This window comes from Pseudomonas sp. P1_C12 (assembly GCF_056406435.1).
The window spans coordinates 57,672-171,721 of record NZ_JBFUAE010000001.1; the positions used below are offsets into that span (position 1 = coordinate 57,672).

Below are 114,050 nucleotides of genomic sequence, written 5' to 3' on the forward strand. Positions count from 1 at the left end.
TTTGCCGGCGGTGTAATCGTTGATCACGTCGCACGGGGTGTAGTTGCGTTCCAACTCATGCAGTTCTTCGGCGTCGAGCCTGGTTTCCAAGGCTGCCAAGGCACTGTCGAACTGCGCGGTGGTGTCGGCGCCGACCAGCATGCAATCGACGCCCGGATGATTGGCGACCCAGGCTTGAGCGATCTGCGCATTCGACACGCCACGGGCGCGGGCCACGCGTTGCACCGAATGAGCGATCTCGAATGAGGCTTCATCGCTGTACATCTGCTGGGTGAAAAAGTCGGTCTGGTTGCGGGTCGATTGCACGTCGCCGGTCAGCAAGCCGCGAGCCAGCGGGCTGAACACCGAGACGCCGAGGCCTTGGTCGCGGCAGAACGGAATCATCTCGCGCTCTTCTTCGCGGTAGGCGCAGTTCAGTTGCAGCTGCATGTTGATCGGCTTGACCCAACCATTGCGCTCGCAGGCCATGAGGATCTTCGCCAGTTGCCCGGTGAGCATGGTCGACACGCCGATGTAACGGGCCTTGCCGGAACGCACGATGTCATTCATGGCGCTCATGGTTTCTTCGACCGGGGTATTCACGTCGAAGTAATGCAGCATGAACACATCGACGTAATCCATGTTTAGACGTTTCAGCGAAGCGTCGATGCTGTCCATGATGTGCTTGCGCGAATGACCGCTGGCGTTGATGCCGTTGCGGGTGCCGTAGCCGACCTTGGTGGTGATCACCAGGTCTTCGCGACGAGCCAGGCGCTTGACAATGCGCCCCACTACTTCCTCGCCGGCGCCGGCGGAATAGAAGTCCGCCAGGTCGATGAAATTCACCCCCTTATCGAGGGCGTGAGCGACGATTGGCTCGCTTTGTTTTTCATCGAAAATCCACGGTTTCCAGTCCGGGGTGCCCATGTTCATGGTACCCAGGCACAGGCGGGAGACTTGCAGGCCGGAGTTGCCCAAACGAATGTATTGCATGGCGCGGACCTCAGGCTTTTGGCGTGTAGAAAGGGTTGCTGATGTGATTGACCACATCCGCCAGTTGCGCGGTTTCCGGCTTGCCGGTCAGGGCGGCGCGGATCGCAGTTCGGCAGGCGTTGTAGTTATTCAGGTACACCGAATCCAGGTCATCACAGGCCGGGTTGACCCAGTTGGCGGTGACGATGGCCCACTCGTCTTCTGCTTCCGGCGGCAAGGTGCCGTCCAGCAGGGCCTCCAACACAGCCTTGGCAATCCCGGCCTGGGACGCGCCCCAGGTGGCGTTGCCGTGCAGGTCGCTGCTGATCGCGGCCTTGTTGACGTAGAGCGTCATCGGCTTGACCGGAATGTTCGGTTGGGCGATCACCATAAACGGGCAATGCCCCTGGCTCGGCGACGCCAGGCTGTTGGCAAACGCCTGTCCCGCCGGACCTTTACGCGGACCTATCAGGATGTTGATGTGCGCGGCGTTCACGCCTGGTCCTTCGAAACCTTCACCGATGTACAGGTCGAGTTCTTTCATGAGTCATTACTCTTTTTGGATTTGTTTTGGGTGATCAGGAGCGCACGCGGATCTTGAAGATCGCGTGGCAAACATCAGGGTATGAAGAGCGCAACACGAGGCTGGCGAGGACGCGGCAGTGGGGCTTAGTCATGATTGCAAACGCTCTTTTTGTTATTGATGAGCTGTGTTTGCGATTTTTTAACATCGGGAGCCGGAGGGGCTGTAACCATTAAAAGTAATGGGGATATGAGTTCTCCTCATACCCAATAAAATCCCGCGCGGTACTGTAAGACAAATTGTTCGCCGACCAGTCCTGCTTGGTAGAACGCGTCCCCGCCTTGGAATGGATTGTTCATGATGGCTACGACCTGCGCAGTCTGATTCCCGGCAGCTAAGCGATCCCGATGCAACCCAAGCCTGACCACTCAGGCACGCCAGAAGACTTAAGCGACCTGAGGTTAAGCTGCCAGCAGTTTTTTATACGCAAAAGATTGGTCTCAGACTCCTCAGTAGCGTCAGGAGAGGACGAAAAGGAGCGTGGGCTGCAGAAAAGGCTAAGCAGGCTAGTAAGAAATCCCGGATCACGATTTCGCATTTATCGTGTGCGCCTGGGGGCAAAATTGGGGGCATATTTCAATTCAGTCGGCCTTCAATCGCTTCGCTAGAGCCTAGTCAAAATGTTCTTTGGCGACCCTGAAAGTCTTTGAAAGGGTTGCCAACGGCCAATTTCTGAATGACCGCTGTATGTCGCTACCCTGCCCCTCGCAACACCGCAATATCTCGTTTGGGCGGTATTCCAAACAGACGACTGTATTCACGGCTGAACTGCGACGGACTTTCGTAGCCGACCCTGAAAGCCGCGCTGGATACATCCTGATGCTCGTTGAGCATTAAACGCCTCGCCTCGTTTAGCCGTAGCCATTTCTGGTACTGCAACGGGCTCATCGCGGTGAGCTGGCGGAGATGGTGGTGGAAGGTCGGCGTGCTCATCTGCACCCGGGCGGCAAGGTCGTCAACGCGAAGGGCCGAGGTGTAATTCAACTCCAGCCAATCGATGGCTTTGACCCGCGTCGGCGCACCGGCATCGCGTTTGACTCGAGCGGCTATCGAGCGACCTTCGAGTTGAGCGCCGCGTTGCTGGGAGTGGCGGCTGTTCTTGCCTTCCTGGCTGCACGCGCAATCTCGCGGGAGCCTGTTACATCGGTAGACATCGCTTGAAAAAAACCACAAGACACGCCAAGGCGTTTCTTGTGGTTCCGGTGGGGCATTCGTTCGCAGGCTGGCGACTTTGACTTCCAATTAGCATCTGCGTAGCCAGAAGAACGATCATGCCTTCTCGATTTCTTTCAGGTGCGCATAGCTATCAACAAATCGCTTAAATTTGTGTTTGCCACACGTGTACGCTTCATACTTCGCAGGCAAAGTCTCACTCACGCAGGTTGACACAGGCTCAACAACCGCATCGAAATCCAAATCAATAAAGAACGGTATGGAATAACGTTCCAGGCCGCTAGTATTTATGACGCGATGCATTGTCGATGTGTAGCGATCATTGGTTAGGGTTTGAACTAAATCACCAATATTGACGATAAACGTGCCTTCAACCGGTGGCGCAGTAACCCACTCCCCTGCACGATTCCTGACTTGCAACCCGCCAACTGCATCTTGGGACAGGACGGTCAAGAAACCGTAGTCCGTGTGAGCCCCAATACCAATCTCCTCTTGGGAAACCCTACCAATCTGGGGCGGGTAACGTAAAATTCGCTGAATAGTGATGGGCTTACGCTGAAGATTTTCAAAGTAATCTTGCGGCAAACCTAAACTCAGCGCGATCCCGCCGATGAGCGTTCTCGCGAGCGCCAATACAGCGCAATGATAAGCGTCGGCAACCGTCTCGAATTGTGGCAGTGCGGAAGGCATTTGATTAGGGCCAAAAAATGGAGAAACCTCATCGTAATGAGCTCCGTAATCAAAGCACTCTTTAAAGTCGCGGGTGTTAGCAGGGTCTACGTTTTCCGCATACATCGGTATATAGCCGCGTAGCGTCAGCCCGGAGTTTACGACATTAAGTTCGTTTTTCTCCTCATATGGAAGTTTAAAAAACTCCTTGGAAAGCGCGTACATATCATCTATCAACTGCTGCTCAACGCCATGATTTTTAATATAGAAAAAACCAACTTTTTCGCAGGCATCACCTATTTTGCTTGCCACCTGCAGTAGATTATTACCGTTGACAAGTGGCGACACATCTATGATTGGAATTTCAGTAAAAGCTGTTTGCTTGCTAGCTAAACGAATATCAGATAACGCTGTCACGTAGGCTCTCCTTTTAAAAATTACATTAAGGCAGCGGATTCAGAAAGACGGCGAAGCCCTCTTCAACCTCACTGCGCAACACTATTCAGATTCAAAAGACAACAGGGCACGCGTTTCCCCATCCAGTTTTATACCTAGCGTTGTCACCGACATATTTCACCCATTCGATGCAACCGGCCCCCTTCACTCACCGTCAAGGACACCAAACTGCAAAATAGTTACAGGAAAGCGCAGTCGTTACTGGCCCGCCGTAGTTGCAGCGGTTGTGCCGTAAAACATGGCTGCAAAGCGGGGCTTGTTGGCTTCGTAGTATTCTGCAACTACCTGGTCTGCCGAGCTATCACGCGCAGTAGCCATCAATTTTTCAAGGTCAGCTTTAGGAATTTTGAAGTTGGCGAAGAATCGAGCAACATCGGGGTGCTCCGCGCTAAAGCCTTTGCGTGCAACCGCGTGGATTTGCTCAGCGCCACCGAAAATTTGCTTCGGATCATCCAGATAACGCAGTGACCACTTGGAGAACATCCAATGCGGGCTCCATGCGTTGATCAAAGACCACTTGTCACGCTTCAGATTACGGTCCAACTCGCTCAACATTCCGGATTCTGAAGAAGCGACCATCTTATAGCCATCGAGACGATATTCTTTGATGGCCTTTTCCGTAAGTTTGTACTGACCATTACCCACTTCGGAAGTCAGGATCTTGCCGCCGAGCTTTTCCCTTACCTCTGGTTTGTTAAGGTCTTCGACACTGGCGACTTCACTGGCAGGAATGGAAGTAGGCACCGCCATGCCAATCCGACCTTCATACAGCACACCCAAGTCTTCGAGATTGTCGCGGTATTTGTCATAAAAGGACTTGTGAGTGCTCGGCAGCCAAACCATCGGAATCAGGTCGATATTACCGTTAGCCAGCGCCTGGAACTGAATACCGATATCGGCCAACACCAATTTAACCGGTTGCTTCAGATGGTCTCGCAGTGCCGTGTCTGCCAGCTTTACAGCGATTTCCGTATCCGACCAATTCACCCAGCCGATACGGATAGGCGCGGGCTCCTCGGCTTGGGCAATCAGGCTGCCGGATGCCATAACCAAGCCTGCAAGCCAGCCGATACAAGTTTTACTGGATAACGTAATCATGTGCATCTCCGCGTCCTGTATTTCTCACATCGTTATGTAATGGAATGATCAGCTCACTCTCAATGCTTTTTCGAGACCGCAACGAGCACTTTCATAGTCCCCTCGCATTCATGGATCGGTGCCTGGGATGACCGGCCCGATCACCCCTGTTTCGAATGGATGTTAATCCTGGTTTTTCCACCGCGCAAGAAAAATGTACACCTGTGTCTCAATCATTGACACACATGAACATTCGACATACCGTTATGTCAAACCAAGCCCGATGTTCTATTCCCGGAGCGCAACACCATGTCCAGCGATCCCCTGCTGCAGCCCTATAAGATCAAGCACCTGACTCTCAAAAACCGGATCATGACCACCTCCCATGAGCCCGCGTATCCTGTCGACGGCATGCCGAAGGATCTGTACCGCGCTTATCACGTTGAACGCGCGAAGGCCGGCGTGGCGCTGACCATGACCGCAGGCTCCGCCGCTGTTTCCCGCGACAGCCCGCCGGTGTTCAACAACGTGCTGGCGTATAAGGATGAGGTGGTCAAATGGATGAAGGATCTGACCGACGAATGCCACGAACACGGCGCGGCGGTGATGATTCAGTTGACCCACCTGGGAAGGCGCACGCGCTGGGACAAGGCTGACTGGCTGCCGGTCGTATCGCCTTCTCATCGCCGTGAAGCGTCCCACCGGGCCTTTCCGAAAAAGATGGAAGACTGGGACATCGATCGAATCATCAAGGACTACGTGGATGCCGCCGAACGCATGAAGGCGGCGGGCCTCGATGGTCTGGAGTTGCAGGCTTACGGTCACCTCATGGATCAGTTCTGGTCGCCATTGACCAACGACCTCGACGGCCCGTACGGCGGCTCGCTGGAAAACCGACTGCGCTTCACCTTTGACGTCCTGCGCGGTATCCGCCAACGCTGCGGCGAAGACTTCCTGCTCGGGGTCCGCTACACCGGCGATGAAGACCTGCCCGGTGGCTTCGGTGCGAAGGACGGCATGCAGATTTCTCACATGCTCAAGGACAGCGGCCTGGTCGACTTCCTCAACGTCGTTCGCGGGCACATTGATACCGATGCCGGCCTGACCGATGTGATTCCGATCCAGGGCATGCGCAACTCTCCGCACCTGGATTTCGCCGGCGAGATCCGTGCGGCGACGGGTTTCCCGACGTTCCACGCAGCCAAGATTCCCGACGTCGCAACCGCCCGACACGCCATTGCCTCCGGCAAGGTAGACATGATCGGCATGACCCGCGCGCACATGACCGATCCGCACATCGTGCGCAAGATCATCGAAAAGCGCGAAGAAGAAATTCGCCCCTGCGTAGGGGCCAACTATTGCCTGGACCGTATTTATCAGGGCGGTGCCGCGTATTGCATCCACAACGCCGCCACCGGGCGTGAAACCACCATGCCCCACGAAATTCCCAAGGCGCCGACCAAGCGCAACGTGGTGGTGATCGGGACCGGCCCCGCGGGTCTGGAGGCAGCGCGGGTCGCCGGTGAACGTGGCCACGACGTCACGGTGTTCGAAGTCGCCGACCAGCCCGGCGGGCAGATTCGATTGACTGCTCTGAGCGAGCGTCGCCGCGAGATGATCGGCATCATCGACTGGCGCATGGTGCAATGCGAACGCCTCGGTGTGAAGTTCCACTTCAACACCTGGGCCGAGGCCGAGACGGTGCTGGCTGAAGAGCCGGATGTGGTGATCGTTGCCACGGGTGGCTTGCCCCATACCGAGGTGCTCAAACAGGGCAACGATTTGGTGGTGTCGACCTGGGACATCATTTCCGGCGACGTCAAGCCCGGCCAGAACGTGCTGATCTTTGACGACGCGGGCGACCATGCGGCGCTACAAGCAGCGGAGGTCATCGCCAACAGCGGTGCAAAACTGGAGATCGTCACGCCTGACCGGTCGTTTTCGCCGGAGGTGATGGCGATGAACCTGGTGCCTTACATGCGCAGCCTGCAGGACCTGAACGTCACCTTTACCGTCACGTATCGGGTCGATTCCGTAGAGAAGCGCGACGGCCAACTGGTTGCCCATTTCGGCAGCGATTACGGTCAGGTGCACAAACAGCGCGTAGTCGATCAGGTGGTGATCAACCACGGCACCCTGCCCCTGGACGATCTGTACTTCGAGCTGCGCCCGCATTCGAGCAACAACGGCGCGGTCGAACAGCACAACCTGATCGCCGGGAAAACCCAGAACATCGTGACCAACCCTGACGGCCGTTTCCAGCTATTCCGGATCGGCGACGCGGTGTCGGCGCGCAATACCCACGCGGCCATCTACGATGCGCTGCGGCTGGTCAAGGACATCTGAAGTCATGCCCCTGATCCTGGATCAGGGGCAATTTTTCATATTCGACACGAGGCTCTTCCATGTCAGCACAGACCTTGAAATCAAGGGCTGCGGTCGCGTTCGCTCCCAATGAACCTCTGCAGTTGGTCACCATTGACGTTGCGCCTCCCAAGGCTGGCGAAGTACGGGTTCGCATCGTCGCCACTGGCGTCTGCCACACCGACGCCTTCACCCTTTCGGGCAGCGATCCCGAAGGTATTTTCCCTACCGTGCTGGGGCACGAAGGCGGTGGTGTGGTCGAAGCCATCGGCGAAGGCGTGACTTCGCTGCACGTCGGCGACCATGTGATTCCGCTCTATACCGCGGAATGTCGGCAGTGCAAATTCTGCCTCTCTGGGAAGACCAACCTCTGCCAGGCCGTCAGGGCGACCCAGGGCAAAGGCCTGATGCCCGACGGCACCTCTCGTTTTTCCTACGAAGGCAAGCCACTGTTCCACTACATGGGTTGCTCGACTTTTTCCGAATACACCGTGCTGCCTGAAATTTCCCTGGCGAAGATTCCAAAGGAGGCTCCGCTGGATCAGGTTTGCCTGCTCGGCTGCGGGGTGACTACGGGCATTGGCGCCGTACTCAACACCGCCAAGGTGGAGGCTGGCGCTAGCGTCGCGATTTTTGGGCTGGGCGGTATCGGTCTCGCCGCGATCATCGGCGCAAAAATGGCCAACGCCGGTCGCATCATCGCCATCGACATCAATCCAGCCAAGCGCGATGTTGCCTTGTCATTGGGCGCGACGGACTTCATCAACCCCAAGGACTATGGCAAGCCTATCCAGGACGTCATCGTCGAACTCACCGACGGCGGCGTCGATTACTCGTTCGAGTGCGTCGGCAATGTGCAGTTGATGCGAGCGGCACTGGAGTGCTGTCACAAGGGTTGGGGCGAGTCGATCATCATCGGTGTTGCCGGCGCAGGCCAGGAAATCAGCACGCGCCCCCTCCAGCTCGTCACTGGTCGCGTATGGCGTGGCAGCGCTTTCGGCGGCGTAAAAGGCCGCACGGAGCTTCCCAGTTATGTGGAGAAGGCCGGCCGCGGGGAAATCCCACTGGAAACCTTCATCACCCACAACATGCCCCTGGAAGCGATCAACGAGGCATTTGAGTTGATGCACACCGGGCAAAGCGTTCGCACCGTCATTCATTTCTGATATCCGACGGGCCTCCGATTCGTCGACAGTCCAATCACCACCAACAGAAAGGAAACAAAGATGTCTGTTTTTACTCATGTAACCGTCGGCACCAAAGATCTGCAAAAAGCACGCGCATTCTATGATGTTGTTTTGAAGGAGATTGGCCTGAACCGCGTTGCCGATCTCGACGAGACCGGGTCTATCTGGGGCATCGATAAGCCTTCGTTCTTCGTACTCAAACCGGCTAACGGAAATCCGGCCACCGTCGGCAACGGTGTCACCGTCAGTTTCGAAGCACCGAACCGCGCTGCAATCCATGCCTTCCATACAGCTGCATTGGCAAACGGTGGCGTTTGCGAAGGCCTGCCAGGCTCACGCGGCTGGGCTGAAAATGCCTACGCTGCCTACGCCCGGGATCTGGACGGCAACAAGCTGGCCGTTTACTGCTTCAAGGCAGAGTAAACGACACTTACCGGAGCCCCTGTGAAGGGGCTTCGGTTTATCAGGCTTCAAGCCCTCTGCGGGCAACGGCAGCACCGGCTTGCAACGCCCTGCCAATTTGCTCTTCGAAATGACCCAGCGTCATCGTTTGCAAAGCCGCAGCCGTCACTCCGCGGTAGGCAACCAAGGCATCGATCATCTGTTGAGCATCGTGGCTGGCCAACAGCTGGCTGCTGTTTACAACGACATTTTTAGCGGCGAGCTGCGCAATATCAGTGGGTATGCCGGCAACCATCGCCTGATTGGCCAGCGCCGTCATCAATAACGCAGGAAAGGCCGGGCCGGTACCCGAGAGTGCCGAGAGGTAATCGATGAAATCCTCTTGCTGAACCTCAGCAGCGGTGCCCACACATTCGAAAAGATGCTGCACGAGATCCTTCGTCGCGGCCTCTACCTCTGCGAAGCAATACCAAGGTGTAAAAGACTGCCCGATCTCTACCGCCGCGTTGGGCATCGCCCGCACGACCGCCGAAGCCGAGGTCTGCGCAGCAATCGCCTGCGCTGTAATCCCGGCCATCAGAGAAATGACTGTTTTGCCCGTCGCGTTGATGTTCAGGCTGGCGAAATGCTCGGGGCGAACCGCGATGATGACTACGTCGCAGCGATCCACCAGGTCCTGGTTATCAGTGACCAGACAAGCGCCTTGTTGCGCCAACGGATGGCTACCCGAACGGTTCGAGATGACCAGATTGCCCGTCGGCACCAATGCCTTTGCCAGCACTGCCTTGGCGATCGCTGCGCCCAACCACCCCGTTCCTCCAATAATGCCCAGCGTCTCATTGAGCATCTGCAGACGTCTCCTCGAAGGTATCGGTCAAGGGCACGAAAACCCCGGGCTCTTTTTCGGCGTAGCCGAATTTCCCGTAAAAACGATCCAGCTCGCGCTGTTTGGGTACTTTCCCGGTGAAGATGCTCACGTAATGAGGAATGCGTTGGAAACGTACAGTGATCAACTCAGTCGTGTTCATGGTGATGTAGCCGATCTGGGTCAAATAAATCGTTCTGGCTCGCGCATCAGCACCCTGGTTGTCATAGCCGAAGCGCTTGAACATGCTCGCCAGGGCATTCATGCGCTGCTCGTCTACGGTAGCGACCTCTTGAGCAACTTCAGCTGACTGAAGCGCCCAGCTGCGCACTGCGAACTCGAATTGCGAGTCGAACAGTTGCAGGTTGAGCCAGCACTCGAACACATTCAGGATCGCTTCGGAGATGCTTTCCGCATAGCTTTCGCTTTGGCGGATCAAGCCCCCCGTATTGGTCTCCCGCCAGCGTGAAAGCAAGGCGGCGAGCAACTGTTCACGATCCTCAAAAAACCAGTAGAAGCTGGTTCGCGACAAGCCCAGGCGCTTGGCCAGCGGCATGACCCGAACGGCATCGATGCCCGACTCCTTCAGGGCTTCGTAGGCAGCTTCAAGCCAACCCTCCGGGGAGCCGCGCCAACCTGCATCCTGGGCCTTACCACGTGCCTTCCCTAACTGGGACATCGCGCTTACCTTCTTCAAAAAATGCGTAACGCGAATGTACCCCGATGCCTCCCTGAATGTACACCTGAGTACATTTTATTGACTTCGCAGTCTGAGGCATGCCTGTTTTTCCACACGTTTCACAGGAATGCGCGCTAGCCACATTGGGATCATTGGAGATTCCCATCCAGAGACATGAAGCACGGTGCACAAAGAAAACAAACTTCTGTTGGGCTGTCTTGGGCGCGATTCTATTCTCGAGTCGGTAATTTCTGATAACGCCTGGTTATCTTTGGCCCAGTAAAAAAGTTGCTGGACGCTGCGATCCATTGAAATTAAATAATGGCTGCGCCAAAAACTTACCAGGTAGGTTGCCCGATGAAATTCAATAATAAAGTGGTGGTCATTACCGGCGCTGCCGGCGGTGTCGGACAGGCGTTAGCGTTATTGTTCGCCCGAGAAGGTGCAAAGCTTGTTTTGTCTGATCTTGACGAAACCGGTTGCAAATCAATTTCCGCCAAAGTCCGTGACTTAGGCGCCGAAGTGCACTACGTGGCTGGCGACCTGCGCCGAAAAGAATATTGCGAAGCGATTGTCCAATCTGCCATCGACACTTTTTCGGGGATCGATATCGTACTGAACAATGCGGGCATCATTCCCCGCGGCACGATTGAGGAAACCACTGACGACATGTGGTTCGACGCCATGGGCGTAAACCTGAATGCGGTGTTCTTCATCTGCCGTGCCGCGATACCGCACATGAAAAATCGCCCCGGCGCCGCGATCGTCAATACATCATCTGTCTGGGGCATTTATCCCGGCCCCGCCCACGTGGCGTATTGCACAAGCAAAGGGGCCGTCGCGGCTTTAACCAAGAATCTGGGCCGCGATTGCGCCCCTTTGGGCATTCGTGTCAACGCCGTGTGCCCGCACGAAATCAATACCCCGATGATACGCAGCGGCTTTGAGCGTCGCGGCCTGGATCCGGACAAGGCCGTGCAAGAGTGAACAAGAGCGTGCCATTAGGCCGTATCGCCGAGCCTGAAGACATTGCGGATGTCATCGCATTTCTGGCGTCCGACGAGGCCAGGTACATCGCCGGTGAAACGGTCGAAGTCACAGGCGCCAAGCCGGTATCCGGCTAAGGAGAGGTAGCGATGCTTAAAGGTAAAAATGTAGTGGTGACCGGGGGCGGCAGAGGGATTGGCCGAGGCATCACCGAACAATTGCTTGAGGCGGGAGCTTCTGTGTTGATCGCTCAGCGCCAGGCACTGGATGCCGACTTGCAAAATCACCCTCAAGTCTATTTCGTCGAGGCTGATCTCGCTTCGATGGAGTCCCCCGGTTTGATCGCGCAAATAGCCCGGGAGCAGCTCGGCGGAGTCGATGTCCTGGTGAATAATGCGGGGTTCATGTTCGAGAAATCCATTGAGGATATGACCGAACAGGACTGGGATCGCATGATGGCTGTCAATCTGCGGGCGCCAGCGTTCTTGTGCAAGGCGTTGGTGCCCCAGATGCGTCAGCGAGGCGGTGGCAGCATCATCAACATCGGGTCGATCGAAGGGATAGGCTCCAACCCTGAACATGCCGCGTACTGTGCCTCCAAGGCCGGTATCCATGGGCTGACCCGAGCCTTGGCAGTCGATCTCGGCCGGGACGGCATCCGCTGCAATGCCATTGCGCCAGGGTGGATCAATTCCGAGTTGAGTGATGCGTACCTCGCCGCTCAAGCTGATCCGCGTGCGGCGGGCCAGGCACTCCTGCGCCTTCACCCGGTCGGACGTACCGGGTTGCCGGCGGATGTAGGCGGGACGGTCGTTTTCCTCGCCTCGGAGTCATCGGCCTTCATTACCGGGCAGGTGCTGGTGGTAGATGGGGGGCGCACAGCGAAACTGCCACTGCCGTTTTGATTGAATCAGCCTGACTTGCGACGGAGGGAGTCACTTACTCTCCTCCGCTGCAAAATTTCGCGGCGGGCACGCATTGATTACTTGGGCGCTTTGTTCTCTATCAAGCAGTTGCCACCGTCGATCACCAGCAACTCGCCGGTAATGTAACTGGACTCAGGTGACGCCAGGAACGTAACGGCAGCAGCCACTTCCTCCGGGCGACCTGCCCTGCCAACCGGGACATACTTCGCTGCATTCTCTTCCTCTGGAGTGCTTGACCCTGTGGCGATCCAGCCCGGCGCGACCGAGTTCACAGTGATTCCATAGCGCGCGACCTCAAGGGCCAGGCTCATGTTCATACCTACCATCCCAGCTTTGGCCGCAGCATAAGCCGCCTCTCCTGGATGACCTGCCCGAGTGCCAGTCGTGGAGCTGACATTGACGATTCGGCCGTAGTGTCTGTTGCGCATCCCCGGCAAAATTCCACGGGTCAACAGAAAGGCGGTTGTCAGATTTCGAGCAATCGAAAGATTCCAGCTATCGACACTCATCTCCGCCAGATCGGCAAAAGGCTCCGGATGACCCTGGGCGGCCATGCCGGCATTGTTCACAAGAATATCGATTCGTCCCCATACCGATTCTGCCCAAGTGGTAAGTTCAAGGACTTGATTCTCTTCACTCAAGTCCGCCGCACGCCCTTGCGCTTCAAATCCTGCGGCACGTAACTCCTCAACCCGATCATGAATGCGAGCGCTGCTGCCTGTGATTATCAACTTAACGCCCAGGCTGCCCAGTCGCTTCGCAATCGCAATGCCAATGCCTCGCTCACTACCGGCTCCGCTGACAAGCGCTACCTGACCAGTCCAGTCCGCAATCATCGCGCTTGCTCCTATCGTCCGGGGTTAGCCCCTGAATCCATGGAAACTGAGGGGAAAGAGATACTCAACATACAACTCACACCTGGCGCTGCAGGTGGATATCCGGGGATACGGGCGCTGATCCTGTTGGTAAGTACTGCATCCTCATAGAAGATCCAGGCTGAATCATAGACGCATTAGGCACGGAGGGATGCACACCTCCAGCAAGCATCGGAACCGACGATAGGCGATTGTTCGGAGCATGGCTGGAAACAGGCGGTGATTGGGTGCTGAATGCCCTCGCAGAGTGCTGATACCAGGCGTAGGATCGATACGATGACTGCTAATCACGCGTGGTTGGAAGGTAACTTCCAACCGATCTGCATTCACGCGCAAACGCAAGACATTTACCGCCGCACTGTAAGGCCGCGCGCCCCTTCGCAGTACAAGGGCCGTGTTCTCACAACAACAAAAGCGAGGTGAAAGCATGTCTGGTAATCGTGGTGTCGTGTATCTCGGCGCAGGCAAGGTCGAGGTGCAGACCATCCCCTATCCGAAAATGGAAGACCCGCGCGGCAAGCGCATCGACCACGGCGTAATCCTGCGCGTGGTTTCGACCAATATCTGCGGCTCCGACCAGCATATGGTGCGTGGCCGGACCACGGCCCAGGTCGGGCTGGTGCTTGGCCATGAGATCACCGGCGAGGTGATCGAGAGGGGCCGTGACGTGGAAAACGTGCAGATCGGTGACCTGGTCTCGGTGCCGTTCAACGTTGCCTGCGGCCGTTGTCGCAGTTGCAAGGAACAGCACACCGGCGTCTGCCTGACGGTCAACCCGGCGCGCCCCGGCGGTGCCTATGGCTATGTGGATATGGGCGACTGGGTTGGTGGCCAGGCCGAATACGTGCTGGTGCCGTATGCCGACTTCAACTTGCTGAAGCTGCCCGACCGCGACAAGGCCATGGAGAAAATCCGCGACCTGACCTGCCTCTCCGATATCCTGCCGACCGGCTACCACGGCGCGGTCACCGCCGGTGTCGGCCCTGGCAGCACGGTGTATATCGCCGGTGCCGGTCCGGTCGGACTGGCTGCCGCCGCCTCTGCCCGTCTGCTTGGTGCGGCGGTGGTGATCGTCGGCGACGTCAATCCGCTGCGTCTGGCGCATGCCAAGGCCCAAGGCTTCGAGATCGCCGACCTGACCCAGGACACTCCGCTGTACGAGCAAATCGCTAACCTGCTCGGTGAGCCGGAAGTCGATTGTGCGGTCGATGCGGTCGGCTTCGAAGCCCGTGGCCACGGCCATGACGGCGCGCAGCACGAGGCCCCGGCCGATGTGCTCAACGCGCTGATGGGCGTGGTGCGGGTCGCCGGCAATATCGGTATCCCCGGTCTGTATGTCACCGAAGACCCGGGCGCGGTCAACAAAGCCGCCAAGCATGGCAGCCTGAACATCCGTTTCGGCCTCGGCTGGGCCAAGTCCCACAGCTTCCACACCGGCCAGACCCCGACGATGAAGTACAACCGTCAGCTGATGCAGGCGATCATGTGGGACCGGATCAACATTGCCGAGGTCGTCGGCGTGCAGGTAATCAGCCTGGACGACGCGCCGCGCGGTTACCACGAGTTCGATGCCGGGGTGCCGAAAAAATTCGTCATGGATCCGCACAAGCTGTTTAGCGCCGCCTAAGGAGCAGGTTGGGAAAAGGGCAGCTTTGAGCTGCCCTTTTTTATGGCCTTGCTCATCCAGGAAACCAACCAGACATTGATTACTTCATACATTCAGGTACGTTCACACCTTTGCTTTAATCGCATACAGCCCCCCGATAATCACCAACGCTGCGCCGACAACCACCCAGGTATCAGGGCGCTCGGCAAAAACGATTACACCAACCAAAGTGGCGAACACCAGAAGCGCATAGTTGAAAGGCTGCAGGGTAGAAGCGGTCGCGTACTTCAGTGCTTGAATGAGGAGAATCTGAGCGACTACTCCCGTCAATGACAGGATCCCCATCAAGAAGCCCTGGACCGGAGTCGGAGAAACCCAGGCGGGCAGCCCCACAAATGTGATCGTCAGGGCACCCACACTTGCCATAAAAAGCATGTTCGTCGCAAAGGAATCGTGCTGGCTAATCCGGCGCGTCAGCACATTGAAGAATGCGAACCCTAAAGCAGACAGCAAGGGAATCACGGCCGCGAGTTCAAAGACGCCCGCGCCTGGTCGCAGGATGATCAGTGTGCCGGTGAACCCTATGGCAGCAGCGATCCAACGTCGTAGCCCGACAAACTCTCCTAGCAGGCCCCCCGCCAATGCCAAAGTCATCAGAGGGAATACCGCATAGAGAGCGTGCATTTCAGCCAAACCTAAATATCGTAACCCGACTGCAAACAGTACTATTTCACCAACGGCTAACAGGGCTCGAATGATTTGGAGCCAAGGGTGTTTACTGCATAAAGACTCCTTGACCCTACCTTGGTAGGCGGCATATCCGAAGGCAAAAACGACAAACACCCAGTAACGCACCATGACCAGTTGGGCAACCGGGAAGTCTTTGACAAGCACCTTGGTTATTCCGTCCTGGCTCGCAAAGATAAGCATTGAAAGCAGGCATAGGAAAATCCCGAGTTGAGGCCTTGCGACCCCAGGACTAGCGGCAACGGTGGGCGTCGTTAAGTACGCCGTGTTTTTTGTTTGATCGCTCTTCAATCGCACCTCGGTCATGCCCCTCCTCCTTAAAATTTCAGCAACTCCGGTTTGGAGCGTTACAGCAGCCCGCAGTCGCGGTTAAAGACCACCAGTCACTGAGGATTGATCACGCGTTCTTTACTTCACCAACCGCGTTTCTCTCGAAGGCCGGTAACCAAAATACGAGCTGTAGCATTTGCTGAAATGGCTCGGTGAAACAAAGCCGCATGCGACCAGCACATCAACCTGAGACAGCTCTGTGTGCTGAAGCAAGCGCCGTGCTTCGGTAATGCGCAATTCCAGGTAATACCGTTGCGGCGTGGTACCCAGTTGCTCTTTGAACAAGCGCTCTATTTGTCGACGGGAACGTCCGGCATATACCGCCAGTTGGTCCATTTGCAACGGTTCTTCCAGGTTGGCGTCCATCAGTTTGACCACCTCTTTGAGGGGGGCGCTCAACGAGATGTTCTGTGTCGGTTTGATACGCCGATACCGCGACTCTTCGAAAGACAGAATGTCTTCGATGCCCTCGACAAGCGCCTTGCCATGCAGCCCTTTGATCCATTCGAGAGCCATATGATAAGCACCCGCCGGACTCGAAGCCGTGAGCCGGTCTCGATCCATGACAAATGCTTCACTGGTGACATGCGTGACTTTGGAAATTTCTGCGAGCGCAGGTCGGTGCTCGGGATGAATCGCACAACGATACCCTTCAAGCAAACCTGACACGCCCAAAAACCACGCCCCATTCCACAGCCCGGCCAGGGTGATACCCAGTTCCGATGCCGTTTTGAGAATGCTGATCAGCTCGTGATTGACTTTGAGTTCGGTGCGATAGCCGCCGCAGATGACCAGCAAATTAAGGTCTTTGAGTGCTGCGACGTCCAAACGCGCATCAGGTCGAATGACCAGGCCAAGGTCGCTGGTGACCTCTCCATCCTGCACCCCGAAGGTTCGTGAAGAGAACAACGTAGGCCGCAAAAGGTTGGCAGTGACAATCGTATCGAGCGCTTGCGTAAATGCAGGCAACGAGAAGTGTTCGAGCAGTAAAAATCCTGCCCGGGCATGAACCGTCGGCTCGCTCCGAGTCTCTTCCAGATAGCGCAGGTTTTTACCTTTCATACACCCGCTGAAATCTCGTCGTTCGATCACTTTACGCCTCGCTTTTTTTACACTAGCAAATGCAGTCTTTGTGCAAACCAAGGTTGAATCTGCGTCTGCGAAGAATCAACCGCTGACGCCGTGACCAAACTGTTTTATGCGAGCTGGAACCCGTGAGCCAGAGGGTCTTTATCATCGACGAAAATGGTGTTGTGACCTATCACCTCAGCCCAGCCGCTGACACTTGGCTTCATTGCGTCGAAGGTTCCGACTTTTACCGACGCCTCAACCTTTCCTTCGTAGATCGTACCAATCAGACTTTCAAGTCGGTAAATGTCGCCGACATTCAGCCGCCCCTTTGCGAAGAGCTGAGCCATCCGGGCCGAGGTACCGGTACCTCCGGGAGAACGATCAATAGCTTTATCACCGTAGAATACTGCACAGCGGCCATGCACGGTTCTACTGTGTGGTTTGTCACACCAGATAATGTGGTGAACACCACTGATTCTGCTGTTCTCAGGATGCACAGGGTCACAAATGACCGAGAGCGCTGCACGCAGCTTCTGGCTCAACCCCACGATGTCAGCCGTCGTCTGCCCTTCGAATCCAGTCCAGCACTCCTGTGGTTCGACCACCGCATAGAAATTCCCGCCGTAGGCGATGTCCACCGTAAACGTACCAATACCCGGTACTTCCACCACCACATCGGCGCTGTGCAGGTAGCTGGCTACGTTGAACAAGCGAATCGACTCAACAAATTCGCCGCCCATGGTGTATTCGACATCGACCCGTCCCGCCGGTGTTTCAATCGCCAGTTTTCCCGGCTCACGAGGTGTCACCAAGCCCTCTTCAATGACCACGGTCGATAATCCGATGGTGCCCGCTCCACACATCGGCAGGCAGCCGCTGACTTCGATAAACAACGCACCGAAGTCGCAGTCGTCACGTACCGATGGATAGATGATGACGCCGGACATGATGTCGTGCCCCCGGGGCTCGAACATCAACGCGGTGCGCACCCAGTCATGATCACGCACAAAAATATCGCGCCGCTGCGCCATTGAAACCGACGGCATCAGCGGCGCTCCGCCCGCTACGACCCGAACCGGATTTCCGCAGGCATGTGAGTCAATGCAAAAAAAACTACGTCTCATGCTGAAGCCCTTTCAAAGAAATTTGTTGGGGGAATGACGCTGCAACGCACCGCGTGACAGTCGATCCAACAGCAGAGCAATAGCGACAATGGCCAGTCCCGCTCGAAGGCCCAAGCCCATCTCCATTCTGGAGAGGCCTCGGGTTACTTCAGCCCCCAGACCGCCCGCCCCCACCAGACCAGCCAGCACCACCATCGCCAAGGACATGAGGATGCATTGGTTCAGGCCTACCAACAGCGTGGGTGCGGCTGTCGGCAGTTCAATTTTGAACAGAATGTCTTTAGGTGAAGCACCGGACGCCTGGCCCAACTCAAGGAGATCCTTGGGCAGCTGCTTGAAGGCCAGGGTTGTCAATCTGAGCATCGGCGGGATGCCATAAACAATCGTTGCGATGATCGCGGGCACGCGCCCCAAGCTGAACAGCATCACGGCGGGGATCAGGTAAACCCAAGGCGGCACCGTCTGCATGATGTTCAGAATCGGCAGCATTGCTTCATCGACACGCTTCACCCGGGCCGCCAGAACACCTAGCGGAAAAGCGATGGCAACGGAGATCAGGACCGACACGCTAACGAGCGCGATCGTCTGGATGGACGCGACCCAAAGGCCAGCGAACAAACAGAAAGCCAACATCACCGCAGCGAAAACAGCGACTCGCTTATTGGCAAAAAAGAAGGCCGCGACAACGACAATTCCGATGAATAAATACGGATGGGGAGCAAGCAGCGTTCCCTCCACTGCGCCGAGTACCCCCTCAACGACCTGACTGATCCCTTTGAACAAGCCATGTAAATTCGTGTTCAGCCAATCAACGGCAGGAGCCAGGTAATCGCCTGGAGAAAATTGAATGTGCGTTGTCATTGGGAAGCCCTCACCCGCGCCTGTGCAGCACTCTGCGCCAGACGATCCAGGATCATGGTCAGGATAACGATAGCGATGGCCGCATTGATCGACTTGGCGATATCCAACGTACGGATGGAACCGTAAATCGCCTCGCCCAAACCGCCCGAACCCACAATACCGGCGATGACGACCATACCGAACGCCATCATCAGGCTTTGGTTGACACCGGCCATGATGCTGGGCATGGCGAATGGTAAGCGGATCTTGAAAAACATCTGCATTCCAGTCACGCCGCTGGCATCTCCCAACTCGATGAACTCCTTGGGTGTCATGCGAATACCCAGGGAGGTCAGTCGTAGCGCAGGGGGAAGCGCGACGATAAAAGTCGCCAACAGCGCCGTGGCGGGGCCGTAGCCGAGCAGTGCAATGGCCGGTAGCAGGTAGATGTAGGGCGGCATCGTTTGGATCAAATCCAGACAAGGATCAACCACACGATCAAAGGCCGGCGCCAGACCGGCAATGACCCCCAGCGGAATGGCGACAACCAGTGCCAGGACAGTCGCTGTGAGCACCAGGGCAAGCGTGCTGACTGTCTCTGGCCACAAGCCGATGACGTCGCAAAACAACAAGGCCAAACCTGCGAGAGTCGCAAAGCGAACGCCAGCCACACGCCAGCCAATCAACGCCATGACAATCGCTACGGCGTAGTGCGGTGGATAGGCGATACACCACAGCACGCCTTCGTAAATGCCCTTCAGCACCGCATTGACGGCATCGAACACGAACTCGCCATTATCCGAAAGCCATTCCAGTCCTGCATCAATGGAGGTATCAAACTGACTGGAAAAATCCGGCGTGCTCATGCGGACGCCTCCATCGCATTGGCAGTTGCTACGGACGCAGACTCGTTGGGAATACCTTGAACGCCACGCAGCAGATCACGGGGCGTAATGATCCCCACCACTGTTCCGTTATCGACGACGGCAAGCGCGTCGCGCACGGACTTCATCGTCAAACCGATGAGTTCGTCGATATCGGCGTCAAGCGAGGTTTTGGTGAGCCTGGAAATGTCGCAAGTCGGATGTGCTGCCTTGTAGGCCTGGAAAGACGTCATGACCGAGTGAGCCTTGACCAGATGCAATCGGGAAATGCCGGCGACGAATTCCGCCACGTAGTCGTCAGCCGGGTTGAGCACGATTTCCTCGGCGGTGCCAACCTGAATGATGGCGCCATCTTTCATGATCGCAATGCGGTCACCGATGCGGATGGCCTCGTCCAGGTCGTGTGTAATAAACACCGCGGACTTGCCCAACTCCTTGGTCAGCTGGCGGAACTCATCCTGCAACTGTCGGCGAATCAGCGGATCAAGCGCGCTGAACGGCTCATCCATCAAAATCACTTCTGGGTCAGCTGTGAGTGCACGCGCCAGTCCGACCCGTTGCTGCATGCCCCCGGACAGCTCGCTTGGATAGCGTGAAGTCCACTCGCTCAATCCAACCTTCGCCAGCGCCAGCTCGGCCACTTTGTAACGCTCGGCCTTGCCAACACCCTGCACTTCCAGGCCAAACGCGGTGTTCTCAAGAACCGTACGGTTAGGCAGCAAGGCAACGCTTTGAAAGACCATACCGATATGCCGCGCCCTCACCTCTCGCAACTGTGCGGGTGACAAGGATGAAACGTCCTTGCCTTTGACCAGCACCTTCCCCGAGCTCGGGGTGATCAGCTTGTTCAGCAACCTTATAAGGGTGGATTTGCCACTGCCGGACAAACCCATGATGCAAAAGATTTCCCCCCGGCGAACCTGGAGACTGACATCGGAAACCCCGACCACACAGCCATGGTTTTGCAGGATCTGGGTCTTTGAAAGACCCTGCTGGACAACAGCATCCATGGCTGCCGGTGCATTTTTACCGAAGATTTTCCAAACCGACTGGCAATCTACCAGCACTTCGTCAGTATTAATTGTGGCCATCGTCATTTCGCAATCCATCGAACCAGTTGTTTGCTGGCTTCTCTAATTAATCAAAGGGCGGCAGTGGCAAACAAACAAAACTCAATAGTTCTTGATATTTCCCCAACGATTTACAAGATCTGTATGGCTATCTATCCAGCCCTTGATAGCCTCGTCCATGGTCTTGCCATCCTTGACTTCAGCATTCATTGCGGTGATGTCCGTGATGGGCACATAAACACTGGCCATCAGTTCGCGCGCACGCGGATTGGCTTCAGCGAAGCCTTTGTGCCCGATCCAGTAATAACCCTGCAATGGCGGGAAGACCCCTTTTGGATCTTTCAAGAATTTGAGATCAAATTTCTTGGTCATCCAGGAAGGATCCCAGACGGTTACCGCCACCCATTCTTTTCGATCGACTGCCGACTTTAAAGCCGCGGTCATTGCCGAAGTACTGCCTTCGACCAGCTTGAGCTTGATGTCGTACGCTTTGACCACGTTGTTCGCGTCACTCATCAAACCCGAACCAGGCTCGATGCCAATGATTCTGTTCCCCAGTTTGTCCGCGTTTGCGTTCAGCTGTTCAATGGAGTCGATGTCTACGTAACTGGGTACTGCCATGCCCTGATAAAGACCAAAGGAGACCGGTGACAGCTTCTCGATTTTGTTCTTGTTCTTTTTCCAATAATCGGCGGCGGCGTAATCAATCTGGGATGCCAACACCTGAATATCCCCTTTGCTGAGTGCAGCGTAGGCGATACCCCACTCGGAAAACTCCACGACTTTTACGGTATACCCAGCGTTCTCAAGTACCTTCTTGGTAATACCGGTAATGGGCACCAAATCCTCCCAGGACATGGTCCCCATTACTATGTTTTTTTCTTCAGCGTGTGCCTGCAAACTCATCATGCCCACCAACGCGAGCGCGCAGAATGCCTTCCAGATATTTCTCATGGATTATTCCGTTCTTATTAGTGACTTGTTAAACGGCCTTTATAGGAAAAGCCGACAACTTAACTTATTAACCTTCTCGCCCGGCCCAAAACTCATGCCAACGAATAACCGAACTGACGCCCAGCTTCGTTATTATCTTGGGGGGTAACCTGCTGGGTCCTGGTGCGTGACTGAAACTGTCCAGAAAATCAGAACGTGTACCCGAAGCCAACTCCGCCGCCATTACACCTGCCAGGGTGCTCTTGACCGTTCCCAACCCATTTTCGCAGCAAGCCGAATACAGGTTTTCTTCGATCTCGCCAAATGCAGCGGCGCTATTACGACTCAAACACAGACGACCGGCCCAACTGAACTCCAACGCAGTGGATTTCAATTCGGGAAAGCGTGCATCCAGGGAATGTCGCTGTTCTTTGGCAACCGCAGCTACACGCTCTGGGGTGACCTGGATACTCGGGTCATAGGTGAATTTTGTCCGGATGACGATACGTGAGAGACCGTCTGTAGAGATTTTACGAACAGTCGCTCCCATTGGATCAGCCGGCAATAAGGCCCACCTGGCTTTTCCTGGTACATCTTTCCTGAATTCATCATCACTGTACGCTGCCGTCATGGAGGCGTAAGTGAAGACGTGCAGCAGGCGTCCTTGAAAATGGCCAAAGTCTTCAATGTGGCCGTTGACCGCCAGAATAACCTTGGGTGCGCGCACCACCCCGTTATGAGACCGAGCAGTCCAGCTGGTACCTTGCCTGGACAACTCAATGATTGGAGAGCGCTCATAAAGAGTGATTTCCCCTTCGAGCCCCGCTGCCAGGTCTCTGATGTATTGCGCAGGCTGAATCAACACTGCGCCGGGGGTATAGATCCCACCTTGGTAATAGGTTGACCCAGTGATTTCACGCATCTGCGCTGCATCAAACATCTCGAACTTTTCGCCAATGCGCTCAAGTGATTTGGCGTAATTGACGTTCAGCTTCAAGCCCCGCTCAGTGGCGGCCGCGTTGATCTTCCCTGAAGGATCGAAGGTGTCTGCAGACATGCCGTACTCGCGTGCGGCTTGCGCAGCAAAATCAATCGCGAAACGATTTTGCGTGATTTCCAGAGCCGTTGCAGACTCACTGGCAACGGAGTACTCCCCGGACGACAGACTGTGCGGCACATCGATCATGAAGCCAGAGTTTCTGCCTGCTGGCCCCTTGGCGACTTCATGAGCATCGACCACAACAATGCTGTCACCCGGGTGTAACTGTGAAAGTCTGCGAGCAGCGGACAGGCCGGCAAAACCGGCGCCGATAATCAGCCAATCCGCCGTCACGTTTCCATCAAGCATGCGGACAGGCGCAGTGCGTGCGGAAATCGCCTCCCAACCTGAAACCCCGGTGTCTACCGGCAGGCGCTTGATGGTATGGGTGCTCATTTTTCGGTCTCTTCATCCGACCGATCAGACACATCGATCCAGATGGTTTTGATTTCGGTGTACTGGTCGTGGGCAAAAATGGATTTGTCCCGGCCACCGAACCCTGATTCCTTGTAGCCGCCGAAAGGCGTCGACGCATCGCCCTCACCAAAGCAGTTCACAGTGACAATGCCGGCGCGGATTTCTCGCGACAACTTGATCGCCCGACGCAGACTGCCGGTATAAACCGAGGCCGCCAGGCCGTATACCGTGTCATTGGCCAGGGCAATGGCTTCAGAGATCGTATTGAAGGTGGTCACCGAAAGAATCGGGCCGAAGATCTCTTCCTGGAACAGCCGGTTGTCTCGACCGACACCGTCAATCACGGTTGGCTCTACGAAGGCACCGTCTTTGGTCGCACCACCGTAAACAACTTCAAGCTTTGCGGCGGTGGCGTGCTCAAGGTACGACTTCACTTTTGCGAAATGCTCTGGGCTGACCAGCGACCCTACGCGGTTTTGCGGATCAAGTGGGTCACCCATCTTCCATTCGCGGATGTAGGCGCCCATGCGCTCCAGCAGCTCGTCTTTAACAGACGCGTGGACGATCAGGCGCGAGGTCGCGGAGCAGTTTTCGCCCATGTTCCAGAACGCGCCGTTGACGACATGCTCGGCCACACGATCCAAGTCTTCGGCATCATCCATCACTACCGCCGGATTTTTCCCGCCGCATTCGAGCACAATGCGTTTCAGGTTCGAATCGGCTGCGTAATGCAGGAAACGGCGGCCGGTCGCAGTGGAGCCGGTGAAGCTCACCATGTCGACGTCGTTATGCAAGCCAATCGGCTCGCCGACCTCTTTGCCCGTGCCGGTGACAATGTTGAGGACACCGGCGGGTAAACCGGCTTCAAACGCCAGCTGAGCGACACGTAACGTGGTCAGCGACGTTTGTTCGGCAGGTTTGACGATGACCGAGCATCCTGCGGCGAGCGCCGGGCCGATTTTCCAGGCCAGCATCAGCAGCGGGAAGTTCCAGGGCAACACGCAGCCCACCACGCCGATCGGCTCCCGAACGACCATGGTCAGCGCGTCGCTGCCCACCGGGGCGGTGTTGTCATAAATCTTGTCGATCAGTTCCGCGTGCCAACGCAGGGTGTGGATGGTGTCCGGCACATCGACCAGCTGACACTCACTAACAGGCTTGCCGCTATCGAGGCTTTCGAGGACGGCCAGTTCGTGTTGATGGCTTTCAAGCAGGCTCGCAAACTTCAACAGAACAGCTTTACGCTCCCTGGGGGGAATCGATCTCCAGCGTCCATCCTCGAAGGCCTCTTTGGCGTTACTCACCGCAAAGTCGACATCCTCGGACGAACAGGCAGCGACGTCTGTCAAAAACTCACCCGTTGCCGGGTTGTTCGTGGCGAAGGTTTTGCCAGAGATCGCGGGCTTGAACGCGCCATTGATGAACGCGTTGGATGGCAGCGAAATGTCTTTAGCCAGAGCGGCATATTCGGCCTTGCTCAGAAGATCACCCATGGCAGGCTCCCGAAGTAATGTTGGCTACGTTGCGTTTAAGTTCGGTAATGACCGACGCGAAACTCTGCTTTTCGTCCGCTTCAAGTGGCTGCAATGGCAGGCGCACGTTACCGACTTTCAATCCGGCAACTTCGCAGCCGTACTTGATCGACTGCACGAACTTGCCACCGTCCAGGGCATTCATCAGCGGCATCATTGCCGACATGATTTGACGGCCTTTGTCGAAGTTCTTTTCGATCACGCAGGCTTCATAAAGCGCAACGTGTTCCTTGGGCAGGAAGTTGGAACCTGCGCACACCCAACTGCGGGCGCCCCAGGCAAAAAACTCGAGGGCCTGGTCGTCCCATCCACAGGACAAGGCAATGTTGGGAAACTGCCGGGCCAGCATATGCACCTGGCCCATGTCGCCGGAACTTTCCTTGATGGCGACGACGTTTTTCGATTGACTGACACGCGTGAAATATTCTTCATCCATCGAAACGCACATGCGCCCCGGATAGTTGTAAAGCATGATCGGCAAGTCCGCTGCGCGATCGATCGTGAGCGCGTGAATCGCGTTTTCCTGTGAGGTTGGCAGCGCGTAAGGCGGGGACGTAACGAGAATGGCGTCCGCTTTGATCGATTTGGCATCCTTGGCGTACTGAACCGCATCTTCGGTACGAATCGCCCCGGTACTGACGATCAGTTGCACCCGAGTGCCGATCACATCTTTGGCGTAGGCCGCCAACTCGGTGCGTTCTTCCGAAGTCTGCGCATAATACTCGCCGGTCGACCCGCCGATAATAATGCCGTGCACCTTCGCCTCAATCAGCGATTCCAAAACTTCCGAGTACACATTCCAGTCAATCTCCCCATCAGAGTTATAAGGAGTTACTGCTGGCGTATAAATACCTTCAAATTTCAAGATAAATTCTCCGAATGCGAGTTACGTGGAAGGTCAACGAGCGCGTCAGCCTTGATGCCTTGAGGCGCGATAAACATCTCCATGTTTTCACGGGACAGTTCCCAGTGTTCAAACACGAGATAAACGACGGCGCTTTGGTTAACTGTTGAATCCAGACTGGCATGGGCCAAGAAGGCGGTCAATAGAGTGTATTTCCGGCGTATACATTTCTAGAGGGATGCTTCACTCGTCATTAAAAATACTTTTTTCTTTGTTTTCAATGACTTGAAATTCCCCCATCAGAGCCGCGACGTCAATCGATAACATTTGTTTATGCATTGATAAGAGTAAATGTTTCTTGTTGATGCATCATTGCCGTCGTAGTCTTACAACAGCGATATTCTACCGACGAATTGGCGGCGAAGCTCACTTGTACACTCGTCCCATTAGTTAGGATCCGTTCGCCCGGGCTCGACTAAGGTACTGTAGAAATATTGCTATCGATGCAAACATCGGCATTTAAGAATTGTCTGCATTAGTAAGGACTCAGAAACGAAATGAGTGCACGGATGGCACCACCATCCAAGAAGGCACATTTTTCGTAAGACGCTTCCTGGACGTGGCAAACCGTTCCGGTTCGCGGATAGAAGCAGCACGGTTTGATGGTCTTGCATCCACAGACGGTACTGCGAACTCAAGACCGTTTAGCCTCATCTCGCTGAGCTGGCTGAATGTGTCGCCCCTTTGGTATTTTGGAGTGTGTTGACCGTGAGCACTAAATCGGCAGTTTCAAATCTTGTTGCGCAGCGCAAGCCTGACCATGCGCTGCCAGGTGCCCTCTATAGCGACCCAGATGTTTACAGGCAGGATCTGGAACAGATCTGGCACAAAAGCTGGATCTTCGCAGGGCACACATTTGAGCTGGAGAAGTCGGGTCAGTACCTGTCGCTGCAAATCGGCGATTACCCTGTCGCTATCGTGCGCGGCGCAGACACGCAGATTCGTGCATTCCACAACGCCTGCCGCCATCGCGGCTCCAAGGTGTGCCCGGAAGCAAGCGGCAAGGTCGCCAAGCTGGTGTGCCCTTACCACAAATGGACATTCGAGCTGGATGGCAGACTGCTTTTCGCCGGGAACATGGGGGACGATTTCGACAAGTCTCAGCATGGTTTGAAACCCGTGCATTGTGAGGTCGTCGAAACCTACATCTATGTGTGCGTCGCTGACGTCGCCCCTGACTTTTCTTCATTCAGAAAGTCCGTCACCCCTTTCGTTGCGCCTCATAACCTGGACGACTGCAAAGTCGCGTTTGAGTCGAACATCATCGAGAAAGGCAACTGGAAACTGGTTTTCGAGAACAACCGCGAGTGTTACCACTGCGATTTTACTCACCCGGAATTGATGCACTCATTCGTCGACAACCCATCAGTGGGCGGCGCTGGCGGTGATGAGGATCTCGAACTCAAAGAGCATTGGGACCGCTGCGAAGCGGCAGGCCTGCCAAGCCGATTGGTCATGGACGAAGACGGTCGCTTCCGCATGACGCGCATCCCCCTGTTTTCCGGGGCCGTCAGCTACACAATGGATGGCAAGCCTGCGGTTGGCGGTCGCTTGGACACAACCGGTGAAGCCAACATCGGTGCGCTGCTTTATTTCAACTACCCATCGACCTGGAACCACTTTCTGGGCGATCACGCGCTGAGCTTCCGCGTTCTGCCCATCGGTCCGGGCGAGACGTTGGTCACTACAAAATGGATCGTCAAGAAGGACGCGCAGGAAGGTGTCGACTACGACATCGATCGCCTGACCAAGGTTTGGCTTGCAACCAATGACCAGGATCGCACCTTGGTGGAAGGCGCACAGGTAGGGGTCAGCTCCCCTGCTTACGAGCCGGGCCCGTTATCGGTGGCTAGCGAAATTGGTGTGTGTCAGTTTGATGACTGGTACTGCAAAACGATGCTTGAGCAACTCAATGACACGATCCCGTTAAGGTCTGTCGGCTAAGTGCAAAACTGCCGGTGGTGAGCACCACGAATGATCACCACCGGCACACCCAAACCTCTCCCCTCTGCGCAAACCGAGTCACTGCCCAGCCAGCACTCCTATCTTCTAAACGGCTCAGGAAAACTGGGCGAGAATCCAGTCTCGTAGTCGGCAACACGCTTCGTCGTTCACCCGGTCTTCACGGAAAGTCAGATAATGCTGGCTTTCATGGAGAACCACTTCCTGATCGACTGGACGAACCAGTGATCCGTTTTCGATTAGATTCGCAACCAGATGATTCCATCCAAGGGCTACACCCTGGTGGGTCAAAACCATACTTATCACCAGGTTGTAGTCGTTTGCATTGAAAACGTGAGGGCTATCGTGAGGCCGCTTTTCAATATCGACATCGTGATAGGCCAGCCAAACGCCCCAGTCGACGTGCTCCGCTACCTGGGATCGGCCATAGGGGCTGAGATTTAGCAGAACCCCATCGCGCAACCCTTCCAGGCTGGACAGCTCAGGATGCTCCTCTTTATATCGAGGTGTGCACACCGGGTAGATGACGTCATGAAACAACGGATAACTACGATAACCATCCTGAACCTTGGCCATCTTGGTGATGAAGATGTCGGGGGTTACACCGGGTTCCATCGACAAAAAGTTTTGAGTGGTCACCAGATTCAGATCGATATCAGCGTTCTGAGTGAAAAAACCCGGCAGTTTGGCTGCTAACCAAAGAGCCGAAAACGCTGGGGAACAGCAAAGCGTCAGCGTTCGCTTGCCTGCATTGTTGGTGCGAATGCGTTCCGCTGCCTGGGAGATGTTTACGAAGGAAAGCTGCGCAGCATCGAAAAAAATGGAGCCGGCCTCAGTCAGCTCGACCGCTCGACCGACCCTCTTGAACAGATCAACCCCAAGGTACGTCTCAAGCTCTCGAATCTGACGACTGATTGCCGCTTGAGTAACGCACAGTGCCTCTGCCGCTCGCGTGAAACTCTGGTATTTGGCGGCCGCTACGAATGACTTGACTGCTTTCAAAGACGGCATTTTCAGCAACGTCATATCTGGATCGATGTGCTTAACCATAACCTAAAGTATTTAATGTCCGGTTCGGGGCCCCTTGGGAGGGCCTTAAAGGAGGAGATCGGCGGGAGGTTTCCACCTGGGAGTGCATGCTTGAGAGTAGCTGAAAGAGAAGGTCTACAACAGGGAAAACGGCGCTTCGCTGAACAACAAACACTGGCGGCATCGAAAACGGATATCAACGCAGGATCGATAACATAGCGTTATTGATTGGTCAGAAGAAATGTTGTTAGACGCTGACTCTATTAGGTAATAACTTGTCACTCAAGGCACTGCCAAATTCAGCGTCGATAAAACAAAAATAATAAACATCACATAATAAAGAGGATGGTCACAATGACTAATTCCCAACTCTTCTCCCAGCTTGACTGCCCCCAAAAGCACCGTCTTAACTGATCAAGACACGTATACCTAAATTCTTGATCTTACGCCGTAATTGCAACAGGAGGGGTTATGAGTCTTGGTGACGAGATACTCTCGGTAAAAAACATTTACAAAGTCTTTGGCCCTCAGCCGAAGCTCGCGATGGAGATGCTGGCTCGCGGTGCTGACAAGAATGAAATTTTCAGCAAAACCGGTCAAGTCGTTGGCGTTTTTAATGCCAGTTTCTCCGTAAAACGTGGAGAGATTTTCGTCATCATGGGTCTTTCCGGTTCTGGAAAGTCGACGATGGTGCGGTTATTCAATCGACTGATCGAGCCAACCTCTGGAACAATCCATCTTAACGGACAAGAAATCACCGGTCTTTCAGACGCCGACCTTCTTAGCGTTCGTCGCAAAGACATGAGTATGGTGTTTCAGTCGTTTGCGCTGATGCCACACATGAGTGTGATCGACAACGTTGCTTTCGGTCTGGAAATCTCTGGTGTCGAGGAGAGCGAGCGGCATAAGCGTGCACTTGAGGCACTCAAACAGGTAGGTCTCGAGGGACACGCCTACAGCTATCCGCACCAGCTGTCTGGCGGTATGCAGCAGCGCGTGGGTTTAGCCCGAGCGCTGGCCAATGACCCTGCCATCCTGCTGATGGATGAAGCCTTCTCTGCTCTCGACCCGTTGATTCGCAGCGAAATGCAGGGCGAATTGATCCGCCTGCAAGCAGAACAACAGCGCACCATCATCTTCATCTCGCATGACATTGAAGAGGCAATTCGCATCGGCCATCGCATTGCGATCATGGAAGGTGGCCGCGTGATACAGATCGGTACTCCACAAGAGCTGCTTTGCAACCCGGTGAATGATTACGTCAAAGCGTTCTTCAAAGGTTTCGATGCCTCGAAGATTCTGAAGGCTGGCGATGTTGCCAAGATCTGTGCTGAGCACCCTTACGCCAAGGACCAGTCCACACCTACGCTGCAGGCTGACGCTCCACTTCATGACGTCTTTCACATCGTCGCCAATGCCGTTAACCCGGTTGCCGTGCTGGATCGCCAGGGTGTTTTCAAAGGCACGATTTCCAAGAGCCTACTGCTCCAGACAATGAGCCGTCACTAATAGTCTCTATTTGTTGGCTTGCCAGGCTCAGACATTCAGGTGATTAGCATGAACGAATTCAGTCTTCTAGACCCGTTTCAATCCATCAACGTCCCCTTGGGCCAATGGGTAGAGGTCGCCCTAAATTTTCTGGTACAAAATTTCCGTGAGATATTTCGTTCGATAAGATGGCCAATCGATCAAGTTCTGAACGGCATTCAATATGGATTGCTGTCTATTCCTCCGTCGATTTTCATCATTGCTGCAACGCTATTCGGCTGGCAGGTGGGAGGAAAAAAAATAGGCATCCTCTGCTTCGTTACCCTCTCCCTTTTAGGGGTGATCGGCGTGTGGAATGACGCGATGATAACCCTCGCGCTGGTGCTCACTTCACTGTTCTTCTGCGCGATTATTGGCATACCGTTGGGAGTCCTGTGCGCCCGTAGTAACCGATTGGAAATGCTTCTTCGCCCGGTATTGGACGCGATGCAAACGCTGCCAGCGTTCGTCTATCTGGTTCCCGTCGTCATGCTGTTTGGTATCGGAAACGTACCGGGGGTGTTGGTCACGATCATCTTCTCGGTGGCGCCGCTCGTCAGGCTTACTAACCTGGGAATCAGGCAAGTGCCAGAGGATAAGGTCGAGGCAGCCAGAGCCTTCGGATGTACCCCACGTCAAATGCTGATGCGAGTCCAGTTTCCGTTGGCCGCCCCTACGATCATGGCTGGGTTGAATCAGGCATTGATGTTGTCACTTTCGATGGTTGTGATCGCATCGATGATCTCGGTGGGTGGACTGGGTCTGATGGTACTTCGCGGTATTGGGCGCCTCGATATGGGCCTGGCGACCGTGGGTGGCCTGGGCTTGGTTTTACTGGCGATCTTCCTTGACCGCCTGACCCAGGCAATGGGCGAGCGCAGCAATAGAGCAACCAGAGGCGAACATTGGTACCAGACAGGCCCTGTAGGGGTGTTGTATCGCCTGAAAAGACAAAGTGTCGTTAAAGAAGAAATAGATATCAGGCCAAAGAAAAGTTAACCCGCGTAGCAGCGCGCCGCCTGAACCCAATAAAAAGCTGGCTCCTTAAACCACGCAAGGTAGACGATAATGAATTTCACACAATGCGCAATGAAACAAAAATTTATTCGTTCTATGGTGCTTCTAGCATTAACGGTATCACCTGTTTTCGCATCCGCTGCGACAGCGCAACAACCCGGCCAAGGGATATCAATCACCCCCATCTTCCCGTCCATCGCCGAAGAGCGATTTCGCGGAGAGATTGCAATGGCGGGCCTTAAAGAGCTGGGGTACAAAGTTCAGACTCCCAAGGAGACCGAGTACTCCACCATGTTTGTTGCGATCTCTAGTGGCGATGCTGACTTCACGGTACATATGTGGGAGACGCTGCATGAGGCTTTTTACAAAAAAGCCGGTGGCGATGACACGATGGTGAAGTCCGGCGACATTATGCCGGGTGTTTTGCAGGGCTACATGATTGATAAAAAAACGGCTGATGAGCACCACATTACGTCTATCGCAGATTTGCAGAAACCGGAGATTGCCAAGCTGTTCGATGGCGATGGTGACGGTAAAGCGGACCTGACGGGTTGCAACCCCGGTTGGGGCTGTGAACTGATCATTGCACACCATATGAAAGCCTATGACCTGAACAAGACCGTTTCAAATAACCAGGGCTCCTATTTTGCCCTGATGGCCGACACCATTGCTCGTTATAAACAAGGCAAGCCGATTCTCTATTACACCTGGGTACCTCAGTGGATTTCCGGTGTACTGGTCGAAGGCAAAGATGTTGTGTGGCTGACCGTGCCGCGTACCGATCTTCCGAGTGGCAAGAACGATACCAATACTACATTCAATGGCAAAAACCTGGGTTTCCCGGTAGACGTCGTCAAAGCCGTTGTTAACAAAGAGTTCGCCGAGAAGAATCCGGCGGCGGAAAAGTTTTTGTCTGAAATGCAGATCACCACCGACGACGAAAGCGCGCAGAATCTCAAAATGCACAATGGTGAGAAAAGTGCAGCTGACATTACGCGCCATGCCTCGGAATGGATCGCCGCTCATCGCGCAAAGTACGATAGCTGGATAGCAGACGCCCGCGCCGCTGCAAATACCGCCACCGCAAAGAAGTAGTCTGGTCATCTAAAGCTGCGTAAAGGTTGCCCCTCGCCGGGCAACTTTTTTATCCGTTTCGGCGTTCATCATTCAGGAATCATGAAATGCAATTGTATTCATTCGTCCAGAATTTCAGTTACAAGGACGCGCCCCTGCATACACGCGAGCTGGTTAAAACTTGCCTGCTCGACATCATTGGTGTGGCCGCCGGAGCCCGCGACAATCAAACCAGCGTTATGCTCAAAACTTACGCTGACACCCACTACTCAGCCAATAAGCTGTCCAGCCGCCTTTGGTTCGACGGCAGAGCCGTACATCCATTGGGGGCCGCTTATGCAGGCGGCTTCAGCGTAGATAGCCTGGATGCACATGAAGGTCACTTCACATCCAAGGGGCACGCGGGTGCAACTGTTGTCCCGGCCATTGTTGCATTGGTAGACGCGTATCGCAGTCAAGGCAAAGACATCAGCGGCGAGGAGTTCCTCAGCGCACTGTGCATTGGTTACGAGACGGCCTTGCGTGCGGGCCAGGCCTTAATGGCCACTGCCCCGGAATATCATGCCTCAGGCGCGTTTTCCGGAATCGGGGTCGTTTGTGCGGGAGCCCGCCTGCTGAAACTGGATGAAACGACGTTTCGTCACGCGCTGGGTATCGCGGAATATTTTGGCCCGAGGTGCCCGATGATGCGCCTGGTGAGCTTTCCGACGATGTTGCGTGATGCCCACGGCGCCGGGGCGTATGCCGGACTGAACGCATTACTGATGGCACAGCTCGGTGTCACTGGCGCTCCAGCCGCTACCGTTGAACCTTTGGAGATTTCCACTTTCTGGCAGGACATCGGAACCCGCTGGGAGATCGATGAACAATATTTCAAACCGTGGCCGGTATGTCGCTGGGCGCAACCGGCACTCACGGCCATGACCGATTTGATGCGAGCGTATCCAGTCATCACTGCGGAGTTGATCGAGACCATAAATGTCGAGACATTCCATGAGTCTGTGTGCTTGCAGGGGCATTTTCCGAAGAATGCGGACGAGGCCCAGTATGCGCTAGCGTTCCCACTTGCCGCCTTGATCGTTCGCGGAAAGCTGGGCCCTGACGAAGTCACTGGGGATTCCATTCATGCGCCGGACATCTTGAACATCAGCGAGAAGATAATCCTTCATGAGGCGCCCGACCTGTCCGCCAGGTTCCCGGAGGAAATTCTCTCCCGCGTCACGGTTACCCTGAAAGACGGCACGCGTCTTACGAGCCCAACCGCGACGGCCAAGGGCGACCCCGGCAACCCTATGTCGAGTGCCGAACTCACGGCTAAATATCATTTGCTGGCTGATGACAGCTTGGGATCCACGCTCAGCAATGCGATCAAGAACAGTGTTGAAGCACTGCCTGAGAGTGATGACTGCCAGTCATTCTTTGATTTGTTGCTGTCTGCTCCAAAAACCGCTGTCTAGATTGCGCAACGGTTTCGTAGCTATTGGTAAAGGTGTCAAAGAGGATTTATGCCATTCGTATTCGAGAGCGTGCTTAAAGACAAGAACATGGGGTACTCCTATACGGCGGAGAAACCATCAATGCCGCAGGCGGTGACTCGTGTAGCTTTCGTGCTTTTGAACAATTTCTCGATGATGTCGTTCACCGGCGCTATCGATGCGCTGGTGACCGCAAACTTGATTAGCGAGACACCGGCATTCGAAGTGTTGACCGTTGGTATCAAAAGTCGTCTGGTCATGAGCGATCTGGGAATTGCAATTTCAGCAGACCTTGAGTTATCCCAATTGCCAGATCGTATCGACGTTCTCATCGTCGCAGGTGGTTTACGGGTGAAGTTGATCAGCGATCCGATATTACGGCGCAAGCTACGTAACGCCGCCTCTCTTGGTGCGACCATGGGCGGTTTGTGGAACGGCGCCTTTTTCCTGGCGGAAGCTCAGTTAATGGACGGTGTCGAGTGTGCCTTCCATCCAGACGGGCGAGCGATGATGGAGGATGTCTTCCCCAAAGTCCTGGTCTCTTGTCGAACTCACGTCATCGATAGAAATCGCATAACGTGCGCCGGCGCCAGCAGTTCGTTACGAATGATGCTGGAACTCATCACTGCTAAACAAGGCGTGTCGCTGACCCATGCTGTCGAGGAAATACTCAGTTGCGATCAAACCCCTGAAGTCTCTGGGATATCGACGGTCATCGTTGACTCTGACCCCACCTTGCCACAAACCCTGAAGCTCGCTTTAGAACTGATGCAAAAGAACATCGAAGAGCCGCTTTCCATCGACGAACTGGCCGAATGCGTGAACATTTCCCGACGACAATTGGAGCGCCGTTTCTGCCGCTTCGTCGGCGCCACCCCCACACGTTACTACCTGGAACTGCGCTTGACTCGAGCGCGTCAGCTTATTCTGCAGAGCAATCGGCCGATCACCGATATCGCGATCGCGACCGGCTTTTGCAGTTTCGCCAACTTCCATATGCGCTTTCGTGACTTTTTTGGCGTAGCGCCAAGTAGCTATAGAGCGACGTATGAGCGCAGGCGTTAGTTTTCCGAAACGCAAGCACGCAAAAAACCAAAGAAATCCGCAAAGTCTAAGCCGAGCAAATGATGGTTAACATCATCGATAAGGATTACCGAGAATTATGAATGCTCCATCGTCAGTGTTGATACCGACGGCTAACTACAGCGAGCGGATGTCTACACGCATTGCCTTCCTCATCGCGGGCTTACTCATGTCCGCTTGGGCGCCTCTGGTTCCATTGGTAAAGGCACGCGTTGGTTTGGACGATGGTGGCTTGGGGTTGCTGCTTCTCGGCCTTGGCGGCGGATCTATTGTAGCCATGCCGTTTGCTGGATATCTCACTGCGCACTATGGGTGCCGACCGGTCGTCATCTGGGCAACTATTGCACTGTGTGCCGTTCTTGCGCTTTTGAGCACCGTGGTGTGGCTACCTGGCCTGGTGATAGCTGTCATTATCTTCGGCGCCAGCATGGGCATGCTTGATTGCGCCATGAACATACAGTCCGTCATCGTCGAGAAAAACAGCGGGCAGGCACTTCAGTCCGGCTTCCATGGCCTTTACAGCGTCGGAGGCATATTGGGCGCCGGGGCGATGACCGCTTTACTGACCTTCGGCCTGTATCCGCTGATGGCTGCGCTCTGCATCGTTGCCACCGTTTTGGGAGCACTTTACAAGGCTGCACCTGCTTTGCTGCCTTATGGCACTGAACGTGGCGGGCCATTGTTCGCGGTGCCCAGGGGTATCGTGCTGTTTTTAGGGACGCTCTGTTTCATCGTATTCCTCACTGAAGGTGCAATGCTTGACTGGAGCGCGGTCTTCCTTGTCTCGAATCGAGGGTTAGAGCCGAGCATCGCCGGTTTGGGCTACGCATCCTTCGCCGCTGCAATGACGGTGGGCCGCCTGACGGGAGACGCCATCGTCAGCAAGCTAGGCGGCGTGCGCGTAGTTGCGCTAGGCGGGCTCTGCGCAGCCGCAGGCATGCTCGTGTCGCTTGGAATCGATGGCTGGCCCGCGTCCCTGGTCGGCTATGCCCTGGTCGGGGCTGGCTGCTCGAACATTGTCCCAGTGATCTTTACCGCTGTAGGCCGGCAACAACGCATGCCACAGGCGGTTGCCATCCCCGCAGTCATCTCGATGGGCTACGCGGGCATTCTGATAGGTCCCGTATTTATTGGGGCAGTCGCCCATCTAAGCACCTTGTCATTCGCTTTGGGCTGCCTGATTGTTCTGCTGGTTTTTGTCAGCACAACAGCTCGAATACTTCGCAATTAGCCGAATCTTTTCAGGCGCGATATCTCTCCACTTCATCCTGGAGAGACTCAATAAGAATTGCTTCAGCGTTATCCCCCCCACGGAGAGGTTCAGAAGATGAGTGATTTTGCTTTCCCAGGCGTCAACCTTGCGGTGACTACCCCGTTCGACACCGACGGGAAGATCGACTTCGCACGCTTTGAAACCCTTCTTGAGCGCTACATCAGTGCGGGAGTAAATGGGTTCGTCCTGAGTTCAGGCACCGGCATGCATGTCTATCTTTCCAAGGAGGAATCCAGGGAGTTGGTGGCCTTTGGATCGAAGGTAATACGCGGCCGCACCAAGATTATCGTCCAGACCTCGGCCCTGCTGGTAGACGATGTCGTAGAGCGGACGTTACACGCCGCTGAATGTGGTGCTGATGGGGTCATGGTATTGCCGCCTTTTTTTGAAGGCCCTACCGACGACGAGGGTGTGATCCATTTTTACTCAGCCGTAGCGAAGGCCGGCTTGCCGATCATCGGCTACAACGTACCTCAAGCGGTCGGCGTCGAAGTCACTCCGGATCTTCACCGAAAACTGTGCCTGATCCCTGGTTTTTCAGGCGTCAAGGACAGCAGCGGCGATCTCGGCAAACAAGCCTCACTGATCCGCACCGGGTTGCCTGTCATGAATGGCGCTGACCCTTTGGTTCCCTATGCGCTCTTTGCTGGCTGTGCAGGGCTCATCTGGGGCGGTGCGAACATGGCTCCCAAGACCTGCGTCGCGCTGGTAAAAGCCGCCACCCAACATCGTTGGGATGAGGCTCGGGAAATCTGGATGCTGCTTGAACCCGTGATGTCGCTGATTTGGGAGGGCGACTACGTTCAATCCGTTTATGCCGGCGCCAACATCACCGGATACGGCGCCGGCCAACCCCGGCGTCCCCTGACTCCCCTGTCTGCCGAGCGGACCAGAGTGTTACGCGACGCGCTAGGGCAACTGGTAGAACTCGAAGCCGCAGCGTCCTGAGCAAGGGGAACACCATGTTCGTCGCTTCAAAATTACCGAAACTGACCACGGCCTCCGGTTGGGTTGAGCTGCTGGACCGGCGAACGCCGACGCTTCCCCTTCAAAAGGCAATTACAGTCGATATTGCAATCATTGGCGCAGGCTTTGCGGGCCTTTCCGCTGCCCACAGAATTTCGCAAATCGACCCCACGACCACTGTCGCCCTGCTTGAGGCCACGATCATTGGGGAAGGTGCCGCAGGACGCAACTCTGGCTTCATCATCGACCTGCCACACGAAGTGTCTTCAGATGACTACGGCGGAAATTCCCTGGCTCGTTCCAGGCAGGATATTTTCCTGTATCGAAGCGCGATCGATCTCGCTGCCGGTGTTGCTGAAGATCAGCAATGGGGACCTGAGATCTTCAATCCATGCGGGCGATACAGCGTGGCCATGGGATCGCGCGGCGAAGAACATATCAAGGCCTATGCGAAGCAACTGACAGCTTTAGGCGAGCGTCATCAAATACTCAGTGCTACGGAAATTTCGCAGATCACAGGTACACCTGCCTATACGGCTGGCCTGTTCATGCCTGGCACGGTCATTGTGCAACCGGCTGCATACATCCGAGGCGTCGCGGATAGCCTGCGTGCACCGGTACAGGTATTCGAGCAGACACCGGCTTTATCCTTTGAAGTTAAAAACGGCAGCTGGCTGATCAAGACACCTGACGGCTCCGTGACTGCCCAAAAAATAATCTTGGCCAACAATGGATACGCGCGTGACTTTGGCTTCTTTCAGAAGACGCTCATGCCTATCTTCACCTATGCATCCATGACGGAGGCGTTTGATCCCGACCTGCTTTCTGGACAAAGACAGTGGGCCGCCACCCCTGCCCTGCCCATGGGCACGACCGTGCGGCGAATCGCTGGCAGGGACGGTGATCGAATACTGATTCGTTCACGCTACACCTTTAGCACCAAGGTGCAGGTCAGCGAAAACGCGGTGAACAGCGCTGGCAAGGCTCATGATAAAAAATTCGCCAGTCGTTTTCCGATGCTACCAAAGGTTCGTATGCAGTACCGGTGGGGTGGGGAAATGGCGGTGACACTGAACGGAGTACCCGCCTTTGGAGAAGTTGCGCCTGGTGTGATCAGCGCTTGCGGCTGCAACGGCCTTGGGGCGTCTAAATCCACCGCTGCCGGGATCGCCGCAGCAGATTTCGCGATGGAAAAAAGCACGCCGATTCTCGACATCTTCAACGACTACGCGCCGCCCAAGAAGTTGCCAGCAGAACCTTTCCTCAGTATCGGGGCGAGCGCCAATCTTTATATGAAAGAGCTGCTCGCTGGCCGTGAGTAAGGTGACCTCGCCTTGGTAAATCAAAGGCGTTTCCCACGGCGACCCGCGTTGTCTATTCGAGAGGTAAAGGGCTATGCAATTCAACTGCAATATGTCGGAGCAAGAACTCCTGATGCATGGAGTGATTATGCGGGAGGCACTCCTGCGAATCCTTGCCCGTCATTCCCCACTTTGCGGGATCGACGGCGGGGATACTGAAACCTGTGTTCGCTCCTTGGCTGATGCCCACTTGAACATCGGCCTGCCTCCCTTCAAGGGCAACCCCCTGCCCTCGTCCTTGCACTCCACGGTCTCACAGGCGTTGTCTGACGCTCCCAGAATTCAGCGTGACTTCAAAACTCTGCTAACAGCGCTTGAGCCCCTATTACGCAATAGCCGGTGGATAAAGCGACTCGCTACTGAAAGGGATGATGCCGGCCTCGAAGAAAAACATCGGCATGCATTGATTCTCGGAGAAGGCGCTCTGTTCGAATGTTCAACGATGACAGTGGGACTGGCTGTGATGGCGCCCAACCTTTGCTACCCCTTCCATGCGCATCCCCCTGCAGAATTCTACGTCGTTTTATCAGAAGGTGATTGGTACCGGGAAGATGTCGGATGGTGGAATCCGGGGCCTGGCGGTGTGGTGTTCAACCCCCCATCAGCTGTCCATTCAATGAGGTCTACCCACAAGCCGCTGCTAGCACTATGGGGCCTGATAAACGAATCGTCACAGCCCATTCGTGAACGCAAAATTTCAGCGGATCTGGTGTTCCCTGGCGGACGATCAGAGCAGCCGTAATCCAGCATTCGCTTAGTTACATCGGCAGCCACCCGTCAACTCGGATCTAAGTCACACATATTGAATGCCGAGCCGCCTTGGTCGCGGCATAGACCGAATGCAGCGGGGAGCCCTTTTTGTGCGCCACCGAGGCGTTGAGGATTACCGACGTCCCCTCGCTGAGCAGCGGCAGCGCCTTTTGCACGGTGAAGAACAGACCGCGGACATTGGCGTTGAACTGCCTGTCGAAGTCCTCCGGCGTCACCGCCTCGAACGACGAGAGACTGCTGACGCCCGCGTTGGCGAACAACACATCGATCCTGCCCAAGCGCGTGCCGACTTCAGCATAGAGGGCGTCCAGTGCTTCCAGATCGGAAACATCCGCGACGATGGCCACGGCGCTTTCGCCAATTTCGGTGGCGGCTTTATCGAAGGCGGATTCGGTGCGGCCGACGATGACGACTTTTGCGCCTTCCTCGGCGAACAGCTTCGCTGAGGCGAGGCCGATGCCACTGCCGCCGCCTGTGATTACAGCGACTTTTCCAAGTAGTTTTCCCATTTCATGTACTCCTTGCATCGATAGGGTGTGATAAAGCGCGTCGCACCGGCGCGGTTACGTCTGGAACAGCGCGAAGGTGAGGAACATGTCGAGGTAGCCAGGCATCACGCCCTCCGCCAGCACGCCAACCATCGACACTTGGCCACTGCTTGCCGGGCTGCCCCATCGCCAGCTGGCGCAAACGCTGCACCGCATCCATGCAGCCCTGGCGCACCCGTGGACGCTGGAGCAACTCGCCCGTGACGCCGGGATGTCGCGCTCCACCTTCGCGGCGCTGTTCACGTCGGTCGTCGGAGTGCCGCCGCTGACCTACGTCGCGACGTGGCGTATTTATCGTGCCAAGCTCATCCTCGCTGCCGGCCACTCGATCGCAGCTGCGGCGCAGCAGACGGGATACGGCAGCGACATCACACTCAGCCGCGCGTTTAAAGCCGCGACCGGCGTGTCACCTGGACAATGGCGGCGCGAGCGGCGGACCTCCGGCCGCAATGATCCGCAGCCTGATAGATTGGTGACGCTAACTTAACTCGGGTTTGAAGTTGACCTGCCGATGGTCGTGGCGCTATCCGGGGTAAGGCTGAACCCCGTGAGCAATTGCCCATCGTAGGGAGCGACAGGGGCAAAACCAGGGGCATGTTCATGACTCTTCGGCCTGTAAAGTCGAGGTAGAGCCCTGGTGAAATGTTCTTCGGGGATCCGGATAGTCTTTAAGTTGCCTTGGCGAGAGATCATCAGGGTTAAATCTCCATTCTCGAACAATGGATGCTTTCAACCCTGAATGCAGAGATGAAGGGCCGATTCCTGCCCTCCAAATGGTGTTAGCGCAGCTGGTCGATGTTCTCGTCGATTCGGCCTTGAATGGTATCCAGGGTGTCTTGGGTGATCACGCGTGGGTACAGGTTCTCGGCGATGGTCGCAAACTGGCTCGCGACGTTGCAAATTTTGTCAATGATGCCGCCAGCAGTCTCCACTGAGACCTCTGCTTCGTCTGCAAGTCTGAGCATCGCGTCTCGATCAATCTCCAAGGCCTCGCCCATCACGTCCATCTGGTGATAACCGCCCGGTCCCTCGCAGAAAGTCACGTCGTAGGCTGGCGCCAGCTGCCATGCACCAGATGGCGACATGACGTAGGCGAAGTTTTTGGGGTGGTCGTCTCGGTTGTTGAATGCAACATTGAAGACGGCGCGCTCGAAGGCGATAGCTTTCTCTCGCACATCGTTGGTGCACATCTGCGTCGCACGCAAGAAGTTGACATAGTCCAAGGCCCCCGGTGACTTGTAGTCGGCCCCGGTAAAGACTGCAAGGCTTTGCATGGGCACGCGCTTGCCGTCCATACGATCAAAGCGCTTACTCGCGAAGGCTGCCAGCCCGTTGGGCAGACTGAAATGCCGGGTGTCCGGGGTCTGGATGCCGCACATGCGCAAGCACTCGGCATAGACCATTTCGATAGCACACACCTCGGGATGTTCTTCTTTTGCCGGGAACTTGATGAGCCAGGCTTCAAAGCCCGGCTTGGCGGCGGTGGTGAAGGCTCCACTTTGAGGATCGCGATAGACCAACGCCTTTGGCCTGGCGCCTTGAGGGGAGCCCCCTACCAACAGTAACGTCTGCAGGAATTCCCCACCTTCCCCATTGAGAACTTCCTGAATCTCAGCTGCAAGCAGCTCAAGGGGGATATGCGCTTGCGGCTCCTGCCCTTCGGGAGCCACGGGCTCGAACGACATTGCCCCCATGGCATTATTACTAACATAGGCCAACCGCTCCAGAGGTCCTATGCGTGCTGTGTTGAGGCCGCGGCGCCTGAACAACCGGTCCATCAGCAGCAGGCCCCAACCGTCAGGCAACGAGTCATAGATAGGCCCTGGCAGGCCCAACTGATGGGACGGAAAACCTCGACGTAGTTGGGGGCCGTCCAATGGAAGTGTGTAGGACGACAGCTCCAGGCCTCTGCTCTTCGCTTCATTGCTGTACTCAAACACAATCTGTGGGCGACCGGTGATAGCGGTCGTAGACACAAGCGTGCCCCACAGCCAACGTTCACCCCACCCCTCGTAGTAGACGTCAACCTGCTCAAGCATTATCGGACTTCCTCTTGGTGCGATGACGATTGACAGTGTTTTCGTATCGGCGAATGTCTTCAAGGCTATCGAGCTTTGGCAAGAACAGTCCTTCGAGCTCCTTGGTTCGTCCAAGGACCATGGCCACGCGGACCACATTCTCGAACCCGACATTGCGCCCAGCTTCAAGGTTGGAAACGGTATTGGTCCCGATACCGGCGCGACCGGCCACTTCGGCTTGCGTCATCTGCAAAGCCAGCCGCTCCGTGCGCAGACGATTGCAGAGCCGCTTGACGATCTCACTCGGCTTGCTGAAGCTTAAATCCAACATAATGTGTGTTCCGACGCTATACGCCACTTAATACCCGCAATTATGGAATTAACCAGCATCCAGTTCAAGACGAGTAATTCCCTGAAACTGTGCTTTATATAGGTACTGTAGCCATTACACACAGTTTATTGGAATTAATGCTACTTACGGGAAGATTCGACCATGACTCAGTCTTAAGCCGGACCATTGCAAAAATGGAAACACACAATTGCCATCAACCGAGTTGATCGCCCCCTGACACAAGGCGCAGGCTAGAGGGCTGGCTTGGGTCTCATATCATTCCGAATGATAGTTACCTTCGCCCCATTCGATTCGTCCGATACAAACCCGCCGCGCATCATTCGCCAATCTCAACACATTGGCGGATGCATCCATGGAACAGTCACTCAAACATTTGCGCTTCCCCTTGGCTTTGTTGGCCGTAGTGGTGATCAGCGCTTGCGGCAAGGCCCCGGAAACCGCCGCCAGCATGCCAGCAGCCAAGGTCAGCGTGGCCAAGGTGCTGGAACAACCGGTCAACGAGTGGGACGAATTCACCGGCCGCCTCGAAGCGCCGGAAACCGTCGAGATTCGTCCACGGGTCTCAGGTCAGATCGATGAAGTGGCCTTCACAGAGGGTGCCCTGGTCAAGAAAGGCGACCTGCTGTTCCAGATCGACCCGCGTCCGTTCCAGGCTGAGGTCCGCCGCCTCGAAGCACTGGTTGCACAATCGCGCGCCAATGCGACCCGTAGCGAAAACGAAGCCCAGCGCGGTGAACGCCTGCGCACCAGCAACGCCATTTCCGCTGAACTGGCCGATTCGCGTACCAGCGCCGCCCAGGAAGCCCGCGCCGCCGTCGGCGCTCTTCAGGCACAGCTGGACCTGGCCAAGCTGAACCTGAGCTTCACCCGCGTCACCGCACCGATCAGCGGCCGCGTCAGCCGTGCGGAAATCACCGCCGGCAACCTGGTGACCGCCGACACCACCCCGCTGACCAGCGTGGTCTCCACCGACAAGGTGTATGCCTACTTCGACGCGGACGAGCGTGTGTTCCTCAAGTACACGGAGCTCGCTCGCCAGGGCAAGCGCGGCGCCACCACCCCGGTTTATATGGGCCTGTCCAACGAGGACGGCAACCCACACCAGGGCGTGATGAACTTCGTCGACAACCAGGTCAACCCGAAAACCGGCACCATCCGTGGCCGCGCCGTGTTCGACAACAGCGATGGCAGCTACACCCCGGGCCTGTATGCACGCCTGAAACTGGTGGGCAGCGGTACGTACAGCGCCATGCTGATCAACGATGAGGCGGTCGGCACCGACCTGGGCAAGAAGTTCGTGCTGGTGATGGATGCCGACAACAAGACCGCCTACCGCGCGGTGGAACTGGGTCCGAAGATCGAAGGTCTGCGCATCGTGCGCAACGGTCTGAACAAGGACGACACCATCATCGTCAAGGGCCTGCAACGGGTGCGCCCTGGCTCACCGGTCACCCCTGAGGTGATTCCGATGGCCAGCGAACAAACCCTCGCGGCTCTCGCACAACAACGCCAAGCGCTGGAAGCCAGTAACCTGCCTCAAGTCGCACCTGCCAAGGTTGCGCCGGGTACGGTTGTGAAACTGGCTGCCACGACCCCACGCGGTTAAGGGATTCCAAGATGAATTTTTCCCAATTCTTCATTTCGCGGCCGATCTTCGCAGCGGTGCTGTCGCTGCTGATCCTGATCGCCGGTGCGATCTCGCTGTTCCAGTTGCCGATCAGCGAATACCCGGAAGTGGTGCCGCCGACCGTGGTGGTCCGCGCCAACTTCCCGGGTGCCAACCCGAAAGTCATCGGCGAAACCGTGGCCGCGCCGCTGGAACAAGCCATCACCGGCGTCGAGAACATGCTGTACATGTCCTCGCAATCCACCGCTGACGGCAAGATCACCCTGACCATCACCTTTGCCCTGGGTACCGACCTGGACAACGCCCAGGTGCAGGTGCAGAACCGCGTGACCCGCACCGAGCCGAAACTTCCCGAGGAAGTGACGCGCATCGGTATCACCGTGGACAAGGCGTCGCCCGACCTGACGATGGTGGTGCACTTGACCTCGCCGGACAAACGCTACGACATGCTGTACCTGTCCAACTACGCTCTGCTCAACATCAAGGATGAGCTGGCGCGCCTGGGCGGTGTCGGTGATGTGCAGTTGTTCGGCATGGGCGATTACTCGCTGCGTGTATGGCTGGACCCGAACAAGACCGCTTCGCGCAACCTGACCGCGACCGATGTGGTCACGGCAATTCGCGAACAGAACCGTCAAGTGGCGGCCGGTGCGCTGGGTGCACCTCCTGCACCGAATGCCACCGCATTCCAGCTGTCGGTCAACACTCAGGGCCGTCTGGTCAGTGAGGAAGAGTTCGAGAACATCATCATTCGCTCTGGCGACAACGGTGAAATCACTCGTCTGAAGGACATCGCTCGCGTCGAACTGGGTTCGAGCCAATACGCCTTGCGTTCGCTGCTGAACAACCAGCCGGCAGTGGCGATCCCGATCTTCCAGCGTCCTGGTTCCAACGCTATCGAAATCTCCAATGAAGTCCGGGCCAAAATGGCCGAACTGAAGAAGAGCTTCCCCGAAGGCATGGACTTCAGCATCGTCTATGACCCGACGATCTTCGTGCGCGGCTCCATCGAGGCGGTGGTTCACACCCTCTTCGAAGCGCTGATCCTCGTGGTGCTGGTGGTGATCCTGTTCCTGCAGACCTGGCGCGCTTCGATCATTCCATTGGTCGCTGTGCCGGTATCGCTGATCGGTACCTTTGCCGTGATGCACTTGTTCGGTTTCTCGCTCAACGCCTTGTCGCTGTTCGGTCTGGTATTGGCGATCGGTATCGTGGTGGACGATGCCATCGTGGTGGTGGAGAACGTCGAGCGGAACATCGAGCTTGGATTGACCCCGGTCGAAGCCACCAAACGCGCCATGCGTGAAGTGACCGGCCCGATCATTGCCACGGCGCTGGTGCTGTGTGCGGTGTTTGTTCCGGCGGCGTTTATCTCCGGTTTGACTGGCCAGTTCTACAAGCAGTTCGCCCTGACCATTGCGATTTCCACGGTAATCTCGGCCTTCAACTCGCTGACCCTGTCACCGGCCCTGGCCGCGGTATTGCTCAAGGGCCATGACGCACCGAAAGACCGGTTCTCCAAGGTGCTGGACAAGATTTTCGGTGGCTGGTTGTTCCGTCCGTTCAACCGCTTCTTCGAGAAAGCCAGCCATGGTTATGTCGGCACCGTTGCCCGTGTGATCCGCTCAAGCGGTATCGCCCTGCTGCTGTACGCCGGCCTGATGGTCCTGACCTTCTTCGGTTTCTCCAGCACCCCGACTGGTTTCGTCCCCGGCCAGGACAAGCAATACCTGGTGGCGTTCGCGCAACTGCCGGATGCCTCGAGCCTGGACCGTACCGAAGACGTGATCAAGCGCATGTCCGACCTGGCCCTGAAACAGCCGGGCGTGGAAAGCGCGGTGGCCTTCCCGGGCCTGTCGATCAACGGCTTCACCAACAGCCCGAACGCCGGCATCGTGTTCGTGACCCTGAAACCGTTCGACGAACGTAAAGACCCGAGCATGTCCGCCGGTGCGATTGCCGGTGCCTTGAACGGCCAGTACGCGAACATCCAGGAAGCCTACATGGCGATCTTCCCGCCGCCGCCGGTACAAGGCCTGGGCACCATCGGTGGTTTCCGCCTGCAGATCGAAGACCGGGGCAACCTGGGCTACGAAGAGCTGTACAAGGAAACCATGAACATCATCAACAAGAGCCACAGCGTGCCGGAACTGGCCGGCCTGTTCACCAGCTACACGGTGAACGTGCCACAGGTCGATGCTGCCATCGACCGGGAAAAAGCCAAGACCCACGGCGTGGCCGTCAGCGACATCTTCGACACCCTGCAGATTTACCTGGGTTCGCTGTATGCCAACGACTTCAACCGCTTCGGGCGCACCTATCAGGTCAACGTTCAGGCCGAACAACAGTTCCGCCTCGAATCCGACCAGATCGGCCAGCTGAAAGTGCGCAACAACAAGGGCGAGATGATCCCGCTGGCGACCTTCATCAAGGTCAGCGACACCTCGGGTCCCGACCGCGTGATGCACTACAACGGCTTCATCACCGCTGAAATCAACGGTGCGGCAGCCCCCGGCTACAGCTCCGGCCAGGCCGAAAAAGCCATCGAGAAACTGCTCAAGGAAGAACTGCCGAACGGCATGACCTACGAATGGACCGACCTGACCTACCAGCAGATCCTGTCCGGCAACACCGCGCTGTTCGTGTTCCCGCTCTGTGTGCTGCTGGCGTTCCTGGTACTGGCGGCTCAGTACGAAAGCTGGAGCCTGCCACTGGCGGTGATCCTGATCGTACCGATGACTCTGCTGTCGGCCATCACCGGGGTGATCGCCTCCGGCGGTGACAACAACATCTTCACCCAGATCGGCCTGATCGTACTGGTGGGCCTGGCCTGCAAGAACGCGATCCTGATCGTCGAGTTCGCCAAGGACAAACAGCTCGAAGGCCTAAACCCGCTGGCGGCGGTTCTGGAAGCTTGCCGTCTGCGTCTGCGGCCGATCCTGATGACCTCCTTCGCGTTCATCATGGGCGTCGTGCCGCTGGTGTTCTCCAGCGGTGCCGGTGCCGAAATGCGTCACGCCATGGGTGTAGCGGTGTTCTCCGGGATGCTTGGGGTAACCTTCTTCGGCCTGTTGCTGACGCCAGTGTTTTACGTACTGATTCGTAACTTTGTCGAGCGCGGCCAAGCGCGCAAAGCCGCCAAGGCCGCCCTGAAGCTGGAGTCGCATTGATGAGTTTGAAAGCCTTCCTGCCGAGCCTGCTGGTACTGGCCCTGAGTGCCTGTGCCGTCGGCCCGGACTACAAGACGCCAACCACCGAGGCGGCCAATATCACGACCGCCACCGATGGCGCCGCCGGCCAGAAGAACTTTGACCGCTCGCGTTTCGAAGGCATCTGGTGGCAGCAGTTCGAAGACCCGACCCTCAACCAGTTGGTGACGCAATCCCTGCAAGGCAACCGCGATCTGCGCGTCGCCTTCGCCCGCTGGAAAGCCGCACGGGCGATCCGCGATGACGTCAGCAACGATGCCATGCCGACCATCACCAGCCGCGTCAGCAGTGATTTGGGCAAAGGCCAGATTCCCGGCCAGACCACCGACCGGGTCAACAGTGAACGCTACGACCTGGGCCTGGATATGGCGTGGGAGATCGATCTGTTCGGCCGCATCCAGCGCAACCTGGAGTCGGCCAACGCCGAACAACAGGCGTTCGAGGCCGATCTGTACCAACTGCAAGTCACCATGATTGCCGAACTGGTGGATTCCTACGGCCAACTGCGCGGGGCGCAACTGCGGGAGAAAATAGCCCTGGCCAACCTGCAGAACCAGCAGGAGTCGCGCAAGATCACCGTCAGCCTGCGTGATGCCGGCGTCGGTGATCAGCTCGACGTGGAGCGTGCCGATGCGCGACTCGCGTCAGTCGAGGCCAGCGTGCCGCAACTGCAGGCCGAACAGGTTCGGCAGAAAAACCGTATCGCCACCCTGCTGGGTGAACGTCCGGACAAGCTGACCGTGGACATGAGCCCGAAAGACCTGCCGGCGATCGCCAAGGCATTGCCGATCGGTGATCCGGGTGAGCTGCTGCAACGCCGTCCGGACATTCGCAGTGCCGAACGCCAATTGGCGTCGGCCACGGCACGTATCGGCGTGGCCAAGGCTGACCTGTTCCCGCGGGTCAGCCTCAGCGGCTTCCTCGGTTTTACCGCCGGGCGCGGTTCGCAGATCGGTTCCTCGGCGGCCAACGCCTGGGCGCTGGGCCCGAGCATTACTTGGGCGGCGTTTGACCTGGGCAGCGTCAAGGCCCGGTTGCGCGGTGCCGACGCCGATGCCGAAGGCGCCCTGGCGACCTATGAGCAACACGTGTTGCTGGCCCTGGAAGAATCGGAAAACGCCTTCAGCGACTACGGCAAACGTCAGCAGCGCCTGATCTCGCTGATTCGCCAGAGCGAGTCCAGCCGCTCGGCCGCCGACCTGGCGGAGATCCGCTACCGCGAAGGCTCGGCCGATTTCCTTGTGCTGCTCGACGCCCAACGGGAACGCCTGGCCGCCGAAGACACCCAGGCCCAGGCTGAAGTCGACCTGTATCGCGGCATCGTCGCGATCTACAAGGCCCTTGGCGGTGGCTGGCAGCCGGAGACGGTCGCCAGCAACTGACCCGATGTTTTAATGCGCTCCTTTGGTTGGCCGCAGCCAACCAATTTCCTTGCCCTGCGTCTCATTCGGTCGCGGGGCTTTTTTTGCCCAGGACTTACCCATCCCCCCTGTAGGAGCTGGCTTGCCAGCGAATGCGGTGTATCGGTCACTTTTCATGTTGGCTGACACAATGCTTTCGCTGGCAAGCCAGCTCCTACCGGGTTAGCGGTGATCCTCAGATTTTTGGTTTTCCTGAACGGTGACCGTGGCAGTAGTCCCCGCCCTCAGGTTGTTTTTACCGGCATAGTCGGCATCGATCTCGATCCGCACCGGCACCCGTTGCGCCAGCTTGATCCAGGTGTAACTGGGGTTGATATTCGCCAGCAGGCGGCCACCGGGCAGGTTTTCCCGGTCGGCAATGGCAAAGGCGATGCTCTGCACTTTGCCGCCGAACGTCTCGCCACTCATCAACTCGATCTTGACCCGGTCGCCCTCCCCGATCCGCGGCAACTTGGTTTCTTCAAAGTAACCGCTGACATAGAACGAATCGCTGTCCACCAACGCCAGCAATGGACCGCCGGCCGAGGCGTAGTCGCCCTCCCGGGTCAGCAGATTGGTGACATATCCAGTCACCGGGGAGACGACGTGGGTACGCTGCAAATCGAGCTCGGACTGGGTCAAGGCCGCGATGGCCAGTTGCACGTTAGCCTGGGCCAACACCAGGTTGGCCTGATTACGCAGCAAGTCAGCCTGGGCCACCGACACGTCGGTGTTGGCTTTTTCCCACTCTTCGCCGGAAATCGCCGAACGATCCTTGAGCGTACGCCGCCGTTGCTCTTCGCTCTGACGTTGTTTGAGCAACGCTTCGCTGGCGGTAATGGTCGCCTGGGCCTGCCCGAGCGAGGCCTTCGCCACCTCAACGGCACGTTTGGCATGCTCCACCGCCAGGATGTAACGCGCCGGATCGATCTCCAGCAACGCCTGGCCTTTGTTCACATGCTGGTTGTCCTGCACGGTCAGGCCGACGATTCGCCCCGAAACGTCGGCGGATAAGGTCACCACATCGGCACGCACCCGGGCATCCCGGGTCCAGGGGGCGCGGGTGTAATGTTCCCAGGCGAACCAACCCAGGATAACGGCCAGCAGTACCACCGCCAGCGTCGTGAGTCGGGAAAGGATGTTCTTCAAGGCATCAGGCTCCCATCACCAGGATCAATGTGGCGCAGACGCAGACGTATAGCGCGCCTTCGAACAACGCTTCGTGCCAGACAAACTGCAGCACACCGAGACGCCGCAACGTCCAGTCCAGCAGCAGGAAAATCGGCACGCCCAGCAGCAGCGCCTGAGCAATCGGGGGCAGGTAGGCACCACCCACTTCCAGATCAATGGGCAAGGACAGGGTCTCCTTCAAGGCCTGCGGGTTGAAAGTAGCCGCGATAACGCTCGACGAACGACACCACGATCAACAGCGACACGCGCATACGGAACACCGACCACAAGTGCTCATGAACATCGGTATGCAGGGCATCCAGTTCGTCGCCCAGGGTGTGGAGGCTATCCAGCACCAGCGCCACTTCGACCCCGGGCCGACCGGCGACCAGCCTCCCCGTTTCCCGCACTGTCGAGAACAGGCGACTTTGCAGATCCGGACTCAGCAGTGCGTTGTTCTGCCCCTGCTGCCTGAGCTGATTCAAGGCAATACCCAGTGCCATGCAGGCCAGGCTGACCTGGAACCGCTCACGCGATTGTGGCTCCCGGGTCGCCGGCAGCAGCCCCAGCATCATGGTCAGGCGATCGACCATACGGCTCTCGAACGCAAACTGCTGCTCATCGGTCGCCGAGGTTTTCAACAAGGCGTACACCTGCTCGCAGCTCTCTTTGTGGAGCCGCCGCATGCGCAAATCCGGCATGAACGGAAAGATCAACGCATACACACTCAACGCCAGCACGGTCGCGCAGGTATAAGCGCCGGCAAACTCGAACCACTGGATCGCGGTGTTCTGGCCAATCCCCACGTTCAACGGGCCGAGCAACAGAAAAGTCGTGAGCCCCAGGCCAATGCCGGTACCTGTAGTGGCGGGACTGGCCAGGCCCACCGCAACGGCGTAGAGCAAGGGCGCCAGCAACAAGGCAAGCATCTCGAAATTGCTGATCATCGGCACAAACATGAACTGAAGCAGTGCCGAGGCCACCAGCGCCAGCCCGAACCCCCGCGCATAGCTTTGAACGGCCAGCAGCGGCCGGGGAAACGTCGACATCAGCGAACACAGGATGCCCACCAGCACCATCGCGCCTCGCGCACCGTCCCAACCGGTTTCGATCCAGATCAGGCCGGCGATCAACAGCGCGGAAAAGGCCCGGACGGCATTCATGGTCGCCAGGGTGAAGTCCAGGTGCAGCGGGTTTTCCCGCCCGCGAAACACGCTGCTGGCGGGTCGCCCGCTCTGGATGGCATCACTCAACTCCAGAATCTGCTCAAGTTGCTGCAGAAGGCGTGCTTGCTCCCAGCGCAACGACCAGGCCAGCGAGCGCAAGGTGGCCGGCAGCGGCTCAGTCAATTGTTCGGCCCTGTAGGCCAGCTCATCAAAGCGTTGTTGCAGCGACGTGAAATGATGGCGCTTTTCACTGGACAGCGAACGCCCCTGCCGCGCCAGTTCATCGAGAAAGGCCAGTTCTTCGGCGCGCAGCCGTTGAATTTCTTCAGGCAACTCGCCCTCCCAGCGCTCGGTCAACAACAACCGCTGGTGGCGCAAGGCGGTCAACCGCGCGGTCAACAACACCAATTGATTGCCCAACAGTTGCACCAGGCCGTTGGCACTGCGCAAGCGCGGGGCATCGTAATACATGTGCCGGCGCACACCCTCCAGGCCGCTGATCTGCCCCAACAGCTGCATTTGTCGGTGCTGGAAATCCGCTTCGCTCTCTTCGGTGCGGATGACGGCGCTGGCATGGGTGGCCAGCAACCGGGTGATTTGATCGATCTTCGCGAAATAGTCCCGTGCCACGGCTTCCGGCCTGGCGGTAAGCAGGCTGACCACGCACACGCAGGCAACCGCCAGCAAGGTTTCGGTGAGGCGGGTCACCGCCAGCAAAAAGGTGCCGTCCTGATCGGGAATCGCCAGCAATGCGATGACCACGGCAGTGTAGCCACTGAGCACGAATGCCCCGGAGCTGGTGTAGCGCAACAGCGTGCCACCGGCGGTGCACAGCGCCAGCCACAGGGCCAGGGTGGTGATGAACGGCAACGGTGCCTGCGCAAATATCGCCATGATTGCCACCGCCACGACCGCCCCCATGGTGGTACCGATGACTTGGCCAAAACTGCGCGCCAGCACCATGCCGCCCAGTGGCTGGCTGATGATGACCACGGCCATGATCGACCACTTGGGTTGGTCCAGATCGAACAAAAACGCCAGATACAGTGTCAACAAACCGGCCGCGATGGTTCGCAGGGTAAACAGCAACACCCCGGGGCCGGGGTTGAGCATGGCCTTGAAGTACTGCAACAACGCTTGCATGGGAACACTCGTCGAGACACCTCCAGCAAGCGTAGTCACTGCTGCGGGGCCTCGACAGGTTTTGCTGTCGACACCGCTTGCAGGCCCATTGAATCGCCAGTGAGCGTCGTCAAGGTTTGACTCAAAGCCTGGCCTGACCGAAGCTGGCGACCTTTGCAAAAGCTCGCCAGCTTCCGGATTCCTGCATGCCCAAGTCCCGCCGCTATCTGTTTATCAGCCTCTTTGCCCTGCTCGTCATCGGCCTAGCGTGGGTTTCTCTGCGCAATACCGCCCCGGTGGTTCCCGAAGCCATACAACATGGCTACAGCGAAGCACTGGCGGCTACCCGGGGTGGTCAACCCGGTGCCGCACGGGTGCTCTATCAGCAATTGGGCCGTCCGGACCTGTCCCCCAAGCGTCGTGTCTGGTTGCATGCCGAGCTGCCCAACTATCCAAGCTCGGTGGCCCTGAAACTGGCGGATGCCGACCTGCAGAACGAGTCGCCCGAGGTCCGTATCGCTGCGATCAGGAGTATCAGCGGCCTGGTACCGAGCGGCCAGCGCAGTCTGCTGCTGGGGCCATTGCTCGATGACAGCGAACAAAGCGTGCGGCTGGCCGCAATCAACGCGCTGCTGGGTTTGTCTCCGGATGAACTCGGCTTGTATTTCGGGCCGCTGGAGCAAGCCATCGATGCCTGGGAGCAAGTGCTCAAGAGCGAGCCGCAAAGCGCCGATAACCAATACCAACTGGCCCGGCTGCACCTGCACAACGCCGAGCTCAAGGAAGCGCAACAGGCGCTGGACAACACCCTGCGCCTGGCACCGGACAACCTGCCGGCGCTGGTGCTGCAAATCGAAGTGCTGGATAAACAGGGCCAAAACGACGCCGCCCGGCAGTTGTTGGCCAGGCAACTCCAGGCACAACCCGATTCGGCCTACCTGCAACATGCCCTGGGGCTCTGGCTGCTGCATCACGAGCAAAGCGAATTCGCCCTGCTCGGCCTGTCCAAAGCCGTTGAACTCGAGCCCAATAACCGGGATTACCGCTACGACCTGGCCACCACATTGCACAGTGAGCAAGAGCTCGACGCGGCGCAGAAACAGTTGCAGGAAATCGTTCAGCGCCATCCGAACGATCGCAAGGCACGGGTGCTGCTGATCAGTTACTGGAAGGAAAGCGGGCAACTGCAAAACGTGCAGATCCTGTTGGCCCAACTCGAACAGATGAACCCCGATGATCCGGCGTTGCAACAAGGGCTTTGACCCCGCCTGAAATTTCGTTGAACCGTCGTCCCGGCCCAGGGTCAAGTGAAAAGGCAGCCCGTTGCGGCAGTGCGCGGCGGGTTTCTCGATCCGGGCATGCAGATGATCACCAAGCCCTTTACCTTTGATCTGTTGACGGCGAAGGTGCGGGAGATGATCAGCGCCTGAATGCTTATGAAAGCATGTCTTGCATCAGTTCCTGCAATTTATCCAGATCGAAAGGTTTGTCCAGGATCGGCGCCGTGCGGGTGATCGGGCTGTCGGTCTCACGGATTTCCTGGGCATAGCCGCTGATGAAAATCACCTTGAGTTCCGGTCGCAGCTTCACGGCGGGTTCGGCGATCTGCACGCCGGAGATGCCACCGGGCAGGCGGAAGTCGGTGATCATCATGTCCAGGTGCGGTTTGCTCGCGAGGATTTCAAAAGCCTGCTCGCCGTTTTCCGCCTGCAACACGCGGTAACCCTCGCCCGACAGATAAGCGGACAGCACCATCAGAATCGAGGGATCGTCCTCGACGACGAGTACTACATCTTGTGCATCTTCGCTCATGGGAAGCCTTTGTTCGGTCGATTGCTGCTGATACGACCGTGGGGTCGATCAGAGGTTGCGTTTATCCGGCTGTTTTCCTGCAGCGGCAGACAAACGCGAAACAAGGCGCCTTCGTCAATCCTGCTCTGGACCGTAATAGTACCGCCATGGGCGGTGACAATCTGTTCTGAAATAAACAATCCCAAGCCCAGTCCGGCACCGATATGTTTGGCCGATACCCGTTCGAACTGCTGGAAAATCCGCTTCTGGTTTTCTTCGCTGATACCGATCCCCTGGTCCTGCACGTCCACCAGCGCCCGGCCCTCTTCACTGTAGACTCTCACCGAGACCAGGCCCTTGGCCCCGTAGCGCAAAGCGTTGCTCAACAGGTTGGAAATCACCTGTTCAATACGAAATTCATCCCAATTTCCGATCACCGGTTGCTCGGCATCCAGCGTGACCGACGCCTCGGCGGCGTCGATTTGTTGGGAAAAGTTGTGCATCACGTCGCGAACCAGCGTCGAAAGGTCGAAACACGTCGACCGGATCGACAACTTGCCGGTGCGAATACGCGAAACGTCGAGCATGTCTTCGATCAAGCGTATGAGGCTTTTGATCTGCCGTTCGTCGCGGTCGACCATGGCGTGCATCTTGTCCAGGGTGAAGGCGGCGGCGTTGTCCCGGGCCAGGTGCATCTTGCGCAACTGGGTTTCCAGGATCAGGCCGTTGAGCGGCGTACGGACTTCGTGGGCGACGATGGACATGAAGTCATCGCGCATGCGCACCGCCTGCTCCAGTTCCAACTGGGTGTTTTGCAGTTGCTTGAGCAATGCCTCCTGCTCACGGCGGCTCTGCTCCAGGGCCAGCACTTGTTCCTTCATCGCCTTGCTCTGGCGATACAGGTCGACGAACACATTGACCTTGCTCTTGACCGCGAGGATGTCCAGCGGCTTGTGCAGGAAGTCCACGGCGCCGCTTTCATAGCCCTTGAACGCGTAGTTCAGTTCACGCCCGGCGGCGCTGACGAAGACGATCGGAATATTCCTGGTTTTTTCTGTACCGCGCATCAACTCGGCCAGCTCGAAACCGTTCATGCCGGGCATCTGCACATCGAGGATGGCCATGGCGAATTCGTGTTGCAACAGCAGGGACAAGGCTTCGTCGGCGGACTGCGCCTTGTACACGATTCGGTCCTTACGCTTGATCAGCGCTTCGAGCGCCAGCAGATTCTCCGGCAGATCGTCGACGATCAGCAGATTGGCCTGGATATTACTTAGCATGCGATTCGTTCCAGCTCGACAGGCAGACGGCCGATGCCACCGGCGGAGGCACCGATCACGATCACTTCGATAGCCGGCAAGTTCGTTGCACTGTTCATGATTTTCGGTAGATCCGCTCTTGTTTGACCAGCGGCTCGAACTGATTGCCGAAGGCTGAAAAATTCGGGGTTTCCTTACTGCCCAACACCAAAAAACCGCGATGGCAGAGGGATTCATGAAACAGTCCGAATGCCCGATCCTGAAGTTTTTTATTAAAATAAATCAGTACGTTACGACATGAAATTAATTGAGTTTCTGAAAATACGCTGTCCGTCGCCAGGCTGTGATCGGCGAAGGTCACGTTCTCGCGCAGTGTCTTGTCGAAAATCGCGTAGCCATAAGCCGCCGTATAGTAGTCGGCAAAAGAACACTGGCCACCGGCCTGCTGGTAATTAGCAGTGTAGGCGCGGACATTCTCCATCGAGAAAATCCCTTGCCTGGCCTTTTCCAGCGAGCGCGGATTGATGTCAGTGGCGTAGATGATCGTGCGGTCGAGCAAGCCTTCTTCGCGCAGCACAATGGCCATCGAATACACCTCTTCACCGGTGCTGCATCCGGCGATCCAGATCTTGAGCGAAGGGTAGGTTCGCAGCAGCGGCACCACCTCCTTGCGGATGGCCAGGAAGTGCGAAGGGTCGCGAAACATCTCGCTGACCGGAATGGTCAGCAATTGCAGCAATTGCATGAACGCGGCGGGGTCGTGCAGGACCTTTTCCTGCAACGCCGAGATGGTGTTGCACTCGAACTGGCTCAGCGCATGGTTGACCCGGCGCTTGATCGAAGCGCCGGAGTAATCGCGAAAATCGTAGCTGTACTTGAGGTAAATCGCCTCGATCAACAAGCGCAATTCGATTTCGCTGTTTCGCTCCATTGAAAAATTGCGCTCCACTAGATACGTTCCACCTTCGGTAACCACACACGAATCAGCGAAAACAGGCGATCCAGGTCGATGGGCTTGGCCAGGTAATCGTTGGCGCCGGCCTGCCGGCAGCGCTCCTGGTCGTCCTTCATGGCCTTGGCCGTCACCGCGATGATCGGCAGCTTGCGCCAGCGCGGGTCCTTGCGGATTTCAACAATGGCTTCGAAACCATCCATCCGCGGCATCATTACGTCCATCAACACCAGATCGATGTCTTGCACCTCATTCAATCGTTCAATCGCTTCGCGGCCGTTGCGACCAATGACCACCACTGCGCCTTTTTGCTCCAGCGCACTGGTGAGGGCAAAAATGTTGCGCACATCGTCATCCACCAGCAGCACTTTGCGGCCCTCGAAGACCTTGTCGCGGCTGCGAGCGACCTTGAGCATCTTCTGCCGTTCATGGGACAACCGCGATTCGACTTTGTGCAGAAAAAGCGTCACCTCATCCAGCAGCCGCTCCGGCGAGCGTGCGCCCTTGATGATGATCGAACGCGAATACTTGCACAGTTCAGCCTCTTCATCCCGGGTCAGGTTGCGCCCGGTATAGACGATGACCGGTGGAAAGGAGCAGAGGTCTTCGCTGGACATGCGCTTGAGCAGGTCATTACCGAGCATGTCCGGCAGTTTGAGGTCGATGATCATGCAATCGAAAACCGAGGCCCGCAGCAGGTCCAGCGCCTCCTGCGCCAGGCCAACGGCAGTGATCTCGAGATCATCGTCGCCGATCAGGCGGGCAATGCTGTCGCGCTGCAAGTCGTCGTCCTCGACCAGCAGCACGCGCTTGACCTTCTGGGTCAGCTTGGCCTCGAGGCGTGCAAATACGTCCTTGAGTTCCTCGCGGGTGGTCGGTTTGACCGCATAGCCAATGGCGCCCATGTGCATCGCTGCTTCAACCCGGTCCTCGACCGAAATCACATGCACCGGGATGTGCCGGGTTTCGGCGTGTTCCTTCAGGCGTTGCAGCACGGTCAGGCCGGAGTGATCCGGCAGGCGCATGTCCAGCAGGATCGCGTCGGGGATGAACGTCTTGGCCAGGTCGTAGCCTTCGTCGGCGCCATGGGCCACCAGGCACTGATAACCCAGTTCATGGGCAAGGTCGTAGAGGATGTGCGCAAAGTTCGGCTCATCTTCCACCACCAGAATGCAGCGGCGGGTGAACGGACCGTTGTTGCGATCGTCGTCGAAACGCGGAATGTCGATGTCGGCCATCAGTGGCGACAATGTGGGCGGCAATACACTCGGCGCAGCCGCCACAGGAGCGGCTCGCATCAGTTCGACAGGCCCTTCGCCCGGTTCTATGTATTGCTGTGGCAAGACCAGGGTAAACACACTGCCCTGCCCCGGCGTGCTGGTCACACTGATGGAGCCGCCGAGCAAGGCCGCCAGATCACGGGAGATCGACAAACCCAGTCCGGTGCCGCCATAACGCCGATTGGTGGTGCCATCGGCCTGACGGAATGCCTCGAAAATGCTGTCGTACTGCTGCGCCGCAATGCCGATCCCGGAATCACGGACGCTGAACGCGATGCCGTCGTTCGGCACCGTGGCGACGGACAGGCACACGCTGCCGCTTTCAGTGAATTTGACGGCGTTGGACAGCAGGTTCTTGAGCACCTGCTCCAGGCGCTGGCGGTCGGTGAACAGCATCAGCGGCGCGCCGTCCTGCACATCCAACTGGAAATCCAGCTGTTTGTCCGACGCCAACGGCTGAAACAGACCGCGCAGGCCCTCGACCAGACGCGCCACGCTGGTGTTCTCCGGACGGATCTCCAACTTGCCGGCCTCGACCTTGGAAATGTCCAGAATGTCGTTGATCAGGTTGAGCAAGTCATTGCCGGCGGAGTAGATCGATTCGGCGAATTTGACCTGCTCGGCGCTGAGGTTTTCCTCCGGATTTTCCGCCAGCAGCTTGGCCAGGATCAACGAACTGTTCAGCGGCGTGCGCAACTCGTGGGACATGTTGGCGAGGAATTCGGACTTGTACTTGCTCGAGCGCTGCAACTCTACGGCACGTTCTTCGAGCTGGATCCGGGCCTGATTGAGCTCGGTATTCTTCAGCTCCATGGCGTCGCGTTGCTCGGCCAGAGCTTGTGCCTGTTCGGCGAGCTGTTCGTTGGTCTGCTCCAGCTCCACCTGCTGGATTTCCAGGTGCGCCTGGGACTCCTTGAGAATCCGTGACTGTTCTTCGAGCTCTTCGTTGGCGGTCTTGAGCTCTTCCTGCTGAACTTGCAACTCTTCGTTGAGTTGCTGGGTTTCGGCCAACACCTCCTGCAAACGCTGACGATAGCGTGCAGCCTCGATCGAGGTGCCGATGTTGCCGGCAATCAGCTCAAGCAATTCAATGTCACGGTCCGTCAGTGAGCGCAGAAAGCCCAGTTCGATCACGCCATTGACCCGCTCGTCATCACTGGTGGGCACCACCAGCACACTGCGCGGCAAACCTTCGCCGAGGCCGGAGCTGACTTTGAAGTAATCAACCGGTACCTCGTCCAGGCGAATCAACCGTGCCTGTTGCGCCACCTGGCCGACAATGCCTTCTTCGCTGTAAATCTGTTGCTCCCGCTCTTCTTGCTCACGGGAAAACCCGTAGGTGGCGATGCGTTTGAGGCCGCCGTGGTCTTCGCGCACATAAATAGCCGCCACGGCGGTGCCAAGGTACTGCGCACAAAATTGCAGAATATTGCGTCCCAGCAGGCTCAGGCTCAACTGTCCCAGCACCTGCCCGGCGAGTTGAGTCTGACCGTTGCGCAACCAGGCTTGCTGCTCCAGGCGATGGGCGCTGGCCTGTTGGGCAGCGAGGTTGACGCCGTAGCTTTGCGAAAGATTGAGCAAATCGCGGCGCCCGACATACGCCAGCAAGCCACTGACGCCGGCAATGAACAACAGATAGAGGCTGATACTCCAGACTGTGGTGCGCCGCACGTCTTCATTGCGAGCGGTGCGCAGTTGTTGCTCGGAGTCGATCACGTCCTCGAATTGCTTGCGAATTTCATCGGTCAGGCGTTTGCCGCGTCCGGCCTTGACCACGGCGCGATAGTCACCGCTGCTGCGCTGCAAATCGATCAGCGATTGCGCGTAGCTGGCCCATTCCAGCTGCAATGCCTGCAACCGCAGCAAGCGGTCAGTCTGCACCGGGTTGTCGGCGGTCAGCTCGAGCAAGGTGTTGAGGGCCACGGCAATTCGCGGTTTGGCGGTTTCGTAGGGATCGAGGAAATGTTCGTCGCCACTGAGCAGGAAACCGCGCATCCCGGTTTCCAGGTCCACGGTCAGCTTGAGCGCTTCATTGGCGTTATTGATCACCCGGTCGGTGTGTTGCACCCACTGGATCGTCGACAGTAAATAGCTGATCAGCGAAACGAAGAACACCGCGCTGATGAGGCCCAGACCCAACGGCAGGCTGATGTTGCGGCTCAGGAGTTTACGAAATCGTTGCTCATCAACCGTGGACGCGGAGGTCATGGGTCAGGCCTTGTCGAACTGTCGGGATGCAAGGAGTTTGCCGCAAAACTGGCACATTGATCCAATTTTCTGACATGGTTTCGCGCAAGGTCCTACATTCCGCTGCGACCGCGCAAAGCGGCGGGTTATCCTTGCGTGACCTGCGCCGCACTCTTTTTTGCATCGCGTCGGGAACTTGTCGGGATCCGCCACTTACTGATGCAAGAAGCTGGTATTTTCGAACGCTGGCAATGCCAATTTTATCGGGAATCTCACTATGTCATCCGTCAACGGCTCCACCATCCTTGTCGTCGAAGACGATGCCATCGTGCGCATGCTGATCGTCGATGTACTGGAGGAGTTGGAGTTCAAGGTGCTAGAAGCCAATGGCAGCGAGCAGGCGCTGGAGACACTCAAGGACTTGAGCCAGCACATTGATCTGATGATGACCGACGTGGGCTTGCCGAACATGGACGGCCGCGAACTGGCCAATGAAGCACGTGTTTTACGTCCAGCCTTGCCGATCCTGTTTGCCAGCGGTTATGCCGAAACCATCGAAGTGCCTCAAGGCATGCACTTGATCGGCAAACCGTTCTCCATCGATCAGTTGCGCGACAAGGTCAAAGACATTCTCGAGTGACGTTGCGATCCGCTGTGGTTTAATGCGCGCCTTTTTCGTCCCTGCCCTGTCTTCGCTTCAAGGAATTCCCGTACATGAACCAGCCCCGCGCAACCAAAGTCCTGGTCATTGGTTACGTCTGGCCCGAGCCCCGCTCTTCCGCGGCCAGCGGGCATGTCATGCAAATCCTCGAGGTTTTCCTGCAGCAAGGCTGGGACATCACGTTCAGCAGCCCGGCGGGCTTCGGCGAACAACGCGCAGACCTGACGGCGTTGGGCATTCGCGAAGTGCCGATCGAGCTGAACAACAGCAGTTTCGACGAGTTCATCAGCGAACTGGCGCCGGACATCGTGTTGTTCGATCAATTCATGATGGAGGAACAGTTCGGATGGCGGGTCGAGAAGCATTGTCCCGATGCCCTGCGCGTGCTCGAAAGCTGCGACCTGCAAAGCCTCAGGCATGGCCGGCATCAACGCCTCAAGGAGCGTTTGAAAACCAGTGATGACAACAATGACTTCAGTGGCCTGTTCGCCCAGGCAGAGCGTGAAGAATTTGAACACATGGCCAACACCGATCTGGCAAAGCGCGAAATCGCCTCGTTTTATCGTTGTGATTTGACGCTGATGGTTTCCGAAGTGGAAATCGAATTGCTGGTCGAGCAGTTCAGGATTCCACGCAACTTGTTGCACTGGTGCCCATTGATGGTCGATCTTCCGGCCAGCGCACCGGTAGCGTTCGAAGACCGGGCGCACTTTCTGCATATCGGCAACTTTCGCCATGCACCCAATTGGGATGCGGTGCTCTGGTTGAAAACCGCGATCTGGCCGCTGATTCGCGAGCAACTACCCAGCGCTCAATTGCATATCTATGGTGCCTACACACCACCCAAGGCCACTGCGCTACATAACGCGGCGCAGGGGTTCCACGTAATGAACTGGGCAGAGGACGCCTTGCAGGTGATGTCGGCGACGCGGGTGTGCCTGGCGCCCTTGCGTTTTGGCGCAGGTATCAAGGGCAAAATCGTCGATGCAATGCTCTGTGGCACACCGAATGTGACGACGCCAGTCGGTGCGGAGGCGATGCATGGCGAAGAGACTTGGCCCGGTGCAGTGACCCGTTCGGCACGCGAGTTCGCCGATCATGCCGTGCAACTGCACAACGACAAGGCCCTATGGTTGAGCGCCCAGAATCAAGCCCGCGCTTTGTTGGCCAGTCGCTACCAGCCGTCCATTCATGGCCCGGCGTTGATTGAACGGCTGGTTGCTTGTCAGCGGCACCTGTCCGACATTCGGCGAGATAACTTTACCGGCAGCATGTTGCGCCATCACCACCACAAAAGTACTCAATACATGGCGCAATGGATTGAAGCGAAAAACCGGGCCCAATGAGTCGCCGAAAATAACCCTGTATAAAACTCACTAGATAACTTATTAACAATACGAAACACCCCGCCACTCCTGCCTGAGTCGCATGAGTGGCTTTCCTGTTTTTTAGTTGCTATAAAACCCCTCTCCGCCAAATGCGATAAAGCATTTGGCGCATAAACAACTGTATCCAACCCACTTGCACGGACGCACTATGGACGACAATAACGAAATACAACCAAGCTTTGAGTATGGCAACTATAAACCCACACTCAACGACTGGATGAGTAATATTCCAATCATCGAAAACTTGACGCTCGGCGAGCTGATTTTGCCTGGCGCACATAATACCGGCTCAGACAAGAACGGTAACTATATCTGGGCACCAACCATGCACTGGGCCGTCTGCCAAAACGACTCGTTTTATTATCAACTGATGAACGGCGCCAGGGCATTCGACATCAGACTTGAATTTGACATGAATATCAGGAATGGCAATAGTTACTCGTATTTTTACTTTCACCATAACGGAATACGCTCCTATCGCGAGCTCTCTCAGCTCGCTCAGGATGTATCCAGCTTTCTAGTGCATAATCCCGATGAGTTCATAATCCTCGACTTCCACAAACTGGAACGTGGAAATCGTCCCGTTAACTTCAAGGAATTCAGTGACCGCCTCGTGCGCAGTTTAGGCGAACTCATCATTCCTCCTGAACACAGCCGCAAGACGCTTGGACAGTTGAAACGCATCAGCAGGACTCAACGGGTACTGCTCGCCGCCGATCATCACCCGGACCTGGACCCACAAGCCTTTTGCAGGAGCGTTCAACATAAATGGAGCGGCTCCGCCATCACCGATGTCCAATACCTCGAATCTTTTATTGAAACCGTCATGACGACCCCTCCCTCTTCAAGTTTCCCATGGTCTCTATCTGCCACCGCTTACTCCGTCGTCGGTGGCCCGGTTAGCATCCCCAAAGAGCTGAATGATTGGTTCGATGTAAACAAACCATGGATTCACAAATGCAGCATTATCAATGTGGATTTTTTTGAAGAGTCAAACCTGGTTCACAACTGCCGCGCGGCAAACGTAATGAAGGCCCAATCCCGCCTCAAGCAACAGCGGCCATGAGGCAATGGTGCGCGGTTTTTTGATATCCGCCTGGGCGTACGTTCAAACGGCAGAGTAGCGTTATCCATCCGGCTGGAGGCATGATCAGGGCGGGATAACAACACAAGCGCCCTGACATGACCCGCACCGCCAGAGTCACCGATCCTTCCTATGAATTGATGGACGACCACAACGGGTTGTCCATCATCTACCGTCAGCATGGCTTTCCCTGCCCGCTGGTGCGCTGGCATTTCCACAAGGAATACGAGTTGCACCTGATCGTCGCCAGTTCCGGCAAGGTGTTCATTGGCGATTACATCGGCAACTTCTATCCGCAAACCCTGTTCCTGACCGGCCCCAACTTGCCCCACAACTGGATCAGCCAGGTGGCCGAGGACGAAGTGGTGCCCAAGCGCGACATGCTGGTCAACTTCACCGACGAGCTGTTCGACAGCGGCTATCAGGTGTTTGCCGAACTCAAGACCCTGGCGCCGCTGCTGGAGCGCGCGCAATACGGCATCGAGTTTCGCTGCAAGCACACCATCGCCCAGGCCATGGACTTGATGCAGCGCATCGCCGAAACCAGCGGCGTCACCCGGCTCGGGCACTTTTTCATTCTGCTGGAGTTGCTCGCGGCCACCGACGACTACCAATTGCTCTCTGGCGCCACGACGCCACAACTGGCCGACGAGCACAACATCGATCGCACCAACCGCGCAGTGGATTACATTTTTGCCCACTACGCCCGGGACTTGACGCTGGAGGAAGTCGCCGAGCACCTGGGCATGAAGCCCACGTATTTCAGCCGCGTATTCAAGCAGGCCACCGGGCGCAATTTCGTCGAATTCGTCAATCGCCTGCGCATCAGCAAGTCCTGCGAGTTGCTGGCCGATGGCGACAAGCCGGTCACTGACGTGTGCTTCGAATCGGGCTTCAACAATATTTCCAACTTCAACCGGCGCTTCCAGCAACTCAAGGGCATGACCCCGTCGCACTACCGGCGGTTGGTGGTGCAGCGGTTGACCGAGCAAAACCTCGGCTGAAGACATACCTCAAATCCCTGTGGGAGCGAGCCTGCTCGCGATGGCGGTGTGTCAGTTTGCAAAATGTCGTCTGACACGACGCATTCGCGAGCAGGCTCGCTCCCACAGGTACAGCGTTACCCCCTGAAACCTGTACGGATTCAATACCCCTCCTTCGCTGAAAAGCCCTTCCCTGCGTCTACCTGCCAAAACCCCAGTGCAAAAAAGTATCGATCAAAGTGCGATGGATGATTTGTCTCGCCCTCCATTGAAGGATGTAATCAGTGCACATTCTTCCCTCCGCAGGAAGACACAAAAACAATAACTGTCCTTCTGTAACCCATTGGGTGCAGAAAAGGAGTGCACGATGCAACCGTCAGTAAAAGCTCTGCTCGCCCTCACCTGCATGACCCTCAGTAGCGCCAGTCTCGGCGCCCAGACCCTGACCATCGCCACCGTCAACAACAGCGACATGATCCGCATGCAAAAGCTCTCGAAAACCTTCGAGGCCGAGCATCCGGACATCAAGCTCAATTGGGTGGTGCTCGAAGAAAACGTCCTGCGCCAGCGCCTGACCACCGACATCGCCACCCAGGGCGGGCAGTTCGACGTGCTGACCATCGGCATGTACGAAGCCGCACTCTGGGGTGCCAAGGGCTGGCTGGCGCCGATGAAGGATTTGCCGGCCAGCTATGCCCTCGATGACGTGTTCCCGTCGGTGCGCGAAGGCCTGTCGGTCAAAGGCTCGCTGTATGCCCTGCCGTTCTACGCCGAAAGCTCGATCACCTATTACCGCACCGACCTGTTCAAGGACGCCGGCCTGACCATGCCCGAGCGCCCGACCTGGGAGCAGATCGGTGAATTCGCCGCCAGGCTCAACAAACCCGAGCAGGAACAGTACGGCATCTGCCTGCGGGGCAAGGCCGGCTGGGGCGAGAACATGGCGCTGATCAGCACCGTCGCCAATGCCTACGGCGCTCGCTGGTTCGATGAACAGTGGCAGCCGGAATTCAACGGCCCCGAGTGGAAAAGCGCGCTGAATTTCTACGTCGACACCATGAAGAAATCCGGCCCGCCGGGCGCCTCGAGCAATGGTTTCAATGAAAACCTGGCGTTGTTCAACAGCGGCAAATGCGCGATCTGGGTCGATGCCAGCGTCGCCGGCTCGTTCGTCACCGACAAGGCCCAGAGCAAGGTCACCGATCACGTCGGTTTCACTTATGCGCCGCATCAAGTCACCGACAAGGGCTCGGCCTGGCTGTACTCCTGGGCACTGGCCATTCCCACCAGTTCCAAAGCCAAGGAAGCAGCGAAAACCTTCAGCGCCTGGGCCACTTCCAAAGAATACGGCGCACTGGTCGCGGAAAAAGACGGCATCGCCAACGTGCCGCCGGGTACCCGGGCCTCGACCTACAGCGAGGCGTACATGAGCGCTGCGCCATTCGCCAAGGTCACGCTGGAATCACTCAAGGCCGCGGACCCGAGCAAGCCGGGCGCCAGGCCTGTGCCGTACATCGGCATCCAGTTGGTGACCATTCCCGAGTTCCAGGGCATTGGTACCCAGGTCGGCAAGTCCTTCTCTGCAGCGTTGATCGGCCAGACCACGGCCGACCAGGCATTGGCGGCGGCCCAGCAAACCACCGAGCGCGAGATGAAGCGCGCGGGTTATCCCAAGTAACCCAGACCCCGCTCTCGCCTCCTGTGAGAGCGAGCCTGCTCACGATGACGGGCTCCCATTCAACATTGTGGGTGACTGATACAGCGCTATCGCGAGCAGGCTCGCTCCTACAGTGGATATCCATAAGTCTGTATGACTCGGTTCTGATCACCATGAATACATCAACTGCCAAAGCTCACATGGACATTGTCCAACCCCAGCGCAAACGCCGCGTGACCAATCCCGGCTGGTTTCTGGTCAGCCCTTCGGTGGCATTGCTGCTGTTGTGGATGATCGTGCCACTGGGCATGACCGTCTACTTCTCGACCATCCGCTACAACTTGCTCAATCCCGGCGAGAACGCGTTCGTCGGGCTGGAAAATTTCACCTACTTCCTCACCGATTCGGGCTTCCTGCCCGGCGCCACCAACACGCTGTTGCTGGTGGGCAGCGTGCTGCTGATCAGTGTGGTGTTCGGCGTGCTGATCAGTGCGCTGCTGGAGGCCAGTGAGTTTTTCGGTCGCGGCATCGTGCGGGTGATGCTGATCTCGCCGTTTTTCATCATGCCCACGGTGGGCGCGCTGATCTGGAAGAACCTGATCTTCCATCCGGTATCAGGGATTCTCGCCTACGTCTGGAAGCTGTTCGGTGCGCAACCGGTGGACTGGCTCGCGCACTACCCGCTGCTGTCGATCATCATCATTGTCTCGTGGCAATGGCTGCCCTTCGCGATCCTGATCCTGATGACCGCCATGCAGTCCCTCGACCAGGAACAGAAAGAAGCCGCGCGCCTGGACGGTGCCGGACCCATCGCGATTTTCTGGCACTTGACCCTGCCGCACCTGGCGCGGCCGATTGCGGTGGTGGTGATGATCGAAACCATCTTCCTGCTCTCGGTGTTCGCCGAAATCTTCACCACCACCAACGGCGGCCCCGGCTACGCCTCGACCAACCTCGCCTACCTGATCTACAACCAGGCGCTGGTGCAGTTCGACGTCGGCATGGCCTCGGCGGGCGGCTTGATCGCCGTGGTCATCGCCAACATCGCCGCGATCATTCTGGTGCGAATGATCGGCAAAAACCTGACCGACAAAGCCTGAGGCCTGCCATGACTCTTCAACAATCCCGTCGTTTGCAAAGCCTGCTGCTCGGTACATTGGCCTGGGCCATCGCGATCCTGATTTTCTTCCCGATCTTCTGGATGGTACTGACCAGTTTCAAGACCGAAATCGATGCCTTCGCCACGCCGCCGCAGTTCATCTTCATGCCGACGCTGGAGAACTACCTGCACATCAACGAGCGCAGCGACTATTTCAGTTTCGCCTGGAACTCGGTGGTGATTTCCTTCAGCGCCACGGCCCTGTGCCTGCTGATCGCGGTGCCTGCGGCCTACTCCATGGCGTTCTACGAAACCCAGCGCACCCGAGGCACACTGCTATGGATGCTCTCGACCAAGATGCTGCCGCCGGTGGGCGTGCTGATGCCGATCTACCTGCTGGCCAAGAGTTTCGGCCTGCTCGATACGCGCATTGCACTGATCGTCATCTATACGCTGATCAACCTGCCGATCGTGGTCTGGATGATTTACACCTACTTCAAGGACATCCCCAAGGACATCCTCGAAGCCGCGCGCCTGGACGGCGCAACGCTGGCGCAGGAAATGCTCCGGGTGTTGCTGCCCATCGCCAAGGGCGGACTGGCGTCCACGGTGTTGCTGTCGCTGATCCTGTGCTGGAACGAGGCCTTCTGGTCGCTGAACCTGACCTCGTCGAAAGCCGCGCCATTGAGCGCATTGATCGCCGCGTACTCAAGCCCCGAAGGACTGTTCTGGGCCAAGTTGTCGGCCGTCTCGACCCTGGCCTGTGCGCCGATCCTGATCTTCGGCTGGATCAGCCAGAAACAACTGGTTCGCGGCCTGTCGTTCGGCGCCGTGAAATGAATCAAAAGCAAAAGATCGCAGCCTTCGGCAGCTCCTACACAGAGCCCCCAAGCACCGCGACTCCCCTGTAGGAGCTGCCGCAGGCTGCGATCTTTTGATCTTAAACAACAACAAACGGAGGCCCATCACCATGGCCAACCTGAAAATCAAGAATCTGCAAAAAGGCTTCGAAGGCTTTTCCATCATCAAGGGCATTGACCTGGAAGTGAACGACAAGGAATTCGTGGTCTTCGTCGGCCCGTCGGGTTGCGGCAAATCCACGTTGCTGCGGCTGATCGCAGGGCTGGAAGAAGTCAGTGGCGGCACCATCGAACTCGATGGCCGCGACATCACCGAAGTGAGCCCGGCCAAGCGCGACCTGGCGATGGTGTTCCAGACCTACGCCCTGTATCCGCACATGAGCGTGCGCAAGAACATGTCGTTCGCCCTCGACCTGGCCGGCGTGGCGAAGGCCGAGGTGGAGAAAAAGGTCAGCGAAGCGGCGCGCATCCTCGAACTGGGGCCTATGCTGGAGCGCAAGCCCAAGCAACTGTCCGGCGGCCAGCGCCAGCGCGTGGCGATTGGCCGGGCTATCGTGCGCAACCCGAAAATTTTCCTGTTCGACGAACCGTTGTCCAACCTTGATGCCGCCCTGCGCGTGCAGATGCGCCTGGAACTGTTGCGCCTGCACAAAGAACTGCAAGCCACGATGATCTACGTGACTCACGATCAGGTCGAAGCGATGACCATGGCCGACAAAGTGGTCGTACTCAATGGCGGCAAGATCGAGCAAGTCGGCTCGCCGCTGGACCTCTATCACCAGCCGGCCAACCTGTTTGTCGCGGGGTTTCTGGGCACACCGAAAATGGGCTTTCTCAAAGGCAAGGTCACACGCACCGACAGTCAGGGCTGTGAAGTGCAACTGGACGCCGGAACCCGCATCAGCCTGCCCTTGAGCGGCAGGCATTTGAGCGTCGGGAGTGCGGTGACGCTGGGCATCCGCCCCGAGCATCTGGAACTGGCCAAACCCGGCGACTGCACCTTGCAGGTCACCGCCGATGTCAGCGAACGCCTGGGCAGCGACACCTTCTGCCACGTCCTGACCTCGTCCGGCGAAGCCCTGACCATGCGGGTTCGCGGCGATCTGGCCAGCCGTTATGGCGAAACCCTGAGCCTGCACCTGGATGCGCAACACTGCCATTTATTCGATGCCGACGGCGTGGCACTGACCCGCCCGCTGCGCGTTGCTGCCTGATTTCAGAGAGCCTGCGATGAAACTGAACAAACACAACCTCAGCCGCCTCGCGCCTGAAGTGGTCCTGCCCGCCTACGCGTTGGGCGATACCCGCCAAGGCATCGCGCACATCGGCGTCGGCGGTTTCCATCGCGCCCACCAGGCGTTTTACTCCGATGCACTGATGAATACCGGAGAAGCGCTGGACTGGGCAATCTGTGGTGTCGGCCTGCGCGCCGAGGACCGCCGCGCCCGTGACGATCTCAAGGATCAGGACTACCTGTTCACCCTGTTCGAACTTGGTGATAACGACGACACCGAGGTGCGGGTGATCGGGGCAATTCGCGACATGTTGCTGGCAGAGGACGATGCCCAGGCGTTGATCGACAAACTGACCAGTCCCGAGATCCGCATCGTCTCGCTGACCATCACCGAAGGCGGTTACTGCATCGACGACAGCACCGGTGAGTTCATGGCGCACTTGCCGCAGATTCAGCATGACCTGGCGCATCCGGAGGCGCCGAAAACCGTGTTCGGTTTCCTCTGTGCCGCACTGGCCAAGCGTCGCGCCGCCGGCACGCCGGCCTTCACCCTGATGTCCTGCGATAACCTGCCGCACAACGGTGCCGTCACCCGTAAGGCGCTGCTAGCCTTCGCCGCCTTGCACGACGGCGAATTACGCGACTGGATAGACGCCAACGTCAGTTTCCCCAACGCCATGGTCGACCGCATCACGCCGACGACCAGTTCCCGGCACCGCCTGCAACTGGCCGACCAGCATGGGGTGGACGATGCCTGGCCAGTGGTCTGCGAACCCTTTGTGCAATGGGTGCTGGAAGACAAGTTCGTCAACGGTCGCCCGGCCTGGGAAAAGGTTGGCGTGCAGTTCACCGACGACGTCACGCCCTACGAAGAAATGAAGATCAAGCTGCTCAACGGCAGTCATCTGGCGCTGACGTACCTGGGATTCCTCAAGGGTTACCGCTTCGTCCATGAGACCATGAACGACCCGCTGTTCGTGCGCTACATGCGCGCCTACATGGACCTGGATGTGACGCCGCAGCTGCCGGCGGTGCCGGGAATTGACCTGGCCGAGTACAAGAACACCCTGGTGACGCGCTTCTCCAATCAGGCGATTGCCGATCAGCTTGAACGGGTGTGTTCGGACGGCTCGTCGAAGTTTCCGAAATTCACCGTGCCGACCATCAACCGCTTGATCGCCGATGGCCGTGAGACCAAGCGAGCAGCGTTGGTGGTGGCGGCGTGGGCGCTGTACCTCAAGGGCGTGGATGAGCATGGCGAGACCTATTCGATCCCGGACCCACGCGCAGCGTTCTGCCAGGCGCTGGTGGCCGATGATGTGTTGATTACCCAGCGATTGTTGGCGGTCGAGGAGATTTTTGGTACGGCCATTGCGCGCTCACCGGAGTTTGTCGCAGCGTTCGAGTGGTGCTGCAATAGTTTGCGCGAGGTTGGAGTGTCGCGAACGTTGGAGCGGGTGCTGGCTTGAGGTCGGTGGTGTAGCAACTGCCGTCATCGCGAGCAGGTCGGATCGCCGCACCGTCGCCCCCACATTGGATAATCGTCGAGCGCAACATGTGTGTTCTCTGAAGATCTCCTGTGGGAGCGAGCCTGCTCGCGATGAGGGTTTACTGATATCCAAGGATCCTGCATGACAACCCGACAACTCTTCCTCGGCATCGACTGCGGCACCCAGGGCACCAAAGCCATCATCCTCGACGCGGCCAGCGGTGAGGTGCTCGGCCAGGGAGCGGCCAGCCACAGCCTGATCAGCGCGGCCAATGGCCGCCGCGAACAGGACACCCAGCAGTGGCTGGAAGCCTTCACCACCGCCACCCGCCGCGCCTTGCTCGCGGCTGAAGCCGATGGCCAGTCGATCCTCGGCATTGGCGTCTCCGGCCAGCAACATGGCCTGGTGCTGCTCGACGATCAGGGCAAGGTATTACGTGCGGCCAAGCTCTGGTGCGACACCGAAACCACCCCGGAAAATGACCGCCTGCTGGCCCATCTGGGCGGCGAAAAGGGTTCGCTGGAACGCCTCGGCGTGGTCATCGCGCCGGGCTACACCCTGTCCAAACTGCTATGGACCAAAGAGCAGCATCCCGAGGTGTTTTCCCGCATCGCCCGCATCCTGCTACCCCACGACTACCTCAACCATTGGCTAACCGGCCGCAGTTGCAGCGAATACGGCGATGCCTCGGGCACCGGGTATTTCAATGTGCGTACGCGCCGGTGGGATTTGCAATTGTTGCTGGACATCGACCCGAGCGGACGCCTGCAAGCCGCGCTACCTGAGCTGATCGATGCCCATCAGGCGGTCGGTACGGTTCTGCCGGGCATTGCCGAACACCTGGGCATCAACCCGCGGGCACTGGTGTCCAGTGGCGGCGGCGACAACATGATGGGCGCCATTGGCACCGGCAACATCCAGCCCGGTGCAATCACCATGAGCCTCGGCTCGTCCGGCACGGTGTACGCCTATGCCGATCAACCGAGCGTCGCCGCGGATGCCGCAGTCGCCACGTTCTGTTCTTCCAGTGGCGGATGGTTGCCATTGATCTGCACCATGAACCTGACCAATGCCACCGGTCTGATTCGTGACCTGCTGGACCTCGACATCGATCAGTTCAATGAGCTCGTTGCCCAGGCGCCGATCGGTGCCGAAGGTGTGAGCATGTTGCCGTTTTTCAACGGGGAGCGGGTGCCTGCCCTGCCCCATGCCAGTGGCAGCCTGTCGGGTCTGACCATGACCAATCTGACCCGGGCCAATCTGTGCCGCGCGGTGGTCGAAGGCACGACGTTCGGTTTGCGTTACGGACTGGACCTGTTACGCCACAATGGCTTGCAAAGCCGCAGCATTCGGCTGATCGGCGGTGGTTCGAAAAGCGCGGTGTGGCGGCAGATCGTCGCCGACACCATGAACACCCCGGTGATCTGCACCGAACAAAGCGAGGCCGCGGCTCTCGGTGCGGCGATCCAGGCGGCCTGGTGCGTATCCCGGGCGAACGGGCACGAACACAGTCTGGCGGACTTGTGCGAGCGTTGCGTGAAGCTCGACCCGGCCAGTGAAACCCTGCCGGTCGCCGACAATGTACACGCCTGTCAGCAGGCGTATGAACGCTATCAACAGCATGTCGCAACCCTTTGAAGAGTGAACAACTATGTACCTGGTGTGTGGCGAAGCGCTGTTCGATTTTTTCAGTGAAAACGACGCCAGCGGTCTGGCTTCCAAAGTGAACTTCAAAGCCATTGCCGGTGGTTCGCCGTTCAATGTGGCAGTGGGCTTGCGCCGATTGGGCGTGGACGCGGCGCTGTTGGCCGGGTTGTCCACCGATTACCTGGGGCGGCGCCTGCTGCAAGTGCTGCAAGATGAAGGCGTGTGCCAGGACTACCTGCTGGATTTTGCCGCGCCGACCACCCTGGCGATGGTCGCGGTCGGGGCCAATGGCTCACCGCAGTACAGCTTCCGTGGCGAAGGCTGCGCGGATCGACAATTGCAACCGGAGCACCTGCCGGCACTCGGGCCTGAGGTACGCGGCCTGCATATCGGTTCGTTCTCCCTGGTGGTGCAGCCGATTGCCGACACCCTATTGGCACTGGTGCGCCGGGAAAGCGGCAAGCGCCTGATCAGCCTCGATCCGAACGTGCGCCTGAACCCGGAGCCGGACATTGACCTGTGGCGTGCACGGATCGCGACGCTGGTCGAACTGGCTGATCTGATCAAGGTCAGCGACGAGGATCTGCATCTGCTGTACCCCGGCCAAGACCCGGCGCAGGTGATCGAAGGCTGGTTGCAACACCGCTGTCAGCTGGTGTTCCTGACCCGGGGCGGCGATGGCGCGAGCGTGTTCAGCCGGGTTCACGGTTCGTGGTCGGCTCCTGCCTGTGCGGTAAAAATCGCCGACACCGTGGGCGCGGGCGATACCTTTCAGGCGGCGCTGATTGCCTGGTTGACCGAACAGCAGCTGGATTCGGTGGAGGGTGTGAAGCAACTTGGCCGCGAGCAGATCGACCGCATGCTGAAGTTCGCGGTCCAGGCGGCGGCGCTGACGTGCAGCAAGACCGGACCGGATTTGCCTTATCGGCAGCAGTTGGATTTGCGCTGAATTCGAGGGACTCTTCGCGAGCAGGCTCGCTCCTACAGTAGATTCATGCCCGACAGCGATCCAATGTAGGAGCGAGCCTGCTCGCGATGACTTTCCATCAGGCGCCCGATGGTCTTAACTGATACACAGGATCGCGCATTCGCAACAGACGGCGTTCAGCCGGGTTAACCCTCGCTTAACCGTGCGGTCCAACACTTCACTGGACCGCACGCCCTCAGACTGCTCTGACGCCCAGTGCGGCAAGTTCGACAAGCGACACATCGAACTGACTTTCCGTCCGCACCGGAGATCGCTGATGAACACTCGTACCCTGCTGGTTACCACCGCCCTCGCCTGCACTGCGTTTGCCGGCCTGGCTCAGGCCAATGACACCACTGACTCTCAAGCCGTGCCCTATCACTACGGCATGCCATTGCATGTCAGCAAAGTGATTTCACTGACCGAGCCGGACACCCTTGAGTGCAAAGTGGTAAATGCCCAGATGAAGTACATCGATGACAGGGGAAAACCCGCAGAAATTACCTACCGTAAACTTTCCGACGCCTGCGAGAACCAGAGCTGACCGAAAAGTCTGATTTGCCGACGGTTGCCGTTGAACTGGCGCTGGGCCTGGCGTTCTTCCAGACCCGGCGCGTGTCCGTGGAACTCGAAACCGCAGGTTAAAGCGCTTTGCCCAGCATCGAGTGGGGATCGACCTCGACGTGATGCTGTTTGGAACGCAGCCGGGCAATCAACTCGTTGATTTCCCGGCAACCATTGAGCCCGGAAGCATCAATGCCGGTGACCAATAGATCCAGGTGATCGGTTTGCCCGTCTGCATAGACCTTGACGGTCATCGACAGATCCGGTGACAGCGTGCACTGGCAGCGCACGGGCAGAAAACTGCTTTCAATGATGTTGCGAAGTTCCAAGGCAGAAAGAAACATGGCGACTCCCTCCTATGTGAGACTGCCAATAACGGTCAATGCTCGCTCATATGAAATCCCGGCAAGCTTCAAGGACAGATACAGCATAAATCATGCTCCGGATTTCGCTGTGCAGCTCATCGGCAATTCATGGGTTCAGGCAAGACACCTGTAAAGCCTGTCATGCCGTTTGCAATATACACCCCTTGTGACCTTGAAATTTGCACGCTGGGCGCCACGGGTTTGCATTCACTGCGCACCACAGTAAAAATGCCGCCCTTCACTTCAAGCAAGGAGGCATCATGAGTTCTTTGACCGTTAACGCTTGCGCAGCGCTAGCCGCACTGGGGCTTGCCGGCCTGGCGCACGCCGCCAAACTCGAAGACACCGCGCCCTATCCGAAGGCCGAAAGCGGGTTTACCCGCCAGGTGATTCACCTCGCACCACAGACCCGGGAAAACGACTTCCAGGTCGAGATCCTGGCCGGCAAGACGATGACCGTCGACTGCAATAACCCGCGTCTGGGTGGCATTCTCGAAGAGAAGAACCTCGAGGGTTGGGGCTACCCGTTCTATCGCCTGGAAAAAGTCATTGGCCCGATGAGCACGCTGATGGCCTGCCCGACCGGCACGAGCAAACAGGGTTTTGTACCGGTGGTCGGTGACGGCTTCCTGCTGCGTTACAACAGCAAGCTGCCGCTCGTGCTGTACGTGCCCAAGGACATCGAAGTGCGCTACCGCATCTGGTCGGCGTCGACCAAGGTCGAGAAAGCCGTTCAGGAATAATCCGGCCATCCGGCGGACCCTTGTGGCGCCCGCTTGCGGCGCCCGCCGTCGGCCTGCCCGAGTGTCATGCCGGAGCGCCACTCAACGCAGCTCGCTCGGCCACATGCCCCAGGCTGTCGAAATTGATGTTGGCACCCGAGTCGATGGCGACCAGGGTCTGACCACGAGCCCCGCTCTGTGCCACGTACTTCTTGATCCCGGCCACCGCCAGCGCGCCGGAAGGTTCGGTGATCGAGCGGGTATCGTCATAGATATTCTTGATTGCAGCGCAAAGCTCATCGTTGCTGACCCTCAGCACCTCATCGACACAAAACCGGCAGACCTCAAAACCGTAAGCGCCGATCTGCGCCACCGCCACCCCGTCGGCGAAGGTGCCGACACTTGGCAAGATAACTCGCTCGCCGGCGAGCAACGCAGCTTGCAGGCACGCGGAATGCTCCGACTCGACGCCGATGATGCGCACCTCCGGTCGCAAGTATTTGACGTAAGCGGCGATGCCGGCGATCAGCCCCCCGCCACCCACCGGCACGAAGATCGCATCCAGCGGACCTTGATGCTGGCGCAGGATTTCCATGGCCACCGTGCCTTGACCGGCGATCACCTCCGGATCGTCGAAGGGCGAAACAAAGGTGCGACCGGTTTCCCGGGCCAGATCAAGTGCATAGGCCAGTGCAAACGGAAAGCTTTCGCCGTGCAATACAGCATCGGCGCCACGACTGCGAACCCCGATGACCTTCAATTGCGGCGTCGTGCATGGCATGACGATGGTGGCATTGATCCCCAACTCCCGAGCAGCCAGCGCCACACCCTGGGCATGATTGCCGGCAGAAGCGGTAACCACGCCGCAAGCCTTTTGCGCCTCGCTCAGTTGCACCAGCTTGTTGTAGGCGCCGCGGATCTTGAAGGAAAAGGTCGGTTGCAAGTCTTCGCGCTTGAGCAGGATCTGGTTGCCCAAGGCTTCGGACAAGGCCGGTGCCGGTTGCAACGGCGTGCGCACGGCCAGTTCATACACCGGCGCGGCAAGGATTTTTTTGACGTAGCGTTCCAGCAAGGCCTGTTGATCAGCGGTAAAACTCATGGTCGTCTCCTGACATTGATCGGGACCCGGGAGACAGAAAGTAAAAACCCGCCTCTAGGGCGGGTTGGGTGCTGCAGTCGTGAGCTAGCCCGCCAAATGAGGAATGGCGGTAATAATGCTTGGCTGGCAGCGCAATACGGTGGAAGTCATGGCTCGAAATTAGCCGGACGGTTGTGGCAAGTCAATGGCAAGTTTTGTAGATGCCATTAGTCAGCCGGCAACTTCAACCCGACTTTGTAAATGCCACCGTTCTCCTCATCGGTCAATACATACAAATAGCCATCCGGCCCCTGCCGCACATCGCGAATACGTTGTTTCAACTCCCCGAGCAAACGCTCCTCGTGCACCACCTTGTCGCCATCGAACTCCAGGCGGATCAGTTCCTGGCTGACCAACGCGCCAATAAACACGTTGCGCTGCCAGGCCTTGAAACGATCGGCGTCGTAGAACGCCATGCCACTCAGGCCCGGGGATTTTTCCCAGACATGGTTCGGGGCAACGGTGCCTTCGACGGTATCACCCCTGGCTTCGGGAATCGGTTGACCGGAGTAGTTGATGCCATGGGTCGCCAGCGGCCAGCCGTAGTTTTTGCCACGCTCGATGATGTTGATTTCATCGCCGCCCTGGGGGCCGTGTTCGTTTTCCCACAGCGTGCCGTTCCACGGGTTGAGCGCCGCGCCTTGCGGATTGCGCTGCCCGTAGGACCAGATCTCCGGGCGCACGTTGGCCTGGCCGATAAAGGGGTTGTCCTTGGGCACCGTGCCGTCCGGGTAGATCCGCACCACTTTGCCTTGCAGTTTGTCGAGGTCCTGGGCAGTCGGGCGGTCGTTGTTTTCCCCCAGCGTCACGAACAGATAGCCGTCGCGATCAAACACCAGCCGCGAGCCGAAATGGTTGCCCACCGAGAGTTTGGGTTCCTGACGCAGGATCACGTGGAAATCCTTGAGCGCCGTCATATCGTCGGAGAGCCGGCCGCGGCCCACTGCTGTGCCGGCCTTGTTATCCTCACCACCACCTTCGGCATAGGACAGATAGACCGTCCGGTCCTGCTTGAAATCCGGTGACAACGCCACGTCCAGCAAGCCGCCCTGCCCCTTGGCCCAGACCGTTGGCACGCCATTGAGCGGTGCTGACAGCTTGCCGTCAGCGGTCACCAGTCGCAGGTTGCCAGGCCGTTCGGTTACCAGCATGCCTTTACGATCCGGCAAGAATGCCAGCGCCCAGGGGTGCTCCAGCCCCGTCACGACGGGGGTGACCTCGAGGGTGCCTTCTTCGCTTTTCATCGTCTGGGCGGGCGCGGCAAGCACAGGGACAGTGGCGCTGATCAATGCGCTGGCACAGAGGGTTGCCAATAGGTTTTTACGCAACATGCAGGATTCCTTTTCCGATGAACATGAGGTTTGGTGAAAAGTAGCGGGCAGAGGTGATGCCTGCCACTCAACGGTTGTTGCTGCCGGTGTCTCGCGGGGCAGGATTGGGAATGAATGTCGGTGGGCTGGCGGGAGCGGTCCGGTCGGGATAGCGATTACCGATGCCACCGTTGTCCAGCGTCGGCGAGCGCTGGACCGGCACGGTATTGGGTCCGCGTATGGCCGGGGCACTGGGTTGAGTGCCTTGCATGCTGTTGGGGTTGGCCCGGTGGATCGGACTGTTGTAAGGGTTGTTGTTGGTGCGGCCCGGCAGGTTCTGGGCCAATTGCAACGCAGCAGAGGCATCGGCCAGAGAGCCCAATATGGCACTCAAGGCCAGCACAATGGCGCCAAACACGTATCGGTTCATGGGGTGCCTCTCTACGTCGCGTGGATAAGGACTTCGATACCACGCTACGCCCGGGGTTCAGCTTTGTTAACAAAAACCTCCCCGGCAAGACGTAATAGGCTGGATGTTCCGGCTTCATCGTCAGCAGCCCGAACACACCCCTTCAGATCAGAATGATGACCACCAGCAATCCGGCGAAGATCGACCACTTTTCGAGGTAGTAAAGCGTGCGATTGCGCTTTTTCAGTTGTTTGCCGTGCAGGCGAACCTTATAGATCCTGCTGAACAGCCGGTTGAGCCCGCCGGTCCTGTCGCCCGCCTGGTTCGGCGCACCTGCCGCCGACATGACGGTGCGGCTGAACCAGCGATTGAATGCCGCAGCCCAGCGATACTTCATCGGCCGCTCGACGTCGCAGAACAAGATGATGCGATTGTGCGGCGTGGTGTTCTCTGCGTAATGAATGTAGGTCTCATCGAACATCACCGCTTCGCCATCGCGCCAATGGTAGTTCTGGCCATCGACATTGATGTAGCACCCGGTAGCGTTGGGTGTTTCCAGGCCCAGGTGATAACGGTAGGAACCGGCGTACGGATCGCGATGGCGCACCAGTCTGGAGCCCGGGGGCAACTCGGCGAACATCGCCGCCTTGATTGAACCAATGCCCTGCACCAGCTCAGTGGTGCGCGGGCAGAGCTTCATGGCCGACGGGTGGCTGTCGCCATACCACTTGAGATAGAAGCGCTTCCAGCCGGTCTTGAAAAACGAGTTGAAACCGACGTCATCGTATTGCTTCGAACGCTTGATTTCACCGGCGTGAAGCAAATTCCGGCCTTCGGCACGGATTTCTTCCCAATGTGCCTGCAGCGGGCTCAGGTCGGGAAAATCGGCCGGGTCGAGATAAGGCTTGTTGGGGATTTTCGAAAACAGATAAAGAAAGCAATTGATCGGCGCCAGAAACGTCGAGTGATCACTCAACTGGCGGCCCAGCTTGTGGCGCACGTGACCGCGCAGGTGGACATACACAATGGAGACAACGTAGATAACGGCAATGATGAGTTTCACTGGAATCGTCACAGGTCGGAAGTAAACAAACTGCGCCCTTTACCGGCATGCCAGTCCTGGGGGTCTTGTGCAGCGACTGATTACGAAACAGCGGCGCCGTAGTGCCATCGAGCCTTACCGATGGTCGGTTTCCGGCTGATGGATGGCATTTTAGCCACAGTTTGTAACCAATAGTTAACCTGTGACTGCGAAAATGTGTCTGCAAAATCCGCCAAAGCGTTGCAGTGGCCTCAACGCCCTATCGTTTAAAGAGCCAGACCAGTACAATCGCCGCCAAACTTTACGCGCGACCCAGGTTGAGAGCGGGAAATCCCCTTTCAGCGCACGTTGACTCGGGCCAAGCGCGCCACATGCTGCTGTCCACTTGATGCCAGATGGATCTTTCACTGCCGATCGGGATGAATATCCCGGGGTCCGGACAGTGGAACGGATACTGAACCGGTACTGCCGCAACCCTGGCTACTCTGAATGCTTCGCAGGAAAAACCTTTGATTTCTACAGCTAACATCACGATGCAGTTCGGCGCCAAGCCGCTCTTCGAAAACGTTTCGGTCAAATTCAACGGTGGCAACCGTTACGGTCTGATCGGCGCCAACGGTTGCGGCAAGTCGACCTTCATGAAGATTCTCGGCGGTGACCTCGAGCCGTCCGGCGGCCAGGTCATGCTGGAGCCGAACGTACGCCTGGGTAAATTGCGCCAGGACCAGTTCGCCTACGAAGAATTCACCGTGATCGACACCGTGATCATGGGTCACGAAGAGCTGTGGAAGGTCAAGGCCGAGCGCGACCGCATCTACTCGCTGCCGGAAATGAGCGAAGAAGACGGCATGGCCGTGGCCGAGCTGGAAACCGAGTTCGCCGAAATGGACGGCTACACCGCCGAATCCCGTGCCGGTGAACTGCTGCTGGGCCTGGGTATCCCCCTGGAACAGCACTTTGGCCCGATGGCCGAAGTGGCGCCAGGCTGGAAACTGCGGGTGTTGCTGGCCCAGGCACTGTTCTCCGATCCGGAAGTGCTGTTGCTCGACGAACCGACCAACCACCTGGACATCAACACCATCCGCTGGCTGGAAACGATCCTCAAGGCGCGTAACAGCACCATGATTATCATTTCCCACGACCGTCACTTCCTCAACAGCGTCTGCACTCACATGGCCGACCTGGACTACGGTGAGCTGCGCCTGTTCCCGGGCAACTACGACGAGTACATGACCGCGGCGACCCAGTCCCGAGAGCAACTGCTGTCGGACAACGCCAAGAAGAAAGCGCAGATCTCCGAACTGCAGACCTTCGTCAGCCGCTTCTCGGCCAACGCCTCGAAAGCCAAGCAGGCCACGTCCCGCGCCAAGCAGATCGACAAGATTCAGCTGGCCGAAGTCAAGCCATCGAGCCGCGTGAGCCCGTTCATCCGCTTCGAACAGACCAAGAAACTGCACCGCCAGGCCGTGACCATCGAGCAGATGTCCAAGGGCTTCGACGGCAAGACCCTGTTCAAGAACTTCAGCTTCACCGTCGAAGCCGGCGAGCGCGTGGCGATCATCGGCCCGAACGGTATCGGCAAGACCACCCTGCTGCGCACCCTGATGGGCGAGCTGACCCCGGACGCCGGTTCCGTGAAGTGGACCGAAAGCGCGGAGCTGGGCTACTACGCCCAGGACCACGCCCATGACTTCGAAGACGACGTCAGCCTGTTCGACTGGATGGGCCAGTGGACCCAAGGCGAGCAGATCATTCGCGGCACCCTGGGTCGCATGCTGTTCTCCAACGACGAGATCCTCAAGTCGGTCAAGGTCATCTCCGGTGGTGAGCAAGGCCGCATGCTGTTCGGCAAGCTGATCCTGCAAAAGCCGAACGTGCTGGTGATGGACGAACCGACCAACCACCTGGACATGGAATCCATCGAGGCGCTGAACCTGGCGCTGGAGAACTATCCGGGCACGCTGGTCTTCGTCAGCCACGACCGTGAGTTCGTATCGTCCCTGGCCACCCGCATCATCGAGTTGAGCCCTAACGGCGTAACCGACTTCAGCGGCACCTACGACGACTACCTGCGCAGCCAGGGTGTGGTGTTCTAAAGGCAGCTACAAGCCTTTAGCTGCAAGCTTCAAGTGAAAAGCCCTGTCCTGGTGACGGGGCTTTTTGCATTTAGAGGTCAAAAGATCGTCCGAAGGCTCGGGCCGCGTTCGGACGATCTTTTAATCGTTAGCCTGCTTCCTTTTATGACAACGCCACGCCATGATGCAGTTCTCCCACCGCCGCCCGGGAACGAGCCCTCATGTCTGTGCAGCAAGTTGCCCCGCAAAGCTCCATGGCGATCACCCTGCAGATCGTCTCCATCGTCTTCTATACCTTCATCGCCTTTCTCTGCATCGGTTTGCCGATTGCGGTACTGCCGGGTTATGTCCACGAGCAACTCGGGTTCAGCGCCATCGTGGCCGGGCTGACCATCGGCTCGCAATACCTCGCCACCCTGCTCAGCCGGCCCATGGCCGGGCGGATGTCCGACAGCGTTGGCACCAAGCGCGCAATCATCTTTGGCTTGTCGGGGATTGCGCTCAGTGGCGCGCTGACCTTGTTGTCGACCCTGTTGCAAGGCTTTCCCTTGCTCAGCCTGCTGATTCTGATCGCCGGGCGCCTGTTGCTGGGGATCGCCCAGGGATTGATCGGCGTCGGCACCATCAGTTGGTGCATGGGCCAGGTCGGCGCGGAGCATACCGCGCGGTCGATTTCCTGGAACGGCATCGCGTCCTATGGGGCGATTGCCATTGGTGCGCCGCTGGGTGTGGTCATGGTGCAACAACTGGGTTTCGCCAGCCTGGGCATTGCCCTGTCGCTGCTGGCCCTGGCTGCACTGTTGCTGATTCGCAACAAGCCTTCGGTGCCGGTGGTGCGCGGTGAACGTTTGCCGTTCTGGGCGGTGTTTGGGCGCATTGCGCCGTTTGGCGCGAGCCTGAGCCTGGCTTCTATTGGCTACGGCACCCTGACAACCTTTATCACCCTGTATTACGTCAATCGCGGCTGGACTGGCGCGGCCTACTGCCTGACCGTGTTTGGCGTGTGTTTCATTCTGTCGCGACTGCTGTTCATTTCCGCCATCAGCCGATTCGGCGGGTTCACGTCGGCCATTGCCTGCATGGGCATCGAGACGGTTGGCCTGGTGCTGCTGTGGCTGGCACCGTCGACCGGATATGCACTCATCGGCGCCGGCCTGACCGGGTTCGGTCTGTCCCTGGTGTACCCGGCGCTGGGTGTCGAGGCCATCAAACAGGTGCCCAATTCCAGCCGGGGTGCGGGCTTGAGTGCTTACGCGGTGTTTTTTGACCTGGCGCTGGCCATCGCCGGCCCGTTGATGGGCGCAGTGGCGTTGAACCTGGGTTATGTGTGGATTTTCTTCAGTGCGGCGTTGTTGTCGGTGACGGGTCTGGGACTGACGCTGCTATTGAAACACCGCGCCATGGCTTGAATCCCTGTAGGAGCTGCCGAAGGCTCCTACAAAGGAATCTATTGATCGGCGGTCTGCATCCCGGCCCGGGTTGCTCTGCCCAGGGTCCGCGAGAAGAAGCGTCCGGCTTCTGAGATCAGATTGCGGTGAATGTCTTGCCGATCGACGCCATCGGCATCGGTGCACAGCGCGGGCATGATCACGATCTGCTCGTCATTGCACGGCGCCATGAATACGAAGTGCCCTGCCCCGGCCAGCAGCTTGAAGTCAGGCGCCGTCGGCAGTTTGCGCGCCAGTGCCGCGGCGTTCTTGTCGACCGCCACCAGTTTGTCGCCATCGCCGCTGTAAAGCAGCACCGGCACATGCACATCGGCCAGGGTGTGGCGACCGAACTTCAGGCTCAACGGCGCCATCAGCATCAAGGCGTGGACGCGAGGATCAGGCACCGGTTGCAGGTCGTCACGGTCGACAATCAATTCACCCTGGGTGTTGCAGGCATCGTGGTCATCCGGACGTTCCTGGCAATAACGGCGCAGGCGATCCAGGTCCGGGGTGGCGCCAGACAGAATCAATGCAGTCTCGCCACCGGCCGAGTAACCGATGACCCCCACTTGGTCGGCATTGACGAACGGCGACAGCATACGGTCGCCCAAAGTGGCGGTGATGGCTTCGGAAATCTGGATCGGCCGGCCGTACAGGTTACTCAAAGTACCGAGTCGGCTGTGATCCCTGGAGTTGTCACCGGGGTGAATCACCGCCACCACGACGAAGCCTTTGCGCGCCAGCGACGTGGCGAGGTCGTGCAGGGCCAGCGGGGTACCGGTGTTTCCGTGGGACAGCATCAGCATCGGGAACCGGCCAATGGCAACCTTGGTGTCCTCCCCGGCTTCGACGGTGTAACCCTCGAGCTTGCTGGTGTGCTCCCAGTCACTGGACGGATAGAAGGCGATGGCGCGCATCGGCTGCAGGTCCAGTGGGTCGAGAAACGTCATCTCATGGAAGCCGACGCTCCAGTGAGGATGCGGTGCAGGCGCGGCGTGCACTATATTCAGGCTGCTGAGCAGGCAAATCAGTAAAGTTGCACAAAGACGCACCATGGGATGCCCCACCTTGTTACCGGACTTGTGACGTGAACCCTGACAGCATAAGTCGGGCCACAGTCTGAAACGACCAGAAACAAAAAACTCCGTAGCTGGTACTTGCGTAACCAGACTACAGAGTTTTTTTGGGCTTTACCTGAACGGTTGCCTACTTTTACGCAAGCCTTACGCAGCGGCGAACAATTGCTCGCTGATTTGCACGTGAGCATCGCTCATGGCTTTGTTGCGCACGTCGTCACCGTATGCCAGGCCTTCGGCACGGACGATTTCGATGTCGGTGATGCCGATGAAACCGAACAGCAACTTCAAATATTCTTCATGGGCAACACCGCTTGCCTGACCGGCGTGCATGCCGCCGGAGGTCGAAACGATCACGACTTTCTTGCCGCCGCACAGGCCTTCAGGGCCGGCTTCGGTGTAACGGAAGGTCTGACCGGCTACCGCGATGCGGTCGATCCAGGCCTTCAGTTGAGTCGGGATGGTGAAGTTGTACATTGGTGCGGCAATTACCACGGCATCGGCAGCCAGGAATTCGGCCAGGGTCGAGGCGCTGAGTTCGGCTTCGTGCTGTTGTGCGGCATTGCGCAACTCTGCAGTGGTGCCGGCGGCGACCAGGGTGGTGGCGGAGAAGTGGCTGATCGCGTCGGCGGCCAGGTCGCGGTAGGTCACCACGGCGCTTGGCTCGGCGGCTTGCCAGGCTTTGACGACTTCGCCGCTCAGCTGACGGGAAGCCGAGTTGTCGCCCAGAATGCTCGAATCGATATGCAGCAGTTTCATGTGGGATCTCCAAGTGAGGATCGCCCACAAGGGCGATCTGATGGGACTAATCCTACAGACGAAACCAATAGCTGATTAGACGGCAACAATGCGATAGTTCGTCCCACAGATAGAACAATCGGATTCACACCATGCAAGACCTCAACGACCTGTATTACTTCGCCAAAGTGGTGGAAGCCGGTGGTTTCGCGGCAGCCGGGCGTTTGCTGGGCATCCCCAAGTCACGACTGTCACGGCGCATCGCCGAACTGGAAGAACGCCTTGGTGCTCGATTGCTGCAACGCACCACCCGACAGCTGAAATTGACCGCTGTGGGTGAGCGCTACCTCAGGCACTGCCAGGCGATGCTGCTGGAGGCGGAAATGGCCGACGAGGCCGTCGCCAGTATGTCCAGCGAGCCCCGCGGGCGTTTACGGGTGTCCTGCCCGGTCGGGCTGGCCCACGAAATATTGCCGGGGGTGATCAGCGACTTTCTGGAACGGTTTCCGCAAGTTCAGCTGGAGGTCATGCTGCTCAACCGGCGGGTCGACCTGGTGAACGAAGGCATTGACGTGGCCCTGCGTGTGCGCGAGCTGGGCGACGAAGACCCGCTGCTGGTCACTCGTCGCCTGCGTCAGGCGCAGATGCTGATGGTCGCCAGCCCCGGTTTCCTCGTGGGCCGTGAGATCAACCATCCCGAGGATCTGAAAAGCCTGCCGGTGCTCGGCGCCCTGGAAGCCGACCGCCTGGTGCACATCCGCCTGCTGGATCAAAAAGGCAAAAGTTGTGAACTCGCGCTCGAGGCCCGGCTAGGCATCGATGACTTTATCGTGCGCAAGGCCAGCACCCTCTCCGGTCTGGGCTTTACGATGCTGCCCATGATGTATTGCGAGCAGGAACTGGAAAACGGCTCACTGGTGCAGTTGCTACCCGAGTGGTCGTTGCCCGGTGGCTGGCTGCAAGCGGTCTATCCTCATCGACGCGGGGTGATGCCGGCGGTACGCGCCTGGATTGACCATTTGGTCGAATCCTTCAATGCCTGTGGGGAACGATTGTTATGAAAGCCGGACGGATGAGCGAAGAGGATGTCGCGAAGTTTTGCCTCGCCCTGCCGGGAGCGCGGGAAGACTATAAATGGGGAGGCGTACGGGTGTTTTCGATTGCCGGGAACAAGATGTTCGCGTTGCAGGGCCTGCGGGGTGATTCCCTGGCCTTCAAGGTCGACAAGGATCTGTTTCTCGGTCATTGCGACCGCCCGGGGATTCATCCGGCACCTTATCTGGCGCGCGCCCAGTGGATCATCATGGAGACGCCCTACCCGCTCGGTAGCGAAGAGCTACAGGGATTGCTGCAGCGTTCGCACCAGTTGGTGGTGAGCAGGCTGCCAAAGCGCACTCAAGTCGGACTGCTGCTATAGGGCCTTATTAGAGCAAGGCAAACACGTGTGCGCCGAGGAACAGGTGATCGATCCAGAACACCTGGTGCAGTAGCACGATGATCCAGAACACCAACTGGTACGAGACTTTGCGGGTTTTGTGCCGAAACGCTTGCTGGGCCAGCAAGGCACCGGGCCAGCCTCCGGCGAACTCCAGCGCATGCAGGACATTCTCCGGCGTCCGCCATTGCTCGGCGCGGGCCTTGCGCTTGTCACTCCAGTACAGAAAAAACGTCACGACGCTGACGATGCCGTAGGCCGCCAGGGGAATCAGCGACTCCCCATGCAGCCATGACGACACTGAACCCGACAGCGGCAACGCGCACAGGATTGCAAACACCAGCCATTTCAACCGTGAATGGCGGATCTGTCCCCCGGGCTGGCGCCCGGGGTTATTGCGCGAGCTTGAGTCACTCACGGCTTGGCTGCGCTCCAGTCGACCCAGCCGAATTGCCAGGTCGCCAGGATGATCAGGCCGAACACAATGCGATACCAGGCAAACGCCGCATAGCTGTGGTTGGCGATGAACTTGAGCAGCCCGCGGACCGCGATCATCGCGAAGACGAACGCCGTGACGAAACCGATCGCGAACACCGGGAAATCCGCCGGGACAAACAGGTGGCGGTATTTATAGCCCGAGTACACCGCTGCGCCGACCATGGTGGGCATCGCCAGGAAGAACGAGAACTCGGTAGCGGTCTTGCGCGACAGGCCGAACAGCAACCCGCCGATGATCGTCGAGCCCGAACGCGAAGTGCCCGGAATCATGGCCAGGCATTGGGCGAAGCCGACTTTCAGGGCATCTTTCCAAGTGATGTCATCCACCGTTTCGGCGTGTACTTCATGCTGACGGCGCTCGGCCCACAACATGATGATCCCGCCCACGACCAGCGCCGTTGCCACGGTGATCGGGTTGAACAGGTATTCGTGGATCAAATCGGCGAAGATCACGCCCAACACCACGGCCGGCAAGAACGCGATCAACAGGTTCGCGGTAAACCGCCGAGCGCCCGGCTGGGTCGGCAGACCGATGACCACGTCGAAGATCTTGCGTCGAAACTCCCACACCACTGCCAGGATGGCACCCAGCTGAATAATGATGTTGAACGCCATCGCCCGCTCGCCCCCGAAGCCGAGCAAGTCGGCCACGATGATCTGGTGGCCGGTACTGGAAATGGGCAGGAATTCGGTCAGCCCTTCTACAATCCCAAGAATCAATGCCTGAAAGGCGGTCCAAAGATCCATCAATCCCCCAAAAGGCTATGCGCATTGGCATGCCCCGTTAGTATTTTTCAAAAGCCTTAATTGCGATCAGCGTAGCTGAAGGCCCGCGCATCAAGGATCACCACAGAACCGTAAAAATCCTGTGAAAAAACAATCCTGATTCGGGTTTATCCGCGCGGGGCCGAAATCCTACCAGACAAGTCCGATTGGCGCTGCCGCGTTATCGCGCACCAATGAAGCACACCCTGCGCCACGGGATTCTCGACGCCGATCCGGTTACAATCCGTCCCCTTTCCGATTTTCCCAAGGAGCCTCCATGTCCGGGCTTGAACTGTTTGCCGCCGCCCTCGGTGTCATTGCCGTCTGGTTGACAGTCAAACAGAACCCCTGGTGCTGGCCCATCGGCCTGGTCATGGTGCTGCTCTATAGCTGGATCTTTTTTGAGGTGAAGCTGTATTCGGACATGCTGCTGCAAGTCGTTTATGCCGCCTTGCAGCTTTACGGTTGGTGGCAGTGGACGCGGATTGGTGAAGCGACCCATGGCCGCGAAGTCAGTCAGCTCGACACTCGGTCCGTGGCGTTGAGCCTTGCCATCGGTGCAATCGGCAGCCTGTTGCTGGGGGCGGCCATGGCCAACTGGACCGACGCTGCGCAACCCTGGCTCGATGCGGCGTTGACCGGATTCAGCCTGGTAGCGCAGGTCTGGATGGCGCAAAAACGTGTCCAGTGCTGGCCGCTGTGGATCGCCCTGGATGTGATTTTCGTCGTGCTGTTCATCTATAAGGACCTGTACCTGACCGCCACCCTGTACGGGTTGTTCACCGTTATCGCCGTGCAGGGCTGGCGCGAATGGCGCGCCGATCCGGCATTGCACGCATGAAAGTCCTGGTACTCACAGGCCCCGAATCCAGCGGTAAAAGCTGGCTGGCAGCCGAGTTGCAACAGCGTTTCGGCGGGATTCTGGTCGACGAGTATGTGCGCTGGTTCATCGAGCAGAATCCACGGGACACCACATTGGCCGACATTGCGCACATCGCCCGCGGTCAATTGGCATGGGAAGACCATGCGCGGGAGCAACGACCGTCTTTGCTCATCCTCGACACGCACCTGTTGAGCAATATCCTCTGGAGCCAAACGCTGTTTGGCGATTGCCCCGCCTGGATTGAACAAGCGCTACTGGCCCGGCATTACGACTTGCACTTGCTGCTGTCGCCGGAACACGTCGACTGGACGGATGACGGCCAGCGTTGCCAGCCCCGATTGAGTGAGCGCCAGGCATTTTTCGACCAGACCCTGGCCTGGCTTGAGCGCCACGCACAACCGGTTCAGGTACTGCACGGAGATTGGGCAGAACGCCGACTCTTGGCACTGAACGCCGTGACCCGATTGCTCGGCGCCTGACCGGCGTTTGGGGCAATTTCCCCATCACCCCCCCCTGTTTTTGGGGAAAAGTGTCCGATCCTGAAACACCCTCCGTGCCTGAAACTGCCCGTTTCAACGCCCTTCATCGTTTGGTCGCCGGACTTGTTAAGGCATTGATACAACAACGCTATAACCCCTGTTCTAGAGGGGTTCGCCGGCATTTCCGGGTTGCCTGCGCATGGTTTCGTCTCACCGTTGGAACATCCTCGGCAAAGGGCCCCCGGGCAAATTCCGCAAGCCATTGAATCAACACGATATTCAAAAAACGGCACAGCTTTCGCTCTATCCCTTACACCGCTGACCAGGGCCAGCCCACAAATGAAGGAATGACCGTCGTGGGGATACTGAATAAAAAGGGCTTGACGTGCCTCCTGCTGATCGCGAGCGCGGGCGGCACTGTTCTCAGTTTCAACCTACAAGCCGAAGGCAACGGTGTCATCGTGCTTGATCGAACCATTCACGCAACTCCCATCGGTCGCAGCGGCGGCAGAGATCCGAACCCTGACACCCTAAATGCCAACCCATCGGCCCGCGTCACCGGCGAACTCAGCGATGCCGACATTGCCGGGGTCACCACCGGAACGGCCCTTCGCCACAGCAACGGGCAAAGCCCGGGTGGCCTGCAAGGCCTCAACGTCGTCACCAACCCCAACGGTTTGCCTGGCATGTCTGTCGGCCAGGGTGGTGGTAGTGGCGGCGCCATTTCCGGAACCATCAACCGCGCCATGAGCAGCGGCCTCGGTTCACTGGGCAAAATGGCGGGAGGTCAATGAGATGAGTCGATCCCTCCTGTTACTTGCCCTGCTCGGCGGCACCAGTGTAATGGCCGATTCGGGCGTCAGTTCGGTTAACACCGCCTCCATCCAGGATTCCGGTACTCAATACCGAGGCAACTTCAATGTCAACCAGGCGGCCGGTGATCAACAGCAGCAGGCCAACGTCCGCGCAATCGCCATTGGTACCCTAGCCGGTGCGACCACCAGCGTCAGGCAAAAAATCACCACGCCGGCCAATCCATCGCTTGACGCGACAGCCAATATCGGCGGCACCTCTTTCAGTAATGGCAGCGGCGTACTGGGTGTCAACCAGGGCGCCGGGGCGAACAACCAGATGGCCAACGCCATGCGCATCAGCATCAGCGCTGCACCACAAGCCATCGACGATAGTGCCCTTTCTCAACAGAACGTGGCCTTGTTACCGAGCTCGGGAGCAACTGGCACCCCAAACGGCAGTCGCCAGGTCGTGACAAGCGACCAGGCCTTCACCGGCAGCCGGGGAGTGATCCAGGTGAACCAGAGTGCCGGGGTGGGGAACCGAATGGCTAACACCCTGAGCATCCGGGTCTCTGACTGACCCCATTACAGTGCGATTAGGGACGTACCAACACTTGACCAACTAATGAGCACGGAGAAACACCATGAACCCGACAACTGCTCTCAAACCTCTGGCTTTTGCTCTGGCAGCAGTGATGGCATTCGCCGCACAAGCAGGCTCTCTTGCTGATGGTCAAGGCAACGGTCAGGGCACTGGGCAAGGCAACAACCTTCAGCCTGATGGCCCGACTCTGGAACAGTTTCTGCAGATTACAGCAGGCGCCGGGGCCGCCGTGCTGGACTCGCAGATCAGCAGTCACAACTCCGTATCGAACCAGGGCACCCAAAACGACGCTAAAGCCGATAACTCCCTGAACAACTCCAACGGCAACATGGGTGCCAACGTTGCAGCCGGTGACGGCAACCAACAAGACAACGCCGCCGCCCTTGCCACTGCTGACGAAAGCTTTATTTTCGGCACCGCCGTCGCCGTCTCCAGCGCGACACAGAGGAGCAACGGCAACACCGCCAGGAACCGCTCCAACACCAACAACACAACGCTCAATAACGCCGGCAACAGCGGTTCCGGCAACATCGGCATCAACGTGACCACCGGCGCCTTCAACCAACAGAAAAACAACCTGGCAATTGCCGTTTCGGGCGGCCGTGTAGCACTGGCGGCGGCAGCGGCCAACCAAAGCACGTCCGGGATGAAGGTCACCAACAACGGCAATCCCACGACTGATTTCGTACCCGTGGGTGTATTCGGTCTGGCTGGCGTAACCACTCAACAAGTGATGACTCCAGATAGCTGGAAACCCCCTGTAACCAACAATGCTTCGATAACGGGCTCGATGAACAACTTCTCCGGCAACGGCGGAGCGAACGTATCGTCCGGCGTAGGCAACCAGCAAAGCAACTCGCTGTCCATCGCCGCAGGCTGCAAACTTTGCCAGTAATCGCGATCGCAATAGCAATGAAAGCCCCGGCGACGGGGCTTTTCTACAGCCCCAAGGCGTATCGATCATGCGTAAGACTGTCCTTTTCGCCCTGCTCTGCCTGTCTGGCCTGACCCAGGCCGCACAGATGCCGGTAGCCGCCCTGCCGGGTGGCGTGCTGGTATACAAGCACGTACAGAGTTTGCGTGAGCGCAAGTTCAGCGACATCGTCGAACAGAAAACCGATTTCAGCTGCGGTGCCGCCGCGCTGGCAACGATACTGCGCCAGGCCTATTGGCTTGACGTCGATGAGGAGCACATCATCAAAGGCATGCTGGTCACCGCAGACCAGGACCTTGTGCGTACCCAGGGTTTTTCCATGCTGGACATGAAGCGCTACATAGAGCGCATCGGCATGCGCGCCCGGGGCTACAAGATCCCGCCTGAAAGACTCGATGCAGTGACGATTCCGGTGGTGGTACTGATGGAAATTCGCGGCTACAAGCACTTTGTGGTGTTGCAGAGGGCGGACAAGCACTGGGTCTATATCGGCGACCCGGTACTCGGACACAAACGCTATTCCCATGATGACTTTGTCAAAGGCTGGAATGGCATCATCTTCGCTATCGTCGGTCCCGGTTACGACAAAACCAATGCGTTACGCAGTCCACCGGAACCGCTGACAGCCAAGAACAAGATGGATAACTTCAACCCGGTCAAAGATGCTGAACTGATGGATTTTGGTTTCATACAGAGCGACTTCTTTTAATCGCCAATAAGATGATAGGGGGCAGGATGCTCCGGGAGCAGCAAATGAAAACCTCGTATTGGGTGGTCGCTGCCTGTCTGGCAGCGAACACTTCAGGTTTTGCTGATGAGTTCAGACCCATCGAGATCAAGGACCAGGAACTGGCCGCGTTGCGTGGCCGGTATGTGATGCCGGGGCGGATCATCAGCTTCGGTGTTGTCATGAGCAGTACCTGGCGCAATGCCAGTGGTGATCTGATCGGGGCATCCACCTCGATGCAACTTCAAGCCGCAACGGTCAAACCCGAGTTCTATGTTTCAACCATCAAGCAATCCGGTCATGGCGGTACGTCCAGGTCGGGCAGCGGTAACGTGACGGGTGGCGCTGCCCTGAGCACTTCCCGGGGCATAACCCAGGTCACACGGGCCGCAGGCGATGGCAACAGTTCAAACAACAACATTGCCATCAACGTCAAAGAGGCCCGCACGGCCCCTGCACTGGTGCCGAGCCAGGGCCAGGCGCTGATAGCCGGTCAAACCATTACCGGCAGCAATGCCGCAGGCAGTGTCGCCGTTTCCGCAACGAGCGGCGGTGTTCAGGTGGCCATTACCGCCAACAACAACCAGGGCTCAAGCCTGCAACAGGTCGCCCAAGGCGGGTTGCTGCAAAACACCCGGTTGCTGGGCAGCAGCAATGTGGTCAACAACATGACTCAACTCAACGTAGTGCTCAACAATAATGGCCCCAGTACAGGTGTATTGGACTTCAACCTGAACCAACTCGCTGCATTACGGACCTTGGGCTATTGAACTACGCTGAGTCTGGACCATTGGGCACAAATGGACGGCTTATTTCATGTACCGATCAGTATCACTGCGTGCAGTTGTATGCTTGAGTGCTCTACTCCCGGCGGCGATGGTGCCGGCAGCAGCTGACCCGGAAATGGAGGCGCTCAAACAAGAGCTTCTGGAGTTGAAACAACGATACGAAGTCCAGCAAAAAGCCCTGGCGGTACTGGAACAACGAATCCGCCAGGTTGAGGACCAGCCCGCTTCTCCTCCCCCTAAACGCCTGGCCAAGTCGCCAGCAGACATGAAAGGCAATCCAAACGTCGCCACCGGCACCGGTGCGGCGGCCGCTTCAGGGGGTGCCGCCGGGGGCAGCGGCAGCTCGTATGGACAATCGTTGGCCGATGACTCACAACCGGCGCAAAGCGTTTCAAATCTGTATGACGAGGCCAGCGGGTTCTTCGGTGGTGGCAAGTTCAGCTTCGAAACCGGGATTACCTACTCCCGATACGATACCCGCCAACTGATCCTCAACGGTTTTCTCGCCCTGGACTCGATCTTTCTGGGCGCCATCAACCTGGACCGGATCAAGGCCGACACCTGGACGCTTGACCTCACCGGCCGCTACAACTTCAACAATCGCTGGCAGTTCGACCTGAACGTGCCGGTGGTCTACCGTCAATCCACCTACCAGTCCGGTGGCGGCAATAACGGCGCCGCCAACGTCACGACTGAAGATACCGTCAAGGAAGACCCGACCATAGGTGACGTCAACTTCGGTATCGCCTACAAATTCCTCGACGAGTCGGTCAACACCCCGGATGCCGTGGTGACCTTGCGCGTCAAGGCGCCGACCGGCAAAGATCCGTTCGGCATCAAGCTGATTCGGGTGGACGATAACTCCAACCTGGCCGTGCCTGAATCCTTGCCTACCGGTAATGGCGTCTGGGCGATTACACCGGGGATCTCTCTGGTCAAGACGTTCGATCCGGCAGTGCTGTTCGGCAGCCTGTCCTACACGCACAATCTGGAGGAGTCTTTCGACGACATCAGCTCCAACCCGGCGGTCAAGACACCGGGCAAAGTACGCATTGGCGACAGCTTCCAGATTGGCGCCGGTATTGCGTTCGCCTTGAACGAAAAGATGAGTATGTCGTTCTCGGTCTCTGACCTGGTGCAACGCAAAAGCAAGCTCAAGGAAGATGGCGGGGATTGGCAATCGGTGGTCTCCAGCGATGCCAACGCCGGTTACTTCAACATCGGCATGACCATTGCGGCCACCGACAACCTGACTATCGTACCCAACCTGTCCATCGGCATGACGGACGATGCCCCGGACTTTCAGTTCAGCCTGAAACTTCCTTACTACTTCTGACCCGAATAAAAAAACCGCTGCAATCTCAACGGTTTTTTTGGTTTCCGGCTGCGGTTCAGCGAATCTGGTGCTTGTGCAACAACCGGTAGAAGGTTGGACGCGACACACCCAATACTTTGGCGGCGACACTCAGGTTATCGCTGTGGCGGTTCAATACATCGCACAATGCCTGGCGTTCGGCCCGGCTCTTGTATTCTTCGAGGGTGCCCATCGGCGCGTCGATTGTATGCTGACTGATCAACCCCAGATCACGGGCCTCGATCTGCCGGCCTTCGGCCAATACCAGCCCGCGACGAACGCGGTTGGCCAGTTCGCGAACATTGCCTGGCCAGTCGTGTTTGCCCATGGCAATCAATGCGTCTTCGCTGAAACTGCGTGGGCGGCGTCCGGTTTCATGGCTGTAGAAATGGGAGAAGTGGTTGGCCAGCGCCGCCAGGTCGCCATGGCGCTCGCGCAGTGGAACGGTCGCCACTTGCAGTACGTTCAAGCGGTAATACAAGTCTTCGCGAAAGCGTTTCTTCTCGATGGCGGCTTCAAGGTCGACATTCGTTGCCGCCAGAACCCGCACATCCACCGCAATCGGCTGACTGCCGCCCACCCGCTCGATGTGTTTCTCCTGGAGGAACCGCAACAGGTTGGCCTGCAACTCCAGTGGCAGGTCACCGATCTCGTCGAGAAACAGAGTGCCACCGTTGGCGGCTTCTATCCGTCCGACCTTGCGTTGGTGCGCGCCGGTAAATGCGCCTTTCTCATGGCCAAACAGCTCGGACTGGATCAAGTGTTCGGGAATCGCACCACAATTGATCGCGATAAAGGGTTTGCTGTGACGCTGGGACAGACGATGCAGGGTGCGTGCGACCAGTTCCTTGCCAGTGCCGCTTTCACCCCGAATCAACACCGGAGACTCTGTCGGAGCCAGTTTGTTCAACAGTTTTCGCAGTTCACGGATAGGTTTGCTGTCACCCAGCAATTCATGCTCGGGCTGGTCAACATAGACCGTTCCCTGCCCGCGCAATCGCGCCATGCCAAACGCCCGGCCCAGCGTTACCTGAACCCGGGACACATCGAATGGCAAGGTATGAAAGTCAAAAAACCATTCACACACAAAGTCGCCGACATTTTGCAGGCGCAGCACTTCCTGATTGAGTACCGCTATCCACTCGGTGCCACTGCGGCTGATCAATTCCTTGACGGCTTCCGGGTGCTCAAGGTGAGAGGGCTGCAAGCGTAACAAGCCCACGTCACAGGTTCGGTCAGTGGCGTTCGCCAGCGTGCAGCTATCAACGTCCCAACCGATAGCGCGCAATCCAGGGAGCAGACGATAGCAATCGTCACAGGGGTCCACCACTAATAAACGTCGTAAAGCAGGCGCATCGCTCATGACTGTTCCTTGACGCCAAATTTAAGAAATTTTATTAAAAACAGTCATTTGGCAGACCTAACTGTAACATTAGCAAGAATTTGACAGGGCCTTGTACTGTTTGACTATAGGGACGCTGTAAAACCAGTTATAAGTTGCGATTCTGTTAGTTACCTAACGACTCTTCCTTTCATTGCGCTTTCAATGCCAGCATCATTCTTGAGCCTATGAAATAAAGTGGAAATTTCTTTTGATTGTGTGTGACCCAAACCCCGGTTGCGGGCATCAGTACAAGTAACCAGCCGAACGGTAAGCCCAACCGACGGCACATCACTTGATTGGGCATACAGAGAGAAGACCCTATGAACGCCCCGCTCCGTATCAACGAAGCATTGCTGATTGCCGACCGCGCATTCAAACCATTCAAATGCGTGGCCTGGGCCCCACAAGACGGTAATGGCGAACTCAGCCTGACCGTTATCGACCGCACCAGCACCAGCATTGGCCGCAAGCAGATCCCAAGCAGTGCCTACTCCGACCCTCAACAACTTGAACGTCTGCTGGAACAGGCCCGCGCCGAATTGAGCGAGGAAGGTTACACACTGCAATCGTGGTCGATGCCGAACTAATCTGTTTTGCGGATTACTCCGGGGTAATCCGCACCCTCCCCCCCTGCCATTAGTTGGGTTGATCGTTTTCACCGATCCGCACTCATTTCCCGCACAAATTCGAACTTTTGCGCACCCGGTACTTTGCAGGCTTGCCATTGGTTCGAAAAGACACTGTTGTGGCACATAACGACTCTCCGTCTGTGAGTTCTCACCATTGCGCATCTCATCATTCAGGGATTGAATATTCTCCCTACATAGTCGCCACCCAAACTTCTGGATCAGGACGACTCGCAAGGAGTTGCGGCGCATGTCAATCCAGTCCGCTTTTACCTTCTCCGCCACCCGGCACCCCCCCGGGACCCTCGATACGACGTTTGCCGCCAACGGCAAAACCCAGGTGTATTTCGTCGACAGCCTTTCCAGCCTCGCCAATGACATTGCGATCGATGCGCAGGGCCGCTTGCTGGTAGCCGCAAAAGTCGGCATGGCCGATGGCAGCCGCTTTGGTCTGGCCCGCTTGCTGGAGGACGGTTGCGCAGACCTCGCGTTCGGCAAGCAAGGTAGTGTCATCGGCCAATTCGAACCGGGGTTCGAAGCCATGGGCGCCAAGGTTCTGGTCATGCCCGACGGCAATATCCTGTTGGCCGGGCTGCACTACGAAAACACGCACCGCACGCTCCCGGCCCTCGCCTTGCTGGATCAGCAGGGTCGCCTGGTTCAGAGCTTTGGCGATAATGGTCGCTGCGTCGTGCGATTGCCTGGCGGTCTGTCCCTGGGCATTCGTGATGCATGGCTGCCGCCCGGTGTGCCGGGCGCGGAAGCCTGCGATGTGGACGTACAACAAGATGGCCGGATCCTGATCCTGGCCAACCATCACTACGAACTGGCCGATCACGTCGGCCTGTTGATACGACTGGATGTCGAAGGCTCGCTGGACTGCTCGTTCAACGGTAGCGGCTTCGTGGTGGTCAGGCACCTGCTGATGAATACCTGGCTCAGCAACCTGACGGTACAACGTGATGGCCGAATTCTGGTCGGTGGATCGATCAACTTTCCTGAAGAAGGCTTGCTGGCACGCTATCACGCTGACGGCCGCCTCGACGACCGTTTTGCCGTGGATGGATTCATGACCTTCAAAACGCAAGGGCATGGCGCCCGGGTCAGTCAGGTGGTCCAGCAAAACGAAGGTGACATCCTGTGTTTCGGCAGCAGTTGCGAGCCGATGCACTGCCTGACATTTAAAATGCACAGCAATGGCCGACCCGACAATCATTGCAACGGCGGACAACCACAGCGGCTGCAAATCGGTCACAGCGGATGCCAGTGGATCGCCGCGCAGTTACAGCCCGATGGCTGTGTGCTGGCGGCGGGTGCAACCATCGGCGGCGTTGAAGCAGACTTCATTGTCGGGCGATACCTGCCCAACGGCCATCTCGATCGCCGCTTTGGCAAAGGCTGTGGCTGTACGCGTACTCGCCTGGGCCCCGGCCCGGATACCGCCACCTGTGTCACGGTGCAGGCCAATGGAAACATCGTGGCTGGCGGCTATTCGCTGCAGGGCAGTTACAAGGCAGTCGTCGCGCGCTTTCTAGGCTAAACCGATGGGTTTTTCCTGCGCTTGATCTTCTCGCCCGCTTACGGCAACTTGCGCGCTTCTTAAAACAAGGAGCAGCCGATGTCCGGTTCAATGGCCCAGGCGTTCGCGCACAACTTTCTCGGGAACTCGCCCCGTTGGTATAAGGCCTGCATCGTCGGCTTTCTGATTCTCAATGCCCTGGTGCTGTGGACCGCAGGCCCGGTGGCGGCCGGCTGGCTGCTGGTGCTGGAGTTCATCTTTACCCTGGCCATGGCGCTCAAGTGTTATCCGCTGATGCCCGGCGGCCTGTTATTGATTGAAGCCCTGCTGCTGAAGATGACCACGCCACAGGCGCTGTACGACGAGTTGCTGCACAATTTCCCGGTGATCCTGCTGCTGATGTTCATGGTGGCCGGTATCTATTTCATGAAGGACTTGTTGCTGTACCTGTTCTCGCGCCTGCTGTTGGGGGTTCGTTCCAAGGCCCTGCTGGCCCTGATGTTCTGCTTTCTGTCGGCGTTTCTGTCGGCGTTCCTCGATGCCTTGACCGTGACTGCCGTGATCATCAGTGCCGCCGTAGGCTTTTACTCGGTGTATCACCGCGTCGCCTCGGGTAACGATCCGCGTCTGGACAGCGAGTTCAGCGACGACAAACATCTGCCCACCCTCCATCAGGGTGATCTCGAACAGTTCCGCGCCTTTCTGCGCAGCCTGCTGATGCACGGTGCCGTGGGCACCGCATTGGGCGGTGTCTGCACGCTGGTCGGTGAGCCGCAGAACCTGCTGATCGGCCATGAAATGGGCTGGCACTTCTCCGACTTCTTTACCCGGGTTGCGCCGGTATCCCTGCCGGTACTGGTTGCCGGACTGGTGACGTGCATTCTGCTGGAAAAGCTGCGCTGGTTCGGATACGGCACGCTGTTGCCGGATAACGTCCGCGCGGTACTGGCCAACTACGCCGCCGAAGACAATGCCGAGCGCACCACACGCCAACGTGCAGCGCTGCTGGTGCAAGGCGTTGCCGCATTGATTCTGATTGCCGGGCTGGCGTTTCACATCGCCGAAGTGGGTTTGATCGGTTTGATGGTGATCGTGTTGATCACCGCCTTTACCGGTATCACCGACGAACACCGCCTGGGCACAGCATTCAAGGACGCCATGCCATTTACCGCATTGTTGGTGGTGTTTTTCGCCGTGGTCGCGGTGATTCACGATCAGCAACTGTTCGCCCCGCTGATCCACTGGGTGCTGGCGCTGCCGGCGGACCAACAACCGGGCATGCTGTTCATTGCCAATGGCCTGCTGTCCGCCATCAGCGACAACGTGTTCGTGGCAACCATTTACATCACCGAAGTGAAGCGCGCATTCATGGCGGGTGAGATGACCCGTGAGCATTTCGAGACGCTGGCCATTGCGATCAATACCGGCACCAACCTGCCTAGCGTGGCGACGCCCAACGGTCAGGCGGCGTTTCTGTTCCTGCTGACTTCGGCGATCGCACCGCTGGTGCGCCTGTCTTACGGGCGGATGGTCTGGATGGCGTTGCCGTACACCGTGGTGATGGGCTTGCTCGGGTGGTATGCGGTGAGCTACTGGCTCTGACACCGCCGAGCCCTGTGGGAGCGAGCTTGCTCCGGGCGGCGTTCCGACGATTGCTGCCTGACATTCAACACATTTGGTGACTGACATGGCCTCATCGCGAGCAAGCTCGCTCCCACAAAGGGTTTGCGTTGTTATCGAGGGAGGATGTATTGCTCGATCGCCTGCGCCGCACCGTCCTCGGTATTGGCGCCAGTGATCACATCGGCCTGACGCTTGACTGCCTCCTCCGCCTGTCCCATGGCGATCGACAACCCGGCAACCTGAAACATCGCCGGGTCATTGCCGCCATCCCCGATCGCCGCCGTCTGTTCCAGCGGCACGCTGAGATGTCTGGCCAGCGTCACCAATGCCTCGCCCTTGTTCGCTTGCATGGCGGTCACATCCAGGTACACCGGTTGCGAACGCGACACCTGTGCCTGGCCTTCTACCTGAAGTAGCAATCGCGCTTCGAGCTCAATCAACAATTGGGTGTTGTTGCTCGCGGCGACAATCTTGTCGATGCTTTCCAGATACGGTTCAAAACTGTCGACCACCACCGGTGGGTAGCCCAGACCGTGCTGCTCGCGAGGCACCATCGGGCCGTTCGCATCCTTGACCAGCCAGTCGCCGCCACTGAACACCCACACCTCAACATCAGGCAGGTCGCAAAGTAGCGTCAAAGTGGTTAACGCGGCACTCGCCGGCAAATAGTGCGCGACGAGCAAACTGCCGTCCGGATTGACCAGCGTCCCGCCATTGAACGCCGCCGTCGGCAGGTCGACGCCCAACGCTTCAATGACTTGCAACATGGCTTTGGGTGGTCGGCCGGTGGCCAGGCTGAACAATACGCCCGCCTCGCGCAACGAGCGGACCGCCTCGATGGTCCGCTGACTCAGGCTGTGATCGGGCAGCAGCAAGGTGCCGTCCATGTCACTAAGCAGAAAACGGATGGGCCGTTGCGAGGATTCCTTCATCCGAGGCGGTGCCAGACGCGGCCGTCGCGAGTCAGCAATTCTTCGCCGGCCTTGGGGCCGTTTTCCCCGGCGGCATAGCCCTGCACGCTGGAATCCTGCTGCCAGGCATCCAGGAACGGTTGCACCGCGCGCCAGCCGTTCTCGATGTTGTCGGCGCGCTGGAACAGTGTCTGGTCGCCGGTCAGGCAATCGTAGATCAGGGTTTCGTAGCCGGTGGACGGCTGCATCTCGAAGAAGTCCTTGTAGGCAAACCCCAGCTCGATGTTGTCCATCTTCAGGGCCTGACCGGGACGCTTGGCCAACAGGTCGAACCACATGCCTTCGTTGGGCTGGATCTGAATGCGCAAATAGGTCGGCTGCAACTCGTCGACCTCGGTATCGCGGAACTGCGCATAGGGCGCCGGTTTGAAACAGATGACGATCTCGGTGTCACGCACGCTCATGCGTTTACCGGTACGCAGGTAGAACGGCACGCCGACCCAGCGCCAGTTGTCGATCATGACCTTGAGGGCCACATAGGTTTCGGTATTGCTGTCGGGTGCGACCTTGTCTTCCTGGCGATAGCCTGGCAGTGCCTTGCCGTCGATCTCACCTGCAGTGTATTGACCGCGCACCGAGTTGGCGCGGGCCTCCTCCACCGTCCAGGGCCTGATCGCGCCGACGACCTTGGCTTTCTCGCCGCGCACCGCATCGGCGCCAAACGCGGCGGGTGGTTCCATCGCCACCATCGCCAGCAGCTGGAACAGGTGATTGGGCACCATGTCCCGCAGGGCGCCGGTGTGCTCATAAAAACTGCCACGGGTTTCCACGCCGACAGTTTCGGCGGCGGTGATCTGCACGTGATCGATGTAGTGATTGTTCCAGAACGCTTCGAACAGGCTGTTGGAAAAACGGCTGACCAGAATGTTCTGCACGGTTTCCTTGCCCAGGTAATGATCGATCCGGTAGATCTGCTTTTCCGTCATCACCTTGAGCAGGCAGGTGTTCAAGGCCTCGGCCGTTTGCAGGTCAGAGCCAAAGGGCTTTTCGATCACGACCCTTCTGAACGCCTCGGGGGTCTCCTCCAGCAAGCCGGCGGTACCGAGGCGGCGTGCCACTTCACTGAAGAAACGCGGTGCGGTGGCCAGGTAGAACACCGCATTGCCGGTTCCGCTGTCGGCGATTTTCGCCGCCAGCGCTTGATAAGTGCTGTCGTCCAGGAAATCGCCCTGGACGTAGCTGATGCCTTTGGCAAGTTTGGACCAGACCGCTGGATCAAGGGTGTGGTCACCCTTGCCAGCCATCTCGTTTCGAATGAAATCTTCGAGCTTTTGCGCAAAGCCTTCATCGCTGATGGCGTTGTGGTCAACGCCGATGATCCGCAGTCCATCCCCGAGTAGCCCGTTGCGCTTGAGGTTATACAGCGCCGGCACCAACAGACGCTTGACCAGGTCACCGTGGGCGCCAAACAGAAACAGCGTCGTCGGTGGTGCGGGCTCAGCCTTGGATTTCCTGCGGATCAAATGGGTCATTTTTTCGAGGTCTCCACGTGGCCGCCGAAGCCGAAGCGCTGTGCCGAGAGAATCTTGTCGCCAAAGGTGCCTTGCCCACGGGAACGGTAGCGGGAGAACAGCGAGTTCGACAGCACCGGCACCGGTACCGCTTGCTCCATGGCGGCTTCGATGGTCCATTGACCTTCACCGCTGTCGGCCACGGACCCGGAGAAACCGTCGAGTTTCGGATCGCTGGCCAGGGCGTCGGCGGTCAGATCGAGCAACCACGAGGACACCACGCTGCCACGGCGCCAGACTTCGGCGATGTCGGCGACGTTCAGGTCGAAACGCTGGTCTGGCGGCAGGTTCTCGCTGTTTTTGGTCTTGAGGATGTCGAAGCCTTCGGCGAAGGCCTGCATCATTCCGTATTCGATGCCGTTGTGGATCATCTTCACGAAATGCCCGGCGCCGGCGGGACCGGCGTGAATGTAGCCGTGTTCGGCACGCTCGTCATCGGACTTGCGGTCCCTGGTGCGCGGGATGTCGCCCAGGCCCGGGGCCAGGGTTGCGAACAGCGGGTCGAGGCGCTTAACGGTCTCGGCATCGCCGCCGATCATCATGCAGTAACCGCGCTCCAGGCCCCATACGCCGCCGGAGGTACCGACGTCGATGTAATGCAGGCCTTTTTCCGACAGGGTTTTCGCCCGGCGGATATCGTCCTTATAGAAGGTGTTACCGCCGTCGATGATGGTGTCGCCGGCTTCGAGCAAGGTGCTCAGGGTGTCGATGGTTTCTTCGGTCGGCGCGCCGGCCGGCAGCATGACCCAGACCGCACGCGGCCTGGCCAGGCCAGCGACCAGCGCCGGCAGATCGGTGACGCCCGTGGAGCCTTCTGTGGCCAGGGCTTCGACAAAGGCGGTATTGCGATCGTAAACAACGGTGGTGTGCCCGTTGAGCATCAGGCGCCGCGCAATATTGCCGCCCATGCGGCCCAGTCCAATAATCCCGAGTTGCATGTGCTGATGCTCCCTACTACAAATAAAAGTGTGTCAAAGGTTATAGCCCAACGCGACTCATGAGGTTAGTCCAGAGCGTTGGCGTGAAGTTTCCGGGCATTGTGCCCGATCCTGATGGATAACGTCGGGAATCAAACCGAAGACACAACGACCATGAAAAATAAAAAAGTTCCCTTCGGGGGCAAAAGAAATCAAAATTGGCGCCGATAGTAGATCAGCCGTTGATTTTCGAGGCGGTTCTACAGTTGAGACACGCCATTTGCGAGGTGAGCAATGGGCACAGTACACACCGCACTGCCAGCACAAACCCTTTACGTCACAATCCGTCGTGATGAGTTGCGCCAGTTGAAGGACGAACGCGATCAATTGAAACAGGAGCTGGCGCAGTTGCGACTGCTGCTGCAAGCCAATCAGGTGCAGCCCCTGGCTGTGACGCAACGCGCCCCACTCGCCTGACCCCCCTCCTTTCAAGCGGGAGCAGTCTGCACTGCTTCCGCACCGGCTCGCGACCTTCTCCGAGCAGGCTTCCCGCGTTAGCCATGAAGGTCGTTGGTGAAGTTGATTCCCATTGAACGGATTCGGCGGATAATGCCATTTCGACACTGCTTCATTGATTCATGGACGAAAGGCATCCGACATCTGTAGTGGGAGGCAAACCATGAAACGCACCGCATTGATCCTCGCCGGCCTGATGGCCTTGGGCGCATCCAGCGCTTTTGCCGAAGGCGGAGCCGAACGCATGCGCTATTACTATGAAAGCCTGCGACTGGCCCAGCAACAAGCCTTGGGCCACCCCATCCAAAGCACTGAGCTGCGGGTTCCGGACGATCAAACCGCACAAATGACTGAAACCTACAGACCGAAATGATCCATGGACTTCTGACTCCAGGGTCACAGAAGACTGTCGGGCGTCCTGATGGACGCCCTTTTTTTGCCTGTTGAATCAGAGGCTCTTGATCCAGAACAGCATCCGTCCATGGGCCGGGTCGAACATGCCGGGGGCGAAACCGGCTTTTTCATAGGCCCCCTGGGCCACAGCGTTGCCTTCCAGCACTTCCAGGGTGAGCTTGCAGCAGCCACGCTGACGGGCGATGTCCTCGACTTTTTGCAGCATCTTCTGGCTCAAGCCCAGGCCGCGAAATTTTTTCACCACCGCCACATCGTGCACATTGACCAGCGGCCGGCAGGCAAAGGTGGAAAACCCCTCGAAGCAATTGACCAGTCCGGCCGGCTCGCCACCGACAAAGGCCAGCACACTGAAGGCGTGGGAACGCCTGGCGAGCTCTGCCGGGAGTTGCGCCAGTACATGGGCTGGCAACGGCTGGCCGCCGCCCATCGGGTCCTCGGCGTAGTGGTTCAACACCAGACAAATAGCCTCGGCATGCACCGGATTGGTATAACTGGCCTGAAGCACAAGAATTTCTGCGGAGTCCATTTCCATCCTCGATCACACATGAAGTAGCCCCCAGCATGTATTTCACGCTGAAGTGCCCGCTGCACGATAGCGCGAGCACCGTGTTACCGACAATCGCAACCGTGGAATTCTTTGGCGCTCAAGCGCCCCAGATCAAGGCTTCCGTCCATCCCAGCCCGGCAAAATCCTCGGCCCGCAAGTGCGACTCACCGGCGCAGAAAAACTCGTCGAGTTGCGGTGGCTGGACCGAGGTGCCGCTGAGCATGGCGTGTACCTGGCCGCGGTGATGGATCTGGTGTTCAAACAGATGGGACAGCAAGCGCAAGCGACTGTCGTGTTGCGGGGTGTCGCGGGCGATGGTCACGATTTTGCCAAGGTCGGCATCGCGCATCTGCTCGCAGTAGGCGATCAGCCGGCGGTCGACGTGGGCCTGTTCGCCAACGAGGTCCGTCGCCATGAGGCAGGGCTCGTCTTCCTTGAAAAACACCCGGCAATCGGGATGCGGATCGTCGCCGCGCAGTTCCCGCTCCAGGGCGTCCACATAGAACCAGTCACAGGTCAGGATGTGATTGAGCGTGGCGCGGATCGAGGGGAAGAAACTGACCCGGGGTGCGCTCAGTTCCTGCGGGCTCAACTGACGCCAGGCCTTGGCCAGTCGGTGATTGGCCCAGGCGTTCTGATAGGCCATGGTCAGCAAATGGTGTGACAGGGGCTGATTCATGTTCGCTGTTCCCGATCAAATCCTTATCAAACTTCGGCAAACCGTTGCAGTTGCATTTCCTGCAATCGGCTGAGGGTGCGGCGGAACGGGAATTCCAGATAACCCTCAGTGTAAAGCGATGCCATTGGCACTTGCGCTTCAAGGTACAGCGGCACCTTGCGGTCGTAGCATTCGTCCACCAGGGCAATGAAGCGTCGCACCCCGTCGTCGTGCACCGACAACTGCGGCAACTCGCGATCCCCCGCGTCCACCCGCTCGACACCGTCCTCGGTGCCGCGAGCAATGCGCCCGGCGCGTTTCTGCGCGCTGAGGTTGGGCACGTCACTCAACAGAATAGCGCCGTAGGTATCGCACAGGGCGATGAAATCCATGGCCGCGAAGGGTTGCTCGCACAGCGCGGCGTAACGGGTCCAGAGCACAGTCGGGCTGGCCTTGAGCACCTCAAGGGAACGGTAACCGACCTGGATCGAGTCGCTCGATACTGACTGGCCGACGCTCAACATCTGGAACACTTCATCCAGCGCGCCGGGCTGACCGGCCTCGGCCACCCAGTAGCGTTGCGAACCGGCTCCCGGATGCAGGCGATGGTCTTCCCCACCATCCACTGCAATTACCTGCATGTGCTGCTTGATCGCCGCGATGGCGGGCATGAAGCGGTCGCGATTGAATCCGTCGGCGTACAACTGGTCCGGCGGCAGATTGGACGTGCAGACCACCACCACGCCCTGTTCGAACATCACCTGGAACAGGCGCCCGAGAATGATCGCGTCGCCGATGTCGTTGACGAACAACTCGTCGAAACACAGAACGCGCACTTCTTCGGCCAATTCACGAGCCAGCGCCTTGAGCGGATCGGCGGTGCCGGTCAGTTGAAACGAGCGCTGGTGCACCCAGCCCATGAAGTGGTGAAAGTGCTGGCGCCGCGCCGGTACTCGCAGGCTATGGTAGAACTGGTCCATCAACCAGGTTTTGCCCCGCCCCACCGGCCCCCACAGGTACACACCGGAAACGGGCGAACGGCCTTCATGCAGCGCTTCGTGGCATTTTTGCAGCGCCCACACGGCATATTCCTGGGCCTCGTCCTGGACGAAGCCCTTTTGTTCGATGGCGTGCTGCCAGGCGCTTAAGGGGGAATCGATAGTCATGGGCGGCAGTATGCCATTGTGCATTGAAAACGCGACCGGTGATCGGCAGTTTTGTGCAGAAAGGAAAAGCGCCTTGACGCATTAAATTACTAGCATAATATTTAATAGATGTTACTGACAATTTATTAACCTTGTCGCCATCCCTCTGGAGTCGTCCCATGCATTACAAAGTTTTCGGTCGTAAAACCGGCTTGCGTGTTTCCGAACTGGCGTTGGGCGCCGGTAATTTCGGTACCGGTTGGGGTCATGGCGCCGAGCGCGACGAAGCCAGGCGCATTTTTGATGGCTACCTGGAAGCCGGCGGCAACTTCATCGATACCGCCAATGGCTATCAGGGCGGGCAGTCCGAGGCCATGCTCAGCGAATTCATCGCCGCAGAACGGGATAGCCTGGTCATCGCCACCAAATACACCCTCGGGACTACACCCGCGGCCGGCATTTCCCACACTGGCAACAGTCGCAAGAACATGGTGCGCGCCGTCGAAGAAAGCCTGAAACGCCTGAAAACCGATCACATCGACCTGTTCTGGGCCCACATGAGCGACGGCGTCACGCCCATGGAGGAGATCCTGCGCGGCTTCGACGACCTGGTCAGTGCCGGCAAGATTCATTACGCCGGGCTGTCGAACTTCCCTGCGTGGCGCATCGCTCGTGCCGACCTGCTGGCCGAGGTACGTGGTTTTGCGCCGATTGCCGCGATCCAGGTCGAGTACAGCCTCGCCGAACGCACCGCTGAGCGCGAACAACTGCCGATGGCCGAAGCCCTGGGCCTGGCCGCGACCCTGTGGTCGCCGCTGGGTGGCGGCTTCCTCACCGGTAAGTATCGCAACAGTGAAGGCGACAACCGCGCGAACAAACTCGGGGTGCTGATTCATGCCGAAAAAAGCGCCCGCGAAACTGCCCTGCTCGACACCTTGATCAGCGTTGCCGCAGAACTGGACGCCAGCCCGACCCATGTGGCCATTGCCTGGCTGCGGGAACAGGCCAAACGCTCGACCACGGCGCTGATTCCGATCCTCGGTTCCCGGACTCGTGAACAGCTGGACGCCACGTTGGGCGCGCTGAATGTGCAGTTGAGTGCTGAGCAACTGGCACGACTCGATAGCGTCAGTGATGTAGCCAGAGGCGTGCCGCACGATTCCATCAGCGGTTCATCCGCACGCTTCAGCGGTGGTCAGATCCTCGACCGGCCGATCGTTCCAGTGGCCTGACACCCATCAAAACTGTAGGAGCGAGCCTGCTCGCGATGAGGCCCTGTCAGCCAACAGAGATGTTGAATGCAGGACCGCCATCGCGAGCAGACTCCCCACAGGGTTGGGTGTATTACTTATCGACCTTATGTTTAGCCGCATACAGACACAGCATCTCCATCGCCAGTGTCGCCGCCGCCAGTGATGTAATCTCTGCGCTGTCATAGGCCGGGGCCACTTCCACCACGTCCATGCCCACCAGATTGATCCCGCGTAGACCGCCGAGAATTTCCAGCGCCTGCACCGTACTCAAGCCGCCACACACCGGTGTTCCGGTGCCCGGAGCAAACGCCGGATCGAGGCAGTCGATGTCGAAGGTCAGGTACACGGGGTTGTCGCCGACCCGCGCCCGAATCGCCTCGACAATCGCTTCGCAGCCACGACGATGCACCTGCCGCGCGTCGAGCACTTGAAAGCCTTGATGATCATCGTTGGTGGTGCGCAAGCCGATTTGTACCGAACGTGACGGATCGACCAGCCCTTCCCTGGCCGCGTGCCAGAACATGGTGCCGTGATCGATCCGCTTGCCCTCTTCGTCCGGCCAGGTGTCGCTGTGGGCGTCGAAGTGGATCAGCGACAACGCCCCGTGCTTGCGGGCATGGGCCTTGAGCAGTGGATAGGTGATGAAATGGTCGCCGCCAAAGGTCAGCATCGCGCTGCCGGCGTCGAGGATGCGCTCGGCGTGGGCCTCAATCATTTCGGGCGTCGACTGCGGCGCGCCGTAATCGAAATCGCAATCGCCGTAGTCGATGACCGCCAGGTGATCGAACGGATCAAACGTCCACGGCCAGTGCCGTTCCCAGGCGATCCCGGCAGAGGCGGCACGAATGCCCCGTGGTCCGAAGCGTGCGCCGGGGCGGTTGCTGGTGGCCGTGTCGAACGGCACGCCACTGACGGCCACATCAACGCCACGCAGGTCACGACTGTAGCGTCGACGCATGAAGCTGGTAATGCCGGCGTAGGTACTTTCGGCGGCCGTGCCGTAAAGGCTGTCACGGGTAAGGGCTTGATCGTTCTGCATCGGGACGTCCATTGAAGGCTCCTGCTCTTTTCTTATTGGCGGCTACGGAAAGTGGTCCACAAACGGGTGCGCTGGCGCATGTCCTTGAGGCTCATGCTGCGGTCGGCGTAAAGCCGGTCACGCACATCGGCGGGTGGGTAAATGTCCGGATCTGTGCGCACTGCCTCATCCACCAGCGGCGTGGCGGCCTGGTTGGCGGTGGCAAAAAACAGCGTGTTGGTCAGCGCCGCGACGGACTCGGGGCGCAGCATGAATTCGATGAACTGGCGGGCAGCCTCGGGGTGTGGCGCGTCCTTGGGGATCGCCAGGTTGTCCTGCCACACGATGGTGCCTTCCCTGGGAATCCGGTAGGCGATTTCAAACGGTTTGTTGGCCTTGCGCGCCTGGTCGGCGGCCATGCTGGCGTCACCGTTGTAGGTCAGCGCAAGGCAGATGCTGCCATTGGCCAGATCGTTGATCTGCCGCCCGCTGGCGACGTAAAGCACCGAGGGTTGCAACTGATGCAATAACGTTTGGGCCGCGTCGAGATCGCTCTTGTCGGTGCTGTAGGGATCCTTGCCCAAATAATGCAAGGCCAGGCCGATCACTTCCTGTGGTGAATCAATGACCGCGATGCCACAGTCCTTCAGCTTGCTGGCGTATTCCGGTTTGAACAGCAGGTCGAGGCTGTTGAGCGGTACATTCGGCAGGCGTTTCTTCACCTCCTCGACATTCATCCCGAGCCCCAGGGTGCCCCATGTATAGGGCACGCCATAGCGATTACCGGGATCTACCGCCGCCATCTTCTCCAACAGATCGGGATCAAGATTGGCGTAGCCCTTCAGGCCCTCATGGGGGATGGCCTTGAGCGCACCTGCCGCCAGGCCGCGCGCCAGCACACTGGACGACGGGACGACCACGTCGTACCCGCTGCCACCGGTGAGCAGCTTGGTTTCCAGTACCTCCGGCGCATCGAAGGTGTCGTAGCGTACATGGATGCCCGTCTCCTGCTCGAACCGTTGCAGGGTTTCAGGAGCCACGTAATCGGCCCAACTGTACAGATTGACCACCTTGTCCTCGGCCTGGGCCGAAGCGGCAACGACGAGCAACAGCGCGGGTAAACACAGCTTGAACATGGGAGCCATGACGAACACCTGACCAGAGGAAGTGGTTGCAGGATGCGTCGTCGGATACATTGGTGAAATACCAAGTTAATTAACCTGACTTTATGACGGAGTAATGTTTGATGCTCGGCCAACTGCATGATCTGGATCTGCAATTATTGCGGTTGTTCGTCAACGTGGTGGAGTGCGGCGGCTTCAGCGCAGCCCAGGGCGAGTTGGGGTTGAGCCAGTCGAGCATCAGCCAGCAAATGGCCAAACTGGAAACCCGCCTTGGCTATCGCTTGTGCAGTCGCGGCAAGGGCGGATTCAAGATCACTCCCAAGGGCGAGCAATTGCTCAGCGCCGCCCGTGGACTGTTCGAGTCCATCGAAGCCTTCCGTCATCAATCCAACGGCGTGGCCGGACGCCTGATCGGCGAAGTGCGTCTGGGCCTGTCCGAAGCCCTGGATCAATCGGTGCTGCAACGGGTGGCCGAAGCAATCCGGCGCTTCCGTGAGCGGGACGAGTCGGTGCGTATCGAGCTGATCAGCGCCATGCCCGGCGAGATGGAACGCCTGCTGCTGCAACAGCGGCTGGACCTGGCCATCGGCTACTTCTCGCAAGTACAAAGTGCGTTTGACTACCGCGAACTGTTCATTGAAACCCAGCACCTGTATTGCGCCCCCGGCCATCCACTGTTCACCAACGCGAACCCGATCGATCAGGACCTGCAGGCCAGCGACCGGGTCGATCACCCCTACCGTTTCCTGCGCAGTGACGAACCCTTTCAGGGCAAGCGGTGTTCGGCACGTTCGGAGCAAGTCGAAGGCACCCTCGCCTTTATCCTTTCCGGCAAGCATGTCGGTTATTTGCCCAGCCACTTTGCCCGTGGCTGGGAAGACAAAGGTTTGCTCAGGGCCGTGCGCCGAGGCGACATGAGTTTCGATGTCGCGTTTCATCTGGCCCGGCATCGGGCTCAGGTGGCCGGCGATGCGCAGAAGGCGTTCGAAGAGGATCTGCTCGCGGCGTTTGCCTGAATACGCGTTGGTCTACGCTGAAACAGTGCCGGTCATCACCATGCAAAAATGCACAGATAACCTGCACTTATCCGGGTTGTACAAGGCAAATTTGCACTGATACGATCCGTCATCGCTCGCGCGCGAGCATCTCGATAAAGACAATAAAAGCAGGGAGTTAGTGATGACTGCTCAGGTTTCATCGAAGGGGACGCAGTTCATGGATGCCATGCACAACGATGTGCTGGCCGAAGTGCGCAACCACATTGGTCATCTGACCCTCAACCGCCCCGCCGGCCTCAATGCCCTCACCCTGGACATGGTGCGCAACCTGCACCGCCAGCTCGACGCCTGGGCCCAGGACTCGCAAGTGCATGCCGTGGTCTTGCGTGGTGCCGGGGAAAAAGCCTTCTGTGCCGGCGGCGACATTCGCTCGCTGCATGACAGCTTCAAAAGCGGCGACACCCTGCACGAAGATTTCTTCGTCGAGGAATACGCCCTCGACCTCGCGATCCACCACTACCGCAAACCGGTGCTGGCCCTGATGGACGGTTTTGTCCTCGGCGGCGGCATGGGTCTGGTGCAAGGCGCAGACTTGCGCGTGGTCACCGGAAAAAGCCGCCTGGCGATGCCGGAAGTCGGCATCGGCTACTTCCCGGACGTCGGCGGCAGTTACTTCCTGCCGCGCATTCCCGGCGAACTGGGGATTTACCTCGGCGTCACCGGGGTACAAATTCGCGCCGCCGATGCGCTGTATTGCGGGCTGGCGGACTGGTACCTGGAAAGCGAAAAACTGGGCGCCCTGGACGAAAAACTCGACCAGCTCGAATGGCACGACACGCCGCTCAAGGACCTGCAAGGCCTGTTGGCAACACTCGCCGTGCAGCAACTGCCAGATGCGCCACTGGCGACCTTGCGCCCGGCCATCGACCACTTCTTCGCCCAACCCGATGTGCCGAGTATTGTGAAGCAACTGCGTCAGGTAACGGTCGCCGACAGCCATGAGTGGGCGGTCACCACCGCCAACCTGCTGGAAACCCGCTCGCCGCTGGCCATGGCCGTGACTCTGGAAATGCTCCGTCGCGGACGCGAGCTGCCACTTGAACAATGTTTCGCCCTTGAACTGCATCTGGACCGCCAGTGGTTCGAGCGCGGCGACCTGATCGAAGGCGTGCGCGCCTTGCTGATCGACAAAGACAAGACACCCCGCTGGAACCCGCCCACCCTCGAGGCGCTGGACGCCGAACACGTGGCGAGCTTCTTCAGCGGGTTTGACCAGAGCGGGAGCTGAGCCATGCACGATATCGAATTGAGCGAAGAGCAAGTCATGATCCGCGACATGGCCCGGGATTTTGCCCGTGGCGAAATCGCGCCCCATGCCCAGGCCTGGGAAAAGGCCGGCTGGATCGATGACGGTCTGGTGGCGAAGATGGGCGAACTGGGCCTGTTGGGCATGGTGGTCCCCGAGGAATGGGGCGGCACCTATGTCGATTACGTCGCCTACGCCCTGGCCGTGGAAGAAATCTCCGCCGGCGATGGTGCGACTGGCGCTTTCATGAGCATCCACAACTCCGTGGGCTGCGGGCCGGTGCTCAACTACGGCAGCGAAGAACAGAAACAGACCTGGCTGGCGGACCTGTCCAGCGGCAAGGTCATCGGCTGCTTCTGCCTGACCGAACCCCAGGCCGGTTCCGAGGCACACAACCTGCGCACCCGCGCCGAACTGCGCGACGGTCAGTGGGTGATCAACGGCGCCAAGCAATTCGTCAGCAACGGCAAGCGGGCCAAGCTGGCGATTGTGTTTGCCGTGACCGATCCGGATTTGGGCAAGCGTGGCATCTCGGCGTTCCTGGTACCGACCGATACCGCTGGTTTTATCGTCGATCGCACCGAACACAAGATGGGCATCCGCGCTTCCGACACCTGCGCGGTCACTCTGAACGACTGCACCATCCCCGAGGCCAATTTGCTGGGAGAACGCGGCAAGGGTCTGGCCATCGCCTTGTCCAACCTCGAAGGCGGGCGAATCGGCATCGCAGCTCAAGCACTCGGCATTGCTCGCGCGGCGTTCGAAGCGGCGCTGGCCTACTCCCGTGATCGGGTGCAGTTTGGCAAGACGATCAATGAACACCAGAGCATCGCCAATTTGCTGGCCGACATGCACATGCAGTTGAACGCCGCGCGGTTGCTGATCCTGCACGCCGCGCGCCTGCGCACGGCCGGCAAACCCTGTCTGTCGGAGGCGTCACAAGCCAAGCTGTTTGCGTCGGAAATGGCCGAGAAGGTGTGCTCGTCCGCCATTCAGATTCATGGCGGCTATGGCTACCTGGAAGATTATCCGGTGGAAAAATACTACCGGGATGCGCGGATCACGCAGATCTACGAAGGGTCGAGCGAGATTCAGCGGATGGTGATTGCCCGCGAACTGAAGAACTACCTGGTGTGAAGCTCTAAACGCTTCGCTGGCAAGCCAGCTCCTACAGTGGGTTCGGTCGTTCACAAATGTCGTGTACACCCAAAACCTGTAGGAGCTGGCTTGCCAGCGAAAGCGTCAGTCAGACCGCTAATTTACTTGCCTTGGAACTCGGCTTCCCGCTTGGCAATGAACGCCGCCATCCCTTCCTTCTGATCCTGCGTGGCAAACGCCGCATGGAACACCCGACGCTCAAAGCGCACGCCTTCGGCCAGGCTCACTTCAAAGGCACGGTTGACGCTTTCCTTGACCATCATCGCAATCGGCAACGACTTTTTGGCGATCAACGCCGCGACTTTCAGCGCTTCATCCAGCAACTCATCGCTCGGCACGATCCGCGCCACGATGCCGCAACGCTCCGCTTCCACGGCATCGATCAGGCGCCCGCTCAGGCACATCTCCATGGCCTTGGCCTTGCCCACGGCGCGGGTCAGGCGCTGGGTGCCACCCATCCCCGGCAGCACGCCGAGGTTGATTTCCGGCTGACCGAATCTGGCGTTGTCGCCGGCCAGGATGAAGTCGCACATCAACGCCAGTTCGCAGCCACCGCCCAAAGCAAAACCATTGACCGCCGCAATGATCGGCTTGCGGCGGTTGGCCACACGGTCGCTGTCGCTGAACAGGTCGTCGATGTAAATCTGCGGATAGGTCAGCTCGGCCATTTCCTTGATATCAGCACCGGCGGCGAAGGCTTTTTTCGAACCGGTCAGGACGATGCAGCCGATGTTCGAGTCAGCCTCGAAGCCATCGAGAGCCTGATTCAGTTCGCTGACGATCTGCGCATTCAACGCGTTCAACGCTTGTGGACGGTTGAGAGTGATCAGGCCAACGCGGCCGTGGGTTTCCAGCAAAATCGTTTCATAGCTCACAGGGGACTCCTTCTTATAGATTGCGCGAAATGACCATGCGCTGAATATCGCTGGTGCCTTCGTAGATCTGGCAGACCCGCACGTCGCGGTAGATCCGTTCCAGCGGGAAGTCGTTGAGGTAACCATAACCGCCGAGGGTTTGCAGCGCCGAGGAGCATACCTTCTCGGCCATTTCCGAGGCGAACAACTTGGCCATCGAAGCCTCGACCAAAGCCGGTTTGCCACTGTCACGCAGGGCCGCGGCGTAGTGCACCATTTGCCGCGCCACGGCGATCTGGGTCGCCATGTCCGCCAGGCGGAAGGCCACGGCCTGGTGTTCGATGATCGGCTTGCCGAAACTCTGGCGCTCACGGGCGTAGTCGCGAGCCGCTTCGAACGCGGCGCGGGCCATGCCCACCGATTGCGAAGCGATGCCGACGCGACCGCCTTCAAGGTTGGCCAGGGCAATCCTGTAGCCTTCGCCCTCCTCGCCCAAACGGTTGGCCACCGGCACCTTCACGTTCTCGAAGAGAATCTGGCAGGTGTCGGACGCATGCTGACCGAGCTTGTCCTCGACCCGCGCAACGGTGTAGCCCGGCGAATCGGTCGGCACGATAAACGCGCTGATGCCGCGTTTGCCGGCACTCGGATCGGTCACCGCAAACACGATCACCACACCGGCATTTTGCCCGGAGGTGATGAATTGCTTGCAACCGTTGAGCACGTAATGATCGCCTTCCAGGCGCGCACGGGTTTTCAGGCCGCTGGCGTCGGAACCGGCCTGGGGTTCGGTCAAGGCAAAAGCACCGAGCATCGCACCGCTGGCCAGTGGTTTGAGGAAGCGCTCTTTCTGCTCATCCGTGCCGTAGTTGAGGATCGGCACACAACCCACGGAGTTGTGCACGCTCATGATCGTCGAACAGGCGCCATCGCCGGCGGCAATTTCTTCCAGGGCCATGGCGTAGGCCAGGTAACCGGTGTCGCATCCGCCCCACTGCTCCGGCACCAGCATGCCGAAGAAGCCCAGCCCGGCCATCTCGCCGATGGCTTCCTTGGGAAAGCGATGCTCGCGGTCCCACTCGGCGGCGAATGGTTTCAGCCGTTCCTGGGCAAAGTCCCGGGCCATGTCGCGGATTTGTTGTTGGTCGTCATTGGGGATCATGGTGAATCCTTGAAGTTAATTGCCCCCCTGTAGGAGCGAGCTTGCTCGCGAAGGACGTCAACGATGACGAGGGCTGCCTGGATGAATGCGGCGCTCTCAGGCCCTTCGCGAGCAAGCTCGCTCCTACAGGGGGGCGCTGGCCTTAATAGAGGCATTCCACGGCCATGGCCGTCGCTTCACCGCCGCCGATACAAATCGCTGCAACGCCACGCTTCAAGCCTTTCTGGCGCAGGGCCGAAAGCAAGGTCACGAGAATCCGCGCACCGGAAGCCCCGATCGGGTGGCCCAGGGCGCAAGCACCCCCGTGCACGTTGAGTTTCTCGTGGGGGATTTCCAGATGAGTCATCGCGGCCATGCCAACCACGGCGAAGGCTTCGTTGACTTCCACCAGATCGACGTCATTGAGCGACCAGCCGGTTTTTTTCATCAATTTCTTGATCGCACCGATTGGCGCCACTGGAAACAGACCCGGGGTGTCGGCAAACGCCGCGTGACCATGAATCACCGCCAACGGTTTCAGCCCTTGTTTCTGTGCCTGCGACTGGCGCATCAGCACCAATGCGGCGGCACCGTCGGAGATCGAACTGGAGTTGGCCGCGGTCACCGTGCCGCCTTCGCGGAACGCCGGTTTCAACGAAGCGATCTTGTCCAGCCTGGCTTTTGGCGGCTGCTCGTCATTGCTGATCACAACCTGCTCTTTGCCCACCGTCACGGTCAGCGGGACGATTTCGGCCTTGAAGCTGCCGTCCTTGATCGCCTGTTGCGCGCGGGTGGTCGAGGCGATGGCAAAGGCGTCCTGGGCTTCGCGGCTGAAGCTGTTGGTTTCGGCGCAGTCT

The 114,050-nt window shown here is 58.1% G+C and carries 107 protein-coding genes and 3 pseudogenes (2 of these 110 cut by a window edge); 58 read left to right on the forward strand and 52 right to left on the reverse strand.

Going from position 1 to position 114,050, the window contains the following annotated elements; all coding sequences use genetic code 11:
- The 3 genes and pseudogenes from AC1D19_RS00235 to AC1D19_RS00245 form a co-directional block, all read right to left on the reverse strand.
- Nucleotides 1–972, reverse strand: the 5' portion of a protein-coding gene (locus AC1D19_RS00235; protein ID WP_477761921.1) for an aldo/keto reductase. The gene continues 63 nt to the left of window position 1, outside the view; 972 of the gene's 1,035 nt are visible here — the first part of the coding sequence; its start codon is at nt 970–972; the stop codon falls past the left edge of the window.
- A gap of 10 nt (nt 973–982) precedes the next feature.
- Nucleotides 983–1,495 (reverse strand): formaldehyde-activating enzyme, encoded by a 513-nt coding sequence (fae, locus tag AC1D19_RS00240; RefSeq protein WP_477761922.1) that lies wholly within the window; start codon nt 1,493–1,495, stop codon nt 983–985.
- Nucleotides 1,496–2,227: 732 nt separating this feature from the next.
- Nucleotides 2,228–2,539 (reverse strand): annotated as a pseudogene (locus AC1D19_RS00245) (helix-turn-helix domain-containing protein); the annotation flags it as partial.
- Between the two features lie 18 nt (nt 2,540–2,557).
- On the opposite strand from AC1D19_RS00245, the pseudogene AC1D19_RS00250 reads away from it, so the two are divergent.
- Nucleotides 2,558–2,695 (forward strand): annotated as a pseudogene (locus tag AC1D19_RS00250) (MFS transporter); the annotation flags it as partial.
- Nucleotides 2,696–2,803: 108 nt separating this feature from the next.
- Here the strand turns inward: AC1D19_RS00250 and AC1D19_RS00255 are convergent.
- Both AC1D19_RS00255 and AC1D19_RS00260 read right to left on the reverse strand, forming a co-directional pair.
- Complete coding sequence (locus tag AC1D19_RS00255) at nt 2,804–3,793, reverse strand: isopenicillin N synthase family dioxygenase (protein WP_477761923.1); 990 nt, start codon at nt 3,791–3,793, stop codon at nt 2,804–2,806.
- A gap of 237 nt (nt 3,794–4,030) precedes the next feature.
- The gene (locus AC1D19_RS00260) at nt 4,031–4,930 is read right to left on the reverse strand and encodes a glycine betaine ABC transporter substrate-binding protein (RefSeq protein WP_477761924.1); all 900 of its coding nucleotides are present in this window, start codon (nt 4,928–4,930) and stop codon (nt 4,031–4,033) included.
- Nucleotides 4,931–5,218: 288 nt separating this feature from the next.
- On the opposite strand from AC1D19_RS00260, the gene AC1D19_RS00265 reads away from it, so the two are divergent.
- The 3 genes from AC1D19_RS00265 to AC1D19_RS00275 are packed head-to-tail and all read left to right on the forward strand — an operon-like array spanning nt 5,219 to nt 8,883.
- Nucleotides 5,219–7,255: an oxidoreductase gene (locus tag AC1D19_RS00265; RefSeq protein WP_477761925.1), complete on the forward strand. Its 2,037-nt coding sequence runs from the start codon at nt 5,219–5,221 to the stop codon at nt 7,253–7,255.
- 59 nt (nt 7,256–7,314) lie between these two features.
- A complete protein-coding gene (locus AC1D19_RS00270; RefSeq protein WP_477761926.1) occupies nt 7,315–8,439 on the forward strand; it encodes an S-(hydroxymethyl)glutathione dehydrogenase/class III alcohol dehydrogenase in 1,125 nt (374 codons plus the stop codon).
- Between the two features lie 60 nt (nt 8,440–8,499).
- Nucleotides 8,500–8,883 (forward strand): VOC family protein, encoded by a 384-nt coding sequence (locus tag AC1D19_RS00275; protein ID WP_477755221.1) that lies wholly within the window; start codon nt 8,500–8,502, stop codon nt 8,881–8,883.
- A 40-nt stretch (nt 8,884–8,923) separates the two neighbouring features.
- On the opposite strand, the gene AC1D19_RS00280 is transcribed toward AC1D19_RS00275, so the two are convergent.
- Together AC1D19_RS00280 and AC1D19_RS00285 are read right to left on the reverse strand one after the other, a co-directional pair.
- The gene (locus tag AC1D19_RS00280; RefSeq protein ID WP_477761927.1) at nt 8,924–9,709 is read right to left on the reverse strand and encodes a pyrroline-5-carboxylate reductase family protein; all 786 of its coding nucleotides are present in this window, start codon (nt 9,707–9,709) and stop codon (nt 8,924–8,926) included.
- Nucleotides 9,699–10,406 carry a TetR/AcrR family transcriptional regulator gene (locus AC1D19_RS00285; RefSeq protein WP_477762332.1) on the reverse strand — a complete coding sequence of 236 codons (708 nt, stop codon included), beginning with the start codon at nt 10,404–10,406 and terminating at the stop codon, nt 9,699–9,701. Before AC1D19_RS00285 ends, AC1D19_RS00280 begins: the two co-directional genes overlap by 11 nt.
- Nucleotides 10,407–10,763: 357 nt before the next feature.
- Between AC1D19_RS00285 and AC1D19_RS00290 the strand changes: the two genes are divergently transcribed.
- From AC1D19_RS00290 to AC1D19_RS00300, 3 genes are read left to right on the forward strand one after another with little or no spacing between them, the layout of a single operon-like run.
- Nucleotides 10,764–11,393 carry an SDR family NAD(P)-dependent oxidoreductase gene (locus tag AC1D19_RS00290; RefSeq protein WP_477761928.1) on the forward strand — a complete coding sequence of 210 codons (630 nt, stop codon included), beginning with the start codon at nt 10,764–10,766 and terminating at the stop codon, nt 11,391–11,393.
- Between the two features lie 8 nt (nt 11,394–11,401).
- Nucleotides 11,402–11,530, forward strand: a complete 129-nt coding sequence (locus AC1D19_RS00295; RefSeq protein ID WP_477761929.1) for an SDR family oxidoreductase — start codon at nt 11,402–11,404, stop codon at nt 11,528–11,530.
- A gap of 12 nt (nt 11,531–11,542) precedes the next feature.
- Nucleotides 11,543–12,298 carry an SDR family NAD(P)-dependent oxidoreductase gene (locus AC1D19_RS00300; protein WP_477761930.1) on the forward strand — a complete coding sequence of 252 codons (756 nt, stop codon included), beginning with the start codon at nt 11,543–11,545 and terminating at the stop codon, nt 12,296–12,298.
- 77 nt (nt 12,299–12,375) lie between these two features.
- On the opposite strand, the gene AC1D19_RS00305 is transcribed toward AC1D19_RS00300, so the two are convergent.
- Nucleotides 12,376–13,155, reverse strand: coding sequence for an SDR family NAD(P)-dependent oxidoreductase (locus tag AC1D19_RS00305; RefSeq protein WP_477761931.1), 780 nt, complete (start codon nt 13,153–13,155; stop codon nt 12,376–12,378).
- Between the two features lie 466 nt (nt 13,156–13,621).
- Between AC1D19_RS00305 and fdhA the strand changes: the two genes are divergently transcribed.
- Entirely contained in the window at nt 13,622–14,821 is a 1,200-nt protein-coding gene (gene fdhA, locus AC1D19_RS00310) for a formaldehyde dehydrogenase, glutathione-independent (RefSeq protein ID WP_477755859.1), read from the forward strand.
- A gap of 102 nt (nt 14,822–14,923) precedes the next feature.
- Here the strand turns inward: fdhA and AC1D19_RS00315 are convergent, their stop codons facing one another.
- From AC1D19_RS00315 to AC1D19_RS00365, 11 genes and pseudogenes are all read right to left on the reverse strand, one after another.
- Nucleotides 14,924–15,853 carry a DMT family transporter gene (locus AC1D19_RS00315; RefSeq protein WP_477761932.1) on the reverse strand — a complete coding sequence of 310 codons (930 nt, stop codon included), beginning with the start codon at nt 15,851–15,853 and terminating at the stop codon, nt 14,924–14,926.
- 102 nt (nt 15,854–15,955) lie between these two features.
- Nucleotides 15,956–16,969 (reverse strand): GlxA family transcriptional regulator, encoded by a 1,014-nt coding sequence (locus AC1D19_RS00320; RefSeq protein ID WP_477761933.1) that lies wholly within the window; start codon nt 16,967–16,969, stop codon nt 15,956–15,958.
- A 104-nt stretch (nt 16,970–17,073) separates the two neighbouring features.
- The gene (locus AC1D19_RS00325) at nt 17,074–18,072 is read right to left on the reverse strand and encodes a 4-hydroxyproline epimerase (RefSeq protein WP_477761934.1); all 999 of its coding nucleotides are present in this window, start codon (nt 18,070–18,072) and stop codon (nt 17,074–17,076) included.
- 12 nt (nt 18,073–18,084) lie between these two features.
- On the reverse strand, nt 18,085–18,933 hold the full coding sequence (locus AC1D19_RS00330) for an ABC transporter permease (protein ID WP_477761935.1): 849 nt from the start codon (nt 18,931–18,933) through the stop codon (nt 18,085–18,087).
- The gene (locus AC1D19_RS00335) at nt 18,930–19,778 is read right to left on the reverse strand and encodes an ABC transporter permease (RefSeq protein WP_477761936.1); all 849 of its coding nucleotides are present in this window, start codon (nt 19,776–19,778) and stop codon (nt 18,930–18,932) included. Before AC1D19_RS00335 ends, AC1D19_RS00330 begins: the two co-directional genes overlap by 4 nt.
- Nucleotides 19,775–20,893 carry a quaternary amine ABC transporter ATP-binding protein gene (locus AC1D19_RS00340; protein WP_477761937.1) on the reverse strand — a complete coding sequence of 373 codons (1,119 nt, stop codon included), beginning with the start codon at nt 20,891–20,893 and terminating at the stop codon, nt 19,775–19,777. Before AC1D19_RS00340 ends, AC1D19_RS00335 begins: the two co-directional genes overlap by 4 nt.
- 75 nt (nt 20,894–20,968) lie before the next feature.
- On the reverse strand, nt 20,969–21,820 hold the full coding sequence (locus AC1D19_RS00345) for a glycine betaine ABC transporter substrate-binding protein (RefSeq protein WP_477756990.1): 852 nt from the start codon (nt 21,818–21,820) through the stop codon (nt 20,969–20,971).
- A gap of 67 nt (nt 21,821–21,887) precedes the next feature.
- Nucleotides 21,888–23,234: an NAD(P)/FAD-dependent oxidoreductase gene (locus AC1D19_RS00350; protein ID WP_477761938.1), complete on the reverse strand. Its 1,347-nt coding sequence runs from the start codon at nt 23,232–23,234 to the stop codon at nt 21,888–21,890.
- Entirely contained in the window at nt 23,231–24,748 is a 1,518-nt protein-coding gene (locus AC1D19_RS00355) for an aldehyde dehydrogenase (protein WP_477761939.1), read from the reverse strand. Before AC1D19_RS00355 ends, AC1D19_RS00350 begins: the two co-directional genes overlap by 4 nt.
- Nucleotides 24,741–25,652, reverse strand: a complete 912-nt coding sequence (locus AC1D19_RS00360; RefSeq protein ID WP_477761940.1) for a dihydrodipicolinate synthase family protein — start codon at nt 25,650–25,652, stop codon at nt 24,741–24,743. The genes AC1D19_RS00355 and AC1D19_RS00360 overlap by 8 nt, the downstream gene beginning before the upstream one ends.
- Nucleotides 25,649–25,792 (reverse strand): annotated as a pseudogene (locus AC1D19_RS00365) (GntR family transcriptional regulator); the annotation flags it as partial. The pseudogene AC1D19_RS00365 and the gene AC1D19_RS00360, both read right to left, overlap by 4 nt.
- Nucleotides 25,793–26,399: 607 nt before the next feature.
- Between AC1D19_RS00365 and AC1D19_RS00370 the strand changes: the two are divergent.
- Entirely contained in the window at nt 26,400–27,635 is a 1,236-nt protein-coding gene (locus AC1D19_RS00370) for an aromatic ring-hydroxylating oxygenase subunit alpha (protein WP_477761941.1), read from the forward strand.
- A gap of 114 nt (nt 27,636–27,749) precedes the next feature.
- Here the strand turns inward: AC1D19_RS00370 and AC1D19_RS00375 are convergent, their stop codons facing one another.
- Nucleotides 27,750–28,703 (reverse strand): LysR family transcriptional regulator, encoded by a 954-nt coding sequence (locus tag AC1D19_RS00375; protein ID WP_477761942.1) that lies wholly within the window; start codon nt 28,701–28,703, stop codon nt 27,750–27,752.
- A gap of 450 nt (nt 28,704–29,153) precedes the next feature.
- Between AC1D19_RS00375 and AC1D19_RS00380 the strand changes: the two genes are divergently transcribed.
- The 9 genes from AC1D19_RS00380 to AC1D19_RS00420 all read left to right on the forward strand — a co-directional run bounded on the left by AC1D19_RS00380 (nt 29,154) and on the right by AC1D19_RS00420 (nt 39,200).
- On the forward strand, nt 29,154–30,191 hold the full coding sequence (locus AC1D19_RS00380) for a quaternary amine ABC transporter ATP-binding protein (RefSeq protein ID WP_477760210.1): 1,038 nt from the start codon (nt 29,154–29,156) through the stop codon (nt 30,189–30,191).
- A 48-nt stretch (nt 30,192–30,239) separates the two neighbouring features.
- Nucleotides 30,240–31,208 carry a glycine betaine/L-proline ABC transporter permease ProW gene (gene proW / locus AC1D19_RS00385; protein WP_477761943.1) on the forward strand — a complete coding sequence of 323 codons (969 nt, stop codon included), beginning with the start codon at nt 30,240–30,242 and terminating at the stop codon, nt 31,206–31,208.
- Nucleotides 31,209–31,322: 114 nt separating this feature from the next.
- A complete protein-coding gene (gene proX / locus AC1D19_RS00390) occupies nt 31,323–32,321 on the forward strand; it encodes a glycine betaine/L-proline ABC transporter substrate-binding protein ProX (RefSeq protein ID WP_477762333.1) in 999 nt (332 codons plus the stop codon).
- A gap of 86 nt (nt 32,322–32,407) precedes the next feature.
- A complete protein-coding gene (locus tag AC1D19_RS00395) occupies nt 32,408–33,757 on the forward strand; it encodes an MmgE/PrpD family protein (RefSeq protein WP_477760212.1) in 1,350 nt (449 codons plus the stop codon).
- A gap of 48 nt (nt 33,758–33,805) precedes the next feature.
- Nucleotides 33,806–34,840: a GlxA family transcriptional regulator gene (locus AC1D19_RS00400; RefSeq protein ID WP_477756743.1), complete on the forward strand. Its 1,035-nt coding sequence runs from the start codon at nt 33,806–33,808 to the stop codon at nt 34,838–34,840.
- Nucleotides 34,841–34,937: 97 nt separating this feature from the next.
- Nucleotides 34,938–36,089, forward strand: coding sequence for an MFS transporter (locus AC1D19_RS00405; RefSeq protein ID WP_477761944.1), 1,152 nt, complete (start codon nt 34,938–34,940; stop codon nt 36,087–36,089).
- A 96-nt stretch (nt 36,090–36,185) separates the two neighbouring features.
- On the forward strand, nt 36,186–37,079 hold the full coding sequence (locus AC1D19_RS00410; RefSeq protein ID WP_477756924.1) for a dihydrodipicolinate synthase family protein: 894 nt from the start codon (nt 36,186–36,188) through the stop codon (nt 37,077–37,079).
- A gap of 14 nt (nt 37,080–37,093) precedes the next feature.
- Nucleotides 37,094–38,419 (forward strand): NAD(P)/FAD-dependent oxidoreductase, encoded by a 1,326-nt coding sequence (locus AC1D19_RS00415; RefSeq protein WP_477761945.1) that lies wholly within the window; start codon nt 37,094–37,096, stop codon nt 38,417–38,419.
- A 73-nt stretch (nt 38,420–38,492) separates the two neighbouring features.
- Nucleotides 38,493–39,200, forward strand: a complete 708-nt coding sequence (locus tag AC1D19_RS00420; protein WP_477761946.1) for a dimethylsulfonioproprionate lyase family protein — start codon at nt 38,493–38,495, stop codon at nt 39,198–39,200.
- A gap of 46 nt (nt 39,201–39,246) precedes the next feature.
- Here the strand turns inward: AC1D19_RS00420 and AC1D19_RS00425 are convergent, their stop codons facing one another.
- Together AC1D19_RS00425 and AC1D19_RS00430 are read right to left on the reverse strand one after the other, a co-directional pair.
- Nucleotides 39,247–39,738, reverse strand: a complete 492-nt coding sequence (locus tag AC1D19_RS00425; RefSeq protein ID WP_477761947.1) for an SDR family NAD(P)-dependent oxidoreductase — start codon at nt 39,736–39,738, stop codon at nt 39,247–39,249.
- Nucleotides 39,739–39,792: 54 nt separating this feature from the next.
- Nucleotides 39,793–39,933 (reverse strand): hypothetical protein, encoded by a 141-nt coding sequence (locus AC1D19_RS00430; RefSeq protein ID WP_477761948.1) that lies wholly within the window; start codon nt 39,931–39,933, stop codon nt 39,793–39,795.
- 10 nt (nt 39,934–39,943) lie between these two features.
- Between AC1D19_RS00430 and AC1D19_RS00435 the strand changes: the two genes are divergently transcribed.
- Nucleotides 39,944–40,264: a helix-turn-helix transcriptional regulator gene (locus AC1D19_RS00435; RefSeq protein ID WP_477762334.1), complete on the forward strand. Its 321-nt coding sequence runs from the start codon at nt 39,944–39,946 to the stop codon at nt 40,262–40,264.
- A 292-nt stretch (nt 40,265–40,556) separates the two neighbouring features.
- Here AC1D19_RS00435 and AC1D19_RS00440 read toward each other — a convergent pair whose 3' ends face one another.
- Together AC1D19_RS00440 and AC1D19_RS00445 are read right to left on the reverse strand one after the other, a co-directional pair.
- Entirely contained in the window at nt 40,557–41,816 is a 1,260-nt protein-coding gene (locus AC1D19_RS00440) for a type II toxin-antitoxin system HipA family toxin (RefSeq protein ID WP_477761949.1), read from the reverse strand.
- Nucleotides 41,809–42,126, reverse strand: coding sequence for a helix-turn-helix domain-containing protein (locus AC1D19_RS00445; RefSeq protein WP_477755940.1), 318 nt, complete (start codon nt 42,124–42,126; stop codon nt 41,809–41,811). The genes AC1D19_RS00440 and AC1D19_RS00445 overlap by 8 nt, the downstream gene beginning before the upstream one ends.
- A 373-nt stretch (nt 42,127–42,499) precedes the next feature.
- Here AC1D19_RS00445 and mexE point away from each other — a divergent pair, with 373 nt between their 5' ends.
- The 3 genes from mexE to AC1D19_RS00460 are packed head-to-tail and all read left to right on the forward strand — an operon-like array spanning nt 42,500 to nt 48,365.
- A complete protein-coding gene (mexE, locus tag AC1D19_RS00450; RefSeq protein WP_477760215.1) occupies nt 42,500–43,753 on the forward strand; it encodes a multidrug efflux RND transporter periplasmic adaptor subunit MexE in 1,254 nt (417 codons plus the stop codon).
- Between the two features lie 11 nt (nt 43,754–43,764).
- Entirely contained in the window at nt 43,765–46,944 is a 3,180-nt protein-coding gene (locus AC1D19_RS00455) for an efflux RND transporter permease subunit (RefSeq protein ID WP_477761950.1), read from the forward strand.
- Nucleotides 46,944–48,365 carry an efflux transporter outer membrane subunit gene (locus tag AC1D19_RS00460; protein WP_477761951.1) on the forward strand — a complete coding sequence of 474 codons (1,422 nt, stop codon included), beginning with the start codon at nt 46,944–46,946 and terminating at the stop codon, nt 48,363–48,365. Before AC1D19_RS00455 ends, AC1D19_RS00460 begins: the two co-directional genes overlap by 1 nt.
- Nucleotides 48,366–48,566: 201 nt before the next feature.
- On the opposite strand, the gene AC1D19_RS00465 is transcribed toward AC1D19_RS00460, so the two are convergent.
- From AC1D19_RS00465 to AC1D19_RS00475, 3 genes are read right to left on the reverse strand one after another with little or no spacing between them, the layout of a single operon-like run.
- Nucleotides 48,567–49,532: an HlyD family secretion protein gene (locus tag AC1D19_RS00465; protein ID WP_477761952.1), complete on the reverse strand. Its 966-nt coding sequence runs from the start codon at nt 49,530–49,532 to the stop codon at nt 48,567–48,569.
- 4 nt (nt 49,533–49,536) lie between these two features.
- Nucleotides 49,537–49,737: a DUF1656 domain-containing protein gene (locus AC1D19_RS00470; protein ID WP_108217534.1), complete on the reverse strand. Its 201-nt coding sequence runs from the start codon at nt 49,735–49,737 to the stop codon at nt 49,537–49,539.
- Nucleotides 49,727–51,862, reverse strand: coding sequence for an FUSC family protein (locus tag AC1D19_RS00475; protein ID WP_477761953.1), 2,136 nt, complete (start codon nt 51,860–51,862; stop codon nt 49,727–49,729). The genes AC1D19_RS00470 and AC1D19_RS00475 overlap by 11 nt, the downstream gene beginning before the upstream one ends.
- A 185-nt stretch (nt 51,863–52,047) precedes the next feature.
- Between AC1D19_RS00475 and AC1D19_RS00480 the strand changes: the two genes are divergently transcribed.
- Together AC1D19_RS00480 and AC1D19_RS00485 are read left to right on the forward strand one after the other, a co-directional pair.
- Nucleotides 52,048–53,103: a tetratricopeptide repeat protein gene (locus tag AC1D19_RS00480; protein WP_477761954.1), complete on the forward strand. Its 1,056-nt coding sequence runs from the start codon at nt 52,048–52,050 to the stop codon at nt 53,101–53,103.
- A gap of 45 nt (nt 53,104–53,148) precedes the next feature.
- Nucleotides 53,149–53,271, forward strand: a complete 123-nt coding sequence (locus AC1D19_RS00485) for a hypothetical protein (protein WP_477756357.1) — start codon at nt 53,149–53,151, stop codon at nt 53,269–53,271.
- A 4-nt stretch (nt 53,272–53,275) separates the two neighbouring features.
- On the opposite strand, the gene AC1D19_RS00490 is transcribed toward AC1D19_RS00485, so the two are convergent.
- The 4 genes from AC1D19_RS00490 to AC1D19_RS00505 all read right to left on the reverse strand — a co-directional run bounded on the left by AC1D19_RS00490 (nt 53,276) and on the right by AC1D19_RS00505 (nt 59,331).
- Nucleotides 53,276–53,653 carry a response regulator gene (locus AC1D19_RS00490; protein WP_223458099.1) on the reverse strand — a complete coding sequence of 126 codons (378 nt, stop codon included), beginning with the start codon at nt 53,651–53,653 and terminating at the stop codon, nt 53,276–53,278.
- The gene (locus tag AC1D19_RS00495; RefSeq protein WP_477761955.1) at nt 53,650–54,912 is read right to left on the reverse strand and encodes a hybrid sensor histidine kinase/response regulator; all 1,263 of its coding nucleotides are present in this window, start codon (nt 54,910–54,912) and stop codon (nt 53,650–53,652) included. The genes AC1D19_RS00490 and AC1D19_RS00495 overlap by 4 nt, the downstream gene beginning before the upstream one ends.
- Nucleotides 54,913–55,006: 94 nt before the next feature.
- Entirely contained in the window at nt 55,007–55,822 is an 816-nt protein-coding gene (locus AC1D19_RS00500) for a CheR family methyltransferase (RefSeq protein ID WP_477761956.1), read from the reverse strand.
- A 17-nt stretch (nt 55,823–55,839) separates the two neighbouring features.
- On the reverse strand, nt 55,840–59,331 hold the full coding sequence (locus AC1D19_RS00505; RefSeq protein ID WP_477761957.1) for a response regulator: 3,492 nt from the start codon (nt 59,329–59,331) through the stop codon (nt 55,840–55,842).
- A 256-nt stretch (nt 59,332–59,587) separates the two neighbouring features.
- On the opposite strand from AC1D19_RS00505, the gene AC1D19_RS00510 reads away from it, so the two are divergent.
- The 12 genes from AC1D19_RS00510 (at nt 59,588) to AC1D19_RS00565 (ending at nt 72,924) form a co-directional block, all read left to right on the forward strand.
- Nucleotides 59,588–59,950, forward strand: coding sequence for a response regulator (locus AC1D19_RS00510; RefSeq protein ID WP_477761958.1), 363 nt, complete (start codon nt 59,588–59,590; stop codon nt 59,948–59,950).
- A gap of 74 nt (nt 59,951–60,024) precedes the next feature.
- The gene (locus AC1D19_RS00515) at nt 60,025–61,317 is read left to right on the forward strand and encodes a glycosyltransferase (RefSeq protein ID WP_477761959.1); all 1,293 of its coding nucleotides are present in this window, start codon (nt 60,025–60,027) and stop codon (nt 61,315–61,317) included.
- Nucleotides 61,318–61,507: 190 nt separating this feature from the next.
- Entirely contained in the window at nt 61,508–62,425 is a 918-nt protein-coding gene (locus tag AC1D19_RS00520; protein ID WP_477761960.1) for a phosphatidylinositol-specific phospholipase C domain-containing protein, read from the forward strand.
- A 116-nt stretch (nt 62,426–62,541) separates the two neighbouring features.
- Entirely contained in the window at nt 62,542–63,447 is a 906-nt protein-coding gene (locus tag AC1D19_RS00525; RefSeq protein ID WP_477761961.1) for a helix-turn-helix domain-containing protein, read from the forward strand.
- A gap of 346 nt (nt 63,448–63,793) precedes the next feature.
- Nucleotides 63,794–65,104: an ABC transporter substrate-binding protein gene (locus AC1D19_RS00530; RefSeq protein ID WP_477761962.1), complete on the forward strand. Its 1,311-nt coding sequence runs from the start codon at nt 63,794–63,796 to the stop codon at nt 65,102–65,104.
- Nucleotides 65,105–65,256: 152 nt separating this feature from the next.
- Nucleotides 65,257–66,183 carry a carbohydrate ABC transporter permease gene (locus AC1D19_RS00535; RefSeq protein ID WP_477761963.1) on the forward strand — a complete coding sequence of 309 codons (927 nt, stop codon included), beginning with the start codon at nt 65,257–65,259 and terminating at the stop codon, nt 66,181–66,183.
- Between the two features lie 8 nt (nt 66,184–66,191).
- On the forward strand, nt 66,192–67,022 hold the full coding sequence (locus AC1D19_RS00540) for a carbohydrate ABC transporter permease (RefSeq protein ID WP_477761964.1): 831 nt from the start codon (nt 66,192–66,194) through the stop codon (nt 67,020–67,022).
- Between the two features lie 130 nt (nt 67,023–67,152).
- Nucleotides 67,153–68,256 carry an ABC transporter ATP-binding protein gene (locus tag AC1D19_RS00545; RefSeq protein WP_477761965.1) on the forward strand — a complete coding sequence of 368 codons (1,104 nt, stop codon included), beginning with the start codon at nt 67,153–67,155 and terminating at the stop codon, nt 68,254–68,256.
- 16 nt (nt 68,257–68,272) lie between these two features.
- The gene (locus tag AC1D19_RS00550; protein WP_477761966.1) at nt 68,273–69,745 is read left to right on the forward strand and encodes a mannitol dehydrogenase family protein; all 1,473 of its coding nucleotides are present in this window, start codon (nt 68,273–68,275) and stop codon (nt 69,743–69,745) included.
- Nucleotides 69,746–69,907: 162 nt separating this feature from the next.
- A complete protein-coding gene (gene xylB / locus AC1D19_RS00555) occupies nt 69,908–71,404 on the forward strand; it encodes a xylulokinase (RefSeq protein ID WP_477761967.1) in 1,497 nt (498 codons plus the stop codon).
- A 13-nt stretch (nt 71,405–71,417) separates the two neighbouring features.
- Nucleotides 71,418–72,362 carry a carbohydrate kinase family protein gene (locus AC1D19_RS00560; RefSeq protein WP_477761968.1) on the forward strand — a complete coding sequence of 315 codons (945 nt, stop codon included), beginning with the start codon at nt 71,418–71,420 and terminating at the stop codon, nt 72,360–72,362.
- Between the two features lie 295 nt (nt 72,363–72,657).
- Nucleotides 72,658–72,924 (forward strand): DUF2790 domain-containing protein, encoded by a 267-nt coding sequence (locus AC1D19_RS00565; protein ID WP_477753813.1) that lies wholly within the window; start codon nt 72,658–72,660, stop codon nt 72,922–72,924.
- Nucleotides 72,925–73,021: 97 nt separating this feature from the next.
- Here the strand turns inward: AC1D19_RS00565 and AC1D19_RS00570 are convergent, their stop codons facing one another.
- Nucleotides 73,022–73,288, reverse strand: a complete 267-nt coding sequence (locus AC1D19_RS00570; protein ID WP_477761969.1) for a DUF1652 domain-containing protein — start codon at nt 73,286–73,288, stop codon at nt 73,022–73,024.
- Nucleotides 73,289–73,569: 281 nt separating this feature from the next.
- On the opposite strand from AC1D19_RS00570, the gene eco reads away from it, so the two are divergent.
- Nucleotides 73,570–74,052, forward strand: coding sequence for a serine protease inhibitor ecotin (gene eco, locus AC1D19_RS00575; RefSeq protein WP_477761970.1), 483 nt, complete (start codon nt 73,570–73,572; stop codon nt 74,050–74,052).
- Between the two features lie 64 nt (nt 74,053–74,116).
- Here eco and ilvA read toward each other — a convergent pair whose 3' ends face one another.
- From ilvA to lpxO, 4 genes are all read right to left on the reverse strand, one after another.
- On the reverse strand, nt 74,117–75,130 hold the full coding sequence (gene ilvA, locus AC1D19_RS00580) for a threonine ammonia-lyase, biosynthetic (RefSeq protein ID WP_477761971.1): 1,014 nt from the start codon (nt 75,128–75,130) through the stop codon (nt 74,117–74,119).
- A 206-nt stretch (nt 75,131–75,336) separates the two neighbouring features.
- Nucleotides 75,337–76,500 (reverse strand): PQQ-dependent sugar dehydrogenase, encoded by a 1,164-nt coding sequence (locus AC1D19_RS00585; RefSeq protein WP_477761972.1) that lies wholly within the window; start codon nt 76,498–76,500, stop codon nt 75,337–75,339.
- Nucleotides 76,501–76,567: 67 nt separating this feature from the next.
- Nucleotides 76,568–76,909, reverse strand: a complete 342-nt coding sequence (locus AC1D19_RS00590; protein WP_477761973.1) for a hypothetical protein — start codon at nt 76,907–76,909, stop codon at nt 76,568–76,570.
- A 142-nt stretch (nt 76,910–77,051) separates the two neighbouring features.
- Nucleotides 77,052–77,951: a lipid A hydroxylase LpxO gene (gene lpxO, locus AC1D19_RS00595; protein WP_477761974.1), complete on the reverse strand. Its 900-nt coding sequence runs from the start codon at nt 77,949–77,951 to the stop codon at nt 77,052–77,054.
- Nucleotides 77,952–78,439: 488 nt separating this feature from the next.
- Between lpxO and AC1D19_RS00600 the strand changes: the two genes are divergently transcribed.
- Nucleotides 78,440–80,026, forward strand: coding sequence for an ABC-F family ATPase (locus AC1D19_RS00600; protein ID WP_477761975.1), 1,587 nt, complete (start codon nt 78,440–78,442; stop codon nt 80,024–80,026).
- Between the two features lie 200 nt (nt 80,027–80,226).
- Complete coding sequence (locus tag AC1D19_RS00605) at nt 80,227–81,414, forward strand: MFS transporter (RefSeq protein ID WP_477761976.1); 1,188 nt, start codon at nt 80,227–80,229, stop codon at nt 81,412–81,414.
- A gap of 38 nt (nt 81,415–81,452) precedes the next feature.
- Here AC1D19_RS00605 and AC1D19_RS00610 read toward each other — a convergent pair whose 3' ends face one another.
- A complete protein-coding gene (locus AC1D19_RS00610; protein WP_477761977.1) occupies nt 81,453–82,490 on the reverse strand; it encodes an alpha/beta hydrolase family protein in 1,038 nt (345 codons plus the stop codon).
- A gap of 168 nt (nt 82,491–82,658) precedes the next feature.
- On the reverse strand, nt 82,659–83,270 hold the full coding sequence (locus AC1D19_RS00615; protein ID WP_477761978.1) for an FMN-dependent NADH-azoreductase: 612 nt from the start codon (nt 83,268–83,270) through the stop codon (nt 82,659–82,661).
- A gap of 131 nt (nt 83,271–83,401) precedes the next feature.
- Between AC1D19_RS00615 and AC1D19_RS00620 the strand changes: the two genes are divergently transcribed.
- Nucleotides 83,402–84,310 (forward strand): LysR substrate-binding domain-containing protein, encoded by a 909-nt coding sequence (locus AC1D19_RS00620; protein ID WP_477761979.1) that lies wholly within the window; start codon nt 83,402–83,404, stop codon nt 84,308–84,310.
- The gene (locus AC1D19_RS00625) at nt 84,307–84,666 is read left to right on the forward strand and encodes an MmcQ/YjbR family DNA-binding protein (RefSeq protein WP_108217507.1); all 360 of its coding nucleotides are present in this window, start codon (nt 84,307–84,309) and stop codon (nt 84,664–84,666) included. Before AC1D19_RS00620 ends, AC1D19_RS00625 begins: the two co-directional genes overlap by 4 nt.
- A gap of 7 nt (nt 84,667–84,673) precedes the next feature.
- Here AC1D19_RS00625 and AC1D19_RS00630 read toward each other — a convergent pair whose 3' ends face one another.
- Nucleotides 84,674–85,102: a DUF1294 domain-containing protein gene (locus tag AC1D19_RS00630; RefSeq protein ID WP_477753801.1), complete on the reverse strand. Its 429-nt coding sequence runs from the start codon at nt 85,100–85,102 to the stop codon at nt 84,674–84,676.
- Nucleotides 85,099–85,929 (reverse strand): undecaprenyl-diphosphate phosphatase, encoded by an 831-nt coding sequence (locus tag AC1D19_RS00635; RefSeq protein WP_477753800.1) that lies wholly within the window; start codon nt 85,927–85,929, stop codon nt 85,099–85,101. Before AC1D19_RS00635 ends, AC1D19_RS00630 begins: the two co-directional genes overlap by 4 nt.
- Before the next feature lie 295 nt (nt 85,930–86,224).
- Between AC1D19_RS00635 and pnuC the strand changes: the two genes are divergently transcribed.
- The 8 genes from pnuC to AC1D19_RS00675 all read left to right on the forward strand — a co-directional run bounded on the left by pnuC (nt 86,225) and on the right by AC1D19_RS00675 (nt 92,492).
- Nucleotides 86,225–86,788 carry a nicotinamide riboside transporter PnuC gene (gene pnuC, locus AC1D19_RS00640; protein ID WP_477753799.1) on the forward strand — a complete coding sequence of 188 codons (564 nt, stop codon included), beginning with the start codon at nt 86,225–86,227 and terminating at the stop codon, nt 86,786–86,788.
- Nucleotides 86,785–87,309, forward strand: a complete 525-nt coding sequence (locus AC1D19_RS00645; protein ID WP_477762335.1) for an AAA family ATPase — start codon at nt 86,785–86,787, stop codon at nt 87,307–87,309. Before pnuC ends, AC1D19_RS00645 begins: the two co-directional genes overlap by 4 nt.
- A 347-nt stretch (nt 87,310–87,656) precedes the next feature.
- Nucleotides 87,657–88,103, forward strand: coding sequence for a hypothetical protein (locus tag AC1D19_RS00650; protein ID WP_477761980.1), 447 nt, complete (start codon nt 87,657–87,659; stop codon nt 88,101–88,103).
- A 1-nt stretch (nt 88,104) separates the two neighbouring features.
- Nucleotides 88,105–88,683: an adhesin gene (locus AC1D19_RS00655; protein WP_477761981.1), complete on the forward strand. Its 579-nt coding sequence runs from the start codon at nt 88,105–88,107 to the stop codon at nt 88,681–88,683.
- A 64-nt stretch (nt 88,684–88,747) separates the two neighbouring features.
- Nucleotides 88,748–89,602, forward strand: coding sequence for a heme utilization protein (locus AC1D19_RS00660; protein ID WP_477753795.1), 855 nt, complete (start codon nt 88,748–88,750; stop codon nt 89,600–89,602).
- A 67-nt stretch (nt 89,603–89,669) separates the two neighbouring features.
- On the forward strand, nt 89,670–90,350 hold the full coding sequence (locus AC1D19_RS00665) for a C39 family peptidase (protein ID WP_477761982.1): 681 nt from the start codon (nt 89,670–89,672) through the stop codon (nt 90,348–90,350).
- A 26-nt stretch (nt 90,351–90,376) separates the two neighbouring features.
- Entirely contained in the window at nt 90,377–91,138 is a 762-nt protein-coding gene (locus AC1D19_RS00670; RefSeq protein ID WP_477761983.1) for a hypothetical protein, read from the forward strand.
- A 46-nt stretch (nt 91,139–91,184) separates the two neighbouring features.
- The gene (locus tag AC1D19_RS00675; RefSeq protein ID WP_477761984.1) at nt 91,185–92,492 is read left to right on the forward strand and encodes a hypothetical protein; all 1,308 of its coding nucleotides are present in this window, start codon (nt 91,185–91,187) and stop codon (nt 92,490–92,492) included.
- A gap of 55 nt (nt 92,493–92,547) precedes the next feature.
- Here AC1D19_RS00675 and AC1D19_RS00680 read toward each other — a convergent pair whose 3' ends face one another.
- A complete protein-coding gene (locus AC1D19_RS00680; protein ID WP_477761985.1) occupies nt 92,548–93,873 on the reverse strand; it encodes a sigma-54 dependent transcriptional regulator in 1,326 nt (441 codons plus the stop codon).
- Nucleotides 93,874–94,214: 341 nt separating this feature from the next.
- On the opposite strand from AC1D19_RS00680, the gene AC1D19_RS00685 reads away from it, so the two are divergent.
- From AC1D19_RS00685 to nhaB, 3 genes are all read left to right on the forward strand, one after another.
- The gene (locus AC1D19_RS00685) at nt 94,215–94,481 is read left to right on the forward strand and encodes a hypothetical protein (RefSeq protein WP_477761986.1); all 267 of its coding nucleotides are present in this window, start codon (nt 94,215–94,217) and stop codon (nt 94,479–94,481) included.
- 289 nt (nt 94,482–94,770) lie between these two features.
- A complete protein-coding gene (locus AC1D19_RS00690; protein ID WP_477761987.1) occupies nt 94,771–96,060 on the forward strand; it encodes an NHL repeat-containing protein in 1,290 nt (429 codons plus the stop codon).
- 78 nt (nt 96,061–96,138) lie between these two features.
- Entirely contained in the window at nt 96,139–97,641 is a 1,503-nt protein-coding gene (nhaB, locus tag AC1D19_RS00695; protein ID WP_477761988.1) for a sodium/proton antiporter NhaB, read from the forward strand.
- Nucleotides 97,642–97,772: 131 nt separating this feature from the next.
- Here nhaB and AC1D19_RS00700 read toward each other — a convergent pair whose 3' ends face one another.
- From AC1D19_RS00700 to gnd, 3 genes are read right to left on the reverse strand one after another with little or no spacing between them, the layout of a single operon-like run.
- On the reverse strand, nt 97,773–98,594 hold the full coding sequence (locus AC1D19_RS00700) for an HAD family hydrolase (RefSeq protein WP_477761989.1): 822 nt from the start codon (nt 98,592–98,594) through the stop codon (nt 97,773–97,775).
- A complete protein-coding gene (gene zwf / locus AC1D19_RS00705) occupies nt 98,591–100,105 on the reverse strand; it encodes a glucose-6-phosphate dehydrogenase (protein ID WP_477761990.1) in 1,515 nt (504 codons plus the stop codon). Before zwf ends, AC1D19_RS00700 begins: the two co-directional genes overlap by 4 nt.
- Nucleotides 100,102–101,082, reverse strand: coding sequence for a phosphogluconate dehydrogenase (NAD(+)-dependent, decarboxylating) (gene gnd, locus AC1D19_RS00710; protein ID WP_477761991.1), 981 nt, complete (start codon nt 101,080–101,082; stop codon nt 100,102–100,104). Before gnd ends, zwf begins: the two co-directional genes overlap by 4 nt.
- 273 nt (nt 101,083–101,355) lie before the next feature.
- Between gnd and AC1D19_RS00715 the strand changes: the two genes are divergently transcribed.
- Nucleotides 101,356–101,538 (forward strand): DUF6026 family protein, encoded by a 183-nt coding sequence (locus AC1D19_RS00715; protein WP_108217489.1) that lies wholly within the window; start codon nt 101,356–101,358, stop codon nt 101,536–101,538.
- Between the two features lie 202 nt (nt 101,539–101,740).
- Nucleotides 101,741–101,950 (forward strand): hypothetical protein, encoded by a 210-nt coding sequence (locus AC1D19_RS00720; RefSeq protein WP_007994798.1) that lies wholly within the window; start codon nt 101,741–101,743, stop codon nt 101,948–101,950.
- Nucleotides 101,951–102,025: 75 nt separating this feature from the next.
- On the opposite strand, the gene AC1D19_RS00725 is transcribed toward AC1D19_RS00720, so the two are convergent.
- The 3 genes from AC1D19_RS00725 to zapE form a co-directional block, all read right to left on the reverse strand.
- Entirely contained in the window at nt 102,026–102,517 is a 492-nt protein-coding gene (locus AC1D19_RS00725) for a GNAT family N-acetyltransferase (RefSeq protein WP_477761992.1), read from the reverse strand.
- 118 nt (nt 102,518–102,635) lie between these two features.
- Nucleotides 102,636–103,217, reverse strand: coding sequence for a DinB family protein (locus tag AC1D19_RS00730; protein WP_477753784.1), 582 nt, complete (start codon nt 103,215–103,217; stop codon nt 102,636–102,638).
- A gap of 26 nt (nt 103,218–103,243) precedes the next feature.
- A complete protein-coding gene (zapE, locus tag AC1D19_RS00735; RefSeq protein WP_477761993.1) occupies nt 103,244–104,362 on the reverse strand; it encodes a cell division protein ZapE in 1,119 nt (372 codons plus the stop codon).
- A 158-nt stretch (nt 104,363–104,520) separates the two neighbouring features.
- Here zapE and AC1D19_RS00740 point away from each other — a divergent pair, with 158 nt between their 5' ends.
- The gene (locus tag AC1D19_RS00740; RefSeq protein WP_477761994.1) at nt 104,521–105,573 is read left to right on the forward strand and encodes an aldo/keto reductase; all 1,053 of its coding nucleotides are present in this window, start codon (nt 104,521–104,523) and stop codon (nt 105,571–105,573) included.
- Between the two features lie 112 nt (nt 105,574–105,685).
- Here the strand turns inward: AC1D19_RS00740 and speB are convergent, their stop codons facing one another.
- The gene (gene speB / locus AC1D19_RS00745) at nt 105,686–106,645 is read right to left on the reverse strand and encodes an agmatinase (protein ID WP_477761995.1); all 960 of its coding nucleotides are present in this window, start codon (nt 106,643–106,645) and stop codon (nt 105,686–105,688) included.
- Between the two features lie 20 nt (nt 106,646–106,665).
- Nucleotides 106,666–107,757 (reverse strand): polyamine ABC transporter substrate-binding protein, encoded by a 1,092-nt coding sequence (locus AC1D19_RS00750; protein WP_477760360.1) that lies wholly within the window; start codon nt 107,755–107,757, stop codon nt 106,666–106,668.
- Nucleotides 107,758–107,858: 101 nt separating this feature from the next.
- Here AC1D19_RS00750 and AC1D19_RS00755 point away from each other — a divergent pair, with 101 nt between their 5' ends.
- From AC1D19_RS00755 to AC1D19_RS00765, 3 genes are all read left to right on the forward strand, one after another.
- On the forward strand, nt 107,859–108,752 hold the full coding sequence (locus tag AC1D19_RS00755) for a LysR family transcriptional regulator (RefSeq protein ID WP_477761996.1): 894 nt from the start codon (nt 107,859–107,861) through the stop codon (nt 108,750–108,752).
- 163 nt (nt 108,753–108,915) lie between these two features.
- Entirely contained in the window at nt 108,916–110,022 is a 1,107-nt protein-coding gene (locus AC1D19_RS00760) for an enoyl-CoA hydratase/isomerase family protein (protein ID WP_477761997.1), read from the forward strand.
- Between the two features lie 3 nt (nt 110,023–110,025).
- Nucleotides 110,026–111,177 carry an acyl-CoA dehydrogenase family protein gene (locus tag AC1D19_RS00765; RefSeq protein ID WP_477761998.1) on the forward strand — a complete coding sequence of 384 codons (1,152 nt, stop codon included), beginning with the start codon at nt 110,026–110,028 and terminating at the stop codon, nt 111,175–111,177.
- A 122-nt stretch (nt 111,178–111,299) separates the two neighbouring features.
- On the opposite strand, the gene AC1D19_RS00770 is transcribed toward AC1D19_RS00765, so the two are convergent.
- The 3 genes from AC1D19_RS00770 to AC1D19_RS00780 form a co-directional block, all read right to left on the reverse strand.
- The gene (locus AC1D19_RS00770; RefSeq protein ID WP_057714717.1) at nt 111,300–112,073 is read right to left on the reverse strand and encodes an enoyl-CoA hydratase; all 774 of its coding nucleotides are present in this window, start codon (nt 112,071–112,073) and stop codon (nt 111,300–111,302) included.
- 13 nt (nt 112,074–112,086) lie between these two features.
- The gene (locus AC1D19_RS00775; RefSeq protein WP_477761999.1) at nt 112,087–113,214 is read right to left on the reverse strand and encodes an acyl-CoA dehydrogenase; all 1,128 of its coding nucleotides are present in this window, start codon (nt 113,212–113,214) and stop codon (nt 112,087–112,089) included.
- 142 nt (nt 113,215–113,356) lie between these two features.
- On the reverse strand, nt 113,357–114,050 hold the 3' portion of the coding sequence (locus AC1D19_RS00780; RefSeq protein WP_477754234.1) for an acetyl-CoA C-acyltransferase. 500 nt of this gene lie beyond the right edge of the window; the window shows 694 of its 1,194 coding nt (coding positions 501–1,194); its start codon lies off the right edge, out of view; its stop codon occupies nt 113,357–113,359.

Excerpts from the sequence above, each read along its gene's own strand:
- fae (WP_477761922.1), bottom strand. The coding sequence starts at position 1,495 with ATGAAAGAACTCGACCTGTACATCGGTGAAGGTTTCGAAGGACCAGGC.
- AC1D19_RS00260 (WP_477761924.1), bottom strand. The coding sequence starts at position 4,930 with ATGATTACGTTATCCAGTAAAACTTGTATCGGCTGGCTTGCAGGCTTG.
- AC1D19_RS00265 (WP_477761925.1), top strand. The coding sequence starts at position 5,219 with ATGTCCAGCGATCCCCTGCTGCAGCCCTATAAGATCAAGCACCTGACT.
- AC1D19_RS00270 (WP_477761926.1), top strand. The coding sequence starts at position 7,315 with ATGTCAGCACAGACCTTGAAATCAAGGGCTGCGGTCGCGTTCGCTCCC.
- AC1D19_RS00275 (WP_477755221.1), top strand. The coding sequence starts at position 8,500 with ATGTCTGTTTTTACTCATGTAACCGTCGGCACCAAAGATCTGCAAAAA.
- AC1D19_RS00280 (WP_477761927.1), bottom strand. The coding sequence starts at position 9,709 with ATGCTCAATGAGACGCTGGGCATTATTGGAGGAACGGGGTGGTTGGGC.
- AC1D19_RS00285 (WP_477762332.1), bottom strand. The coding sequence starts at position 10,406 with ATGTCCCAGTTAGGGAAGGCACGTGGTAAGGCCCAGGATGCAGGTTGG.
- AC1D19_RS00290 (WP_477761928.1), top strand. The coding sequence starts at position 10,764 with ATGAAATTCAATAATAAAGTGGTGGTCATTACCGGCGCTGCCGGCGGT.
- AC1D19_RS00300 (WP_477761930.1), top strand. The coding sequence starts at position 11,543 with ATGCTTAAAGGTAAAAATGTAGTGGTGACCGGGGGCGGCAGAGGGATT.
- AC1D19_RS00305 (WP_477761931.1), bottom strand. The coding sequence starts at position 13,155 with ATGATTGCGGACTGGACTGGTCAGGTAGCGCTTGTCAGCGGAGCCGGT.
- fdhA (WP_477755859.1), top strand. The coding sequence starts at position 13,622 with ATGTCTGGTAATCGTGGTGTCGTGTATCTCGGCGCAGGCAAGGTCGAG.
- AC1D19_RS00315 (WP_477761932.1), bottom strand. The coding sequence starts at position 15,853 with ATGACCGAGGTGCGATTGAAGAGCGATCAAACAAAAAACACGGCGTAC.
- AC1D19_RS00325 (WP_477761934.1), bottom strand. The coding sequence starts at position 18,072 with ATGAGACGTAGTTTTTTTTGCATTGACTCACATGCCTGCGGAAATCCG.
- AC1D19_RS00330 (WP_477761935.1), bottom strand. The coding sequence starts at position 18,933 with ATGACAACGCACATTCAATTTTCTCCAGGCGATTACCTGGCTCCTGCC.
- AC1D19_RS00335 (WP_477761936.1), bottom strand. The coding sequence starts at position 19,778 with ATGAGCACGCCGGATTTTTCCAGTCAGTTTGATACCTCCATTGATGCA.
- AC1D19_RS00340 (WP_477761937.1), bottom strand. The coding sequence starts at position 20,893 with ATGACGATGGCCACAATTAATACTGACGAAGTGCTGGTAGATTGCCAG.
- AC1D19_RS00345 (WP_477756990.1), bottom strand. The coding sequence starts at position 21,820 with ATGAGAAATATCTGGAAGGCATTCTGCGCGCTCGCGTTGGTGGGCATG.
- AC1D19_RS00350 (WP_477761938.1), bottom strand. The coding sequence starts at position 23,234 with ATGAGCACCCATACCATCAAGCGCCTGCCGGTAGACACCGGGGTTTCA.
- AC1D19_RS00355 (WP_477761939.1), bottom strand. The coding sequence starts at position 24,748 with ATGGGTGATCTTCTGAGCAAGGCCGAATATGCCGCTCTGGCTAAAGAC.
- AC1D19_RS00375 (WP_477761942.1), bottom strand. The coding sequence starts at position 28,703 with ATGGTTAAGCACATCGATCCAGATATGACGTTGCTGAAAATGCCGTCT.
- AC1D19_RS00380 (WP_477760210.1), top strand. The coding sequence starts at position 29,154 with ATGAGTCTTGGTGACGAGATACTCTCGGTAAAAAACATTTACAAAGTC.
- proW (WP_477761943.1), top strand. The coding sequence starts at position 30,240 with ATGAACGAATTCAGTCTTCTAGACCCGTTTCAATCCATCAACGTCCCC.
- proX (WP_477762333.1), top strand. The coding sequence starts at position 31,323 with ATGGTGCTTCTAGCATTAACGGTATCACCTGTTTTCGCATCCGCTGCG.
- AC1D19_RS00395 (WP_477760212.1), top strand. The coding sequence starts at position 32,408 with ATGCAATTGTATTCATTCGTCCAGAATTTCAGTTACAAGGACGCGCCC.
- AC1D19_RS00400 (WP_477756743.1), top strand. The coding sequence starts at position 33,806 with ATGCCATTCGTATTCGAGAGCGTGCTTAAAGACAAGAACATGGGGTAC.
- AC1D19_RS00405 (WP_477761944.1), top strand. The coding sequence starts at position 34,938 with ATGAATGCTCCATCGTCAGTGTTGATACCGACGGCTAACTACAGCGAG.
- AC1D19_RS00410 (WP_477756924.1), top strand. The coding sequence starts at position 36,186 with ATGAGTGATTTTGCTTTCCCAGGCGTCAACCTTGCGGTGACTACCCCG.
- AC1D19_RS00415 (WP_477761945.1), top strand. The coding sequence starts at position 37,094 with ATGTTCGTCGCTTCAAAATTACCGAAACTGACCACGGCCTCCGGTTGG.
- AC1D19_RS00420 (WP_477761946.1), top strand. The coding sequence starts at position 38,493 with ATGCAATTCAACTGCAATATGTCGGAGCAAGAACTCCTGATGCATGGA.
- AC1D19_RS00425 (WP_477761947.1), bottom strand. The coding sequence starts at position 39,738 with ATGGGAAAACTACTTGGAAAAGTCGCTGTAATCACAGGCGGCGGCAGT.
- AC1D19_RS00430 (WP_477761948.1), bottom strand. The coding sequence starts at position 39,933 with ATGCGGTGCAGCGTTTGCGCCAGCTGGCGATGGGGCAGCCCGGCAAGC.
- AC1D19_RS00440 (WP_477761949.1), bottom strand. The coding sequence starts at position 41,816 with ATGCTTGAGCAGGTTGACGTCTACTACGAGGGGTGGGGTGAACGTTGG.
- AC1D19_RS00445 (WP_477755940.1), bottom strand. The coding sequence starts at position 42,126 with ATGTTGGATTTAAGCTTCAGCAAGCCGAGTGAGATCGTCAAGCGGCTC.
- mexE (WP_477760215.1), top strand. The coding sequence starts at position 42,500 with ATGGAACAGTCACTCAAACATTTGCGCTTCCCCTTGGCTTTGTTGGCC.
- AC1D19_RS00455 (WP_477761950.1), top strand. The coding sequence starts at position 43,765 with ATGAATTTTTCCCAATTCTTCATTTCGCGGCCGATCTTCGCAGCGGTG.
- AC1D19_RS00460 (WP_477761951.1), top strand. The coding sequence starts at position 46,944 with ATGAGTTTGAAAGCCTTCCTGCCGAGCCTGCTGGTACTGGCCCTGAGT.
- AC1D19_RS00475 (WP_477761953.1), bottom strand. The coding sequence starts at position 51,862 with ATGCAAGCGTTGTTGCAGTACTTCAAGGCCATGCTCAACCCCGGCCCC.
- AC1D19_RS00480 (WP_477761954.1), top strand. The coding sequence starts at position 52,048 with ATGCCCAAGTCCCGCCGCTATCTGTTTATCAGCCTCTTTGCCCTGCTC.
- AC1D19_RS00490 (WP_223458099.1), bottom strand. The coding sequence starts at position 53,653 with ATGAGCGAAGATGCACAAGATGTAGTACTCGTCGTCGAGGACGATCCC.
- AC1D19_RS00495 (WP_477761955.1), bottom strand. The coding sequence starts at position 54,912 with ATGCTAAGTAATATCCAGGCCAATCTGCTGATCGTCGACGATCTGCCG.
- AC1D19_RS00500 (WP_477761956.1), bottom strand. The coding sequence starts at position 55,822 with ATGGAGCGAAACAGCGAAATCGAATTGCGCTTGTTGATCGAGGCGATT.
- AC1D19_RS00505 (WP_477761957.1), bottom strand. The coding sequence starts at position 59,331 with ATGACCTCCGCGTCCACGGTTGATGAGCAACGATTTCGTAAACTCCTG.
- AC1D19_RS00510 (WP_477761958.1), top strand. The coding sequence starts at position 59,588 with ATGTCATCCGTCAACGGCTCCACCATCCTTGTCGTCGAAGACGATGCC.
- AC1D19_RS00515 (WP_477761959.1), top strand. The coding sequence starts at position 60,025 with ATGAACCAGCCCCGCGCAACCAAAGTCCTGGTCATTGGTTACGTCTGG.
- AC1D19_RS00520 (WP_477761960.1), top strand. The coding sequence starts at position 61,508 with ATGGACGACAATAACGAAATACAACCAAGCTTTGAGTATGGCAACTAT.
- AC1D19_RS00525 (WP_477761961.1), top strand. The coding sequence starts at position 62,542 with ATGACCCGCACCGCCAGAGTCACCGATCCTTCCTATGAATTGATGGAC.
- AC1D19_RS00530 (WP_477761962.1), top strand. The coding sequence starts at position 63,794 with ATGCAACCGTCAGTAAAAGCTCTGCTCGCCCTCACCTGCATGACCCTC.
- AC1D19_RS00535 (WP_477761963.1), top strand. The coding sequence starts at position 65,257 with ATGAATACATCAACTGCCAAAGCTCACATGGACATTGTCCAACCCCAG.
- AC1D19_RS00540 (WP_477761964.1), top strand. The coding sequence starts at position 66,192 with ATGACTCTTCAACAATCCCGTCGTTTGCAAAGCCTGCTGCTCGGTACA.
- AC1D19_RS00545 (WP_477761965.1), top strand. The coding sequence starts at position 67,153 with ATGGCCAACCTGAAAATCAAGAATCTGCAAAAAGGCTTCGAAGGCTTT.
- AC1D19_RS00550 (WP_477761966.1), top strand. The coding sequence starts at position 68,273 with ATGAAACTGAACAAACACAACCTCAGCCGCCTCGCGCCTGAAGTGGTC.
- xylB (WP_477761967.1), top strand. The coding sequence starts at position 69,908 with ATGACAACCCGACAACTCTTCCTCGGCATCGACTGCGGCACCCAGGGC.
- AC1D19_RS00560 (WP_477761968.1), top strand. The coding sequence starts at position 71,418 with ATGTACCTGGTGTGTGGCGAAGCGCTGTTCGATTTTTTCAGTGAAAAC.
- AC1D19_RS00565 (WP_477753813.1), top strand. The coding sequence starts at position 72,658 with ATGAACACTCGTACCCTGCTGGTTACCACCGCCCTCGCCTGCACTGCG.
- AC1D19_RS00570 (WP_477761969.1), bottom strand. The coding sequence starts at position 73,288 with ATGTTTCTTTCTGCCTTGGAACTTCGCAACATCATTGAAAGCAGTTTT.
- eco (WP_477761970.1), top strand. The coding sequence starts at position 73,570 with ATGAGTTCTTTGACCGTTAACGCTTGCGCAGCGCTAGCCGCACTGGGG.
- ilvA (WP_477761971.1), bottom strand. The coding sequence starts at position 75,130 with ATGAGTTTTACCGCTGATCAACAGGCCTTGCTGGAACGCTACGTCAAA.
- AC1D19_RS00585 (WP_477761972.1), bottom strand. The coding sequence starts at position 76,500 with ATGTTGCGTAAAAACCTATTGGCAACCCTCTGTGCCAGCGCATTGATC.
- AC1D19_RS00590 (WP_477761973.1), bottom strand. The coding sequence starts at position 76,909 with ATGAACCGATACGTGTTTGGCGCCATTGTGCTGGCCTTGAGTGCCATA.
- AC1D19_RS00605 (WP_477761976.1), top strand. The coding sequence starts at position 80,227 with ATGTCTGTGCAGCAAGTTGCCCCGCAAAGCTCCATGGCGATCACCCTG.
- AC1D19_RS00610 (WP_477761977.1), bottom strand. The coding sequence starts at position 82,490 with ATGGTGCGTCTTTGTGCAACTTTACTGATTTGCCTGCTCAGCAGCCTG.
- AC1D19_RS00615 (WP_477761978.1), bottom strand. The coding sequence starts at position 83,270 with ATGAAACTGCTGCATATCGATTCGAGCATTCTGGGCGACAACTCGGCT.
- AC1D19_RS00620 (WP_477761979.1), top strand. The coding sequence starts at position 83,402 with ATGCAAGACCTCAACGACCTGTATTACTTCGCCAAAGTGGTGGAAGCC.
- AC1D19_RS00625 (WP_108217507.1), top strand. The coding sequence starts at position 84,307 with ATGAAAGCCGGACGGATGAGCGAAGAGGATGTCGCGAAGTTTTGCCTC.
- AC1D19_RS00635 (WP_477753800.1), bottom strand. The coding sequence starts at position 85,929 with ATGGATCTTTGGACCGCCTTTCAGGCATTGATTCTTGGGATTGTAGAA.
- pnuC (WP_477753799.1), top strand. The coding sequence starts at position 86,225 with ATGTCCGGGCTTGAACTGTTTGCCGCCGCCCTCGGTGTCATTGCCGTC.
- AC1D19_RS00645 (WP_477762335.1), top strand. The coding sequence starts at position 86,785 with ATGAAAGTCCTGGTACTCACAGGCCCCGAATCCAGCGGTAAAAGCTGG.
- AC1D19_RS00650 (WP_477761980.1), top strand. The coding sequence starts at position 87,657 with ATGACCGTCGTGGGGATACTGAATAAAAAGGGCTTGACGTGCCTCCTG.
- AC1D19_RS00655 (WP_477761981.1), top strand. The coding sequence starts at position 88,105 with ATGAGTCGATCCCTCCTGTTACTTGCCCTGCTCGGCGGCACCAGTGTA.
- AC1D19_RS00660 (WP_477753795.1), top strand. The coding sequence starts at position 88,748 with ATGAACCCGACAACTGCTCTCAAACCTCTGGCTTTTGCTCTGGCAGCA.
- AC1D19_RS00665 (WP_477761982.1), top strand. The coding sequence starts at position 89,670 with ATGCGTAAGACTGTCCTTTTCGCCCTGCTCTGCCTGTCTGGCCTGACC.
- AC1D19_RS00670 (WP_477761983.1), top strand. The coding sequence starts at position 90,377 with ATGCTCCGGGAGCAGCAAATGAAAACCTCGTATTGGGTGGTCGCTGCC.
- AC1D19_RS00675 (WP_477761984.1), top strand. The coding sequence starts at position 91,185 with ATGTACCGATCAGTATCACTGCGTGCAGTTGTATGCTTGAGTGCTCTA.
- AC1D19_RS00680 (WP_477761985.1), bottom strand. The coding sequence starts at position 93,873 with ATGAGCGATGCGCCTGCTTTACGACGTTTATTAGTGGTGGACCCCTGT.
- AC1D19_RS00685 (WP_477761986.1), top strand. The coding sequence starts at position 94,215 with ATGAACGCCCCGCTCCGTATCAACGAAGCATTGCTGATTGCCGACCGC.
- AC1D19_RS00690 (WP_477761987.1), top strand. The coding sequence starts at position 94,771 with ATGTCAATCCAGTCCGCTTTTACCTTCTCCGCCACCCGGCACCCCCCC.
- nhaB (WP_477761988.1), top strand. The coding sequence starts at position 96,139 with ATGTCCGGTTCAATGGCCCAGGCGTTCGCGCACAACTTTCTCGGGAAC.
- AC1D19_RS00700 (WP_477761989.1), bottom strand. The coding sequence starts at position 98,594 with ATGAAGGAATCCTCGCAACGGCCCATCCGTTTTCTGCTTAGTGACATG.
- zwf (WP_477761990.1), bottom strand. The coding sequence starts at position 100,105 with ATGACCCATTTGATCCGCAGGAAATCCAAGGCTGAGCCCGCACCACCG.
- gnd (WP_477761991.1), bottom strand. The coding sequence starts at position 101,082 with ATGCAACTCGGGATTATTGGACTGGGCCGCATGGGCGGCAATATTGCG.
- AC1D19_RS00715 (WP_108217489.1), top strand. The coding sequence starts at position 101,356 with ATGGGCACAGTACACACCGCACTGCCAGCACAAACCCTTTACGTCACA.
- AC1D19_RS00720 (WP_007994798.1), top strand. The coding sequence starts at position 101,741 with ATGAAACGCACCGCATTGATCCTCGCCGGCCTGATGGCCTTGGGCGCA.
- AC1D19_RS00725 (WP_477761992.1), bottom strand. The coding sequence starts at position 102,517 with ATGGACTCCGCAGAAATTCTTGTGCTTCAGGCCAGTTATACCAATCCG.
- AC1D19_RS00730 (WP_477753784.1), bottom strand. The coding sequence starts at position 103,217 with ATGAATCAGCCCCTGTCACACCATTTGCTGACCATGGCCTATCAGAAC.
- zapE (WP_477761993.1), bottom strand. The coding sequence starts at position 104,362 with ATGACTATCGATTCCCCCTTAAGCGCCTGGCAGCACGCCATCGAACAA.
- AC1D19_RS00740 (WP_477761994.1), top strand. The coding sequence starts at position 104,521 with ATGCATTACAAAGTTTTCGGTCGTAAAACCGGCTTGCGTGTTTCCGAA.
- speB (WP_477761995.1), bottom strand. The coding sequence starts at position 106,645 with ATGGACGTCCCGATGCAGAACGATCAAGCCCTTACCCGTGACAGCCTT.
- AC1D19_RS00750 (WP_477760360.1), bottom strand. The coding sequence starts at position 107,757 with ATGGCTCCCATGTTCAAGCTGTGTTTACCCGCGCTGTTGCTCGTCGTT.
- AC1D19_RS00755 (WP_477761996.1), top strand. The coding sequence starts at position 107,859 with ATGCTCGGCCAACTGCATGATCTGGATCTGCAATTATTGCGGTTGTTC.
- AC1D19_RS00760 (WP_477761997.1), top strand. The coding sequence starts at position 108,916 with ATGACTGCTCAGGTTTCATCGAAGGGGACGCAGTTCATGGATGCCATG.
- AC1D19_RS00765 (WP_477761998.1), top strand. The coding sequence starts at position 110,026 with ATGCACGATATCGAATTGAGCGAAGAGCAAGTCATGATCCGCGACATG.
- AC1D19_RS00775 (WP_477761999.1), bottom strand. The coding sequence starts at position 113,214 with ATGATCCCCAATGACGACCAACAACAAATCCGCGACATGGCCCGGGAC.